This window comes from Ruegeria lacuscaerulensis (assembly GCF_013034745.1).
Classification (GTDB): domain Bacteria; phylum Pseudomonadota; class Alphaproteobacteria; order Rhodobacterales; family Rhodobacteraceae; genus Ruegeria; species Ruegeria lacuscaerulensis_B.
The window spans coordinates 1-113,256 of the sequence record NZ_WQGP01000008.1; the positions used below are offsets into that span (position 1 = coordinate 1).

112 protein-coding genes, 1 tRNA gene and 4 pseudogenes are annotated in these 113,256 nt (G+C 55.5%); 77 read left to right on the forward strand and 40 right to left on the reverse strand.

Annotation, left to right across the window (positions count from 1 at the left end):
• Positions 1 to 166: 166 nt before the first annotated feature.
• Positions 167 to 1,360, reverse strand: coding sequence for an alpha/beta hydrolase (locus GOV79_RS16050; protein ID WP_170790515.1), 1,194 nt, complete (start codon positions 1,358 to 1,360; stop codon positions 167 to 169).
• 111 nt (positions 1,361 to 1,471) lie between these two features.
• Between GOV79_RS16050 and GOV79_RS16055 the strand changes: the two genes are divergently transcribed.
• The 44 genes from GOV79_RS16055 (at position 1,472) to GOV79_RS16270 (ending at position 32,566) form a co-directional block, all read left to right on the forward strand.
• Positions 1,472 to 1,681, forward strand: a complete 210-nt coding sequence (locus GOV79_RS16055) for a hypothetical protein (RefSeq protein WP_170773613.1) — start codon at positions 1,472 to 1,474, stop codon at positions 1,679 to 1,681.
• Between the two features lie 229 nt (positions 1,682 to 1,910).
• On the forward strand, positions 1,911 to 2,225 hold the full coding sequence (gene rpsJ, locus GOV79_RS16060; protein WP_008756422.1) for a 30S ribosomal protein S10: 315 nt from the start codon (positions 1,911 to 1,913) through the stop codon (positions 2,223 to 2,225).
• An 18-nt stretch (positions 2,226 to 2,243) separates the two neighbouring features.
• The gene (rplC, locus tag GOV79_RS16065) at positions 2,244 to 2,969 is read left to right on the forward strand and encodes a 50S ribosomal protein L3 (RefSeq protein WP_170790516.1); all 726 of its coding nucleotides are present in this window, start codon (positions 2,244 to 2,246) and stop codon (positions 2,967 to 2,969) included.
• Positions 2,966 to 3,583, forward strand: a complete 618-nt coding sequence (gene rplD, locus GOV79_RS16070) for a 50S ribosomal protein L4 (protein ID WP_068340788.1) — start codon at positions 2,966 to 2,968, stop codon at positions 3,581 to 3,583. Before rplC ends, rplD begins: the two co-directional genes overlap by 4 nt.
• A complete protein-coding gene (locus tag GOV79_RS16075) occupies positions 3,580 to 3,876 on the forward strand; it encodes a 50S ribosomal protein L23 (protein WP_008757532.1) in 297 nt (98 codons plus the stop codon). Before rplD ends, GOV79_RS16075 begins: the two co-directional genes overlap by 4 nt.
• The gene (locus GOV79_RS16080; protein ID WP_170790517.1) at positions 3,873 to 4,505 is read left to right on the forward strand and encodes a hypothetical protein; all 633 of its coding nucleotides are present in this window, start codon (positions 3,873 to 3,875) and stop codon (positions 4,503 to 4,505) included. Before GOV79_RS16075 ends, GOV79_RS16080 begins: the two co-directional genes overlap by 4 nt.
• 259 nt (positions 4,506 to 4,764) lie before the next feature.
• Entirely contained in the window at positions 4,765 to 5,499 is a 735-nt protein-coding gene (locus GOV79_RS16085; protein ID WP_170790518.1) for a hypothetical protein, read from the forward strand.
• 250 nt (positions 5,500 to 5,749) lie between these two features.
• Positions 5,750 to 6,592: a 50S ribosomal protein L2 gene (gene rplB / locus GOV79_RS16090; RefSeq protein WP_008757664.1), complete on the forward strand. Its 843-nt coding sequence runs from the start codon at positions 5,750 to 5,752 to the stop codon at positions 6,590 to 6,592.
• 3 nt (positions 6,593 to 6,595) lie between these two features.
• The gene (gene rpsS / locus GOV79_RS16095) at positions 6,596 to 6,874 is read left to right on the forward strand and encodes a 30S ribosomal protein S19 (RefSeq protein ID WP_005980699.1); all 279 of its coding nucleotides are present in this window, start codon (positions 6,596 to 6,598) and stop codon (positions 6,872 to 6,874) included.
• 3 nt (positions 6,875 to 6,877) lie between these two features.
• Positions 6,878 to 7,258 carry a 50S ribosomal protein L22 gene (gene rplV / locus GOV79_RS16100; protein ID WP_039538267.1) on the forward strand — a complete coding sequence of 127 codons (381 nt, stop codon included), beginning with the start codon at positions 6,878 to 6,880 and terminating at the stop codon, positions 7,256 to 7,258.
• The gene (gene rpsC, locus GOV79_RS16105) at positions 7,258 to 7,968 is read left to right on the forward strand and encodes a 30S ribosomal protein S3 (RefSeq protein ID WP_008758042.1); all 711 of its coding nucleotides are present in this window, start codon (positions 7,258 to 7,260) and stop codon (positions 7,966 to 7,968) included. The genes rplV and rpsC overlap by 1 nt, the downstream gene beginning before the upstream one ends.
• 12 nt (positions 7,969 to 7,980) lie before the next feature.
• Positions 7,981 to 8,394, forward strand: a complete 414-nt coding sequence (rplP, locus tag GOV79_RS16110) for a 50S ribosomal protein L16 (protein ID WP_058283513.1) — start codon at positions 7,981 to 7,983, stop codon at positions 8,392 to 8,394.
• A gap of 153 nt (positions 8,395 to 8,547) precedes the next feature.
• The gene (locus GOV79_RS16115; protein WP_170790519.1) at positions 8,548 to 9,096 is read left to right on the forward strand and encodes an amino acid synthesis family protein; all 549 of its coding nucleotides are present in this window, start codon (positions 8,548 to 8,550) and stop codon (positions 9,094 to 9,096) included.
• Between the two features lie 40 nt (positions 9,097 to 9,136).
• On the forward strand, positions 9,137 to 9,757 hold the full coding sequence (locus GOV79_RS16120; protein ID WP_170790520.1) for a 2OG-Fe(II) oxygenase family protein: 621 nt from the start codon (positions 9,137 to 9,139) through the stop codon (positions 9,755 to 9,757).
• 59 nt (positions 9,758 to 9,816) lie between these two features.
• On the forward strand, positions 9,817 to 10,683 hold the full coding sequence (locus tag GOV79_RS16125) for a glycosyltransferase family 92 protein (RefSeq protein ID WP_170790521.1): 867 nt from the start codon (positions 9,817 to 9,819) through the stop codon (positions 10,681 to 10,683).
• A 182-nt stretch (positions 10,684 to 10,865) separates the two neighbouring features.
• Complete coding sequence (gene rpmC, locus GOV79_RS16130; RefSeq protein ID WP_010437082.1) at positions 10,866 to 11,072, forward strand: 50S ribosomal protein L29; 207 nt, start codon at positions 10,866 to 10,868, stop codon at positions 11,070 to 11,072.
• Between the two features lie 4 nt (positions 11,073 to 11,076).
• Complete coding sequence (gene rpsQ / locus GOV79_RS16135; RefSeq protein WP_152459158.1) at positions 11,077 to 11,307, forward strand: 30S ribosomal protein S17; 231 nt, start codon at positions 11,077 to 11,079, stop codon at positions 11,305 to 11,307.
• Between the two features lie 76 nt (positions 11,308 to 11,383).
• Entirely contained in the window at positions 11,384 to 11,752 is a 369-nt protein-coding gene (rplN, locus tag GOV79_RS16140) for a 50S ribosomal protein L14 (RefSeq protein ID WP_008757934.1), read from the forward strand.
• 2 nt (positions 11,753 to 11,754) lie between these two features.
• The gene (gene rplX / locus GOV79_RS16145; RefSeq protein ID WP_170790522.1) at positions 11,755 to 12,066 is read left to right on the forward strand and encodes a 50S ribosomal protein L24; all 312 of its coding nucleotides are present in this window, start codon (positions 11,755 to 11,757) and stop codon (positions 12,064 to 12,066) included.
• The gene (rplE, locus tag GOV79_RS16150) at positions 12,059 to 12,619 is read left to right on the forward strand and encodes a 50S ribosomal protein L5 (protein WP_170755578.1); all 561 of its coding nucleotides are present in this window, start codon (positions 12,059 to 12,061) and stop codon (positions 12,617 to 12,619) included. Before rplX ends, rplE begins: the two co-directional genes overlap by 8 nt.
• Positions 12,620 to 12,638: 19 nt before the next feature.
• Complete coding sequence (gene rpsN, locus GOV79_RS16155) at positions 12,639 to 12,944, forward strand: 30S ribosomal protein S14 (protein WP_068340744.1); 306 nt, start codon at positions 12,639 to 12,641, stop codon at positions 12,942 to 12,944.
• A gap of 13 nt (positions 12,945 to 12,957) precedes the next feature.
• Positions 12,958 to 13,350 carry a 30S ribosomal protein S8 gene (gene rpsH / locus GOV79_RS16160; protein ID WP_068340741.1) on the forward strand — a complete coding sequence of 131 codons (393 nt, stop codon included), beginning with the start codon at positions 12,958 to 12,960 and terminating at the stop codon, positions 13,348 to 13,350.
• 11 nt (positions 13,351 to 13,361) lie between these two features.
• Positions 13,362 to 13,895, forward strand: a complete 534-nt coding sequence (gene rplF / locus GOV79_RS16165; protein ID WP_170456135.1) for a 50S ribosomal protein L6 — start codon at positions 13,362 to 13,364, stop codon at positions 13,893 to 13,895.
• Positions 13,896 to 13,906: 11 nt separating this feature from the next.
• Positions 13,907 to 14,266: a 50S ribosomal protein L18 gene (rplR, locus tag GOV79_RS16170; RefSeq protein WP_170356678.1), complete on the forward strand. Its 360-nt coding sequence runs from the start codon at positions 13,907 to 13,909 to the stop codon at positions 14,264 to 14,266.
• Between the two features lie 116 nt (positions 14,267 to 14,382).
• Positions 14,383 to 14,946: a 30S ribosomal protein S5 gene (gene rpsE / locus GOV79_RS16175; protein WP_170356677.1), complete on the forward strand. Its 564-nt coding sequence runs from the start codon at positions 14,383 to 14,385 to the stop codon at positions 14,944 to 14,946.
• Positions 14,947 to 14,959: 13 nt separating this feature from the next.
• Entirely contained in the window at positions 14,960 to 15,148 is a 189-nt protein-coding gene (gene rpmD / locus GOV79_RS16180) for a 50S ribosomal protein L30 (RefSeq protein ID WP_074736195.1), read from the forward strand.
• A gap of 227 nt (positions 15,149 to 15,375) precedes the next feature.
• Positions 15,376 to 16,635, forward strand: coding sequence for a guanitoxin biosynthesis MBL fold metallo-hydrolase GntH (gene gntH, locus GOV79_RS16185; protein ID WP_170790523.1), 1,260 nt, complete (start codon positions 15,376 to 15,378; stop codon positions 16,633 to 16,635).
• Positions 16,636 to 16,874: 239 nt separating this feature from the next.
• Positions 16,875 to 17,090: a DUF1127 domain-containing protein gene (locus GOV79_RS16190; RefSeq protein WP_170773626.1), complete on the forward strand. Its 216-nt coding sequence runs from the start codon at positions 16,875 to 16,877 to the stop codon at positions 17,088 to 17,090.
• Positions 17,091 to 17,291: 201 nt separating this feature from the next.
• Positions 17,292 to 17,765 carry a 50S ribosomal protein L15 gene (gene rplO / locus GOV79_RS16195; RefSeq protein WP_170790524.1) on the forward strand — a complete coding sequence of 158 codons (474 nt, stop codon included), beginning with the start codon at positions 17,292 to 17,294 and terminating at the stop codon, positions 17,763 to 17,765.
• Between the two features lie 109 nt (positions 17,766 to 17,874).
• Positions 17,875 to 19,239 carry a preprotein translocase subunit SecY gene (secY, locus tag GOV79_RS16200; protein ID WP_170773630.1) on the forward strand — a complete coding sequence of 455 codons (1,365 nt, stop codon included), beginning with the start codon at positions 17,875 to 17,877 and terminating at the stop codon, positions 19,237 to 19,239.
• Positions 19,236 to 19,883: an adenylate kinase gene (locus GOV79_RS16205; protein WP_170790525.1), complete on the forward strand. Its 648-nt coding sequence runs from the start codon at positions 19,236 to 19,238 to the stop codon at positions 19,881 to 19,883. Before secY ends, GOV79_RS16205 begins: the two co-directional genes overlap by 4 nt.
• A 210-nt stretch (positions 19,884 to 20,093) precedes the next feature.
• Positions 20,094 to 20,462 carry a 30S ribosomal protein S13 gene (gene rpsM / locus GOV79_RS16210; RefSeq protein WP_170456119.1) on the forward strand — a complete coding sequence of 123 codons (369 nt, stop codon included), beginning with the start codon at positions 20,094 to 20,096 and terminating at the stop codon, positions 20,460 to 20,462.
• 15 nt (positions 20,463 to 20,477) lie between these two features.
• Positions 20,478 to 20,867, forward strand: coding sequence for a 30S ribosomal protein S11 (gene rpsK, locus GOV79_RS16215; protein WP_170462414.1), 390 nt, complete (start codon positions 20,478 to 20,480; stop codon positions 20,865 to 20,867).
• 114 nt (positions 20,868 to 20,981) lie between these two features.
• Complete coding sequence (locus GOV79_RS16220) at positions 20,982 to 21,998, forward strand: DNA-directed RNA polymerase subunit alpha (protein ID WP_170790526.1); 1,017 nt, start codon at positions 20,982 to 20,984, stop codon at positions 21,996 to 21,998.
• A 118-nt stretch (positions 21,999 to 22,116) separates the two neighbouring features.
• Complete coding sequence (gene rplQ, locus GOV79_RS16225) at positions 22,117 to 22,539, forward strand: 50S ribosomal protein L17 (protein ID WP_039538314.1); 423 nt, start codon at positions 22,117 to 22,119, stop codon at positions 22,537 to 22,539.
• Positions 22,540 to 22,669: 130 nt separating this feature from the next.
• Positions 22,670 to 24,055: a trypsin-like peptidase domain-containing protein gene (locus GOV79_RS16230; protein WP_170790527.1), complete on the forward strand. Its 1,386-nt coding sequence runs from the start codon at positions 22,670 to 22,672 to the stop codon at positions 24,053 to 24,055.
• Positions 24,052 to 25,362: a replication-associated recombination protein A gene (locus GOV79_RS16235; protein WP_170790528.1), complete on the forward strand. Its 1,311-nt coding sequence runs from the start codon at positions 24,052 to 24,054 to the stop codon at positions 25,360 to 25,362. The genes GOV79_RS16230 and GOV79_RS16235 overlap by 4 nt, the downstream gene beginning before the upstream one ends.
• 95 nt (positions 25,363 to 25,457) lie before the next feature.
• On the forward strand, positions 25,458 to 26,501 hold the full coding sequence (locus GOV79_RS16240; protein WP_170790529.1) for an RluA family pseudouridine synthase: 1,044 nt from the start codon (positions 25,458 to 25,460) through the stop codon (positions 26,499 to 26,501).
• Positions 26,498 to 27,169, forward strand: a complete 672-nt coding sequence (locus GOV79_RS16245) for an HAD-IA family hydrolase (protein ID WP_170790530.1) — start codon at positions 26,498 to 26,500, stop codon at positions 27,167 to 27,169. Before GOV79_RS16240 ends, GOV79_RS16245 begins: the two co-directional genes overlap by 4 nt.
• A gap of 4 nt (positions 27,170 to 27,173) precedes the next feature.
• Positions 27,174 to 27,881, forward strand: coding sequence for an ATP12 family chaperone protein (locus GOV79_RS16250; RefSeq protein ID WP_170790531.1), 708 nt, complete (start codon positions 27,174 to 27,176; stop codon positions 27,879 to 27,881).
• Between the two features lie 207 nt (positions 27,882 to 28,088).
• Positions 28,089 to 29,105: an amino acid ABC transporter substrate-binding protein gene (locus GOV79_RS16255; RefSeq protein WP_170773646.1), complete on the forward strand. Its 1,017-nt coding sequence runs from the start codon at positions 28,089 to 28,091 to the stop codon at positions 29,103 to 29,105.
• Between the two features lie 122 nt (positions 29,106 to 29,227).
• Positions 29,228 to 30,460, forward strand: coding sequence for an amino acid ABC transporter permease (locus tag GOV79_RS16260; protein ID WP_170773647.1), 1,233 nt, complete (start codon positions 29,228 to 29,230; stop codon positions 30,458 to 30,460).
• A 3-nt stretch (positions 30,461 to 30,463) separates the two neighbouring features.
• Positions 30,464 to 31,762, forward strand: a complete 1,299-nt coding sequence (locus GOV79_RS16265) for an amino acid ABC transporter permease (protein ID WP_170790532.1) — start codon at positions 30,464 to 30,466, stop codon at positions 31,760 to 31,762.
• Positions 31,763 to 31,774: 12 nt separating this feature from the next.
• Complete coding sequence (locus GOV79_RS16270) at positions 31,775 to 32,566, forward strand: amino acid ABC transporter ATP-binding protein (protein WP_269149621.1); 792 nt, start codon at positions 31,775 to 31,777, stop codon at positions 32,564 to 32,566.
• A gap of 46 nt (positions 32,567 to 32,612) precedes the next feature.
• Here GOV79_RS16270 and GOV79_RS16275 read toward each other — a convergent pair whose 3' ends face one another.
• The 12 genes from GOV79_RS16275 to rpmH form a co-directional block, all read right to left on the reverse strand.
• Complete coding sequence (locus GOV79_RS16275) at positions 32,613 to 33,110, reverse strand: SixA phosphatase family protein (protein WP_170790533.1); 498 nt, start codon at positions 33,108 to 33,110, stop codon at positions 32,613 to 32,615.
• Positions 33,107 to 33,793, reverse strand: coding sequence for a ferredoxin (locus tag GOV79_RS16280; RefSeq protein ID WP_170790534.1), 687 nt, complete (start codon positions 33,791 to 33,793; stop codon positions 33,107 to 33,109). Before GOV79_RS16280 ends, GOV79_RS16275 begins: the two co-directional genes overlap by 4 nt.
• Positions 33,794 to 33,812: 19 nt before the next feature.
• Entirely contained in the window at positions 33,813 to 34,676 is an 864-nt protein-coding gene (gene argB / locus GOV79_RS16285; protein ID WP_170787571.1) for an acetylglutamate kinase, read from the reverse strand.
• 60 nt (positions 34,677 to 34,736) lie between these two features.
• Complete coding sequence (gene yihA / locus GOV79_RS16290) at positions 34,737 to 35,390, reverse strand: ribosome biogenesis GTP-binding protein YihA/YsxC (protein WP_170790535.1); 654 nt, start codon at positions 35,388 to 35,390, stop codon at positions 34,737 to 34,739.
• Complete coding sequence (locus tag GOV79_RS16295; RefSeq protein WP_170773653.1) at positions 35,387 to 36,124, reverse strand: MOSC domain-containing protein; 738 nt, start codon at positions 36,122 to 36,124, stop codon at positions 35,387 to 35,389. The genes yihA and GOV79_RS16295 overlap by 4 nt, the downstream gene beginning before the upstream one ends.
• The gene (gene yidC / locus GOV79_RS16300; protein ID WP_170773655.1) at positions 36,121 to 37,950 is read right to left on the reverse strand and encodes a membrane protein insertase YidC; all 1,830 of its coding nucleotides are present in this window, start codon (positions 37,948 to 37,950) and stop codon (positions 36,121 to 36,123) included. The genes GOV79_RS16295 and yidC overlap by 4 nt, the downstream gene beginning before the upstream one ends.
• A gap of 123 nt (positions 37,951 to 38,073) precedes the next feature.
• Entirely contained in the window at positions 38,074 to 39,606 is a 1,533-nt protein-coding gene (locus GOV79_RS16305; RefSeq protein ID WP_170790536.1) for a putative bifunctional diguanylate cyclase/phosphodiesterase, read from the reverse strand.
• Between the two features lie 71 nt (positions 39,607 to 39,677).
• On the reverse strand, positions 39,678 to 40,571 hold the full coding sequence (gene ttcA, locus GOV79_RS16310; RefSeq protein ID WP_170790537.1) for a tRNA 2-thiocytidine(32) synthetase TtcA: 894 nt from the start codon (positions 40,569 to 40,571) through the stop codon (positions 39,678 to 39,680).
• A gap of 44 nt (positions 40,572 to 40,615) precedes the next feature.
• Positions 40,616 to 42,232, reverse strand: a complete 1,617-nt coding sequence (locus GOV79_RS16315; protein ID WP_170790538.1) for an acyl-CoA dehydrogenase family protein — start codon at positions 42,230 to 42,232, stop codon at positions 40,616 to 40,618.
• A gap of 42 nt (positions 42,233 to 42,274) precedes the next feature.
• Positions 42,275 to 42,511, reverse strand: a complete 237-nt coding sequence (gene yidD / locus GOV79_RS16320; protein WP_170773663.1) for a membrane protein insertion efficiency factor YidD — start codon at positions 42,509 to 42,511, stop codon at positions 42,275 to 42,277.
• Complete coding sequence (gene rnpA, locus GOV79_RS16325) at positions 42,508 to 42,930, reverse strand: ribonuclease P protein component (RefSeq protein WP_170773665.1); 423 nt, start codon at positions 42,928 to 42,930, stop codon at positions 42,508 to 42,510. Before rnpA ends, yidD begins: the two co-directional genes overlap by 4 nt.
• 26 nt (positions 42,931 to 42,956) lie before the next feature.
• Complete coding sequence (rpmH, locus tag GOV79_RS16330) at positions 42,957 to 43,091, reverse strand: 50S ribosomal protein L34 (RefSeq protein WP_005980833.1); 135 nt, start codon at positions 43,089 to 43,091, stop codon at positions 42,957 to 42,959.
• Between the two features lie 296 nt (positions 43,092 to 43,387).
• On the opposite strand from rpmH, the gene GOV79_RS16335 reads away from it, so the two are divergent.
• The 4 genes from GOV79_RS16335 to GOV79_RS16350 all read left to right on the forward strand — a co-directional run bounded on the left by GOV79_RS16335 (position 43,388) and on the right by GOV79_RS16350 (position 47,084).
• Positions 43,388 to 44,119: a TVP38/TMEM64 family protein gene (locus GOV79_RS16335; protein WP_170790539.1), complete on the forward strand. Its 732-nt coding sequence runs from the start codon at positions 43,388 to 43,390 to the stop codon at positions 44,117 to 44,119.
• 4 nt (positions 44,120 to 44,123) lie between these two features.
• Positions 44,124 to 45,542: a dihydrolipoyl dehydrogenase family protein gene (locus tag GOV79_RS16340; RefSeq protein ID WP_170790540.1), complete on the forward strand. Its 1,419-nt coding sequence runs from the start codon at positions 44,124 to 44,126 to the stop codon at positions 45,540 to 45,542.
• 18 nt (positions 45,543 to 45,560) lie between these two features.
• Positions 45,561 to 46,943 carry a sensor histidine kinase gene (locus GOV79_RS16345; protein ID WP_331252682.1) on the forward strand — a complete coding sequence of 461 codons (1,383 nt, stop codon included), beginning with the start codon at positions 45,561 to 45,563 and terminating at the stop codon, positions 46,941 to 46,943.
• Positions 46,944 to 47,007: 64 nt separating this feature from the next.
• A tRNA-Arg gene (locus GOV79_RS16350) sits at positions 47,008 to 47,084 on the forward strand.
• Between the two features lie 550 nt (positions 47,085 to 47,634).
• Here GOV79_RS16350 and GOV79_RS16355 read toward each other — a convergent pair.
• From GOV79_RS16355 to GOV79_RS16370, 4 genes are all read right to left on the reverse strand, one after another.
• Positions 47,635 to 48,303 (reverse strand): hypothetical protein, encoded by a 669-nt coding sequence (locus tag GOV79_RS16355; RefSeq protein ID WP_170790541.1) that lies wholly within the window; start codon positions 48,301 to 48,303, stop codon positions 47,635 to 47,637.
• Between the two features lie 354 nt (positions 48,304 to 48,657).
• A complete protein-coding gene (locus tag GOV79_RS16360; RefSeq protein WP_170790542.1) occupies positions 48,658 to 49,638 on the reverse strand; it encodes a CobW family GTP-binding protein in 981 nt (326 codons plus the stop codon).
• Between the two features lie 4 nt (positions 49,639 to 49,642).
• Positions 49,643 to 51,115: a guanitoxin biosynthesis MBL fold metallo-hydrolase GntH gene (gntH, locus tag GOV79_RS16365; protein ID WP_170790543.1), complete on the reverse strand. Its 1,473-nt coding sequence runs from the start codon at positions 51,113 to 51,115 to the stop codon at positions 49,643 to 49,645.
• Between the two features lie 10 nt (positions 51,116 to 51,125).
• On the reverse strand, positions 51,126 to 51,359 hold the full coding sequence (locus tag GOV79_RS16370; protein ID WP_170790544.1) for a hypothetical protein: 234 nt from the start codon (positions 51,357 to 51,359) through the stop codon (positions 51,126 to 51,128).
• A 99-nt stretch (positions 51,360 to 51,458) separates the two neighbouring features.
• Here GOV79_RS16370 and GOV79_RS16375 point away from each other — a divergent pair, with 99 nt between their 5' ends.
• Entirely contained in the window at positions 51,459 to 52,793 is a 1,335-nt protein-coding gene (locus GOV79_RS16375; RefSeq protein ID WP_170790545.1) for a hypothetical protein, read from the forward strand.
• 348 nt (positions 52,794 to 53,141) lie between these two features.
• Here the strand turns inward: GOV79_RS16375 and GOV79_RS16380 are convergent, their stop codons facing one another.
• Both GOV79_RS16380 and GOV79_RS16385 read right to left on the reverse strand, forming a co-directional pair.
• Positions 53,142 to 53,345, reverse strand: coding sequence for a hypothetical protein (locus GOV79_RS16380; protein ID WP_170790546.1), 204 nt, complete (start codon positions 53,343 to 53,345; stop codon positions 53,142 to 53,144).
• A 236-nt stretch (positions 53,346 to 53,581) separates the two neighbouring features.
• The gene (locus tag GOV79_RS16385; protein ID WP_331252683.1) at positions 53,582 to 54,349 is read right to left on the reverse strand and encodes a helix-turn-helix transcriptional regulator; all 768 of its coding nucleotides are present in this window, start codon (positions 54,347 to 54,349) and stop codon (positions 53,582 to 53,584) included.
• A gap of 153 nt (positions 54,350 to 54,502) precedes the next feature.
• Between GOV79_RS16385 and GOV79_RS16390 the strand changes: the two genes are divergently transcribed.
• From GOV79_RS16390 to GOV79_RS16440, 11 genes and pseudogenes are all read left to right on the forward strand, one after another.
• Complete coding sequence (locus tag GOV79_RS16390; protein ID WP_237218044.1) at positions 54,503 to 55,603, forward strand: ABC transporter ATP-binding protein; 1,101 nt, start codon at positions 54,503 to 54,505, stop codon at positions 55,601 to 55,603.
• A 34-nt stretch (positions 55,604 to 55,637) separates the two neighbouring features.
• Positions 55,638 to 56,801: an ABC transporter substrate-binding protein gene (locus GOV79_RS16395; RefSeq protein WP_093962198.1), complete on the forward strand. Its 1,164-nt coding sequence runs from the start codon at positions 55,638 to 55,640 to the stop codon at positions 56,799 to 56,801.
• Between the two features lie 38 nt (positions 56,802 to 56,839).
• Positions 56,840 to 57,691 carry an ABC transporter permease gene (locus GOV79_RS16400; RefSeq protein ID WP_170790549.1) on the forward strand — a complete coding sequence of 284 codons (852 nt, stop codon included), beginning with the start codon at positions 56,840 to 56,842 and terminating at the stop codon, positions 57,689 to 57,691.
• A gap of 7 nt (positions 57,692 to 57,698) precedes the next feature.
• Positions 57,699 to 58,520: an ABC transporter permease gene (locus GOV79_RS16405; protein ID WP_170752976.1), complete on the forward strand. Its 822-nt coding sequence runs from the start codon at positions 57,699 to 57,701 to the stop codon at positions 58,518 to 58,520.
• Positions 58,521 to 58,538: 18 nt separating this feature from the next.
• On the forward strand, positions 58,539 to 59,297 hold the full coding sequence (locus GOV79_RS16410; RefSeq protein WP_170790551.1) for an SDR family NAD(P)-dependent oxidoreductase: 759 nt from the start codon (positions 58,539 to 58,541) through the stop codon (positions 59,295 to 59,297).
• Positions 59,298 to 59,539: 242 nt separating this feature from the next.
• On the forward strand, positions 59,540 to 61,465 hold the full coding sequence (locus tag GOV79_RS16415) for a DUF3604 domain-containing protein (RefSeq protein WP_170790553.1): 1,926 nt from the start codon (positions 59,540 to 59,542) through the stop codon (positions 61,463 to 61,465).
• 10 nt (positions 61,466 to 61,475) lie between these two features.
• Positions 61,476 to 61,859 carry a DUF4345 domain-containing protein gene (locus tag GOV79_RS16420; protein ID WP_170486677.1) on the forward strand — a complete coding sequence of 128 codons (384 nt, stop codon included), beginning with the start codon at positions 61,476 to 61,478 and terminating at the stop codon, positions 61,857 to 61,859.
• Positions 61,846 to 62,730: a DUF302 domain-containing protein gene (locus GOV79_RS16425; protein WP_237218045.1), complete on the forward strand. Its 885-nt coding sequence runs from the start codon at positions 61,846 to 61,848 to the stop codon at positions 62,728 to 62,730. Before GOV79_RS16420 ends, GOV79_RS16425 begins: the two co-directional genes overlap by 14 nt.
• Positions 62,731 to 63,147: 417 nt before the next feature.
• Positions 63,148 to 64,329: an adenylate/guanylate cyclase domain-containing protein gene (locus GOV79_RS16430; protein WP_170790555.1), complete on the forward strand. Its 1,182-nt coding sequence runs from the start codon at positions 63,148 to 63,150 to the stop codon at positions 64,327 to 64,329.
• Positions 64,330 to 64,447: 118 nt separating this feature from the next.
• Positions 64,448 to 65,533 carry a hypothetical protein gene (locus tag GOV79_RS16435; RefSeq protein WP_170790557.1) on the forward strand — a complete coding sequence of 362 codons (1,086 nt, stop codon included), beginning with the start codon at positions 64,448 to 64,450 and terminating at the stop codon, positions 65,531 to 65,533.
• A 151-nt stretch (positions 65,534 to 65,684) separates the two neighbouring features.
• Positions 65,685 to 66,269: pseudogene (locus GOV79_RS16440) on the forward strand (transposase); the annotation flags it as partial.
• Positions 66,270 to 66,535: 266 nt separating this feature from the next.
• On the opposite strand, the gene GOV79_RS16445 reads toward GOV79_RS16440, so the two are convergent.
• Positions 66,536 to 66,823 (reverse strand): hypothetical protein, encoded by a 288-nt coding sequence (locus tag GOV79_RS16445; protein ID WP_170790559.1) that lies wholly within the window; start codon positions 66,821 to 66,823, stop codon positions 66,536 to 66,538.
• A 107-nt stretch (positions 66,824 to 66,930) separates the two neighbouring features.
• Between GOV79_RS16445 and GOV79_RS16450 the strand changes: the two genes are divergently transcribed.
• Together GOV79_RS16450 and GOV79_RS16455 are read left to right on the forward strand one after the other, a co-directional pair.
• Entirely contained in the window at positions 66,931 to 67,215 is a 285-nt protein-coding gene (locus GOV79_RS16450; RefSeq protein WP_170790514.1) for a hypothetical protein, read from the forward strand.
• A 23-nt stretch (positions 67,216 to 67,238) separates the two neighbouring features.
• Positions 67,239 to 69,566, forward strand: a complete 2,328-nt coding sequence (locus GOV79_RS16455) for a caspase family protein (RefSeq protein WP_214648135.1) — start codon at positions 67,239 to 67,241, stop codon at positions 69,564 to 69,566.
• Between the two features lie 86 nt (positions 69,567 to 69,652).
• On the opposite strand, the pseudogene GOV79_RS16460 reads toward GOV79_RS16455, so the two are convergent.
• Positions 69,653 to 69,829 (reverse strand): annotated as a pseudogene (locus GOV79_RS16460) (DDE-type integrase/transposase/recombinase); the annotation flags it as partial.
• Positions 69,830 to 70,768: 939 nt separating this feature from the next.
• Here GOV79_RS16460 and GOV79_RS16465 point away from each other — a divergent pair.
• Together GOV79_RS16465 and GOV79_RS16470 are read left to right on the forward strand one after the other, a co-directional pair.
• On the forward strand, positions 70,769 to 72,154 hold the full coding sequence (locus tag GOV79_RS16465; RefSeq protein WP_170790570.1) for an SLC5/6 family protein: 1,386 nt from the start codon (positions 70,769 to 70,771) through the stop codon (positions 72,152 to 72,154).
• A 420-nt stretch (positions 72,155 to 72,574) separates the two neighbouring features.
• Positions 72,575 to 74,206: a bifunctional aspartate transaminase/aspartate 4-decarboxylase gene (locus tag GOV79_RS16470; RefSeq protein ID WP_170790572.1), complete on the forward strand. Its 1,632-nt coding sequence runs from the start codon at positions 72,575 to 72,577 to the stop codon at positions 74,204 to 74,206.
• 99 nt (positions 74,207 to 74,305) lie between these two features.
• On the opposite strand, the gene aspT is transcribed toward GOV79_RS16470, so the two are convergent.
• Positions 74,306 to 76,006 (reverse strand): aspartate-alanine antiporter, encoded by a 1,701-nt coding sequence (gene aspT, locus GOV79_RS16475; RefSeq protein ID WP_170790574.1) that lies wholly within the window; start codon positions 76,004 to 76,006, stop codon positions 74,306 to 74,308.
• A gap of 177 nt (positions 76,007 to 76,183) precedes the next feature.
• A pseudogene (locus GOV79_RS16480) lies at positions 76,184 to 76,444 on the reverse strand (transposase); the annotation flags it as partial.
• Between the two features lie 282 nt (positions 76,445 to 76,726).
• On the opposite strand from GOV79_RS16480, the gene GOV79_RS16485 reads away from it, so the two are divergent.
• Genes GOV79_RS16485 through GOV79_RS16500 form a run of 4 tightly spaced genes read left to right on the forward strand, consistent with a single transcriptional unit; the run spans position 76,727 to position 79,876 of the window.
• Positions 76,727 to 77,284, forward strand: coding sequence for a TetR/AcrR family transcriptional regulator (locus GOV79_RS16485; protein ID WP_170790576.1), 558 nt, complete (start codon positions 76,727 to 76,729; stop codon positions 77,282 to 77,284).
• A complete protein-coding gene (locus GOV79_RS16490) occupies positions 77,281 to 78,402 on the forward strand; it encodes a mandelate racemase/muconate lactonizing enzyme family protein (RefSeq protein ID WP_170790578.1) in 1,122 nt (373 codons plus the stop codon). The genes GOV79_RS16485 and GOV79_RS16490 overlap by 4 nt, the downstream gene beginning before the upstream one ends.
• Before the next feature lie 8 nt (positions 78,403 to 78,410).
• Positions 78,411 to 79,145 carry an SDR family NAD(P)-dependent oxidoreductase gene (locus tag GOV79_RS16495; RefSeq protein ID WP_170790580.1) on the forward strand — a complete coding sequence of 245 codons (735 nt, stop codon included), beginning with the start codon at positions 78,411 to 78,413 and terminating at the stop codon, positions 79,143 to 79,145.
• Entirely contained in the window at positions 79,142 to 79,876 is a 735-nt protein-coding gene (locus tag GOV79_RS16500; RefSeq protein ID WP_170787040.1) for an SDR family NAD(P)-dependent oxidoreductase, read from the forward strand. Before GOV79_RS16495 ends, GOV79_RS16500 begins: the two co-directional genes overlap by 4 nt.
• Before the next feature lie 307 nt (positions 79,877 to 80,183).
• Here the strand turns inward: GOV79_RS16500 and GOV79_RS16505 are convergent, their stop codons facing one another.
• Positions 80,184 to 80,774, reverse strand: coding sequence for a TetR/AcrR family transcriptional regulator (locus GOV79_RS16505; RefSeq protein WP_170790582.1), 591 nt, complete (start codon positions 80,772 to 80,774; stop codon positions 80,184 to 80,186).
• A 119-nt stretch (positions 80,775 to 80,893) separates the two neighbouring features.
• Here GOV79_RS16505 and GOV79_RS16510 point away from each other — a divergent pair, with 119 nt between their 5' ends.
• Entirely contained in the window at positions 80,894 to 81,838 is a 945-nt protein-coding gene (locus GOV79_RS16510) for an alpha/beta hydrolase (RefSeq protein ID WP_214648136.1), read from the forward strand.
• A 429-nt stretch (positions 81,839 to 82,267) separates the two neighbouring features.
• Here the strand turns inward: GOV79_RS16510 and GOV79_RS16515 are convergent, their stop codons facing one another.
• Entirely contained in the window at positions 82,268 to 83,179 is a 912-nt protein-coding gene (locus tag GOV79_RS16515; protein WP_170790584.1) for a LysR family transcriptional regulator, read from the reverse strand.
• A 211-nt stretch (positions 83,180 to 83,390) separates the two neighbouring features.
• On the opposite strand from GOV79_RS16515, the gene GOV79_RS16520 reads away from it, so the two are divergent.
• Both GOV79_RS16520 and GOV79_RS16525 read left to right on the forward strand, forming a co-directional pair.
• Positions 83,391 to 85,058 carry a GMC family oxidoreductase gene (locus GOV79_RS16520; protein WP_170790586.1) on the forward strand — a complete coding sequence of 556 codons (1,668 nt, stop codon included), beginning with the start codon at positions 83,391 to 83,393 and terminating at the stop codon, positions 85,056 to 85,058.
• Between the two features lie 41 nt (positions 85,059 to 85,099).
• A complete protein-coding gene (locus GOV79_RS16525) occupies positions 85,100 to 87,610 on the forward strand; it encodes a CoA transferase (protein ID WP_170790588.1) in 2,511 nt (836 codons plus the stop codon).
• 171 nt (positions 87,611 to 87,781) lie between these two features.
• Here the strand turns inward: GOV79_RS16525 and GOV79_RS16530 are convergent, their stop codons facing one another.
• Entirely contained in the window at positions 87,782 to 91,102 is a 3,321-nt protein-coding gene (locus GOV79_RS16530) for an ATP-binding protein (protein WP_269150144.1), read from the reverse strand.
• A gap of 691 nt (positions 91,103 to 91,793) precedes the next feature.
• Here GOV79_RS16530 and GOV79_RS16535 point away from each other — a divergent pair.
• The 3 genes from GOV79_RS16535 (at position 91,794) to GOV79_RS16545 (ending at position 95,691) form a co-directional block, all read left to right on the forward strand.
• On the forward strand, positions 91,794 to 93,716 hold the full coding sequence (locus GOV79_RS16535; protein ID WP_170787030.1) for a DUF3604 domain-containing protein: 1,923 nt from the start codon (positions 91,794 to 91,796) through the stop codon (positions 93,714 to 93,716).
• 158 nt (positions 93,717 to 93,874) lie between these two features.
• Positions 93,875 to 94,705 (forward strand): peptidylprolyl isomerase, encoded by an 831-nt coding sequence (locus tag GOV79_RS16540; RefSeq protein WP_170790590.1) that lies wholly within the window; start codon positions 93,875 to 93,877, stop codon positions 94,703 to 94,705.
• Positions 94,702 to 95,691 (forward strand): HupE/UreJ family protein, encoded by a 990-nt coding sequence (locus GOV79_RS16545; protein WP_170790591.1) that lies wholly within the window; start codon positions 94,702 to 94,704, stop codon positions 95,689 to 95,691. Before GOV79_RS16540 ends, GOV79_RS16545 begins: the two co-directional genes overlap by 4 nt.
• 127 nt (positions 95,692 to 95,818) lie before the next feature.
• Here the strand turns inward: GOV79_RS16545 and GOV79_RS16550 are convergent, their stop codons facing one another.
• The 7 genes from GOV79_RS16550 to GOV79_RS16580 form a co-directional block, all read right to left on the reverse strand.
• Positions 95,819 to 97,330, reverse strand: a complete 1,512-nt coding sequence (locus tag GOV79_RS16550; RefSeq protein WP_170790592.1) for a mannitol dehydrogenase family protein — start codon at positions 97,328 to 97,330, stop codon at positions 95,819 to 95,821.
• Positions 97,330 to 98,103, reverse strand: a complete 774-nt coding sequence (locus tag GOV79_RS16555; RefSeq protein ID WP_170773717.1) for an L-iditol 2-dehydrogenase — start codon at positions 98,101 to 98,103, stop codon at positions 97,330 to 97,332. Before GOV79_RS16555 ends, GOV79_RS16550 begins: the two co-directional genes overlap by 1 nt.
• Complete coding sequence (locus GOV79_RS16560; RefSeq protein ID WP_170773719.1) at positions 98,100 to 99,104, reverse strand: ABC transporter ATP-binding protein; 1,005 nt, start codon at positions 99,102 to 99,104, stop codon at positions 98,100 to 98,102. The genes GOV79_RS16555 and GOV79_RS16560 overlap by 4 nt, the downstream gene beginning before the upstream one ends.
• 12 nt (positions 99,105 to 99,116) lie before the next feature.
• The gene (locus tag GOV79_RS16565; RefSeq protein WP_170448185.1) at positions 99,117 to 99,947 is read right to left on the reverse strand and encodes a carbohydrate ABC transporter permease; all 831 of its coding nucleotides are present in this window, start codon (positions 99,945 to 99,947) and stop codon (positions 99,117 to 99,119) included.
• A gap of 12 nt (positions 99,948 to 99,959) precedes the next feature.
• Positions 99,960 to 100,826 carry a carbohydrate ABC transporter permease gene (locus tag GOV79_RS16570; protein WP_170375757.1) on the reverse strand — a complete coding sequence of 289 codons (867 nt, stop codon included), beginning with the start codon at positions 100,824 to 100,826 and terminating at the stop codon, positions 99,960 to 99,962.
• A gap of 107 nt (positions 100,827 to 100,933) precedes the next feature.
• The gene (locus GOV79_RS16575) at positions 100,934 to 102,235 is read right to left on the reverse strand and encodes an ABC transporter substrate-binding protein (protein WP_170773725.1); all 1,302 of its coding nucleotides are present in this window, start codon (positions 102,233 to 102,235) and stop codon (positions 100,934 to 100,936) included.
• A 95-nt stretch (positions 102,236 to 102,330) separates the two neighbouring features.
• Positions 102,331 to 103,356: a LacI family DNA-binding transcriptional regulator gene (locus GOV79_RS16580; protein WP_170787019.1), complete on the reverse strand. Its 1,026-nt coding sequence runs from the start codon at positions 103,354 to 103,356 to the stop codon at positions 102,331 to 102,333.
• Positions 103,357 to 103,477: 121 nt separating this feature from the next.
• On the opposite strand from GOV79_RS16580, the gene xylB reads away from it, so the two are divergent.
• The gene (gene xylB, locus GOV79_RS16585) at positions 103,478 to 104,914 is read left to right on the forward strand and encodes a xylulokinase (protein ID WP_170790593.1); all 1,437 of its coding nucleotides are present in this window, start codon (positions 103,478 to 103,480) and stop codon (positions 104,912 to 104,914) included.
• Positions 104,915 to 105,054: 140 nt separating this feature from the next.
• Here xylB and GOV79_RS22390 read toward each other — a convergent pair.
• The 5 genes and pseudogenes from GOV79_RS22390 to GOV79_RS16615 form a co-directional block, all read right to left on the reverse strand.
• A pseudogene (locus tag GOV79_RS22390) lies at positions 105,055 to 105,561 on the reverse strand (trimethylamine methyltransferase family protein).
• Between the two features lie 93 nt (positions 105,562 to 105,654).
• On the reverse strand, positions 105,655 to 106,458 hold the full coding sequence (locus GOV79_RS16600; RefSeq protein ID WP_214648137.1) for an SDR family NAD(P)-dependent oxidoreductase: 804 nt from the start codon (positions 106,456 to 106,458) through the stop codon (positions 105,655 to 105,657).
• A gap of 3 nt (positions 106,459 to 106,461) precedes the next feature.
• Positions 106,462 to 107,241: an SDR family NAD(P)-dependent oxidoreductase gene (locus GOV79_RS16605; RefSeq protein ID WP_170790596.1), complete on the reverse strand. Its 780-nt coding sequence runs from the start codon at positions 107,239 to 107,241 to the stop codon at positions 106,462 to 106,464.
• The gene (locus GOV79_RS16610; RefSeq protein WP_170790597.1) at positions 107,238 to 108,299 is read right to left on the reverse strand and encodes an LLM class flavin-dependent oxidoreductase; all 1,062 of its coding nucleotides are present in this window, start codon (positions 108,297 to 108,299) and stop codon (positions 107,238 to 107,240) included. Before GOV79_RS16610 ends, GOV79_RS16605 begins: the two co-directional genes overlap by 4 nt.
• Before the next feature lie 103 nt (positions 108,300 to 108,402).
• A complete protein-coding gene (locus GOV79_RS16615) occupies positions 108,403 to 109,377 on the reverse strand; it encodes a LysR substrate-binding domain-containing protein (RefSeq protein ID WP_170790599.1) in 975 nt (324 codons plus the stop codon).
• 101 nt (positions 109,378 to 109,478) lie between these two features.
• On the opposite strand from GOV79_RS16615, the gene GOV79_RS16620 reads away from it, so the two are divergent.
• Positions 109,479 to 109,970, forward strand: coding sequence for a flavin reductase family protein (locus GOV79_RS16620; RefSeq protein ID WP_170790601.1), 492 nt, complete (start codon positions 109,479 to 109,481; stop codon positions 109,968 to 109,970).
• Positions 109,971 to 110,314: 344 nt separating this feature from the next.
• Here the strand turns inward: GOV79_RS16620 and GOV79_RS16625 are convergent, their stop codons facing one another.
• Positions 110,315 to 111,157, reverse strand: a complete 843-nt coding sequence (locus tag GOV79_RS16625; protein WP_170790603.1) for an SDR family NAD(P)-dependent oxidoreductase — start codon at positions 111,155 to 111,157, stop codon at positions 110,315 to 110,317.
• A gap of 38 nt (positions 111,158 to 111,195) precedes the next feature.
• Positions 111,196 to 112,008 carry an SDR family oxidoreductase gene (locus tag GOV79_RS16630; RefSeq protein WP_170790605.1) on the reverse strand — a complete coding sequence of 271 codons (813 nt, stop codon included), beginning with the start codon at positions 112,006 to 112,008 and terminating at the stop codon, positions 111,196 to 111,198.
• A gap of 228 nt (positions 112,009 to 112,236) precedes the next feature.
• Here GOV79_RS16630 and GOV79_RS16635 point away from each other — a divergent pair, with 228 nt between their 5' ends.
• Complete coding sequence (locus GOV79_RS16635; protein WP_237218046.1) at positions 112,237 to 113,058, forward strand: AraC family transcriptional regulator; 822 nt, start codon at positions 112,237 to 112,239, stop codon at positions 113,056 to 113,058.
• Positions 113,059 to 113,256: the final 198 nt, after the last annotated feature.

Consider the following 113,256-nt stretch of genomic DNA (forward strand, 5'->3'; position numbering starts at 1 on the left):
CGATCCGCGAAGGCGGCCGCACTGTCGGCGCCGGCGTTGTGTCGAAAATCACTGAATAATTCGCGCAAGCGAATGATCAGACAGAAAGGGCGTCCCTCGGGGCGCCCTTTTTGTTTGAAATAACGGTGCGGAAACAACACATACTTCTGCCGATGACTTGTTGTTTCTAGTTGTTTGGGACTTCAACAAAATCGCGGATACTGGCGATCATTCTCGTGAAATCTGGTTCGGCCTCAAAGAGCAAGTGGTTCGGGCTGTTCAATTGCACGAATAGTGCATTTGGAATTTTGGACGCCAGCAATTTTCCCTCGGAAAGTGGGGCAACTGCATCTCTATCACTGTGGATGACCAATGTTGGCACGGTGACCTGTGGCAAAAGACCGGACACATTAATATCGTCAAAAAGCGCCCGAAACTGCGCGATGTTTTCCGCAGGGCCACACAGCTTTTGAAACTCGTTGAACCATTGCGTTTCCTCTTTGGTGGCGTCCGGCATGAACATCGTAGTCAGAATCTGTCGTATCGCGGGATTGTCGTTTCCCCAACTGGTACGGATAAGTTGTACGAGGGCCTCGCTTTCTTCAAATTCCATCCTGTTGCCACGTTGTCTTCGCCCACGTGGATATCCACCGCTAAGGATCAGGTGTGAAATTCGCGAAGGGTGGCGGAGTGCGTATGCGACAGACACAGATGCGCCTTGCGACAATCCCAGTATTGCGACTTTTTCAAAGCCGTAAGCGTCGACCACCACTTCCATATCGTCGACCATTCGGTCGAAACTAATGTCAACATTGGCCCATTGCGACAGGCCGTTGCCACGCTGATCATACCGAATTAAAGAAAAATTTTGCGACAGGTGTCGAATATAGTCGCCATACGCTGGATTCTGCCAGTCTTGTTCCAGATGTGTCATCCAACTCCCGGAAATTAGCAATGGGTAACCCTCACCCGATGCCGTGTGTGCGATGGATGTGCCGTCATATGATTGGCAGAACTTTACTGTCGGCAATGTGTCCGGTTGAAGATTTCGGCGTCGGTGAAATGAAGATATGTCTTCGCCAGACTGAACAGAGATCTGACCGATCAAACGGAAACCGCGCCGCCCCACCGTTTCTATGTATTGCGAGTCTTTAGCCTTGTCGCCAAGCGCTTTTCGAATTTCAAAAATATACTCTCGTACCAGATCCGGGCTCACGTGCAGGTCTTTCCAGACTGCGTGAAGTATCTCCTCGCGAGACAACACAACGCCGGGTTTGGCTACCAAAAGAGCTAAAATATCGGTCGCCTTCGGAGACAGCGACGCATTTCCCTGTTCCGATGACAGCTTGCCATCGTTCAGATTCAGCACCCATTGCCCCATGCACGCCTCCAACGCGATCTCTCAAACTCAACGATAAAACAACGATAAGTCAACGGCATCGGTCCTCTGCCAAGGGTAAACTGAATTGCTAGATCAATCAGGATAAAAACGATGCCACATATCTCGACGAACAATTCGAGCCGAAACCTTACAATTAGTGAGAGTACGACGAAAGCTGAGGCGGCAGTATTGGTGCTACAACTTGCAACCCAACTGGAAGAGGAAATTTGTCTGGCGTTGTTGGAAGGTAATGTTGCCTTGGCACAGCGTTTGGCCTTGCCACAAGCTCGCTTGAAACAGCTGGGACAGGTTCTTCAATAGATGCTTCTGTTTCGAAATTTGCTTTTCGCTGGGAATCGCTGATACTGAAAGGCATACCTCATGGGCTTGGGTCAATTACCCCTTGCCAAACCACACCAACCCCACTAATACGCGCGAGTTCTCGACAAGAACGTCAAGGCGGGGTGATTCCCGCCTTTTGGGTTCGAAGAGGGTTGGCGATGCGCGTCTGTCCTCCTCTCAACCTCAACGCCTAAAAAAGGCTGTTAATATGCAAAGCCAAAACATCCGTATTCGGCTGAAGGCATTTGACTATCGCGTTCTGGATGCCAGCACGCAAGAGATCGTCAACACTGCCAAGCGGACCGGCGCGAACGTGCGCGGCCCGATCCCGCTGCCGAACAAGATTGAGAAGTTCACGGTTCTCCGTGGCCCTCACGTTGACAAGAAATCCCGCGACCAGTTCGAGATCCGTACGCACAAGCGTCTGCTCGACATCGTTGATCCGACCCCCCAGACCGTTGACGCGCTGATGAAGCTCGACCTCGCTGCTGGTGTGGACGTCGAGATCAAGCTGCAGTCGTAAGATCGGAGGGTATAGATTATGCGCTCTGGTATTATCGCAAAAAAAGTTGGCATGACCCGCCTGTTCATGGAAGACGGCAAGCAGATCCCTGTGACCGTTCTTCACCTGGACAACCTGCAGGTTGTTGCACAGCGCACCGCTGACAAAGACGGCTACACCGCCGTTCAGCTGGGTGCTGGTGCTGCCAAAGCAAAACGCACCTCGAAAGCCATGCGCGGTCACTATGCCGCTGCAAAGGTTGAGCCCAAGCGCAAGCTGGCCGAGTTCCGCGTATCCGAAGATGGCCTGATCGAAGTAGGTGCTGAGATTTCGGCAGAACACTTCCTGGAAGGACAGAAAGTTGACGTTTCGGGTACCTCGATCGGTAAAGGCTTTGCCGGTGCGATGAAGCGTTGGAACTTTGGTGGTCTGCGCGCCTCGCACGGTGTTTCGATCAGCCACCGTTCGCACGGTTCGACCGGTCAGTGTCAGGACCCGGGCAAGGTTTTCAAAGGTAAGAAGATGGCCGGTCACATGGGTGCTGCCCGTGTAACCACCCAGAACCTGGAGGTCGTCAAAACCGACGCCGACCGTGGTCTGGTCTTCATCAAAGGCGCCGTTCCCGGACCGAAATCGGGCTGGGTCACCGTCAAGGACGCCGTGAAGAAGAAAGCTCCGGAAGGTCTGCCTTTCCCGGCTGCTGTGAAATCGGCTGCAACCGAAGCACCTGCGGAAGAAGCTCTCGCGGAAGGTGGTGAAGCATGAAACTTGATGTAATCAAACTGGACGGCGGCAAAGCCGGTGACATCGAGCTGAACGCCGATCTGTTCGGTCTCGAGCCGCGTGCAGACATTCTGCACCGTGTGGTCCGTTGGCAGCGCAACAACGCGCAGGCCGGCACCCACAAGGTCAAGACCCGCTCGGAAACCAGCTACTCGACCAAGAAGATCTATCGCCAGAAGGGCACCGGTGGCGCACGCCATGGTGACCGTAACGCGCCGATCTTCCGCAAGGGTGGTATCTACAAGGGCCCGACCCCGCGTTCGCACGGCCACGACCTGCCCAAGAAGTTCCGCAAGCTTGGCCTGCGCCACGCTTTGTCGGCCAAAGCCAAGGCAGGTGAACTGGTTGTGATCGAGAACGCCGAAGCCGAAGGCAAGACCGCCGCTCTGGCCAAACAGGTTGCAAACCTGGGCTGGAAACGCGCTCTGGTCATCGACGGCGCGACCGTGAACGAAGGGTTCCTGAAAGCGTCCAAAAACATCGAAGGTCTGGATATCCTGCCGTCGATGGGCGCAAACGTCTATGACATCCTCAAGCGTGACACTCTGGTGCTCACCAAAGCGGCTGTCGAAGCACTGGAGGCTCGTCTGAAATGAGCGCGAAGGCAGAACACTACGACGTGATCCGCAAGCCGATCATCACCGAGAAGTCGACCATGGCGTCCGAAAACGGCGCGGTTGTCTTTGAAGTGGCGATCGACAGCAACAAGCCGCAGATCAAAGAGGCCGTTGAGGCGCTGTTTGGTGTGAAGGTCAAAGCGGTGAACACCACCGTGACCAAAGGCAAGGTCAAGCGGTTCCGCGGCCAGCTGGGTCGTCGGAAAGACGTCAAAAAAGCATATGTGACCCTGGAAGAGGGCAACACAATCGACGTGAGCACCGGTCTTTGATCCGACGCTTACTGCGACTATTCACGGCCTCGGCGGTTCAACCCGCCGGGGCCGATTTCGTTTCAGACCCTGAAACTGTGCGTGCGCAGGTGCTGGAGCAGATGCGGGCGTTCAGTGCCGAGCCCTATTTCCAGATTGCCGATGAGAAGCTAGGGCTGCTGTCGGTGTTCGATGATCTGAAATACGACCGGGCAGATGTGGACATGATCTCTCCGGCGATGCGTCACCATGTGGTCGGCAAGCTTGGCCCCTTGGGCTTCCGGCAGACCTCCGGCACCGTGCTGGAGCACGCCGAGGCCGATATGCGGGGGCATATCCCTAAGTTCCACGCACTCGGCGCGTCGCCTTTCGACATTGCGCGCTATACCGAGAAACGCCCGCAAGACTACTGTCTGCTGACGCCCACGCAGGTGGCTTGTCAGTACGTGGATCACTATGAGTTGGACGACGCGGTTCAGCGGATTGAGGCGTTGATTGCGAAGCACCCGATCAACCTGCTCAAACTGGCGGATTATCTGGAAGGCAAATCCAAACACCGCGCCTTTCGCGAGGTGCTGGGGCATATCAAGCTCAAGCAGCGGATCGCGGTGGAGTCCGAGCCGCTGTGCCGCAGGCGATCCCTCGGATAAGAGCGCAAGCCGCGCTGGATAAAATGTCTTGAATCCAGTAGCTGAGTTCAAGTGAAAAGCATTGGCTACGGCCCCGCTATTGGCAATCTAAATTGACCTTGAGAACGGGACGCGACACGACGTTTCCATCCGTATTTGAATTCAAGATTGGGCGATGATCCGTTTAGTTGGAAGTATGCAGCTTTTCTTAAAACGCCGGAGCGGTTTAATGTGTAGTAAGGGCTCAGGAAAGGTACTTGTAAAATCTTTGTGAGCACCCATGCAGTTGATATTAGTTAATTTAAGGGGTCAAAAAATACCATTATTTGCGCTCGCGATTCCTGTCCTTCATTCTTCCGGGGCATGGATCGCCTATGCAGGAACAGGTTATTTAGCGGGGACACTTTCAAGCACTTGGATTGGGGCATTTGTATTAGGAAATGCTTCTTGGCTGGCTGGGGCTGGCCTAATTTCATCTGCTGCGATTGCCTCTGCGACAGGCGTGTTGTCTGGAATAGGGGCTGGAGCGGCTTCCGCGATTGGCGTGGGTCTTTCTTCTGTTGGATTAGGTGGTGTGGCTTCTTGGTTGGGCGTAGCGCCCGTTACTACGTTTTTGGGGCTTACACCTGTAGGTTGGGCAGTTGCTGGGTCGGTGACGGCCGTAGTAGGAATTGGCACAGTCCTTACCCGGAGTACCATTAAGCGTATCAATATAGAGCGGGAAAAGGGTGGGCTACAGCCAACGAGTCTATTGCAGATAATCAGAGAGGTTCGGCAATTCGAGGCTGACTCCATGCTCCGTGTTTTGAAGCAGATAGCCAACGAAAATTCTGATGTAAAATTGTCCGAAGATCAGACAAGCGCGACTTTTTCGGGGGTGGCGTATTCTCTGACTCGCCTTCGATATATTGTCAATGAAGATGGATCAGAAGAAATCGTATTCGTAACTAGAGCTGGCGAGCGAAAGCGAGTGTTTCTTGTGTGTGGTCCTACGGGTGATCCTTCATTAGTTTGATATTGGGCAAAAAGCTTTCAGTCCAAGTGTGAATTGTGTAACGGGCAGCACGTTCAAAGAATGCCTTGTTCCCCTATAGACACCCACCCCCAACCCTGTTAAACGCTCCCAATCTTGCGGCCTCGGATTCGTTCCGGGGCCTCTGATATTTGTAACCGGGGACCTTCGGGGCCCTATACCCTTGGCACCTACGGGGGCCTATCACATAGCGGGGAAACTCCCTGCACTTGCTAAACGGAAGACAGAAAGCATGGCACTTAAGTCGTACAAGCCGACGACGCCGGGCCAGCGCGGGCTGGTGCTGATCGACCGTTCGGAGCTTTGGAAAGGACGTCCGGTCAAGTCTCTCACTGAGGGTTTGACCAAATCGGGCGGCCGGAACAACACCGGACGGATCACTTCACGCCGCCGCGGCGGTGGCGCAAAGCGTCTCTACCGGATCGTTGACTTCAAACGGAACAAATTTGATGTCGCGGCAACCGTCGAGCGGATCGAATATGACCCGAACCGGACCGCATTCATCGCACTGGTAAAATACGAAGACGGCGAGCAGGCATATATCCTGGCTCCGCAGCGTCTGGCTGTTGGTGACAAAGTCGTGGCTTCGGCCAAGGCAGACATCAAGCCGGGCAACGCAATGCCGTTCTCGGGCATGCCCATTGGTACCATCGTCCACAACATCGAGATGAAGCCTGGTAAAGGCGGTCAGATCGCACGTGCAGCCGGTACATACGCTCAGTTCGTTGGTCGCGATGGCGGCTACGCTCAGATCCGTCTGAGCTCGGGCGAGCTGCGCATGGTTCGTCAGGAATGCATGGCCACCGTCGGTGCCGTGTCCAACCCCGACAACAGCAACCAGAACCTCGGTAAAGCCGGTCGTATGCGCCACAAGGGCGTGCGTCCGTCGGTTCGTGGTGTTGCAATGAACCCGATCGATCACCCGCACGGTGGTGGTGAAGGTCGTACCTCGGGTGGCCGTACACCGGTTACTCCGTGGGGTAAGGACACCAAGGGTAAGCGTACCCGCAACAAGAACAAAGCGTCCCAGAAGCTGATCATCCGCTCGCGGCACGCCAAGAAGAAGGGACGTTAATCTATGTCTCGCTCTGTTTGGAAGGGTCCTTTCGTCGATGCTTACGTGCTGAAAAAAGCCGAAGCAGCGCGCGAGTCGGGCCGCAACGAAGTCATCAAAATCTGGTCGCGTCGTTCCACCATTCTGCCCCAGTTCGTGGGTCTGACATTTGGTGTGTACAACGGCCAGAAACATATCCCCGTCAACGTCTCGGAAGACATGATCGGTCAGAAGTTCGGTGAATACTCGCCGACCCGTACCTATTATGGCCACGCCGCAGACAAAAAAGCGAAGCGGAAGTAAGTCATGGGCAAGGAAAAGAACCCCCGCCGCGTGGCTGAAAACGAAGCAATGGCGAAAACCCGCATGCTTCGCACCAGCCCGCAGAAACTGAACCTGGTTGCGCAAATGATCCGCGGCAAGAAAGTTGAGAAGGCTCTGACCGACCTGACTTTCAGCAACAAGCGTGTCGCGCAGGACGTCAAAAAGTGCCTGCAGTCCGCAATCGCGAATGCCGAAAACAACCACAACCTGGACGTTGACGAGCTGATCGTCGCCGAAGCATGGGTTGGCAAGAACCTGGTCATGAAGCGCGGTCGTCCGCGTGCCCGTGGCCGTTTCGGCAAGATCATGAAGCCGTTCTCGGAGATCACCATCAAGGTGCGTCAAGTTGAGGAGCAAGCCTAATGGGTCATAAAGTAAATCCGATCGGCATGCGCCTGCAGGTCAACCGCACCTGGGACAGCCGCTGGTACGCCGACACCAAGGACTACGGTGATCTTCTGCTGGAAGACCTCAAGATCCGTGAGTTCATCAACAAAGAGTGCAAGCAGGCCGGTGTTGCCCGTGTGATCATCGAACGTCCGCACAAAAAGTGCCGCGTGACGATCCACACCGCACGTCCCGGTGTCATCATCGGCAAGAAAGGTGCAGACATCGAAGTTCTGCGCAAAAAGCTTGCGCGTATGACCGACAGCGAACTGCATCTGAACATCGTCGAAGTGCGCAAGCCCGAGCTTGACGCGCAGCTGGTTGCCGAGTCCATCGCTCAGCAGCTGGAACGTCGTGTTTCGTTCCGTCGTGCAATGAAGCGGTCGGTTCAGAATGCCATGCGCATGGGCGCCCTGGGTATCCGGGTGAACGTAGCTGGTCGTCTGGGCGGCGCTGAAATCGCACGGACCGAGTGGTACCGCGAAGGCCGCGTGCCTCTGCACACCCTGCGTGCCGACATCGATTACGCACATGCCGAAGCGATGACCCCCTATGGGATCATCGGGATCAAGGTCTGGATCTTCAAAGGTGAGATCATGGAGCACGATCCGCAGGCACGTGACCGTAAAGCACAGGAACTCCAGGACGGCCCTGCACCTCGTGGTGCTGGTGGCGGTCGTCGCTAAGGAGGGAAAGATATGCTTCAACCAAAGCGTACTAAATTCCGCAAGATGCACAAAGGCCGGATCAAGGGTCTCGCCAAAGGCGGCTCTGATCTGAACTTTGGCACCTACGGCCTGAAAGCTCTTGAGCCTGAGCGTGTAACTGCACGCCAGATCGAAGCTGCACGTCGTGCCATGACGCGTCACATGAAGCGTCAGGGTCGTGTCTGGATCCGCATCTTCCCCGACACTCCGGTCACGGCCAAGCCGATCGAAGTTCGTATGGGTAAAGGTAAAGGTTCGGTCGACCGCTGGGCCTGCAAGGTCAAGCCTGGCCGCGTGATGTTCGAGATCGACGGCGTTAATGACGACATCGCGCGTGAGGCCCTGCGCCTGGCCGCGATGAAGCTGCCGATCAAGACTCGCGTCGTGGTTCGCGAAGACTGGTAAGCGATCAGGGGGCAACCCCGTTCGTGACAAGATTGACCCCCGTCGGGAAGCCGGCGGGGGTTTTCTGTTGCGCTTGTGAAGTTAAGGGCCGCAAAAACCGTCGACCTCTTCCTATCGCGCCCCTAGGCTGCCCGGTAGAAATGGGAGGGCCCTATGGTTCAGCTGCGCAAAAAGATGTTCATCAAGGAAATCATAACCACCGATCAGTTGGGCCAGCCCTGTGATCCGATAAGCCGGGTTGCAGCTCTGGCGGTGTTCATGAACCCTCTGGCTGGACGGTTCTCGGATGACCTTTCAGAGTTGTTTGAGATTGGTGCGCTTCTTGGCCCGGACCTCGCATCCGAAGCGATATCCCAACTGGACGGTGCGCCGGTATCCTACGGTAAGGCAGCGATCATCGGCGTGAACGGCGATCTTGAACAGGGCGGGGCGGTGATCCACCCCAAACTCGGTGCTCCCATGCGCGCGGCGGCGGGCGGAGGCGAGGCGGTTATCCCCTCGAATGCCAAATTAGGCGCGCCGGGTTGCGCGATTGATCTGCCACTGGGGCATAGAGATAACCCGTGGTCGTTCAACCATTTCGACACTATGACGCTGAACATTCCAGACGCGCCGAAACCGGATGAGATCGTACTGTGCCTCGCCTATGCTGATGGCGGCCGCCCAATTCCCCGCTGTGGCAAAGGACCCGTCAAAAGCTAATCGACTGGCCTTGTAGAAAACACTGCGGTATGCCCGGCCCATGGCACAGATTGAATCACTCTTCGTAACCCGTCTCTACCGCGCGTCTCTTTCCGAGTTCGATCCGAAGATCGACGCTCAGGAATTGGAAAGCTCTTGCCTTGTTATCGCCGAGGATGATGAGGCGGGGCAGGAATGGTGCGAAGAGAACGGCTATCCCGGCTATACCAGTTATGCTTCGCTGACCGACCTGCCGTGGCGGTTCCCGATTTTCGCCGATCTGGTCGCTGCCTTGGATCAGCACGTCGTCGCTTTTGCCAAGGATTTGGAGTTCGATCTGGGTGAGGGCGCGTTGAAGCTGGAAGACCTGTGGATCAACATCCTGCCCGAGGGCGGAATGCATTCCAGCCACCTGCACCCGCACAGCGTAATCTCGGGCACGACCTATGTGGCGATGCCCGAGGGGGCGAGTGCGTTGAAGCTGGAGGATCCCCGCTCGGGTCGCATGATGGCTGCGCCGACGCGCGTTAAAGGCGGGCGGAGGGATTTGCAGCCGTTCATCTATATGAAGCCGCAGGTGGGGGACGTGCTGCTGTGGGAAAGCTGGCTGCGCCACGAGGTGCCGATGAACATGGCCGAGGATGAGCGGATCAGTGTCAGCTTTAACTACAAGTGGGAGTGATGACAGTTACCTCAGGCGCGAGCATTTTTCATTAAACATCCAGATTGTACGTGATCAAGATGAGTTCGAGCACAATACTTCACAAACTCAACAATCTGTATCTTTGGGCCAGGTTCTGGAATCATAGGAGAAAGGTTCGTAGGAATGAGCTTGCCAAGGCTAAAACTCAGAACTCCAACAAGAACCGCCTTTGCGTACTTGGAACAGCAAAAAACGAGGCCTTGAATTTGGCCGAGTGGGTCGAGCACTACGCACAGCAGGGTGCCGACAAAGTATTTCTTATCGATAACGGAAGTACAGACAACTCGATGGAAGTAATTTCGAGCTTCCTAAGTTCTGGTTTCCTAGAAGTTGTCAGTCTCCCCCAAAAACACAAGCAAGTGGCTCATTATTGGAAGGCATTCCAAAAATTTCAGGTTCCGCAGTTGTTTGAGTGGATGTTGGTTGCTGACGTTGATGAGTTTTGGTTCTGCAAAGATGGGGCCAAGCTGGTTGATGCGTTAGAGCAATTTGACGATGTGGACGTTGTTTATGCGAACTGGACGGTCTTTGGTACTTCAGGTCACAAAGAACATCCCAACAGCTTGAGAAAAAATCTGGTCAAACGAAAACCCGGTTTGAGCCCACACAAATGGCGAAAGTACCTTGTGAGGACGTCAGTCCCGAAAAAACTAGGGGATATCGGGGTACACTATGTACGTGGCGCGGATTCATGCCGCACGATCTCTGACAACGAGACCTTCCAGATTAACCACTATCAGTTTCAAAGCCTACATTACTGGCAAAACGTTAAGTTGACTCGGGGAGACGCTGATAAATTCCACCAAGATCACAGTCGAAAACTCCAACATCTCATCGACTTTGATAAACTGTGCACGGAGTTGGACACGCAACTTGCAGATAGACTCCGATCGCTCGAATCGTAAAAGGGCTGGAAGATTGGAGTCTTTCAAACTTCCTCTTGCCACCCAACCCTCAAACCCTTATACGGCGGCATCTTGCGATCTCCCGGCGTTGTCGGGCGATTCGTATGTCTATCATTCATCCACCAGGTCAAAGGTGACCCGTGTACGGGGCCTTCTGGTGTTTTGAGCAAAGGAAAAAGGCGATGAACGCCCAAGAACTGCGTGACAAGACCCCGGACCAGCTCCGCGAGGAACTGGCTAACCTGAAGAAAGAAAGCTTTAACCTGCGCTTTCAACAGGCAACCGGTCAGCTGGAAAACACTGCTGGTATCAAAGCGGCCCGCCGCAACGCTGCCCGCGTCAAAACCATTCTGAACGAAAAGGCCGCTGCTGCGGCATCGGAGGAGTAATCCTATGCCCAAGCGTATCCTGTCCGGCGTGGTAACCAGCGACGCCAACGAGCAAACCGTAACCGTTTCGGTTGAGCGTCGTTTCAAGCACCCGCTGCTGCACAAAACCGTTCGTAAGTCCAAGAAATACCGGGCTCATGACGAAAAGAACGCCTTCAAGGTCGGTGACACAGTCCGCATCATCGAATGCGCGCCGAAATCGAAGACGAAACGTTGGGAAGTTCTGGAGGCGTAAGCCTCCGGGATTTTCCCATTTGTCGAAACCCTGGGGGATCTAATCAGACCAGCCCCCACAGGTCGGGAGAAACCACATGATCCAGATGCAGACCAATCTGGATGTCGCTGACAACTCCGGCGCACGCCGAGTTCAGTGCATCAAGGTCCTGGGTGGTTCCAAGCGTAAATACGCCTCCGTTGGTGACATCATTGTCGTCTCGGTGAAGGAAGCCATCCCGCGCGGCCGCGTAAAGAAAGGTGACGTCCGTAAGGCCGTCGTCGTACGCACCGCCAAGGAAGTCCGTCGCGAAGACGGCACCGCGATCCGTTTTGATCGCAACGCCGCCGTCATCCTGAACAACAACAACGAGCCAGTCGGTACCCGTATCTTTGGCCCCGTTGTTCGCGAACTGCGCGGCAAGAACTTCATGAAAATCATCTCGCTGGCTCCGGAGGTGCTGTAATCATGGCTGCTAAACTCCGCAAAGGCGACAAGGTCGTCGTGCTGGCCGGCAAGGACAAGGGCAAAGAGGGAACCATTTCCTCGGTTGACCCCAAAGCCGGTAAAGCTGTTGTCGAAGGCATCAACATTGCCATCCGTCACACCCGTCAGTCGCAAACTTCGCAAGGTGGTCGTCTGCCTCAGGCAAACCCGATCCAACTGTCGAACCTGGCAATGCTGGACAAAAACGGCAAAGCAACCCGCGTTGGCTTCCGCATGGAAGGTGACAAGAAGGTGCGCTTCGCCAAGACCACAGGGGACGTGATCGATGCTTGATTCCGCAACCTACACCCCGCGTCTGAAAGCTCAGTACGTTGAAACCATCCGTGCCGCTCTGAAAGAAGAGTTCGGCTACAAGAACGACATGCAGCTGCCCAAGCTGGAGAAAATCGTTCTGAACATCGGTTGTGGTGCTGAGGCGGTCAAAGACTCGAAGAAAGCGAAAGCTGCTGTCGAAGATCTGACTGCGATTGCTGGTCAAAAGGCCGTTGCAACCAAGGCGAAGAAGTCGATCGCGGGTTTCCGAGTCCGTGAAGACATGCCGCTGGGCGCGAAAGTGACCCTGCGCGGTGACCGGATGTACGAATTCCTAGATCGTCTGATCACCATCGCGCTGCCGCGCGTTCGTGACTTCCGCGGTGTTAAGCCGTCTTTCGATGGTCAGGGCAACTTTGCCATGGGCATGAAAGAGCACATCGTGTTCCCGGAAATCGACTTCGACAAGGTCGACGAGGTCTGGGGCCTGGATATCGTAATTGCCACCACAGCGAAAACCGACGCTGAAGCGAAGAGCCTGTTGAAAGCATTCAACATGCCGTTCAACGCGTAAGCGCCGGGAGGATTGAGACATGGCTAAAAAAGCAATGATCGAACGCGAAAAGAAGCGCGAACGCCTGGTGGCCAAATATGCCGCAAAGCGTGCCGAGCTGAAAGAAATCGCGAATGACGAGAGCCGCCCGATGGAAGAGCGTTTCAAAGCGCGTCTGAAACTGGCGAAACTGCCGCGCAACAGCTCGGCTACCCGTCTGCACAACCGTTGTCAGCTGACCGGTCGTCCCCACGCTTACTACCGTAAGCTGAAGGTCAGCCGTATCGCGCTGCGCGAGCTGGGTTCTGCTGGTCAGATCCCCGGCATGGTGAAATCGAGCTGGTAAGGGAGACATAGATATGAATGATCCTATCGGCGATATGCTCACCCGTATCCGCAACGCGCAAATGCGCGGCAAGTCCACCGTTTCCACCCCCGCATCCAAGCTGCGTGGCTGGGTTCTGGACGTGCTGGCGGACGAAGGCTACATCCGTGGTTATGAAAAGACGACCGGTGAAAACGGTCATCCGGCCATCGAAATCAGCCTGAAATACTACGAAGGCACCCCTGTCATTCGCGAACTGAAGCGGGTTTCGAAACCCGGTCGTCGTGTCTACATGGGCGTCAATGACATTCCGCAGGTCCGTCAGGGTCTGGGCGTGTCGATTGTCAGCACTCCGAAAGGTGTGATGTCGGACGCAAACGCTCGCTCCAACAATGTTGGCGGCGAAGTGCTCTGCACCGTCTTCTAAGGAGGTCTGCAATGTCTCGTATTGGTAAAAAACCGGTCGAGCTGCCCAGCGGCGTTACCGCCTCTGTGTCTGGCCAGACCATCGAAGTGAAAGGTCCGAAAGGCACCCGCAGCTTCACCGCCACCGACGACGTTACGCTGTCGGTTGAAGACAACGTGGTCAAGATCGACCCCCGTGGCATGTCCAAGCGTGCCCGCCAGCAGTGGGGCATGAGCCGCACCATGGTTGCCAACCTGGTAACCGGTGTGACGACTGGCTTCAAAAAAGAGCTGGAGATCCAGGGTGTTGGTTACCGGGCTCAGATGCAGGGCAACACCCTGAAGCTGAACCTGGGCTACAGCCACGATGTTGATTTCACTGCCCCGGAAGGTGTCACCATCACCGCGCCGAAGCAGACCGAGATCGTTGTGGAAGGTATCGACCAGCAGCAGGTGGGCGAAGTCGCGGCCAAAATCCGCGAATGGCGTCGTCCCGAGCCGTATAAAGGCAAGGGCATCCGCTACAAGGGCGAGTTCATCTTCCGCAAGGAAGGCAAGAAGAAGTAAGGACGCAGACAATGGCAAACAGCAAAAGAACCCTGTTTCTGAAGCGCCGCCTGCGCGTTCGGAACAAACTTCGCAAAGTCAACGCCGGCCGCGTACGCCTGTCGGTTCACCGTTCGAACAAGAACATCAGCGTTCAGCTGATCGACGACGTTCGTGGCGTGACCCTGGCCGCAGCCTCGACCCTGGAAAAAGATCTGGGTGTTGTTGGCAAGAACAACGTCGAAGCGGCCACCAAAGTGGGCGCGGCCATCGCCGAGCGTGCCAAGAAGGCGGGCGTCGAAGAGGCCTATTTCGATCGTGGTGGCTTCCTGTTCCACGGCAAGGTGAAGGCAGTTGCCGACGCCGCGCGTGAAGGTGGTCTGAAGATCTAAGACCTGCGGGCAGCTTGACGGCTGCCCCGATGATCCGGGGGCCCTGACGTTAGTCGGGGCTCACTTGGATTGAAGAAAACGGCGCCGGATGCGCCACATGAGAAAAGGGATGCCAAATGGCAGAACGTGAAAACCGTCGGGGCCGTGGCCGCGACCGTGAAGAAGCACCGGAATTTGCAGATCGTCTGGTCGCAATCAACCGCGTGTCGAAAACCGTAAAAGGTGGTAAGCGCTTTGGCTTCGCCGCTCTGGTGGTTGTCGGCGATCAGAAAGGCCGCGTCGGCTTTGGCAAAGGTAAAGCGAAAGAAGTACCTGAAGCCATCCGTAAGGCGACTGAGCAAGCCAAGCGTCAGATGATCCGCGTGCAACTGCGCGAAGGTCGTACTCTGCACCACGACATCGAGGGCCGTCACGGCGCCGGTAAAGTGGTTATGCGCACCGCACCTGAAGGTACTGGTATCATCGCCGGTGGTCCGATGCGTGCCGTGTTCGAAATGCTGGGCGTTAAGGACGTTGTGTCCAAGTCGCTGGGCTCGCAGAACCCGTACAACATGATCCGCGCCACCATCAACGGCCTGCAGAAAGAGCAGAGCCCGCGTTCGGTTGCCGCACGTCGTGGCAAAAAAGTTGCTGACATCCTGCCCAAGCGGGACGAAGCACCGGCTGAAGCCGAAGCGTAAGGAGTAGCGTACTATGGCAAAAACCATCGTCGTCAAGCAGATCGGCTCCCCGATCCGCCGCCCCGCCGAACAGCGCGCAACCCTGATCGGTCTGGGCCTGAACAAGATGCACCGCACCCGTGAACTGGAGGATACACCTTCTGTCCGCGGCATGGTCAACAAGATCCCGCATCTGGTTGAGATCATCGAAGAACGCGGCTAAGCGCGAGTTCTATCGAACAAAGAAACGCCTCCGATTTTTGGGGGCGTTTTTTTTGTAATATATGTCTGCTTTGAGCCCAATGCGGCAACAGAAGTTTAAAGAAAGCCCTACCTTAAACCCGCCGATTCCTTGAGGCCTTGCCAGACGCATTCAAAATCTGCGATCCTATTATGAGTCGGCTTCACACTATTGAAAATTCCCGGAGGTCCTAATCGGAGGCAATTGGAATGGCTTGTTCCGCGCAAAACAGAAACTGTATTTTGGTGATCATATCTACGTTTTTTCTGGCTTCGGCGAATACTGTAGGCGCGCAAAGTAATGATCCAACCGAATGGTCTAGGACGGAGCCGTTTCCTAACCAAACTGTTTATTATCCAGGAACCGAGGCTCTGGCTCCTGACGAAATGCGAGTTGTCGCCTGTGGCACCGGTATGCCTCAGCCGCGTCTGAAACAAGCTGCGGCATGTTTCTTGGTTGAATTGGGAAATGGCGAAAAGTTTATCTTCGATATGGGAGAGGGATCCTATGAAAGGATCATGGCGCTTGGGATTCCACTGGATCAGCTGGATAAAGTCTTCTTGGGTCATCTGCACCTAGATCATGCTGGCGATTTTCCAGCCTTTTACTTCACCGGTCCCGTAAACAACCGTCTCACGCCTGTTCGCCTTTGGGGGCCCGAAGGCATCAAGCCTGAGTGGGGAACAAAGTCTTGGGCAGATCATATGAAGAAAATGTGGGCATGGGAAGAAGCGACTCGTGGGGCGGCGGTCGACCCCAGAGGGCTGCAACTTGAGGTTAACGAATTCGATTGGAAAATCGTAAATAACGTCATTTTTGACGAAAACGGTGTTCAGGTCAGAACCCTGCCAGCCATACATGGCGAACAATCAGTTAGTTTTCTACTTGAATGGAGCGGTCTGAAGTTTGCTTTTTCATCCGACACTCTTCCTACGCGATGGTGGAGAGAGCATGCAGCAGGTGCGGACCTTGCAATTCACGAGTGCTTCACCCCTCCAGATTTCATGATCGAGAAATATGGGTTTGCCCCTTCCGAAGCAATTTTTGTTGGTTCTCAAGGGCACACTTCCGCGCAAGCATTCGGCAAGATTATGTCCGAAACGGAACCAAGATTGGCGGTTTGCTACCACTTCCAAAACGATCATGACATTGCGCTGGCCGTCTATTCAGCAATTCGAGAGACATATGATGGGCCATTGGACTTGGCGGCTGATTTCATGACCTGGAATGTAACCAAAGATAGTATTCGTACTCGTCAAGGAGTGCCCAATGAAGAGTCTTTCCCGGCACCGGTACAAATGCCCAAGCAACCGCCTGACTCAGCTGCAGAGTTCCCGTTCTCCGAATTTGATCTCGAGAGCATGGACCTCGGGGCAGCAGAAGCTACAAACGAAATGATCAGGGCATTCAACGAACGCACAGGGAATGACGAGGTCGGAGCTTATACAAGCATTCCCTTCCAAGAGTGAATAAGGCGTCGGAGCACCCCAAAGAATTGCAAGTTGCAAGGTCAGCTTTGTCCGCAAAGCGGATCGTGTCTTAAGTAGTGCCAAGCACCCAATTACTGGGCCATTCCGCCAACGCATACCGGATAGACCGAAACATCCGTTGTTAGCGATACCCGTCCTCCTTATCTGAGCCCTGTCCCAAACAGGAACGCAAACAGTCACTCGGGGAATTCGCCTCGGGCTTAGAAAGGAAACGAACCATGGCACATACAGCAACATTTACTCGCGAAGGCTTTGGCCTGACCGCCCGCATCACAGCGCTCGTTGCGCGCATCAAAGAGGGTTTTGCCCTGCGCACCGAGTACAATCGCACCTATGCAGAGCTGCAAAGCCTGTCTGATCGGGAACTGAACGACATCGGTGTGCGTCGCTGTGATATCAAAGACATCGCGCGTGAGCACACTTACTGCTCGTAAAACTACCACCACTCACTGATGAAGGGGCGCCAAATTGGCGCCTCTTTTGGTTTTTGGGGGTGTGATACAACAAACCTTGCATCCAGCGGGACAAAGCTGTAGAGCGCTCCGGTGGATTTGTGTCCACGAGAATCAAAACCAAGAAATGCCGTGTTTGGCCCATCACGCTTCGGGGGTCACATCCGGCTAAGGAGAAGCGATATGAAACTGCACGAATTGCGCGACAATGCTGGCGCCGCCCCGAAACGCACCCGCGTTGGCCGTGGTCCGGGTTCCGGCAAAGGTAAAATGGGTGGCCGTGGTATCAAAGGCCAGAAATCCCGTTCGGGTGTGGCCATCAACGGCTACGAAGGTGGCCAGATGCCGCTGTACCAGCGCCTGCCCAAGCGTGGCTTCAATAAGCCGAACCGCAAGAAATTCGCCGTAATCAACCTGGGTCTGATCCAGAAATTCGTCGACGCCGGCAAGCTGGACGCCAAAGCAGCAATCACCGAGGATGCGCTGGTTGCATCCGGTCTGGTGCGTCGCAAGCTAGACGGTATCCGCGTTCTGGCCAAAGGCGAAATCAGCACCAAAGTAAACCTGGAAGTAACCGGTGCTTCGAAATCTGCCGTTGAGGCAGTTGAGAAAGCGGGCGGTTCACTGACGGTCACAAAAGCCGCTGCGGCAGAGTAAGCGCTTGTGAGCGGGCCAAGACCCGCTTACATAGACTTCAGAGTTTTCCAAGACGCCGCCCGAGCCGGAAAACGGTTCCGGGCGGTGTTTGCATAAGAGAGACCGATTTATGGTATCAGCAGCAGAACAAATGGCAGCCAACACAAGCTGGGCTGCTTTGGGCAAAGCCACCGATCTGCGCAACCGCATCCTGTTCACGCTTGCATTGCTGATCGTCTATCGTCTGGGCACCTTTATTCCGGTTCCGGGCATCGACGGCCAAGCACTGCGCGAGTTCATGGAGCAAGCGGGGCAGGGCATCGGCGGCATGGTTTCGATGTTTACCGGCGGTGCGCTGGGGCGGATGGGTATCTTTGCCCTCGGCATCATGCCCTACATTTCGGCCTCGATCATCGTGCAGCTGCTGACATCTATGGTTCCCGCGCTCGAACAGCTCAAGAAAGAGGGCGAGCAGGGCCGCAAGAAGATCAACCAATATACCCGTTTCGGCACCGTGGCCTTGGCCACCGTTCAGGCTTACGGTCTGGCGGTTTCGTTGGAATCGGGCGATCTGGCAACCGATCCGGGCCTGTTCTTCCGCCTGTCGACCATGATCACCTTGGTTGGTGGCACCATGTTCCTGATGTGGCTGGGTGAGCAGATCACAGCACGCGGCATCGGCAACGGTATCTCTCTGATCATCTTCGTGGGCATCATCGCCGAAGTTCCGGCCGCTTTGGCACAGTTCTTCGCTTCGGGCCGCTCGGGCGCGATCAGCCCTGCTGTGATCATCGGTGTGATCGTGATGGTGATTGCCGTGATTACATTCGTGGTCTTCATGGAACGCGCCTTGCGCAAGATCCATATTCAATACCCGCGTCGTCAGGCCGGTATGAAGATCTATGAGGGCGGCTCGAGCCACCTGCCGGTCAAAGTGAACCCAGCGGGCGTGATCCCGGCGATCTTTGCCAGCTCGCTGCTGCTGCTGCCGGTGACGATCTCGACCTTCTCTTCGGGGGCGACCAACGGGCCGGTCATGTCTTGGCTTCTGGCCAACTTTGGTCCCGGACAGCCTCTGTACCTGCTGTTCTTCGCTTCGATGATCGTTTTCTTTGCCTATTTCTACACGTTCAACGTGTCGTTCAAACCGGACGATGTGGCGGATAACCTGAAAAAGCAGAACGGTTTCGTGCCGGGCATCCGTCCGGGCAAAAAAACCGCCGAGTATCTAGAATACGTGGTCAACCGCGTACTTGTTCTGGGTTCGGCCTATCTGGCGGCGGTCTGTCTGTTGCCTGAAATTCTTCGGGGCCAGTTTGCCATCCCGTTCTATTTCGGCGGCACCTCGGTTCTGATTATCGTCTCTGTGACCATGGACACGATCCAACAGGTCCAGAGCCACCTGCTGGCGCACCAATACGAAGGGCTGATCGAAAAGTCCCAACTGCGCGGCAAAGGCAAGAAACGTGGCAGGAAGGGACCCGCTCGTCGATGAACATCATTCTTCTCGGCCCCCCGGGGGCAGGCAAAGGAACGCAAGCGCGTCACTTGGTTGAAACCCGCGGCATGGTCCAGCTGAGCACTGGCGACATGCTGCGTGAAGCCAAAGACAGCGGCACCGAAATGGGCAACCGCGTAGCCGAGGTGATGGCTAAGGGCCAGCTTGTGACGGATGAGATCGTGATCGGCCTGATCCGCGAAAAGTTGGAACAAGGCGCTGAAGGGGGGTTCATCTTTGACGGTTTCCCGCGCACTCTGGCCCAAGCCGATGCGTTGGGTGAGCTGCTGGACAGCACCGGCGAGACCTTGGACGCGGTTATCGCGATGGAAGTGAACGACGACGCTCTGGTCGCGCGTATCACGGCTCGGTCAACCTGCGGCGGTTGCGGTGAAGTCTACAACGACATCACTAAACCGATCCCGGCGGACGGCAAATGCTCGAACTGCGGCAAAGAAGGTGACTTCAAACGCCGTGCGGACGACAATGAGGAAAGCCTCAAGACCCGTCTGATGGAGTACTACAAAAAGACCTCAATGCTCATCGGCTATTATCACGCCAAGGGCAACCTGTCCTGGGTTGATGGTCTGGGCGAGATTGATGAGGTTCAGAACGCGATTGCTGGCGTGTTGGACGCCTGATCGATCCACATTTGAATATGGGCTTGACGGCACTGCCAAAAGCCCATATCGACCCCCATCCCTAAAGGGAATCAAGACTGCGTGAGGGATTCGTCCCAACCGCCCCGACCACCTCGAATAATGCTGGGCCCGCTGGCGACACTGCCAAGGTCAAGCGTTGTGAAAAAAGGTTCTGGAGTTACGGAACCGCAACGAAAAGGAAAGTGACACGTGGCACGTATTGCCGGCGTAAACATCCCGACTGCAAAGCGGGTACCTATCGCCCTCACATATATCACCGGTATCGGCAACACCTCGGCCAAAGCGATTTGCGAAGCCGTGGGCATTGAAGCGACCCGTCGCGTCAACGAACTGTCCGACGCTGAAGTTCTGAAAATCCGCGAGTACATCGACGAAAACTACACTGTCGAAGGTGACCTGCGTCGTGAAGTTCAGATGAACGTCAAACGCCTGATGGACCTGGGCTGCTACCGCGGTCTGCGTCACCGCCGCAACCTGCCGGTTCGCGGTCAGCGTACCCACACCAATGCTCGTACCCGCAAAGGCCCCGCGAAGGCCATTGCTGGTAAGAAGAAATAAGGGAGGGTCTGACCGATGGCACGCGATAAGACTCGCATCAAGCGCAAAGAGCGTAAGAACATCGCATCGGGCGTTGCCCATGTGAACTCGACCTTCAACAACACCAAAATCCTGATCTCGGACGTACAGGGCAACGCCATTTCGTGGTCGTCTGCCGGTACCATGGGCTTCAAAGGCTCGCGGAAATCGACACCTTACGCCGCTCAGATGGCCGCAGAAGATGCAGGCAAGAAGGCGCAGGAACATGGCGTCAAGACGCTGGAAGTCGAAGTTCAAGGCCCTGGTTCGGGTCGTGAATCGGCTCTGCGCGCTCTGGCTGCTGTGGGCTTCAACATCACGTCGATCCGCGACGTGACGCCGATTGCGCACAATGGTTGCCGCCCGCCGAAGCGCCGCCGCGTCTAAGCGATTTTGAATTGAGCTGGGGCTGTGTTTTTGCACGGCCCCAGCACGTCATTTTGAACCTCGGGCGTCTGCACCTTGTTGGTCATGGGGCGCGGACAGGAATGGAGGGATTACATGATCCATAAGAATTGGGCAGAATTGATCAAGCCGACTCAGCTGGACGGCAAGCCGGGCAACGACCCCGCGCGTCAGGCAACGCTGGTTGCTGAACCGCTGGAACGTGGCTTTGGTCTGACCCTGGGCAACGCGCTGCGCCGCGTTCTGATGAGCTCGCTGCAAGGGGCGGCCATCACCAGCGTTCAGATCGACAACGTCCTGCACGAGTTCTCGTCGGTTGCTGGTGTCCGCGAAGACGTCACCGACATCATCCTGAACCTCAAAGGCGTGTCGCTGCGTATGGAAGTCGAAGGTCCCAAGCGCCTGTCGATCAATGCCAAAGGCCCCGCCGTTGTCACCGCTGGTGACATCAGCGAAAGCGCCGGTATCGAGGTTCTGAACCGCGATCACGTCATCTGCCACCTGGATGATGGCGCCGACCTGTTCATGGAACTGACCGTCAACACCGGCAAGGGTTACGTCTCGGCTGAGAAGAACAAGCCCGAAGATGCACCCATCGGCCTGATCCCGATCGACGCGATCTATTCGCCGGTCAAGAAGGTTGCCTATGACGTTCAGCCGACCCGTGAAGGTCAGGTTCTGGACTATGACAAACTGACCCTGAAGGTCGAAACCGATGGTTCGATCACTCCCGAAGACGCGTTGGCATTTGCCGCACGCATCCTTCAGGATCAGCTGTCGATCTTTGTCAACTTCGACGAGCCGGAATCGGCCAGCCGCCAAGACGAAGACGATGGTCTGGAGTTCAACCCGCTGCTGCTGAAGAAAGTGGACGAGCTGGAACTGTCGGTCCGTTCGGCAAACTGCCTGAAGAACGACAACATCGTCTATATCGGCGACCTGATTCAGAAGACCGAAGCCGAGATGCTGCGCACCCCGAACTTCGGCCGCAAGTCGCTGAACGAGATCAAGGAAGTGCTGTCCGGCATGGGTCTGCACCTCGGCATGGATGTCGAGGATTGGCCGCCCGACAACATCGAAGATCTGGCGAAGAAATTCGAAGACGCGTTCTAAGCGCGTCTTCACAAATGCCCGGACTTCCGGGGATCATATGGGCACTTCCGCCCCAAGGAGAGCCGGTGACACGCATCGCCGGCCAGACAAAGCACAACGCGAAAGAAGGAACTAGAAAATGCGTCACGCACGTGGTTACCGCCGCCTGAACCGTACTCATGAGCACCGTAAGGCTCTGTTTGCAAACATGGCTGGCTCGCTCATCGAACATGAGCAAATCAAGACAACTCTGCCCAAGGCAAAAGAACTGCGCCCGATCATCGAAAAGCTGGTCACTCTAGGCAAGCGCGGCGACCTGCACGCCCGCCGTCAGGCCGCAGCACAGCTGAAAGAAGACAAAGACGTCGCCAAGCTGTTCGAAGTTCTGGGCCCCCGCTACGCCGAGCGTCAGGGCGGTTATGTCCGCATCCTGAAAGCAGGCTTCCGCTATGGCGACATGGCGCCGATGGCGATCATCGAATTCGTTGATCGTGACGTCGACGCCAAAGGCGCAGCCGACAAGGCCCGCGTTGCCGCCGAAGAAGCCGCTGACGAAGAATAAGATCGCGCCGTCTGGCTGATTAGAAACCTCCGCCCCACGTCGGGCGGAGGTTTTTCTTTTGCGGCATCGCTGACTTGCATTCGGCTGCGCGGGTCCGCATATCTGGGGCGATCCAAATCCCGGAGGTCTCATGATCCGCGTCTTTCTGACCCTGATGCTTTTGAGTCTTGCATCCCACAGCCACGCTGAAACCAAAGTGCCGACCTCGCAGGCCGAAATCAGTCTCGGCTTTGCGCCGGTGGTGAAGCAAGCGGCACCGGCGGTGGTGAATATCTATGCCAAGATCGTGCGGGAAGGGCGGGGGAACACTCTGTTTTCGGACCCGTTTTTTCAGGACTTTTTCGGCCGCGGTTTTGCCGAGCCGCGCCCAAGGGTTCAGAACTCGCTGGGGTCGGGGGTGATCCTGACTGCAGACGGGTATGTGGTGTCGAACTTCCACGTTGTCGGCAAGGCAACTGAGATCCGGGTGGTCACGACCGATCGTCGCGAGTATTCCGCGCAGGTGGTGCTGGGCGACAAGGAAAGCGATATCGCCATTCTGCGTTTGGATGAGGCCGAGGCGTTGCCTTATCTGCCTCTGCGCGATTCCGATCAGGTTGAGGTTGGTGAACTGGCGCTGGCAATTGGCAACCCGTTTGGCGTCGGACAAACGGTATCGTCTGGGATTATCTCGGGGTTGGCGCGTACGGGCACGGCAACCGGTAATGCGCGGGGCTATTTCATCCAGACCGATGCAGCGATCAATCCGGGTAATTCCGGCGGGGCATTGATTGACGTGAACGGTGATCTGATCGGCATCAACACCGCGATCCTGACGCGTTCGGGCGGGTCGAACGGAATCGGCTTTGCGATACCGGCCAATTTGGTTGCGGAATTCCTGCGTCAGGCCCAGGCTGGAAATAACAGTTTCATAAGCCCATGGGCCGGGATGGCGGGCCAGCACATGAGTGCGGACATCGCCGAGTCTCTGGGTCTTGTAATTCCGCAGGGCGTCGTGGTGTCCGATCTGCATCCGCTCAGTCCTTTGGGCGAAGCCGGGTTGCGGGTTGGCGACGTGGTGACGCATGTGGATGGGGACGAGGTGAACTCACCCGCTGAAATGAAGTTTCGCATGTCTGTCGCGGGTGTGGGCGGCAGCTCGGTCCTGACGCTGTTGCGGGGCGAAGTTCGGGAAGAGGTCGAGATCGCCCTGATCAAAGCGCCCGAGGTTCCGCCCTCGGACGATACGATACTGGACAACCAGACGGTTATGCCTGGGTTGAAAGTAGCGCGGATCAACCCGGCTGTCATTGCACGGATGGGGTTGATCTTGTCGCAGACTGGCGTGGTCGTCACCGATCCGGGGCGCTATGGCGGGCGCTCGGGTCTGCGTGTTGGTGACGTAGTCAACAGCATCAATGGGGTCTCAATTGAACACCCTGATGATGTTGTTCACGCGCTGACCGATCCGGGGCGCAGATTGCAGTTGGATGTGTCGCGCGCGGGGCGTTCGGTTTCGGTAAGGTTCCGCTTGTGAGTGATCTGTTCGATACCGGCGCGACCCAACCAGCCCCGTCAGCGCATCGTCCGTTGGCCGACCGTTTGCGTCCCCAAAGCTTGGCGGATGTGATCGGGCAAGAGCAGGTCCTGGGACCGGATGCTCCGTTGGGTGTCATGCTGGCCTCGGGCAGCCTGTCCAGCCTGATCTTTTGGGGGCCGCCGGGCGTGGGCAAAACGACCATTGCACGCCTCTTGGCGCAGGAAACCGACCTTCATTTCGTGCAGATCAGCGCGATTTTCTCTGGTGTTCCTGATTTGCGTAAGGTCTTCGAGGCCGCGAAAATCCGCCACCAGAACGGGCAGGGTACGCTGCTGTTCGTGGATGAGATCCATCGGTTCAACAAGGCCCAGCAGGACGGGTTTTTGCCATATATGGAAGACGGCACGATCCTGCTGGTGGGGGCGACGACCGAGAACCCCTCGTTCGAGTTGAACGCCGCTGTGCTGAGCCGCGCGCAGGTGTTAGTGCTGGAACGCCTTGATCTGGCCGATCTGGAACGTCTGACCCAGCGTGCCGAAAAGGAACTGGGCACGGCGCTGCCCCTGACCGGCCCCGCACGCGAGGCACTACAGGAAATGGCCGATGGCGACGGGCGGGCGTTGTTGAATCTGATCGAACAAATCGCAGCGTGGAAAGTAGACGCGCCGCTGGACCCGGATGCGCTATCGACCCGTCTGATGCGGCGGGCGGCGAAATACGACAAGTCGGGGGATGAACACTACAACCTAATCTCGGCCCTGCATAAATCGGTGCGCGGGTCGGACCCAGACGCGGCGCTGTACTGGTTCGCGCGGATGCTGAACGGGGGTGAAGACCCGCGCTATTTGGCGCGACGCATCACGCGCATGGCGGTCGAGGATATCGGGCTGGCCGATCCGCAGGCACAGGCGATCTGTCTGCAATCTTGGCAGACCTATGAACGCCTTGGCAGCCCCGAGGGCGAACTGGCGCTGGCGCAGGCGCTGGTCTATCTAGCGCTCGCCCCCAAATCGAACGGGGCCTATGTGGGATATAAGGAGGCGATGCGGCTGGCCAAGCAATCCGGCAGTGAACCGCCGCCCAAGCATATCCTGAACGCGCCGACCTCGCTCATGAAGGATCAGGGCTATGGCGCGGGCTATGCCTATGACCATGATGCCGAGGATGGGTTTTCCGGCCAGAACTATTTTCCCGACGGGATGGACAGGCCTGAGCTGTATCAACCGGTCGAACGCGGGTTCGAGCGCGAGTTGAAAAAACGGTTGGACTATTTCGCCAAGCTGCGGGCGCAACGCAACGGTTGACTCTGCCGGTAAGGCACGCCACAGACGCGCATGTTTTCAATGGCACTGAATGGCATGCAATCCGCGCGGACCCGCCGCGTGAAGGGGATATCGGTATGAGTGGCGTACAAATGATCACCGTGGCAGAAGGCGATGGCGACCAGCGGATTGACCGTTGGCTGCGCCGTCTATTTCCGCATGTCAGCCAGGGCCGCATCGAAAAGATGTGCCGTAAGGGTGAATTGCGCGTGGATGGCGGACGGGTGAAAGCCGCGACCCGGCTTGAGGCCGGGCAGGTCGTGCGCGTGCCACCTCTGCCCGACGCAGATCACAAACCGGTTGAGGTCAAGCGGCGTATCTCGGATGCGGATGCCAAGATGATCCAGTCTTGTGTGATCTACCGCGACGATCACGTGCTGGCGCTGAATAAACCGCACGGCCTGCCGGTGCAGGGCGGCAGCGGTCAGACCCGCCACGTGGACAGCCTGTCCGAAGCGCTGCGCTTTGGCTATGACGAGAACCCGCGCCTTGTGCATCGTCTGGACAAGGACACATCCGGCGTTCTGCTGCTGGCCCGCACGCGCGAGGCCGCCAAGGGCCTGACCGCCGCTTTCCGTCACCGTGACACGCGCAAGATCTATTGGGCTTTGGTGGCCGGTGTGCCGACCCCTTATCTGGGTGAGATCAAGACCGGTTTGGTCAAGGCCGCAGGTCACGGCAAGCACGGCGAGGGTGAGAAAATGATCCCCGTTCATCTGAACGAGATCAACGAAACCCCCGGCGCGAAACGGGCGCATACGCATTATGCCACGCTTTACCGTGTGGCCGGACGCGCGGCCTGGGTCGCGATGGAGCCGATCACCGGCCGCACGCATCAGCTTCGGGCGCATATGGCGGCGATTGGTCATCCGATCATCGGTGACGGCAAATATGGCGGCTCGGGTCAGGAAAACCTTGGCGATGGCTGGGGTGCGCAGTTGGGCGGGATCATCAGCAAAAAGCTGCACCTGCATGCGCGGCAGGCCTCGTTCGAACACCCTGTGACGCGCAAGACGATCACCGTGAAGGCCCCCTTGCCGGATCACATGAAACACAGTTGGGACACCTTCGGCTGGACCGAGGATTTGGCCACCGACGACCCGTTCGAGGAACTGCAATGAGCGCACCGCTGCGTCTGGTTCTGTTCGACGTGGACGGCACTCTGGTCGACAGTCAGGGCAGTATCGTTGCTGCTATGACCGCCAGTTTCAACGCGCTGTCCTTGCCGGTGCCGGATCGCACGGCGATCCTGTCCATTGTTGGCCTGTCCTTGCCCAAGGCGATGGCGCAGCTTGCACCGCAGCATTCGGATGCAGATCAGGTGCGGCTGGTCGAGGGGTATAAACAGGCCTATCACGCACATCGGTTGGAACAGGGTATGGCGGGATCGCCGCTCTATCCCGGTGCCCGCGAGGTGATTGAGGCGTTGCACGCCATCCCCGAGGTGCTGCTGGGCGTGGCGACCGGCAAATCTCAGCGCGGATTGGATGCGTTGATCGAAGGGCACGGGTTGCAGGGCTATTTCGTCACGCGGCAGGTGGCAGATCATCACCCTTCAAAACCGCACCCGTCGATGATTGACACCGCGCGGGCTGAGACGGGGGTTGAGGCTGCCGATACCGTGATGATCGGCGACACCCGGTTTGACATGGACATGGCCGCGGCTGCCGGTGTGCGCAGCGTCGGCGTCACATGGGGTTATCACGCGCGGCCCGCGTTAGAGGCAGCAACCTCTATCATCGAAACCTTCGACCAGTTGCCCGGCGCGCTGGATCAAATTTGGACCTGAAACGATGAGCGACTGGAAACCGAAACGATTCTGGACCCAAAGCGCAGTGGTTGAGACCGAAGGCGGCTTTACCGTCGAGCTGGACGGCCGACGTGTGAAAACCCCGGCCAAGGCGGGGTTGGTCGTGCCGACACAGGCCATGGCTCATGAAATCGCCACCGAGTGGGACGCGCAGGAAAAAGAGGTCGATCCGACCACCATGCCCTTCACCCGCTCGGCCAATGCAGCCATCGACAAGGTCCGGCATCAGCACGCCGAGGTTGCAGATATGCTGGCCGATTACGGCGATTCGGATCTGCTGTGCTACCGCGCCACGCACCCGCAAGAGTTGCAGCAGCGGCAGGCGGATCAGTGGGACCCCGCCCTTGATTGGGCGGCCGAGAAGCTTGCCGCGCGCCTGCTGCCGGTCGCGGGGGTTTTGCATCAACCCCAGGACCCGCAAGCTTTGTTGGGCCTGCGCCAACGTGTCCATGGTTTCAGCGACTTCCAGTTGGCCGCCTTCCACGATCTGGTCAGCCTGTCTGGTTCACTGGTGCTTGGATTTGCTGCCACCGCAGATTGGCGCCCTGCCGAGGAGATCTGGCAAGCCTCTCGATTGGACGAGTTGTGGCAAATCGAACAATGGGGTCACGACGACGAGGCCCACGCCGCGTCCGAGGTCAAAAGGGCCGCTTTCCTACACGCCAAGCGGTTCTTTGACCTCTCGGTTTGAGCCCTTTTGCTGGAATTTTTGCCGTTACTGCGGACATCTGGAAGATGATCCATCGTTTTCACTGATCCGACCCTTGACGTTTGTTTATGAATGCGACCAAACTCGGGCGCACTAAAGGGGAGACACCTTTGGGGAAACCTTTCTGGTGCCAAAGGTGCCGGACAGAGCCGTCTCTGGACAGAGGCGGAAAATCAGGAAGAGGTAAAAATGAAAAAATCCGTAATCTTGGGCGTGGCAACCGTTGCCGGCCTGGCTGCAGGCGCAGCGGCAGCGGGGACTGTCGATGATGTCAAAGCGCGCGGTAAGCTGAACTGCGGTGTGACCACCGGTCTGGTTGGCTTTGCTGCACCAGACGCGAATGGCGAATGGCAAGGCTTTGACGTCTCGCTGTGCCGCGCGGTCGCTGCTGCCGTTCTGGGCGATGCAAGCGCCGTGGAATTCGTTCCGACCACTGGCAAGACGCGTTTCACCGCGCTGGCCTCGGGCGAGATCGACATGCTGGCCCGTAACACCACCTGGACCTTCAGCCGCGACGTCGACCTGAAGTTCGAATTCGTGGGCGTGAACTACTATGACGGTCAGGGCTTTATGGTTCCCAAGGCGCTGGGTGTTAGCTCGGCCAAGGAACTGGACGGCGCAACCGTCTGCATCCAGACCGGCACCACGACAGAGCTGAACCTGGCGGACTTCTTCCGCTCGAACAACATCAGCTACGAGCCGGTTCCGATCGAAACCAACGCCGAAGCGCAGCAGCAGTACTTGGCTGGCGCATGTGACGTCTACACCACCGACGCATCGGGCCTGGCCGCAACCCGCGCCACGTTCGAAGATCCGGCGGCGCATGTCCTTCTGCCCGAAATCATCTCGAAAGAGCCTCTGGGCCCGCTGGTCCGTCACGGCGATCACGAGTGGGGCGACGTTGTCCGCTGGACTCTGAACGCGCTGGTCTCGGCTGAAGAGCTGGGCGTGACCTCGGCAAACATCGACGAGATGGCCGCTGGCACCAACAACCCCGAAGTGAACCGTCTGCTGGGCAGCGAAGGCACTCTGGGTGAGATGCTGGGCCTCGACGCTCAGTGGGCGATGCGCGCGATCAAATCGGGCGGCAACTATGGTGAAGTCTTTGCCAAGAACATCGGCGAAGAAACTCCGATCGGTCTGGCACGCGGCCTGAACGCGCAGTGGACCGATGGCGGCCTGCTGTACTCGCCGCCGTTCCGCTAAATCCTAAGGAAAAGGGCGCGGGGGAACCTGCGCCCTTTTCTCATCAAATTGCTGCGGACAGCTCATGAGCGGGGAGAACCCTGCCGGAAAAGAAGAATCCGCAGACTACGGGGATCCAAAATATGTCGACTATGACCGACCCGCCGAAAGCTGACTTTCGGTTGTCTATGCTCATAAACGATACCCGCTATCGCTCGCTGACATTTCAAGTGATCGCGGCCATCGCTATTGCGCTTTCCATTTGGTATCTGGGCAATAACCTGATCCAGAACCTGCGGGCCGCAGGCCTGAACATTTCCTATACTTTTCTGGGCGATCCGTCCGGATACGACATCAACCAGCGTTTGATCGAATATGACAGCCAGTCCTCGCATGGACGTGCGGCTGTTGTGGGCATTCTGAACACTCTGCTGGTGGCGTTTCTTGCGTGTATCACCGCCACTGTCTTTGGAGTGATCGCTGGGGTCTTGCGTCTGTCGAACAACTGGCTTGTCTCAAAGCTAATGGCGGTCTACGTCGAGATCTTCCGGAATATTCCTGTGCTGATCTGGATCATCATCATCTTTACGATCATGACGGCTGTGCTGCCGGGTCCGCGCGCCTTCCGAGGTGACAACCCGACTTCAAGTATGCTGTTTGACTTGTTCGCCTTTACCAACCGCGGCGTTTATATCCCCGGGCCTCATTTCTCTAGCGGTTTTTTCAGTGCAGCTTTTCTGAATTGGTTGCTGGTGATTGCTGTATTGATTGGTTCGTGGTTCGCCTCGCGCGAGGTTGAGAAGCGTGCAACCCTGCAACAGGAACAGACCGGCCAACGACCCAAAACCGGCCTTGTCAAACTGGGTGTCTGGCTAGTGCCCGTCGCGTTGCTGATGGTGCTGATGGGGCTGACTTGGGATGTGCCTGAGCTGAAAGGTTTTAACTTCTCCGGTGGCATCAAGATCGGTGGACCTCTGATCGCACTTTGGTTCGCCTTGTCGATCTATACTGGCGCCTTCATCGCGGAAAACGTGCGCGCGGGTATTCAGGCGATCAGCAAAGGCCAGACTGAGGCTGCTGCTGCGTTGGGCCTGCGCCCCGGTCGGATCATGAATCTTGTGATCCTGCCTCAGGCATTGCGTGTGATTATCCCGCCGTTGATTTCACAGTACTTGAACATCACCAAGAACTCGTCACTGGCGATAGCCGTGGGGTATGCGGATATCACCGCCACTTTGGGGGGTATCACGCTGAACCAGACTGGCCGCGCGATTGAGTGTGTTCTGCTGCTTATGCTGTTCTATCTGACGGCTTCGCTGCTGATCTCGATGGCGATGAACGTCTACAACGCATCCGTCAAGTTGAAGGAGCGCTGAGCCATGGCTGATCAAACAACAAATCCGATCGCTTTTGTGGCTGAAGGCACCATTCCTCCTTCTCCTCCACCAGCGAACCAGACGGGGATCGTCAAATGGCTGCGCGAGAACCTGTTCTCGGGCGTGACCAACACGATCCTGACGCTTTTGTCTTTGATTCTGATCTATGTTCTGCTCAAGAACACGTTGCCGTGGATTCTGAACGGGGTATGGAATGCCAATTCGCTGGCGGAATGCCGTGAAATTCTGGCTGGTAAGACTGGGGCCTGTTTCGCGGTTCTTACAGAACGCTGGCCGCAACTGATCTACGGTTTCAAGTACCCTGACGAGGCCTACTGGCGCCCGAATCTGGCATTCGTATTGATGTTGGTGGCTCTGGCACCGGTCCTGTTCTTTGACCTGCCGCGCAAGCTGCTGGTGTTCACGGCGCTCTACCCCTTTATCGCTTTCTGGCTGATCTGGGGCGGCACTATTCTGGTTCCACTCGTGGCATTGGTTGGCTTTATAGCGGCAGGAGCAGTGTTTCAGAAGCTTGGCCGCAACAGCTTCGCTGCCGGGTTCTTCGGCGCGATCGTGGTGGCTCTGATTGTCTGGAATATCGGCGGGGCTCTGATCCCGGAAGATGCCAACGAAGGGGCTATGCTCACGGCAGTTCCAAGTCGTGATCTGGGCGGCTTCATGCTGAACATGATGCTGGGCCTGACCTGCGTGTCACTGTCGGTTCCGCTTGGGATTGCACTTGCACTGGGTCGTCAATCTTCCATGCCGCTGATCAAGTGGGTCTGTGTCATCTTCATCGAATTCATCCGTGGCGTGCCTCTGATCACGCTGCTGTTCGTGGCTTCGGTGATGCTGGCCTATTTCTTCCCGCCTGACAGCACGGTCGACCTGTTCCTGCGCGTTGTGATCATGATCACCATGTTCTCGGCCGCTTATATCGCCGAGGTTATCCGTGGCGGTCTGGCAGCGCTTCCACGTGGACAGTACGAGGCAGCAGATAGTCTAGGCTTGGATTACCCTCAGGCGATGCGTCTAATCATCCTGCCACAGGCACTGAAGATCTCGATCCCCGGTATCGTGAACGTGGCCGTTGGCCTGTTCAAGGACACCACACTGGTTTCGGTCATTTCGATGTTCGATCTGGTGGGCATGATCCGGGGACCCATCCTAGCGTCAACCGAATGGAATGGCGTCTATTGGGAGCTTCTGGGCTTTGCCGCGCTTCTGTTCTTCGTCGTTTGTTACGGCATCTCTCAATATTCCCAGTGGCTCGAGCGTCGCCTTGCCACGGACCATCGTTAAGGAGTTCAACACATGTCTGAACTTGCAATTGAACGCGAAATCGATCGCTCGAAGATGCAGGTGAGCGACGAGGTCGCCATCGAAATCAACGGCATGAACAAGTGGTACGGGTCTTTCCACGTGCTGCGCGACATCAATCTGACCGTCAATCAGGGCGAGCGGATTGTGATCGCGGGGCCGTCGGGCTCGGGCAAATCCACTCTGATCCGCTGTCTGAATGCTTTGGAAGAACACCAGCAGGGCACGATCGTGGTGGACGGGACCGAGTTGTCGAATGACCTTAAGAACATCGACAAGATCCGGTCCGAGGTTGGGATGGTGTTCCAGCACTTCAACCTGTTCCCGCACCTGACCATTCTGGAAAACTGCACGCTAGCTCCGATCTGGGTGCGCAAGACGCCCAAGAAAGAGGCCGAAGAGCGCGCGATGCATTTCCTGGAAAAGGTGAAAATCCCCGATCAGGCGCTGAAGTATCCCGGCCAATTGTCCGGTGGTCAGCAGCAGCGTGTGGCGATTGCGCGGTCCTTGTGCATGATGCCGCGGATTATGTTGTTCGATGAACCCACTTCGGCGCTGGACCCCGAGATGATCAAAGAGGTGCTCGACACCATGATCGAACTAGCCGAGGAAGGTATGACCATGCTGTGCGTCACGCACGAGATGGGCTTTGCCCGTCAGGTCGCCAACCGTGTGATCTTTATGGACGCAGGCCAGATCGTGGAACAGAACGAACCCGAAGAGTTCTTCAACAACCCACAAAGCGAACGGACAAAGCTGTTCCTCAGCCAGATTCTGGGCCACTGATCCATTCGAAATTTGGGAAAGGGCGGGGCTTTGGCCTCGCCTTTTTCTATTCCAGCAGTTCGCGCGGAATGGCGAATTCTTGAACGTCCCCGCTGTGCCAGTCTATGTCGGCCCAATCGGTGATGCCAAAGCGGATGATCATTGTGGCGCCTGTGGGATAGTCGTGAAACCGCGCATGATCCGGCGCGCTTCGTACGATACGGCTGGCAAATTCGGCAATACCGGGATTGTGGCCCAGCATCAGCACCGTGGGCTCGGTCGCCCCCGACAATTCGATCAACATCTCTTCGGGCTCCGCCAGATAGAGCGTGCGATGAAAGCAGATTTTTACCGCTTGCAACCCCATCCGGTCCCAGGTCTCGCGCGTGCGGGCTGAGGTCGAGCTGAGAACCTCGTCCGGGACAAGGTTGTGCTGCTGCAACCATGCACCAACCGCTTGGGCGGACTTCCGGCCTCGTTTGTTCAAAGGACGGTCATGATCGTCAAGCGTTGGGTTGTCCCAACTGGATTTTGCGTGCCGGGTCAGGATCAGCGTCAGGCTCATGACGGGTGAAAGGCCCGCATATGGTGCGCGGATTGTTCCGGGTCGCGGCCTGCACCGGCGCTCAGAGGGCAGGCCAGCCGCGCCTGACAACCGCCGGTCATGCAGGTCTGGCCTTCGATGGTGGACAGGTGGTCATGGCATGCGGCCACGTTGTAGAATTCGCGGCTGTTTAGGGCCTCCACCGGACAGGAAGTCACACAAGGGGCTGGGCAGTTCGTACAGGGAGAGAGATCAGAGACCTCGGGTATGTAAAATTCCTGCTCAAAATGCAGGGCACCCCGATATGAGATCATCATGCCCACGGTATCATGTACCAGCGCGCCGACCGGACTGCTGAACGTGCGGCCCGATTTCAGTGCCCAATCGATGAACGGTGCATAGGGTGGGCCACCAAACGGGAAATGTGCGATAGCGCCCAAATCCCGCGCCATCTGGCCAATAACACGGGTCGACCATTGGTCCACCGGGTCAGGTTCCTGCCATTCCGGTGCGGCTTTCAGAACGGGCCAGAAGGCTGAGCCTGCGCCCAGTAGAACCAAAGTGCCCCCGTCCAGTCCTTTGGCCTCGCTGATCCGGGGATGCGTTGCGCCCATCACGATCAGGCCTGCCTGATGCGCCACGCGCCCCACCCAGCCATAGCTGATCGCTGTGCGATAGGCTGAGGCTGGTGGAAGTGCGGTCATCTCTTTTTGGCTCTTTGGGTCAGTCAGGGCGGATCAATGACCCGGCGCCATGCTCGGTGAACAGCTCCAGTAGTACCGCGTTTGGCGCGCGCCCGTCCAGAATGACCACCGCCCGCACGCCGCTGTGTAGCGCGTCCAGCGCGGTTTCGGTCTTGGGGATCATGCCGCCCGCAATCGTGCCTTCCAGGGTCATTTCGCGGATCTGGCCGGCTTTCAACTCGGTAACGACCTCTCCGGCGGCATTCTTTACGCCCGAGACATCGGTCAGGAGCAGCAAGCGGTCCGCCTTCAGCGCCGAGGCGATCGCACCGGCGGCGGTGTCGCCATTGACGTTGAATGTCTCACCCTCGCGCCCGGCGCCCAACGGCGCGATCACTGGTATCACGTCATGGGCAAACAAATCATGTAGGATTTTCGGGTCCATCTGCGACGGAGAACCTACGAACCCCAATGAAGGGTCTGTCTGCTCGCAGATGATCAGGTTGGCATCCTTGCCCGACAGGCCCACGGCAGTGCCGCCCTGGCCGTTGATCGCCTGTACGATGCGCTTGTTCACGAGGCCGGACAAAACCATCTCGACCACTTCCACGGTCGGTTTGTCAGTGACACGCTTGCCGCCGACAAATTCGGACTGGATGTCCAGTTTATCCAGCATCGCGTTGATCATCGGACCACCGCCATGGACGATCACCGGGTTCACCCCAACCTGACGCATCAGCACCACGTCGCGGGCAAAGCTTTCCATCGCTTCATCACTGCCCATGGCGTGCCCGCCCAGCTTGATGACGACAATTGCCCCGTCATAGCGTTGCAGATACGGCAAGGCGCTGTTCAAAGTGGCAGCGGTGGCGATCCAGTCCCGGTTCATATCTCGTGTCTTCATGGCTTAGGTCCCTCTGACGTTCCGTGTTAGGGCCTTTGCACGGTGCTGCCAAGGGGCAAGCTATTCCAGATTGGCGATGATCGAACGCAAGGTCGGAATCCCGTCACCCTTTTCGGACGACGTCAGCACAATCTCAGGGAAGGCGGCAGGGTGTTTTGACAGCGCGCCGCGCACCTGATCTAGCACCTTTTCGCGGTCCTTGGCCTTGACCTTATCGGCCTTGGTCATCACGCATTGAAAGGTCACGGCGCTGGTGTCCAGCAGCTTCATGATCTCGGCATCGACCGGTTTCACGCCGTGGCGCGAGTCTATGAGGACAAAGGCCCGACGTAGGGTTTGACGCCCGCTCAGGTATTGTTTCAGCAGCCGCTGCCATTTCTCGACCACCTTGACCGGCGCGTTGGCATAGCCATAGCCGGGTAGGTCGACCAGATACAGCTCGGGGCCTTGGGTGAAAAAGTTGATCTCTTGCGTGCGGCCCGGCGTGTTCGAGGCACGCGCCAATCCTTTGGTGCCTGTCAAAGCGTTGATCAGGCTAGATTTGCCCACGTTCGAACGACCCGCGAAACACACCTCGAGCCGGTCGGGTGCGGGCAGGCCGTCCATGGCGACCACGCCTTTGACGAACTCGGATTCGCCCGCAAAAAGTTTGCGGCCACGTTCTTGCGCGAACTCATCCGGTGTTTCGGCTAGGGGAAAGGGCAGGGTGGTCATAGCGGTTGAACCTTGTCGCCCGGCTTGACCTCGCCGCCCTGGATCACTTCGGCGTAGACGCCAAAATCCTGATGATCCCATGTGTTCAGGGCCGCCAGCGTGTCAGCGTCGCGCTGCCCGGTATCCGGGTTCGCGGTTGTCGCAAGGCAACGGGTGATCCGTTCACGCACATTCAGAACGGCCTGACCGATCTGAATGTCGCGGCCCAGCCAGTCAAATTCTTCCCACAGGGGCAAGCCGTCGAACCAGATATTGCCGCGCCAGCGAATGGGGGACAGCTCCTGCCCCAGCTTTTGCTCGACCGCGCGATGTGAGGCCATGTTGCACAGGCTGATCGAGGGGAAATCGCTGTCGGTCATGCCGCGCCCGGGCACTCGGACAATCCGGGTCGAGGCCGCGCGGTCTACAGGCATCAACGGTTTGACCCAATCCAGAAAGACATCCTGCTGCGTGTCCGGCTGAAAGCGCAGCTCGGGGCGATCGGGATGGGTGAGGGTGACGATGTCACCGTCGGTCCGGGCCGAGATTGCCATCAGTGACGGTGCCTTGGCCCCGCGACTGAAATTTGGGCACGGCACCCATTCGGACCCATCGGCCTTGGACGCCTCATGCGCGACCGCCCAAACGCGATCCCCGGGCATGGTCTGCCCGGGGTTCAGAGTGACGGTCTGGACGGCCTCGCGGCCATGGCTTTTGATCGGATGCCGCCAGAGGCTGGTTACTTCACCGGTCATTTGTCATCCGCTTTTGGCGTGCGCTTGAAGCCTGATTTGATGTTGCCGAACACATCCGGTGTATAGCCCTGGCTGCGCATGATCAGGTATTGCTGCGTGAAAGTGATCGTGTTGTTTGCAATCCAGTAGACGACCAGACCGCTGGCAAACCCACCCAGCATGAACATGAAGACCCAAGGCATCCAGGCGAAGATCATCGCCTGCGTCGCGTCAGTTGGGGCCGGGTTCAGTTTCTGTTGCAGCCACATCGAGATACCCAGAAGCAATGGCAGGATACCGATGAAGATCAGCGCCATGAAGCTTTCAGGTTGCGGCGCCGCCCAGGGCAACAAGCCAAACAGGTTCATAATCGAGGTCGGGTCCGGCGCGCTCAGGTCTTGGAAAGGGCCGAACCATGGGGCCTGACGCAGTTCGATGGTGACGAAAATCACCTTATACAGCGAGAAGAAGATCGGGATCTGCAAAAGGATTGGCAAACAGCCCGCGGCGGGGTTTACCTTTTCCTTCTTGTACAGCTCCATCATGCCTTGCTGCATCTTCTGGCGGTCGTCGCCTGCGGCCTCTTTCAGGGCCTCCATCTGCGGCTGCAGCTCCTTCATCTTCGCCATCGAGACGTAGGATTTGAACGCCAGCGGGAACAAGATGGCTTTAATGATCAACGTCAGGCCGATTATCGACCAGCCCATGTTGCCAATCAGCGCATTGATGTTGTGCAGCAACCAGAAGATCGGCTTGGTCAGGAAATAGAACCAGCCCCAGTCGATGCTGTCGATGAACTTCTGAACGCCTTCAGCCTGGTATTCGCGAATGGTTTCCCATTCCTTGGCGCCCGCGAACAGACGGGTCGTAACCTCTTCAGTCGCGCCGGGGGCTACAGACAATGTCGGAAGAACGGTTTCGGTTTGGTAAATCTTGCGGCGCGCATCGTATTTGGCGGCGGCTTTGAAGGCCGATCCTTCTTCGGGGATCAGGGTGGTCATCCAGTAGTGATCGGTGAATCCAACCCAGCCGCCTTCCTTGACCTGAAACACCTCGGCCTGCGCACGTTCATTCGGGTCGATGTCAAAGTCACGGACATCGCCATAGTCGATCTCGTCCAGCACGCCATCTGCCATGACCATGACGCCCTCGTGCAGGATGAAGAAGTTCTTGAGACCGGGCAGATCGCCATCTTCGCCGATCCCGTGACGGGCTAGGATGCCATAGGGGGCCATGCCCACTTCGGCCTGCGTGTTGTTTTCCACCGATTGGGTAACGTCGAACATATAGTTCTCGTCCACCGAGATGGTCCGGCGGAAGGTCAGGCCGTTGCCATTATCCCATTTCAGAGTGACCGGCGTGTCGACGCCCAACGTCTCACCGCTTTCCAACGTCCACAGCGTATTGGGCCCCGGAACATCGGTGCCTGCAACACCTGCGCCAGGCGCCCAGCCGTACAACGCATAATAGGCCGATTCCGATCCCACCGGGGACAGTAGCTCCACAATCGGTGCGCCTTCTTCGATCGAGACTTTGTAGTCTTTCAGGAATAGCTCATCGATGCGGCCACCTGACAGGGATAGGCTGCCTTCCAGGCGCGGTGTGTCGATCGCAATGCGCGGTGCTTCGGCATCAGGCAGTGTTTCTTCCGCTGCGGCTGTTGCCTCGCCAGTCGTGCCCGCATCCGACGCGCTGGGCGTCTGAACCTCGGTCGCGTCGGTGGCGCTGATCTCGGCCTGATCGGGCAGCGTCGTTTGTTCCGGCGGCGGGAACAGCACGAACCAAACGAGGATCACGAGAAAGCTGAGCGCGGTTGCGAGGATGAGATTCTTGTTCTGATCGTCCATCTGGGACAGCCACCTTAAGCAGTGAAACACACCCGGTGGGTTCAACAGAGTGCAGCCCCAAAGGTCAAGCGGATTCGCCCGTCAAACCGCCGCTGAGTGCGTATTTGTGGTGCAATTTTGCGTTTATGGGCCGGCTTTGCGACCAATCTTGGGCACACCGTTCAGCTTGTTCTGATGGGTCATGATCCAGTCGAACGTGTTTTCGAAGGGCATGGGCTTGCCAATCCCGAAGCCCTGAACATGGTTGCAGCCCAGCTGAGCCATCAGTGCGTGTTCGCCCGGCGTTTCGACCCCTTCGGCCAGAGTTTCGACGTTCAGCCGCTCGGCCATGGTCAGGATGGCGCTGACCAGCTGCTGCTGGCTGGCATCCCGATCTGCCTTGGCCACAAAAGAGCGGTCGATCTTGATCCGAGAAACATCAAAGCGCTTGATCGACGCGATTGAGGCATGTCCCGTCCCGAAATCATCCAAATCAATGCAGCACCCCAGTTTCGACAGGCTGGTCACGTTGCGGGTAATCACGTCATCGGGTCGGCGCGAGAAGACGGTTTCCAGCACTTCAACGGCCAACCGGTCAGGGGTCAGGTCGTTTTGGTCCAGCTCCCATTTCAGCCGGTCGATCAACGCTGGGTTGCGCAGCTCATCTGAGGAGAAATTCACGCCGATCCGGGGCACAACGATCCCGGCATTGTCCCATTGACGCATGGCGGCGAAGGCGTGGTGGCGCATGGTTTGGCCAAAACGCTCCATTAGACCCGCCTGTTCGGCAAAAGGCAGAAATACATGCGGGCTCAGCACGCCTTTTTGCGGATGCTCCCAACGTGCCAGCGCTTCGAACCCGGTGACGCGGCCGGTATCCGTCGAAATCTGAGGCTGAAACCAGGGTCGAATCTCGCCACTATCCAGTGCGGCATCAAACTCGCGCCGCAGGTTGGCCCGGATGCGTGAGCGGCGCCGCGTTTCGCTGGAATAGGCGCGGATGGTCGAGGGGCCATTTCTTTGCGCCTCATCCAAAGCGGCTGAGGCAGCATCAATCCACGCCTCAAACCCATCATTCCGGATGCTGGACAACAGGCTGAACCCGATCGAGCAAGACAGGTAAATGCCAGTGCCGTTCAGCACCACGGGTTCTTCGATAGTGGCTTGAATGCGCCCCGACATTTGGATGCAAGCTTCAAGATCAAGATGCTTGGACGGGTTTAGTCCGACTACGATTTTGTCCTCATCCAGCCGGGCGGCGATATCATGAGCGCGGATCACCGACAGCATCCGGCTGCGGAACTGATCAACCACATGTGCCGTCGCTGCGGTGCCGTGCAAATCCTCGAATTCAATGTACCCGTCCAATGCCACAATTAGGCAGGCCGAGTCGTCACGCGTGGTGGCGGTGGACCTGAAAAATCCCTCCATCCCTGCGGCAAAGCTGTCGAGCGGGATCAACCCGCTGGGCACGGTTTGGTCGCCGGGTGTTGTGGCCAGCGCGGAAAATGCCGCCAGTAAAAGCGGCAGGGTCAAAGCCACAGTAACCAAAGCCCGCTCTCCCCCCATCCAGAACGCGGCCAGGCTGATCGCAGGGGCAAAGGCCAGCGCGGGCGGGCCGCTGAGGGCGGTGGTCAGAACATTGAGAGCTTTTTCAACCGGGATACGTTTCCACATTGGTGTTCCGGGCCTTTCCCTTGGGCATCGCACGCTTGGGAAAACCGTAGAAAACCATTCTGAGTCAGACGTTAACGCAGACGCGGAATTTCATCCGAATTTTCGTCATTTTTGCCGGGGTGCAACGCAAGGCCTTGAAAATCGAACAATTTCGGGTCCAGCAGATGCGAAGGCCGAGCGTTGGTCAGGGCGCGGAACATCACCTGTCGGCGACCGGGGCTGTTCTTTTCCCACTGATCCAGAATCTGTTTCACTTGTTGGCGCTGTAGCCCGTCCTGACTGCCGCAGAGATCGCAGGGGATAATGGGATAGTTCATCGCGTTGGCAAATTTCTCGCAATCGGCCTCGGCCACATGGGCCAGCGGGCGGTAGACGAACAAGTCGCCCTCTTCATTCACCAGTTTCGGCGGCATCGTGGCCAGACGCCCACCGTGGAAGAGGTTCATGAAAAATGTCTCGAGGATATCGTCGCGGTGATGTCCCAGCACCACGGCCGAGCATCCCTCTTCCCGTGCGATGCGGTACAAGTTGCCCCGGCGCAAGCGCGAGCACAGCGCGCAATAAGTCCGACCTTGCGGAACCTTGTCCATCACGACGGAATAGGTGTCTTGATATTCGATCCGGTGAGGTACGCCCATGCGGTTCAGAAACTCGGGCAGAACGGTGGCCGGAAAGCCGGGTTGACCCTGATCCAGATTGCAGGCCAGCAGATCGACGGGCAGCAAGCCGCGCCATTTCAACTCGTATAGAACTGCCAGCAGGGTATAGCTGTCCTTGCCGCCGGACAGGCAGACCAACCATCGCGGCGGTTTGCCGTCTTTGTCATGGGCAGACGGGTCCACCATCCCGTATTGCTCGATGGCTTCGCGGGTTTGGCGCACAATGCGCTTGCGCAGCTTCTTGAACTCGGTGGTCGAGGGCGCGCCGGCAAAGAGCGGGTGGATATCGTCAGCTTCGTCAAACATGCGCAGCCCCTACAATAGTTGCTGCAACCGGGCAAGGGCGGCGCTTAGCCGAGGCGGGCCAACAGGGCTTCGGTGTCCAACCCTCGAACCGACCCGGGCACCCGACCGCTGTCGCCGGTCAAGCGCGTCGCGATGAACCCATCGGCCACGGCAGGCGGGGCGTGGCGCAACAGCAGTGAGGCCGTCAGCAGCAGAGCGGTGCGTTCCGCAAACCAGCGGGCCTCAGCCTCGGGAGGGAGGTCAGGCCAGCGTCCGATATGATCCCGCAGGGCCGCATCATATCCTCGATCCACGCCTTTTGCGGCGTCTACTTCGGCGCGCAGCACTTCGGCGGCCAAAGGTTCACGCGCCAATGTCCGCAGAATATCAAGGCAGATCACATTGCCGGACCCCTCCCAGATGCCATTCAGGGGTGCTTCGCGGTAGAGCAGGGGCAGGGGCGTATCCTCGACGTACCCCATGCCGCCCAGTATCTCCATCGCTTCGACCACGACCACGGGGCAGCGTTTGTTGTTGAGGAACTTGGCCAGCGCCACGCCGATTCGGGCAAAGGCGCGGTCTTCCGGGGTTTGTCCGTCAAAGGCCTGGGCCACGCGCATCCCAAGGGTCACTGCGCCCTGCCAATCCAGCGCTAGATCGGCCAGCACCACGCGCATCAGGGGTTGGTCGATCAGGCGGCGTTGAAAGGCGCTGCGGTGGCTCACCCAATGATGCGCCTCGGACAGGGCCGCGCGCATCAGCCCGGCAGGGGCCATCGCGGTGTCCAGCCGCGTGTGATGCACCATCTCAAGGATCGTGCGAATGCCCGCGCCCTCGTCCCCTAACTGATAGGCCAGAGCGTCGTGATACTCGATCTCGGCCGAGGCGTTGGCGCGGTTGCCCAACTTGTCTTTCAGGCGCATGAGGTGGATGGCGTTGCGTTCGCCCTCTAGCCAGCGTGGCACAAGGAAACAGGTCAGCCCACCCGGTGTCTGTGCCAACGTCAGGAACCCGTCCGACATTGGCGCCGAGCAGAACCACTTGTGTCCGCACAATCGCCAATGATCGCCGTCCCGCGTGGCGGTGGTGGTATTGGCGCGGATATCCGATCCACCTTGTTTTTCAGTCATCGCCATACCCAACGTAGCGCTGTGTTTCTGCGCTATGGGCCGGATTGTAGGATCGTAAGTATGCGCGGTCAGTTCCGGCACCCAGAGCTGGGCGATACTGGCGTCGGTTTTCAATGCAGGTACCGCAGCATAGGTCATCGTCAGGGGGCAGCAATGACTGGGCTCGACCTGACTGGCCATATATACCATAGCGGCATGGGTCGAGTGGCCGCCGGGTTCGTCATTCCACGGTAGTGCGGCGTATCCGGCGCTTTGGCTTAGTTGCATCAACTGGTGATAGGCGGGGTGAAAGCGAACCTCGTCCAGCCGTCGCCCACCGCTATCGAACAGGCGCAGGTGCGGCGGGTGAGCATTGGCCGCGCGCGCCGCCTCGTGGATCTCGGGCATTCCCAAAGTTTTGCCATATCGGGCAAGCGGCTCGGAACACCCTTTGGCACGGGTCACACACTCTTGCAGCACAGGGTCCGCAGCCCATAGGTTGATTGGATCGCGATCGGTTGGTTGGTTGGTCACTTCATGGGTTGGCAGGGTATCGCGGGCGGGTGTGGTCATGGGCTGAGTGTTCCGCCCGCAACCCGTCTGGTCAAGCCTGACTTAGCGATGGTCGGACTCATCTGGCACTGGGTCATATCCGGTACCGCCCCACGGATGACATCGGCCAATACGGCGCGCGGTCAGCCAGGCGCCTTTGATGGCCCCGTGCTTTTCTAGCGCTTCAAGCGCATAGGCCGAGCAGGTAGGTTGATAGCGGCAATTATGGCCAACCCAAGGGCTGAAGATCAGGCGATAGGCCTTGACCGGCAGGGCAAAGACGCGCGCCAGCGGGGTCATTTCCGGTCACTATGGATTTTGCGCAGCGCATAGCGCAGATCGCCTAACAGCGCGTCATAGGGGCGGTTCGCCGTCACCTCGGCGCGGCCAATCAGGACATAATCCCAACCGTCGTGGCCATGCACCGGCAGAACGGCGCGTGCGGCCTCGCGCAGACGGCGTTTGGCGCGGTTGCGAGCGACGGCATTGCCCACCTTCTTGGAGCAGGTAAAACCCACGCGAATCCCCGATCCTTCGTCCAGGGTGCGCTTGCGGGCCTGTACCATCATCGACGACGTCCCCTGCCGCCGCGCGCGGGCCGCCTTCAGGAAATCGGATCGCTTCTTGAGGATGATCACAGGTGCAGACACGCAAACGGACGCCGCCGGAGGCTTGCTGGGCTGGACTGAACCATCCTCAGGGGCCTCCGGCGGCGTCATGTTCATAACCTGAAAGGTCGAGCGGCTTACGCGCTCAGCGACTTGCGGCCGCGTGCGCGACGTGCGTTCAGGATTTTGCGGCCGGCCTTGGTGGCCATGCGCGCGCGGAAACCGTGGCGGCGTTTGCGAACCAGGTTCGAAGGCTGATAGGTGCGTTTCATCGCTCCGTCTCCAATCTATAGCGGTCGGGTGCGGCGCAGATTCGCCTTGCCCTAGTGTTCGAAGCCCGTCCTCTACTGGGTGGCGGGGGGTAAGTCAAACCCTTAGGTGGGGGTTTTGCCGCCTTTTGCAACAATTCTGGTATCCCACCGGGACAAACGTTTCAAAATGACAGTGTTGCCCTTTTATTCCGTCACATTCCCTGTGGTCAAGATCAACGCCGCGTGAGGGGCCTGTTGCGCAGGCACTGGACAGCGCATGTTGTGTGCAGATGAAACGCACAAAACCGGACACAGACATGAGCGATACAACACAGGTCCCGCGCAGCGGGCTTGCGCGCCATATTCCCTTGCTGGTGATCCTTGCCGTTGCGGTGGCGGGGTTCTTCACCTTGGGCGATTACCTGACCTTTGAGACCCTGCGCGATAACCGCGAATCCCTGCTGGCATGGCGAGATGCAAATTACTGGGCCATGGCAGGTGCATTCGTGGTGATCTATATCGTGATCGTTGCCTTTTCACTGCCGGGCGCCGCCGTAGCCTCGATGACCGGAGGGTTCCTGTTCGGCTTATTTGCAGGCACCGTGTTCAACGTGTTTGCGGCCACCATTGGCGCATCGGCGATCTTTTTGGCGGCGCGATGGGGGTTGGGCGAATCTCTGACCGCCAAGCTGGAGTCATCCGAAGGGACGGTCAAAAAGCTGAAGGACGGGCTGCGCGAGAATGAAATCTCGGTCCTGTTCCTGTTGCGCCTCGTGCCGGTGGTGCCGTTCTTTGTGGCCAATCTGGTGCCAGCACTGGTGGGCGTCAAATTCCGAAATTTCCTGTTCACCACCGCGCTGGGCATTATTCCGGGCGGCATCGTTTACACTTGGATCGGTGTTGGTCTGGGTGGCGTGTTTGACCGGGGTGAGACGCCTGACGTGTCCCTGCTGTGGGAGCCGTTTGTAATTGGGCCCATCATCGGTTTGTGTGTGCTGGCGGGATTGCCCATCGTGATCAAAGCTGTGCGCGGCAAAAAGGACACCTGATCTTATGCAAGAATTGAAGACGGATATCCTGGTGATCGGCGCCGGGTCGGGTGGCCTGTCGGTTGCGGCCGGGGCCAGCCAGATGGGCGCGGATGTGATCCTGCTGGAGGGTCACAAGATGGGCGGAGATTGCCTGAACTTTGGCTGCGTGCCCTCGAAGGCGCTGATCGCCAGCGGCAAGGCGGCTTACGGGCAGGCGCATGCCTCGGCATTGGGCGTCGCGGATGTAGTGCCGCAGGTGGACTACGCCGCCGCAAAAGATCATGTCCATGACGTGATCGCGCAGATTGAACCGATGGACAGTCAGGAACGGTTTGAAGGCTTCGGCGTCAAGGTGATCCGCGAATATGGTCACTTCGTCTCGCTCACGCAGGTGCAGGCGGGGGACAATCTGATCTCTGCACGGCGTGTCGTGATTGCGACCGGTTCCTCGCCAATGGTGCCCTCGATACCCGGTCTAGATCAGGTGCCATCCTACACCAACGAGACGATCTTCGATCTTCGCGACAAGCCCGAGCATCTGCTTATCATCGGCGGCGGCCCCATCGGGATGGAGATGGCACAGGCGCATATCCGACTGGGCTGCAAAGTCACCGTGATCGAGGGGATGCAGGCTCTGGGTAAGGACGACCCTGAGGCGGCAGAGATCGTTCTGGATTCGTTGCGCGCGGAGGGCATCGAAATTCATGAACAAGCTATGGTGGCACAGATTCGCGGCGCGGACGGAAAGGTCGAGGTCGTGACCGAGACGGGCCAGATCTATACCGGCTCGCACTTGTTACTGGCCGCTGGGCGCAAGGCCAATACTGATCGCCTGAACCTTGAGGCGGCCGGGATTGAGCCAATACGAAACGGCATCAAAGTCGACGACGCGCTGCGCACCACGAATAAAAAGGTCTATGCCATCGGCGACGTTGCAGGTGGGCTGCAATTCACTCATGTCGCGGGGTATCACGCGGGCATCATCATCCGCTCGGCCCTGTTCGGTCTGCCCTCCAAGGCGAAAACCGCGCATATCCCTTGGGCCACCTATACCGACCCCGAACTGGCTCAAGTTGGTCTGACTGAGGCGCAGGCTCGCACGCAGCATGGCGACAAGGTGGAAATCGCGCGCTTTGACTACCACCACAACGACCGCGCCATATCCGAGCGCAAAACGAAAGGCTTCATTAAGGTCATGGTCGTAAAAGGCCGACCCGTGGGGGCCACAATCGTAGGGCATCAGGCGGGGGAATTGATCAACTTGTGGTCGCTGGCCTTGGCGAATAACCTGAAGATGGGACAGGTCGCCGCGATGGTTTCGCCTTATCCGACGATCGGAGAGCTTAACAAACGCGTGGCGGGTGCCTATTTCTCGCCAAGGCTGTTTGAGAATCAGACAGTTAAACGAGTGGTCGGGTTCGTCCAGCGCTGGCTGCCCTGACTGGGAGGAGAGTAAAAAGTGAACTCGCTGTCGGGCCGATTTCTGATCCTGACCACGGTCTTCGTCATGTTGGCCGAGATCCTGATTTTTGTCCCCTCGATAGCGCGGTTCCGCGAAGACTTTTTGTTGAACCGGCTAGAGCGCGCCCAGATCGCGTCGCTGGCGCTGTTGGCCGATGACATGCTGGCCGATGATCTCGAGGCCGAGTTGCTGGCCAATGCGGGCGTCTACAACGTTGTTTTGCGTCGCGATGAAGTGCGGCAGCTGATGCTGTCTTCCCCCATCCCTGAACAGATCACCAAAACTTATGACCTGCGCGACGCAACCCCGTGGATATTGATCCGCGATGCGGTCGCGCGTCTGTTCACTCCGGAAAACGAAGTAATCCGTGTGATTGGTGAGCCGGTCAAGGGCGCCGGTCTGTTGATCGAAGTGACCACCGATAGTATGCCTTTGCGCATGGCGATGACCGATTACGGGCTGCGCATTCTCGGGCTGTCTTTCGTGATCTCAATCATCACCGCCTTTTTCCTGTTCCTTGCCGTGCGCGTAGTTCTGGTGAAGCCGATCAAGGGCGTCGTTGGCTACATGCAGCGCTATGCCGGCGCGCCCGAGGACGCGCGCGGGATCATCTCGCCCAATTCCAAGGTGACCGAGCTGCGTGAGGCCGAGGAAGCGTTGCAACAGATGCAGACCGAACTGACCCACGCGCTGAAACAGCGCGAGCGTCTGGCGCAACTGGGCGGGGCGGTGGCCAAGGTTAGCCACGATTTGCGCAATATCCTGACCTCGGCCCAACTTTTCACAGACCGGATTGAATCCAGTGATGATCCTTTGGTCCGTCGCATGGCGCCTAAGCTGGTGAACTCGATCACCCGCGCGGTGTCATTGTGCGAAAGCACGCTGGCCTTTGGCCGGGCCGAGGAACCGGCCCCCACGCTGACGATGGTCCCCATGCGCGCCGTCGCAGACGATGTCGTTGCAAGCGAGCAGCTGGCCGTCGCAGGCGGGTGTGTCGAGATCGTCAACGAACTACCCGAGGATCTGATCGCTCGTGCAGATCCCGAACAGATTTTCCGGGTGATCATGAACCTTGTGCGCAATGCGCGTCAGGCGCTTGTGGCCGCTGGGAAGCCCGGTAGAATCACGATTGCCGGATGTGAATATGAAACGAACTGGTGCATCGAGATACGGGATAACGGACCGGGATTGCCGCCCAAGGCCCGCGAAAACCTGTTCACGCCCTTTCAGGGTGGCGTGCGCAAAGGCGGCTCGGGCCTGGGTCTGGCAATTTCGCAGGAATTGGTGCGCGGTCACGGCGGCGACCTCGTTCTGGCCGAGACGGGCCCGATGGGGTCTACCTTTGAAATCCGCCTACCGCGGGGCGATGTGACTTTTTAAAATATTTTTGCAGAATCGGCTTGCACGTCCCGAACACGAGGTCTAAACAGCGCCTCACCAACGCGGACCGATAGCTCAGCTGGATAGAGTACTTGACTACGAATCAAGGGGTCGGGGGTTCGAATCCTCCTCGGTCCGCCATTTGGTACTGAAAACATTGACGAAATTCCGATCAACGTTTTCCTGCCCCTGATCTGCCACTAAATTCGAAACGCTTGCCGGTTTACCCCTGCGATGCCGAGTGAGTCCGAATGTCGCACCCCACCCCCCGGCCTCACCCGGACGCCGCACGGTTTTGTTTATACCCCACGCATACCAAGCGCGGGGTATCTGGACTTTTTGACTGATAGGTCAGGTGAGATATGGCCACTCCCGCGCGGCTACAAACTCGTTACGCCGAGAGTACATCAGCTGCTTGGCCATTTGGCGCACTTAGCACGAAAGACCGCTTTGAAGTCCACGCAGACACCCGATCCATTCCGATGATTATCCGCAATGCGGACTTTGCAGCCATCCGCATTCTTGCTCTAAAGGACCACAATCAGCCCAAAGCGGACCTTCAAAACCGAGTTTGCAATGTCCGAGAGGCGAACAAGTCCGTTCATTCGCATTTACCGCTGCAATACCCGCAACCGGCCCGGCCGGGCATTTTCGGCTAAAAGTCCATTCGAACAAACCTTAAAGCAGTTTGTTAATTGGGTTTTGAGACAAATACGCTGGTTTCAGGGTTCAGATCATCATTCGGGTCTGTCAGAATACCAGCCGGGAAAGACACCGAGATAGGTCGATCCTTTGTATCAAGGCAGAGCATGTGGTTATTGTCCCCGTCACCCAGATCGGCAAGCGCGGCGGGCGTAACTGTGCGTTGAGATCCTTCTTCGGCCTCTACGATGATACTGTACAGATCACGTTCCACATCGCCAGGTTCCTTGCCGTTCGCCAGCGTAACGCCACCCGCCCAAGTTACCCGAATGGCCTGTACGATGTTTTCAATTGGACAAAGGCTTCCTCTAGTTCGGCGTGGCCCCAAGTTTCCGACCAAAGTCCAATCCTCGACAACCTCGGCAAGGATCATTGACGGCCCGTCTTCCAGCGGAGTCACGGCGACAGTGGCACCGCGAAAATCAAGTGTTCCAACGATGGAATGAAGGTGTCCAATAACTTCGACTGCAACCGGTGGATCCTCGGAAACGTTCCCAAAATCCCCGATGAGAAGCACCGTGCGCAATTCACCGGGATCGGTAGCAGGCAACGCTGACGCGCAATGCATTGTTCCGATCTGGCCTGACTTTGTTACGACTCTGAAGTCGCCAGCCTGCAACGTTTCCAAATCTACCTCGGTTGTAAAGATGACAGGCATCCCGTCTTTGCTCCTAGAACCTCTGCAAATGAGATTTGCTACACGAGGCAACGCCTCGAGCCCGTGGAACGCGGAAAGCAACTCGGCATCTTGTCCTCCTGCTGAATTCGGCAATCCGAGGTTTGGGGTTGTATCTTCAAGTTCTCGACTTGAAACGTCTTGCGCGCGCGCAGCCGCTCCCGACAAGACAAACGCAGTGGCAAGTGCAAGCAATCTGATCGCTTGACTCCATTTCCTAAACTGCTTCAGCAATTAGGTTTTTCTCCATTTTTGGTCCGCGGTGCTGCGGGCTTTCGAGCTGTTACGTGTTGGAGTTTTACAAACACACGCAAACAAGTTTGGTCTAACTTGCTGCTATGCGGTCGCCAACAACGCATCGGAAAGCTCGTATTCCGAAAGGGCCCCTGGTGCACCTATTGCAACAAGCCTTGTTTCGGGTTTTCGGTGGCCCCATGCGCCATCCCTTGCGATGTCCATGCGTTTTCCGACGACCTGTACAAGAATGCGATGATCTGGATCCTCCTCGCTAAAAACAAAGCCCTTGAGGCGATAAACGTCGCCAGGAAGCTTTCGAATTGCACTCCGAAGAGAAGACAAGCTTATCGGGCTTTCAGCTTTCATCATAGTTGTTGAGAAGCTTTCCGAGTGATCAGAATGGTGGCAACCACAATCCGGTCCATGCTCGTGATGATCGGGTATTTCTGTTTCGAGCTGTTCGGCGGCAAAGCGGCCAACAGAAAGAAGAATATCCAGTGGGACATCCGCATTGACAGCTTCGACAAGACGATACCGACGGAAGCGAGACCCGAGCCAATCGTGCACCCTTTGAACAGCCGCCCTGTCGACGAGGTCGACCTTGTTCAAAATAACCATGTCCGAGAACGCGATTTGACGGAGCTTCAGTTCCATTTGTTCCGGCGCAGAAAAGAGCTGTTCAGCATCGACCAGGCACATAAGGCTGTCCAAGCGGATCATGTCCCGAAACTTCTGATCGGTGAATGTCATTGCAATTGATGACGGGTCCGACACTCCGCTTGCTTCAAGGACGATGTATTCCGGTTTCTCGGGCCGGGCGAGAACGGCCTCTACCGTTTCGATCAGGTCATCTCGGATCGAGCAGCACACGCAGCCATTTGCCAAACTCATCACATCATCTTCGAGACCGACTACCAAGTCGGCGTCAATGTTTATTGTTCCAAAGTCATTCACCAGAACCGCAACCCGCAACCCGTGATTGCCGGTCAGGATGCGGTTCAAAAGTGTTGTCTTACCGGCTCCAAGAAAGCCGGTAAGGATCGTTACAGGGATTGCGGATGACGACCCAAATTCGATCATGCCGTTACTCCGCCTTCTTCTTGCGATTCGGGATGACGTCATCGACCTTGATTACGAAATCGCTGGGCCACTCGGGATCGGGAGCACGGAATACGTCAGCTGGATAGTATTCTTTCGGATCGATCTCCATATCGCGGTATTTCTGGTCCTGCTGTTCGGCACGTGATGACCGCGGTGCTGGCGGCTTGATTTCATCCGGCAACGTGATCTTGCCTTCTGCTTCCATCTTGCCCAATTCGCGGAATGGCGCGACCGAACCAGATTTTCCGGGAAGTGTCGCCTTTCGATACCAGATTGCATCTTTGGTGACGTTGACGACGGCGACGTCCAAACCCCAAGCGAACAGCCCATCATAGTGGGCACGGATTCCCGCCAGCATTTCGGCATCGATATCCTCGTCTTGCGTATAGTGGGTTACCATTGCAAGCCGTGGGCGCGCCTCAGCCATCATCTTACCGACCGCATAGTGCGATGTATGATGCGTATCGATTGTGTAGTTGAACAGCTCTTGCGGCAGGCCGTACTTGTAGGTCATCAACTGACCGATATCCTGTCCGGACATTTCGGTCACAAACACATCGACGCCTTTTCCGTATTCAAGGCTCAGTTCATCGGGACGTCCATCGCCGGTCCAAACAAAGCTAAGCCCGTTCCAATCCAACCGATATCCGACAGCGCCGTCCTTGGCATGGCTGCGCGGCCAGGAACGTATAGTCACGCCATCTTCATCATAGACGATGCCACCTTCTTGGCGGAAATCGAATTCATTGACTTCGATCTCGTAGCCATCGCCGATTGGGAAAACATCGAAAGCTTCGAGATGCCATTTGAGCATCTGCTGCATGCCTTTCACCATTCCGGCAGTACCAAGCTCGGGTGTCCGACCAGAAGGGCCGTGAATGCGCAGCGGCGTGTATCCACCAGACCAAGCCCGGAACGGGTAGATGTAAGGGATGTCTGCATAGTGGTCGACATGCAGGTGTGTGATGAAGATGTCGTTGATCAACTGCCCCGGAACCTGCATCCCGATAATGTTGCGGACGCAGCCCGAGCCGAAGTCGAAGAAGAAACGCTTTCCGTTACCCAGTTCGACCATGATACAGGTGCCAGCCTGATCTTCGCGGGGCGGAAATGGGGTGGAACCACAGAACGATATCCGCATTTCGTCGGGCCCGAGGTCCTCGGATAGCGGGAAATAATTCGCGTTCGAGCCCGTCATGTATTTGGTAGGACGGAAATACTCTGGCAGAGTGATGCCCCCGGCAGGCCGACCGCCGTAAGGGTTCTTTAGACTTTCGCCTAATGGCCCATCACCGGGGTGCGCCTGTGCAGTTCCTGAACCGTAACTAACGGCACCGGTTGCGACCGCACCTGCTGCCAGTCCCTGCATAACGTGTCGCCGGGAAGGGTTTTCAATTTCGTCAGATTTCTGGATCTGTTCGTTCTTAAGTTCTTTGCCGTTGTCTTCTTTTGTCATGACTGTGCCCTTAGTTGGAAATGCTACGAAGGTTGCGCTTCACCATCCGGCGAAGCTCGTTCACGAGTTCGGATCTGATGTGGGCCCATTCCGCGCGCTCTGAGGCTGTGATCGATACATCATCTAGCAACTCGGAAGCTTTCTTCAGGTCTTCGACAACCTCTTTGAGCAACGCATCCGTTTCGATACGCCCTGACAGCGCATCGGACAGTTCTGGAATCTCTTCTTTCAGGTCCACCGCCACTGGATAAATCCCGGCTCCCACTGTCTATTCTCACATCGAGATGAGTGTGGTTGACCGCGCACGCCAAGTGAGTCACCGTGAGTTGGGGGTGAGTTTGCCTTGAACAAAGCTAATGAATTGCCGATAGATCAACATGTTGAGCAGCCATCGCCGGATCTTGTCCGGGAAGCTCTCGAGCGCGTTGTATCGAGCGACGAGTTTCAAGCTTCGCCCCGTCTCCAACAATTTCTTACATACGTAGTCGAGGAAGCTATCGCGGGTCGTGGTCCCCAGATCCGAGGCAAAGCTATTGCCGTAGAGGTCTATGGGCGGCGTATTGATGGCAGTGGCGGCCAAAACCTCGTTCGCGTCGAAGCAAGGCGACTGCGTCGGCTGTTGCGCGAGTTTTACGAAGATCAATGGGACGGCGAGGGTGTTCGCATTTTTGTTGATCCCGGCGGATATAAGCCGCGGTTTTCGCAAGGAAGAAACACAGGAAGCAACGACTCAACCGCTAAGGACAGCGATCTGATTGGCGAGAATCGACGTCTGGTACAACTGGTGCCAATTGGGCTGGGTTGCCTAGTGTTGATTGCGGTGACAGGCTTGTGGTTCACGCGGGATAACAAGGCGGTTTTGCCCACAACTCCATCCATCGAACAGGCTGAGCGAACTGCTCTTGGCGAGCAGTCTTTGACAAGGCTTCAAGCGGCTAATCTTGCGGATCAGGCCCGAGGCATGTTTTTTCCTGTTTTCGACGTCAAGCGCCAGCAAATAGCACTGGGAATGTTTCAGCACGCCGCGGAACTCGACCCCGCACTTTCGGACGGTTATGCCGGATCGGCACAGGTCCTGGCGACTTTGGCCATGCTGTCCCCTGATAAAGCGCAAAGAGACGACCTCTTTAGCCAAGCTTCCGAGATGTCGGAAAGAGCGCTTGATCTATCTCCCACTGATGCGTGGGCAAACGGTGCACATGGTTGGGTATTGGCTACCCAAAACCATCCAGTCGAGGCTATGAAATACGCAAGGCTATCGGTCGAGCTTGCGCCGAATGATGGTCATATTCTGGATCTTGTTGGCATCACTGCCATCATGGCGGGCACCCCAGATCTTGCGGCTGAGGTTAGCGATCCAGAAAGACTCAGGTCAGGATCGGGCCGCTTTGGCGCACGAAATATTTGGGGCGTATCGCAACTGATGCTCGGAAATTACGAAGGCGTTGTGGACGCCTTTAAAGGAGCGCCCGCAGCCGGTGCGCCTGTAAGTGCTCCTTCTCTCCTGTTCCAAGCCGTTGCGCAGGATCAGTTGGGACATACCGAAGAAGCTCAGCGACTTATCACCGAAATGCGCAAAACGTGGCCGGAGTTTCCATCTGAGTTTCTCGCCGGCAGGATCTTCCACAATAATGACGCAACGCGGCAAGCGATACTTGATACTCTGATCAGATACTGATGAAACGCGTCGCATGGTTGGGTATGCAAAGTCTGCTTTCTGCGCATTGCTGTCATTGGAGCTTCGCGCAGCATCAGTCAATTTTGGGCTCGATGCTAAAGTTCGCCTGCATATCCTGAAAGGCCGCTATGCGGACAAAGCGGTCTGTGGTTCTCCAATCAAATCGGCCGACCTTGGGTTTACAGTACACGGTTGTGGAGAGTGAGAAGGATTAGTTGTCTTCACTTCCGGAAGTATAGTGTCTCAATTGGCACCCTTATTGCATGCTGAGCAGGACGTTATGGCTCACGAGCGTCCAGATACCCTCCGGTTAAGCCCTTTTGAGTGTCAGATGGTATCGTCCCAAAATTAGGTTGTTGGTTGTTCGGGTGCGTCACCTAGAGCCAGCAGCAAAAGAATAGCCAAAAGGGGTGATCCAACCAGACCGATCAGGAACCAGATCAAACCGGATCGGTTGCGCCGCCCTGCCATCGTGATCGGCAGGACATAAAGCCAGATCACGACAACCAGCAAGATGAGCATAAAAATCAACTGGATAACTGGTGCGTCCATGAAATTTTGCCTTTCGTATCTTGACGCCATTTTTAAAACGGCTGATCCGGTTAGATAGACAATGGCCCGAAAGCGTTTTCGGGTATTAATTTAGCCCAACATGGGGCCCGGGCGTCCCAACCCTCTCCCTTTGGGTTCCTTGGCTATCAGACAGTGCCGTCCAAATGTTTGGTGCTTTCTGGGTCACAAGGTAGCAAGGTCGGCAAAACGGATAAAGTGGGTGTTCAAGGAACCTTTTAAAGCGCCTTTTCAATGAACTTTGAAAAAAGCTCACCCTGCGAGTTGATCCTAAGTTTCGCGTAAATGTTGCGTCTGTGGATGCGGACTGTGCCTGGAGAGATGCCGAGAATTGTGCCAACAGCTTCTGCCGAATGGCCCTTCAATGTGAACTCAACGACTTCTCGTTCTCGTGGCGTCAGAACGCCATCGCCAAATGCCTGGAATGCTAGATCAACGCGACGACTAACGCCATTCGCTGCGGCGCCTCGGGCCATCGTTGGAAAGTCACTCCAATGTTTGCAACAGGCTGCCCGAACGAGCGGCCATAGAGCGTGCAAATGACGAATTTCCTTGGCGGAAAAAGGCTTCTCTGCTCGCATGAGCGAGACCACAACCATCCCAGCGCCTGGGATATCGATAAAGTAGCCAATCTCCTCTGCTAACCCAGTCCTTTTGTAATAGCTGCGATAGTATTCGCCCTGATAGAACCTGTCCGGTGCGATATCGCGCATGCGGTACAGACCCGGTGTTATTGGCTTTGTCGCGGCCAAAAAAAATGGATCAAGTACGTAGGGCCCGGCTTGGTAGTCCTCAACAAAAATACGCCGTTTGCTTTTGGGGAAATCGTCGTGAAGGTCTATTGGTGCTTCGGTTCCGACATGGCCAAACACCACCGTAAAATCAAATGGTGCGACCTGCCGTATGCCATCTGCCAAAGCACATGGAAATTCTGGGGTTCCGATCTTCTCCACGACCCTGCCGGCCTCTTCCATCCAATCGTACACGCGCCGCTCCAGATTTTCGAAAAGCACCTCTATACCCCAATTGTGGTATATACAGTTATTCCGAGTTATTGTTACTTTTTCCTTGTTTGAGTGGTATGCCAACAAATGCCAAAAAATCAAGCAAAAGGAAAACGGCAGTATATGAGCTTTGACATGAGCGTCACCATGCAGACGATTGCGGAACTCCGAGGAGTGACCAAGACCTTCGGGAATGTGGTCGCCGCCAAAGACCTGAATCTTTCCATTGGGAAAGGAGAGTTCCTGTCGTTCTTAGGCCCATCTGGTTGTGGCAAAACCACTGCGCTTAGAATGTTGGCAGGTTTCGAGAAGCCAACCGAAGGTCAGGTGTTGCTCGATGGAGAAGTCGTCAACGACTTGGATGCGCACCATCGCCCAGTCAACATGGTGTTTCAGCACTATGCTCTTTTTCCTCACCTAAGCGTGTTCGACAACATCGCGTACGGCCTGCGCCAACAACGACCACGCGTAGACAAACAAACAATCGCGACAAAGGTTGAGCAAGCGCTGGAAACTGTCCGTCTTGGTGGGTTTGGCCCACGTCGCATCTGGGAGATGTCTGGTGGGCAGCAGCAACGCGTCGCTTTGGCGCGTGCGATCGTAAACGAGCCCAAGCTTTTGCTGCTTGATGAACCAATGGCTGCTCTGGATCGAAAGCTTCGAAAAGAAATGCAGTTTGAACTGCAGAACCTGCAACGACAACTGGGAATAACTTTTGTCCTCGTCACGCACGACCAAGAAGAAGCGCTTTCAATGTCCGACCGAATTTGTGTGATGGAAGGCGGCAGTATTGTGCAGGTTGGCAGCCCACGCGAACTCTATGACATGCCCCGCAGCCGCTACGTGGCTGGATTTGTAGGCACCTCAAATTTCTTTGATGCAACTGTGACTGTCTCAGCAGCCGACCAAATCACTGTGCGTTTAGCGAGTGGCCAAAAGGTGCACGGAACTCCGGAGATTCCAATAGAAGCAGGGCAGGAAGTGTGCGTTAGTATCCGTCCTGAACAGATCACGCTGACCCGCGCGCTACCCACAGCTGAAATCGCTCTGCCAGTTACCATTCAAAATCGGATCTTCCTTGGGGAGCACACAGAATACCTTGCGCGCAACGAAGCACTGGGTGATTTCCACGTACTTGTGCCAAGGCAAGCGGAATTGAACGAGGGGACGTTCAATGCAGGAGAGCAGGCCTTTGTTTCATGGGGCGAAGGCGCACTGCTGATCCTGGAAAAATAACAAATCCCGCAATCCAACAACAGAGAGGTTCACAATGACCAAGGATAATGGGACTATTTCCAAGCAAAAGTTCATGGAAGAGCTTCGCCGGTACCAAAAGGGTTCGGTTACACGGCGACATTTCTTAGGCGTGACAGGTCTTGGGATGGCAACGGCCGTTCTGGGCACGGCCATTCCTGGGTTGCGTCCACGCCCGGCATTTGCTGCCGGGGACATTGGCGACCGAGTGATCCTCGCCACATGGCCGAACTACCATGACGAGATGAACTTCGAAGCCTTCACGGAAGCCACTGGCGCCCATGTTCAGGTCAATGTTTTTGGCTCGAACGAAGAAATGTTGGCAAAACTACAGGCTGGAGGGTCTGGCTGGGACGTTTTCGTTCCAACCAACTACACGATCACTACGTATGTGGGTGAAGATCTGATCATCCCGCTCGATACGTCCAAACTGCCAAACTACGACGCAGGTTCATTCGAACAGCGCTTTTCCGACGCCGGTTCTGTCGATGGCCAGCTTTACGCGGTCCCAAAAAACTGGGGCACGACTGGCTTTGCAGTGAACACCAGCAAGCTTGACGGCGCTCCGACTCCAACCACATGGAAAGAGTTCTGGGACCTTACTATGGAAGGTTACTCAGGCCGGACAATGGTGCATGATTACCAACTCACCACCATCGGTAATGCCCTGAAATACTTCGGCTACTCCTTCAACTCGGTCGATGAGAAGGAACTGGCGGATGCCGAGAAATTGTTGCTGGATGCCAAACCGCATCTGTTTGCAATCTCGTCGGATTATCAGCCACCGATGCGTAACGGTGACGCCTGGATGACGATGTGCTGGACAGGTGACGGCAAGCAGATGAATGTCGACATGCCTGAAATCGCCTACGTTCTGGGAACTGAGGGCGGTGAACTCTGGTCCGACTACTACGCTATTCCTAAGGGCGCACCCCATATGGATGCCGCTTATGCCTTGATCGACTTCCTGCTGAACCCGGAAGTTAATGCGAAAGAAGTCCTCGCTCACGGCTATCCATCGGCTGATGCTCGCACCAATGCGTTGCTGCCGAAGGAACTACTGGAAGATCCGATCCTTTATCCGGCAGCTGACCTTCTGAATGCACTCGAGTTCGGCGCGGCGGCTACACTAACCGATCCAAACCGTGCCGAGTTGCTCGCCCGCTTCAAGTCGGCCTAAGCGGCAAGGCCGCCAATATCGGAAAAGACGAGGACAAAATGACCGAACGAGGCAGAAAAGCACTGTTGCTGGCTCCAGCAGGAATATGGCTTTTGGTAATGCTAGCCCTTCCTCTGCTGGTCGTCTTCGTCTTTTCCTTTGGCGAACGGGGTGCCGCCGGAGGCTACGTTCCAGCGTTCACGTTGGAACAATATGCCAACCTTCCTGCGCGATGGACGGCGTTTAAGAACACTTTGATCCTTGCACCTCTGGGGACTATCGCTGCGTTGGTAATTGCCTACCCGCTCGCCTACTTTCTTGCGGTGCGTTGTTCACCAAAGTGGAGAACTTCGCTGTTGATCCTAGTGATCGTGCCGTTCTGGACATCGATCCTGATCCGGTCATACGCTTGGATTTTCATCCTTGGGGGGCGTGGCTTGCCCGCTTTACTGGAGTCGATCGGCATCGATGATATCCGCCTGATAAATACGCCGTTCGCTGTGCTTGTCGGGATTGTCTATGGGTATCTACCTCTGATGGTTTTCCCGATTTTTGTAAGCTTAGACAAACTGGATAAACGCCTTCTGGAAGCATCGGCTGATCTCGGCTCTACCCCATGGCGTACGTTCCGTCAGGTGACACTTCCTTTGTCGGTACCTGGTATCGCAACTGGCTGCATGCTGGTCTTCATCTTGCTGATGGGCGAGTTTCTGATCCCAGCGATCTTGGGCGGCGGAAAGGTCTTTTTCGTCGGAAATGCGCTGGTGGACCTGTTCCTGCAGTCTCGGAACTGGGCGTACGGATCGGCGGTCGCAATGACTCTGGTTGTCGTAATGCTTGTCACTGTCTCAATTTACATGAAATTCGTCGCGCGCCTGGGTGGCCAGCGCGAAGATGTCTCGCTGATGTGAGGGTCCGATGCGCTTATACGCGATTTGCGTCTACCTTTTTCTCTATATTCCAATCGGCATCATCGCGCTTTTCAGCTTTAATGCCGGACGACACGCAAGCCAGTTCATGGGGTTCTCGACCCAATGGTATGGTAGAGCGCTGAACAACCCATTTGTAATGGACGCGCTCGAGACCAGTCTGCTTGCGGCATTCATAACTGCTTGCCTCGCATCCACTCTCGGAACCATGGCGGCCATCGCTTTACAAGGGGTTAAGGGATGGCTCCGAACTTTGTTTGATGCGATGATTTATATTGCGATAATGATACCCGGTATCGTCATCGGCATCGCGACACTCATTGCCCTGGTCACCGTATTCGGCTGGCTAAACCCGCTTCTTGCAAGCCTATGGCCCGATGGAGCAAATCCCCCGCAACTTTCCATGGGGATGCCCACGCTTGTCGCCGCCCACACCATGTTCACAATGGCGCTGGTCATAATCATCGTACGTGCAAGGCTATCGGGTATGGACCGCGCGCTCATGGAAGCTTCGGCTGACCTCTTTGCGACGCCCTGGGGCACCTTTCGACAGGTGACCCTGCCGTTGATAGCACCGGCAATTTTGGCAGGCTTCCTGCTCAGCTTCACTTTCTCATTTGATGATTTCATCATCGCGTTCTTCGTAGCTGGCTCAGAAACAACCCTGCCAATCTACATATTCTCATCCATCCGGCGCGGCGTAACACCCGAGATCAATGCCATCGGCACTATGGTTATGGGCGCGTCGCTCTTGTTGCTCGTAGCAGCGCAGCTGCTTTTGCGCCGAGGCGCCTCAAAATCGAATAATTAAATAAAGGAGCCAAGTGACATGCGGCTTGCAGGTAAGGTCGCGCTCGTGACGGGCGCGGGATCAGGAATTGGTCGGGCGGGTTCAATGGCAATGGCACAAGAGGGTGCGCATGTTGTGGTAACCGATCGCGATGCAACACTTGCTGAAGCCACTTTGGCCGCGATCGTTGCGCAGGGAAATCAAGCATCTGCCATACAGCTTAATGTGACCGATGACGATGCCCTTACCAGAACCATAGACGAAGCAGTTAAAAACTTCGGTCGGCTTGACGTGTTGCACTCTCACGCTGGGTTGCAGATCGAAGGAACGCTGGAAGAAGTGGAACCAGATGGAATGGATGCTTCTTGGGCATTGAATGTCCGCGCTCACTTCATTGCCGCGCGTGCAGCCGTCCCCCATATGAAATCACAAGGTGGAGGCAGCGTGATCGTCACGGCCTCCAATTCTGGGGTTCAATATGACCGGGGTATGATCGCCTATGCGACTACAAAGCACGCTGCTGTTGCGATGGTCCGGCAGATGGCAGCCGACTACGCTGTCCATGCAATCCGTTTCAATGCCCTATGTCCAGGATTTGTAGACACCCCTTTCAATGCAGGCTTCGAAAAGCAGATGGGAGGCCGTGCCAAACTGGAAAGCTACATCGAGCAGGCGATCCCCATGAGTCGATGGGCGACAGTTGAAGAGATTGGCCATGGGATCGTCTATTTAGCTTCAGATGAATCCGCTTTTATGACGGGGCAAGCCCTGGTTATCGATGGCGGTGAATGCATTTAGTGGTGGGTTAGACCGCTCAAGAGAATGTCTATCGCCGCAATTCATTTTGGCGAGCACATTTCAGTCCGCTTTGGGCTCAGAGCGGTCATTTAGTGAAATCTGCTCAACGTCCGAATTGCGGACAAAGCTGCCGTCCGAAAACATACTTTTGGATAGCGAGACCTTTGGCCTGTTGATCCCAGCGGTGCATTATGGGTAGGCTTTTTATGGATTTACCTAGTGCAAAGTTTTGGGGGATCACGATGTTCAAACAAATTTCACTAGCACTACTGGCAGTTACCGTTTCTCCGAGCTTTGCTCTCGGTCAAGATATTGGGCCCGCAGAAGAAGACGTTTCGGGACCACCACAAAACTATTCTCCGTTCATCGAACGTACTGTTAAAAATCGTGGCCTCGCAGAGGGTCTTTATTGGGGTGACACCCACCTGCATACGATGTTTTCAACAGATGCCGGAATGATTGGAAATACGCTCACGCCGGTGGATGCCTATCGGTTTGCCAAGGGTGAAGAAGTGATCACTTCGTCAGGTCAGAGACTGCGTATTGACCGGCCTCTCGATTTCCTAGTGGTTTCTGACCACGCTGAAAATCTCGGCTTGCCAGTAATGCTTGAGGAGGCAAACAGAGATCTGCTCGCGACCGAATACGGACAGCGCTTGTATGACCTTGTGCAAGCCGGAGAAGGCTATGCGGCTTTCCAGCTTTGGGGCAACGACGGTGTGGCGCAGAACCGAGACATTATCGACAATCCTAAACTCGATCGTACTATTTGGGACCGGCAGATCGAACTGGCGGATCAGTATAACGACCCGGGAAATTTTACTGCGTTCATAGGGTTTGAATGGACGTCTATAAACAATCAGGAAACGCCATCCAACCTGCACCGTGTCGTGCTCTTCAAAGAGGATGGCCGCAAAGCCAGCCAAGTGACACCATTTTCCGCGTATGACAGCCCTGATCCGGAAGATTTGTGGGCCTACATGCAAGACTACGAAGACCTGACTGGAGGCTCCGTCATGGCGATCCCTCACAATGGCAACCTGTCCAACGGTCTCATGTTTGCCACTGAGCGTTTGAACGGAGAACCGATTGACACTGCTTATGCGGAAACGCGCATGCGGTGGGAGCCAATAATCGAAGTGACGCAAATCAAAGGCGATGGAGAGGCTCACCCTGCGTTGTCACCTGACGATGAGTTCGCCGACTACGGCACCTGGGACAAAGGCGATATCGGTGGGTTTAAACCAAAACAACCTGAGATGCTGCCTTATGAGTATGCGCGGTCAGCGTTGCAGGTCGGCATGCAACAAGAACAGAAACTTGGCATCAATCCATTCAAATTTGGCCAGATTGGAGCCACCGACGCGCATACCGCAGTGTCCACGACACGGGATGACAACTTCTGGGGGAAGATGCCATCGTCTGAACCTTCACCTGATCGGTGGAAGCATTATGTGATCCAATCCTTTAATGGTGACGAAACGTTATCCACATTTGAATATGAGGCTCTCGCTTCCGGTCTCGCTGGAGTTTGGGCACGGGAGAATACGCGTTCAGCCATCTTTGATGCCATGCAGGCAAAAGAGGTATATGCTACTACAGGCACCCGCATAACGGTCCGTTTTTTTGGGGGGTGGGATTTCGAAGGCGAAGACGTATTCCGTCCAAATGTCGTCGACATCGGCTATTCCCGCGGAGTTCCCATGGGAGGAGATCTGCCGCCGCAGGGCGAGGCAACCGCTCCGGTGTTTATGCTCGGCGCACTAAAGGATGTGAGCGCGGCCAATCTGGATCGCGTGCAGATTATCAAAGGCTGGATTGACGCGGAAGGGTCAAGGCAGGAACGCATCTATGATGTTGCCGTCTCGGATGGACGCGAAATCGGTGAGGACGGGCGTGCTCGGCAACCGGTTGGGTCTACAGTGGACGAGGCTAACGCGACCTACATTAACTCCATCGGAACCGCCGAGCTGCGAGGTGTGTGGACTGACCCTGATTTTGATCCTGCTCTTCCAGCGTACTACTACGCACGCGTTCTCGAAATACCAACGCCAACCTGGCAGGCGTATGACGAGAAGTTTTATGGGATGAAGATGGACGCTGATGTTCCGCGTTCGCACCAAGAACGGGCATATACGTCACCTATTTGGTATACACCCGAGCAGTAGGAAGGCTAAAATGACTGACCGCATGCTGCTGCTCCTAGCAGCACTTGGCCTCGTGCCGATCGCACTATCTTACGGGCTCGTACCGTCTGTCACAGTAACATATTTGCTTGGCTTCCCAGTGGAAGGAACGAACCAAGCGCATGTTTTCCGAGCCATAATGGGGCTTTATCTGGCAAATGCCGTTTTTTGGCTGATCGCAGCAGGAAAGCCGGAGTTGCAGCGCCCCGCGCTCTGGGTGCTTTTTCTGTTTATGGTGGGCCTAGCTGCCGGGCGCGCGCTGAGCATTATATTGGATGGCATGCCTGGGTTCGTTCTTTTGTTCTATCTTGTGGCCGAATTGGTATTCGGCGTGTTGGCCTTTGTTTCGTTGCGAAGAAATGATGAAATCACTTGAGGTTATTATGACTGTAGTTCGAACCAAGCATCGCTCGCTCGCGGGAATATCTCTAATATTTGCTACCGCAATGATGGCGCAGGCGTCTTCCGTGCAAGAAGCGGTGGACGAAAATATTACGTTGATTGAGGTCGCTATCGAGGAGGCTGGATTGGCTTCCATTGCCTCGATTGACCACGCTCGGCTCGCGGCTGCCGAAGGCGTAGAGATGCCGCCCTCGCGTGTTCAGATATTCTCGGACCCTGAAATCAACACACCCATTCTGAAAGAAAACATACGAGCGGGGCTCGACTTACCATTCCGCGTTCTGTCTTACGCACAGGATGGTACTGCTGAAGTCATTCACACAGGTTCGGATTTTTTGGAAGTCCGACATGGGCTCAGAGACAAGTCCGCACTCGACACATTCTCTCAAAGACTAGGAGAAGTAACGCGAGAGGTCGACGGCGATGCAGCAACAACAGATGGGCTCAGCAGAGACTATGGTGTCATCGAGTTGACCTCTGCACTAAGTGTTGCCGAGGCGGTTGAAAATCTCACCAAGATCGTGATGGCCCAAGACGATACTGTCTGGTTTGGTGAAATTGACTTTAAAGCAGAAGCTGCGACGCAAGGTACGGAATTACCCAAAGCGGTACTTTTACTTTTCGGTGGACCTGGACCGGGTGGTATCGCAATGGAGGACTTTCCGGCAATCGGCCTTGATGCATTTTGCCAAAAGTTGCTGGTTTATGCGGGCGATGACGGTGGCTCCGTCGTGATTTTCAATGATATTGCTGCCTTTGCCGAGCTTTATTATGGCTCATCAGCCAAACCGCATCACGCGCTGAACGAAAGGCTTACAGCAACTTTTCAAAAAGCACTTCAGTAGAGCGATACCGCGCATCGCAAAAACGATGCAATTGCAGCATTGCGGAACTACGAGTTCTTTCAAAAACTGAGGTCCGCTTTGGGCTCAAAGCAGACGTTCGGCAGAATTCAGTCAACGTCTTCTGCGCGGACAAAGCTGACGTTCGCGGTATGGCTACCAAAGTCTGCTATTGTTCCGGACAATCAACAAACAATAACTTTGGATGGTGTTGTATTAGTCAAGAAATAGCATTCTCTGAGTTTTAGAGACGTTTTCCAGTAGGCTTGGCTACATTCTCTGACAAATGAAATCATTTCGCTTGAAATCAAGCTAAGCGGGCAGCGCCATCGCCGCTTGTTGATACAGCATCCAAAATCTGCCAGCATACTTTGAAATGTCCTACTTCGAACATCATGTGAGTATTTTTGCGAGTTTGATGTGTACAAAAACTCAAAGCGACTATTGACGATATTGGCGGCAGATGTTGCTGGGTTTACGAAGCTCGTTTCTGAGGATGAAGAGGCTACCCTACATCGTCTCGCAGAGCTTCGTTCGATTATGGATCCGATTATCAAGTCTTACGGAGGCAGGATCGCAAACACGGCAGGCGATAGCGTGCTGGCGTGTTTTGACAATCCCACCGGCGCGGTGGAAGCCGCTATTTCCATTCAAGAACAACACAATGCTAACAATGCTCAGCTTAGAACAAGCGACCGCATGAGGTACCGGATCGGTATCAATATTGGTGAGGTCGTTCAGCAACCCAACGGTGATTTGTTGGGTCACGGAGTGAATGTAGCATCCAGGCTTGAGACGATTTCGGAACCCGGTGGAATCTGTTTAGCCGAAAACGTTATTGAGCAAGTCAAAGGAAGCTTGGATTACCGCTTCACAAAAATCGGCGAGCATTTTGTCAAAAACCTTGATCAACCATTGAAGGTGTACAAAGTAGGTGAGGCCACCCTGCCAACCTACGAGAAAGCCGCGCGACGACTTCAGGCTTGGGTTCGTGGGCAGTACTTTTTGCCCCTCTTGTTCGCAGTTGTATTAATATCTATTGGCTTCTCAGTCTTTGCCCTTCTGTCAAACAAATCCGACGAAGCCAAAAGTTTTGACCCTGAATACCTCGAGGACTTTCTGACCTTAGATCCATCTCCCGAAGAATTGCTCGAATTTTTTGACTTAGTAACCGTCGGCGAATACGAGGATTCGACTTACTACGTAATCAGAACGTGGGGCGCAGAATTTGAGATTCTTGAAAAGGTTTCCGAAGCTTTGGGCGGACACCTCGTTACCATCACTGACGAAGAAGAAAACGACTTTGTGTATCAACTGACGCTGCAAGATGATGGACACTGGGCGTTCGAAGGAAACCTCGCTCTGGGACCATTGATTGGTTTGGTGCAAGACCCTGAAGGCGCGGAGCCTGATGGTGGCTGGAGATGGGCAAATGGTGAGCCCATGAGTTTTTCCAATTGGAAGCGAGGTAGTCCTGATAACAGCAGCGGCAATCAGGATTTCGGAAATTTTCAAGGCCCGAATGTTCCCAAAACCAGCCCTCTTTGGAACGACACAACAATTTGGAAGCGTTCGTTCATAGTTGAGGTTCCCAAACCCTAATTCCGAAATGTACCAGTTACAGTTTTGCGGAAGGTTCGTAATTCAAGACTGGTGCTTGACTGATTCTCGAACATCTCACTAGCATCAGTGATAAGTATTCTAGTGGGATATTGGTGATATGCGGTTATTTTTCGTTTTAATTTTAATATGTTGTATCGGGATTTTAGGGGCAAAACCCGTGGCGGCCGATTTCGCAAACGCCCAAAAAAGACTGGAATTCTTCTCTGCGAATAGTTCCTACCGAAATGCCTGGTGCCCGGAACGTAAGCCTTCCAAATTCACAACCGCACCAATCACTCAACCCTTCAAAACAGCATCCGGCAAAGACCGACCTCCCGCTGTTTTCATGAATGAGCTCGGCGCAGCAAATTCCCATCTACTTCGTACCGGATCCAAGGCGGACGCCAGCCAGATCGCCGATCAACTTGCAGCCGCCGCTCAGGCCAGATCATTCGAAAAACAAGGCTTGTTCGATGGCGTGAAGATAGACGCAGCCTGGTGGCAAGCGAACATCCTGCTCAACTTGTCGATGGTTTACAGCTCACTAAGCGCAATTCTGGGAAAAAATGACCCAAGAGTTGTCGCAATTGCAGACTGGGGGGATCGACTTGCAGCAAGGGCAGGCTCAGTAGGCGGTTTCGAGCAGATGTACGGCAAAGAAGGCCATGCCGCCCGTGCGGCTGGGCTTTTGGCATGGGGTGCAGAAACAGGTAATCGAAAAGCGTTCAAAAAAGGTGAAAGAGATCTAGCATATCTAGCGCGGCAAATGCGCCCGAATGCCCCTTTGGCCGGTACATTTGACCAAGCTCGCAACAAACGTCCGGCCAAGCGGCAACTACACTACACGTTTATCACATACGGGTACCTCGTGCTTGCGATGGATGCATCGCGGCGTGGCGGTGGAAAAGGCTTTCGACATAAGAGCCGTCAGACAGATATCCATGGAGCATTGGTATGGCTTGTTCAGTCATCAGCTGCGCCGAATAACCCAGTTGGCTTAAGCGGTCCCCAAGATACATTTTTCTGGACTACGCGAAGCGATAGGTACCACAACCTTGCTTGGGCGGAGGCCTATCTTCGCAACTATCCCAACACCCAAGCTGGATTGCTTTTGAAAAGAAAACTCAAAGGCCAACGTTCGCGCGGCGTGTTTGCCGGGTGGTATGGTGGCAACCTGACCTGTTCTCTTGGCCCGGGCAGTTAGGGCCAACCAAATATCGTGAGTGCCGCTTGTTTACGCTTGAAAACGGGAGTGACAAAGCGGGGAACCTGTCATCACGTACCATGTTCATTAAATTCATGGTGAAGCGTAGTGTGCAAGAAACACCGCCACCAGTGAGGCATTATTCGCTGACGCCTGGCAGGTTGTAGGTTGCAAAGTCTTAAAAGAACGTTTTCTTGCATATAGTTACCGAACAGCTAAGTCATCTGTGGGTTTGCCCATTGAACCGAACTCAGATGCCGCGTGGATGTTTCGGTTGGTGTTGGGCGAAGGACGTAACCTGATTGCTCATCGTATCGAGATTGAGGGTCGCGCCGTTGAACTGCTCAAGACCAACGACGGCTATCAGCAGCTGACATCTATCCCAGGGATCGGGCCGATCAATGTGCTGACCATCCTGGCAGAGGCTGGCGATCTGCGCCGCTTTCAGCATCACCGCCAATTTCTGAAGTTCTGTGGCATGGACCTCGCAACCATCCAATCCGGCACATTCATAGGCCATAGCAAGCTGCCCAAATATGGCAATGCCCAGCTACGACGGACACTCTGGATGGCTGGTCAGGTGGCAATCATGCAAAAGACCAATAGCTTCCGCGACGAATTCGAGCGTTACACCGCTAAGGATCGGCAGAACACCCATTTGCGCCGCAAGGCGTATACCGCAATCGCTGCAAAAATAGCCCGCGCGGCACACGAGGCCATCAAACGCGGCGAACCCTAACGTCCCTTCTTTGAGGGATGATCGACAGCAGAAGGACCTTTCTCTGTAAGGGCCGTAGAGGCGAGCATTCGACCTCTCAGATAGTGTTCAGGCCTTCTGCTCAACGACCCGCAGATTTCGTCATAAGGACGGTGAGAGCCGCAAAAGCGTACTCTATGTATATTATAGGAGAGACATATTGTTAACCAAAACGCCGAACTGACACACAATTGACCGTGCTGGAACGCTTCAGCATGACTATGACCTGATGCTAAATCAGCCATTCATTCCGCAAATAGGACGTTGTCAGAGGCAATGGTGCTAGGTTGACTACGCTCCGAAATCAGCCGATCAAGCTCCCGCGTGGCACGCAAGCTTGTATGGGGTGTGCCAGCCAGCAGAACTGGGTTCTCGCGTGCATTGTCATCCATCACGGCCAGAATGCGGAACCGGCGACCATCGGTCAAAGCGTCGGAAACGAATTCCAGGCCCCACCACTGGTTCGGGCCATCCGGCAGAACCAGTGGCCTTCCGGTGCCCAGAACCCGCTTCCGGCCGCTCCTACGGCGCACATGAAGACTCTTTTACCTGTGTGAACCAGTTTATTTACGCTACACTTCGCAGTGCCAAGTATTCCAGTACCGTCCTAAGGGTTTTGAACTTTGTTGAGGAGGCGTGAATGCGTATTTCAACCATTTGTACTTTAGTTGTTTGTTCTGTTGCCGTTGCCGGATGTAGCACGCCGTGGTCGCAGTCAGAGGTCCCGGATGCGCCGGTTCCAGAGCAGCAGCCAGCTGCCGCGCAAGCTTCGGTTCCTGCGTCATCAACAACCACTTCTGTCAGCCGAAGCACGCCTGTCTCGGGCGAAGACAACGAAGGAGGGGGCGGCGATGGCGGAGGCAATAGCGGTGGCGCAGGCGGTGGCGGTGGCGCAGGCGGCGGCGGTGGCGGAAGCTGGGGCTGAGTTTGATCTGAAAGGATCGTTTAATGTTTCTGCGTGAGATAAAAGGTAAACTCGGTCAGGTTTTGGCCGGGGTGCCGGTCGTGCTCCTAACCACCCAGATGGCGCTGGCGCAAACGGACGCCGCAAATAGCCAAGAAGAAATATCCTCGGCCCGCGTGGCCATCGTGATTGGCAACCAAGACTACACAAATGTCGGAGACCTCACGAACGCTCGTAAGGACGCGCAGGATATTGCTGAAATGCTGCGTGGCTTCGATTTTCGGGTGTATGACGGCTATGACCTGAGCAAACGCAAGTTTGAAGAACTTATTAGAACTGCGATTTTGAATATTCCTGATTCAGCTGACGTTTTGTTTTATTACGCGGGTCACGGCATTCAGATCGGCCGCCGGAACTATTTACTGCCCGTGGATGCAAAATTTGAAAGTATCTACGATGTGCCTTTAGCAACCATGACGCTGGACCGAGTGATTGACGCCCTGTCGGCGCGAAGCTCTGCGCATGTGGCGATCCTCGATTCATGTCGTGACAATCCTTTCCAGGACCTGAGGCTGGCGGCTGATCTGGATGCCAACCTGTTTGAAACCCGCGAAGGGTTTGACGTTTTCAAAACCCCGTTGAACTCGTTGGTCGCCTATTCTACCTCCCCCGGTGCGGCGGCTAGTGATGGTGCCGAGGGTCAGAACAGCCCCTATACCGCGGCCGTTCTGCAAACCGCACAATCCTCGCCTTTCGTGAACATTCAACAACTGTTTCCCATCATTCGTGAAAAGGTTCACCAGTCAACAGCGGGCAAACAAATCCCGTGGGAAAGCTCGACACTTGTACGTCCTTTCTATCTGGCGCAACAGCAGACGGAAGCAGATGTAGAACCTGTGCTGGAAACTGAGCCCAAGTCTATGAACCTGAGCCAGCAATTCGACAAAAACGTCCAAATATCCGAAGCCTTGGAACAGAAACTCGGGGATGAAGTTCTCAGCCTGCGTCTTGTCGGCAATCCACGGCGCGGCGTCGTCACAACAAACGGTCAGTCATCGAGTGGCAGCCTTACATACTCACCGGAAATAACGGACGCGCGGGCCAACGAGTTGGCAGATACCGATTTCAGCGACACGTTTTCGGTTGAAGCAGTTACGGCGGATCAAAAGAAACATCTGGTGGAAGTTACTTTAGAACTGGAATTGAATACCTGCGATCTAGAAGCCGGAGATGCACTGGATCTGAACGGGGTTGGCGTCTTTCGCCTTCCAAATGAACTGGACCTCGCCACCGCTCTGGCGGCCTGCACACAAGCGGTTGAGGATTACCCCGGCAACATGCGGTTTCTCTATCAACTCGGACGCGTACAGCAGGCTGCGGGTCAGGTGTCAGACGCGTTTGGCAACATTTCAGCGGCGGCCGACGGTGGCCATATCCGCGCAAAATATGCACTTGCAACTCTGCTGTATACTGATCGCATTGATCGTGCCGTAACCAAAACACCTTATGACCCCAAAAAAGCACGTGCGCTGCTAGAGGACGCGACCACCGCACAGGACCCCTACGCGATGCACAGCCTCGGCAAGCAACTGCTACGGAATGGGGAAACAGAAAACGAAAAAAAGCGCGGATTTGAACTTCTGGAACGCTCCGTCGAACTCGGTCATACATTTTCGATGAACGAACTTGGGCTGTACTTTCTGCGCGACAACTCCGACCACTACATCCCTGAACGCGGAATGAGATACCTTCGCGCATCTGAGTTGCGCAAGGACATCTATGGTTATGATAACCTTGCCTATGTGTCGTTATTCGGGCTTGGCGGCAATCCAGTCGATTTCAACAAAGCCGAAGGTTATTTTCTAGCTGCGGCAGAGGGCGGCCACCCGACCGCACCAGCCAGCATCGCCCGAATGATCCTCAACGATCAGTTGCAGGGCAGATCTCGAACCGAAGCGCTGGAGTGGTATGACAAATCACTTGCGCGTGGCGATGCCTGGGGTGGCGCGAACGGTGCATATATCATCTTAGATGGGCAAGTGGCCAAACGCGGACCTGCTGACGCAGCACTACGCGCTGCCAAGGCCGTTCTATTGCCTAATGAAGAAGCCTCGGCTCAGGCCAGGGCACAGCTGGAACAGATTTCACGGGTGGATTTGGACCGTTCTTTGCAGATGGCTTTGAACGAGCTGGGCGAAAACATAGCAGTGGACGGCCTGATTGGGCCCGCAACCCAGCTTGCACTGGAGAATGTCAGTGCAAAGTTCGGCGTGCCCGTTCCATTTGCGGCAACAATTGATCCGAAGGAAAGATTGCTGTTGGCAGCCCGTGTCTATTGGGCGCAAAACCCGGTTCGCTTTGATTTGTTCTGACAATGATAAGCCTGGAAACATCGGCTCAAAAGACGGTTCTGTCGCAGGTTCCTTTGAAGGTCGAAGAGATTGCGCGGGCGGATCTATTAACTTGCCAGTTGAGCAAACTGCTGAAACGGAGAGATTCCGGGTGTGAATTGACCTTTTCGGATCATGTTGACTAATTCGATGCCGGCCAGAGCAGATTCAGCTAATGAGAAAGATTAAAAACCTAACATGGGTCTGATGCGACGTTTGATGAAGCGATGATCTTGTTCAATTATGTAGGCAGCCTCATCTGAGCTCCACCATCCTTGTGGTAGTCGGCACTCTTCAGCCGACGTTGCTACGATGCAACAACTTGGTAGGTTTGGCTCGAAGAAGACGTTCGCTGCACTTTGTATGAGTGTCTGCTATTCATGTGTTTTACCAGTCGTTCCGTCATGCTCGAACCTGAGGCATTGAAGCGCTGGCTCCAATGTTAAGTGAGGTATATTGGGTGGTATGCATTTTAGATGACAAAATTTTGTATATGTTTAATAGCAATTTACAAAAAATATTTGGTTGCTCCTTTCTCCACAATTGCCTTCCTGTTGAACGTCACACGAACCTGACCCAACCGTCGTAGTTAGACCAGAAAAGCGGTGAGTATCCGACATCTGAGGGCAACCCAAGTCATATTTTCTTTTGTGAACGAAGTGAGATCCAGGGCTGCAGATCAGTCGCTGTATCTTGTAATTTGTTCGATCATTTGTGTAGTTTGCGATCTGCCAAATTGGGCCCATTCCTGCCATTGGTTATAGCACGCCGACGCTGCGCTGCGGCCCATCAAACCTGCCGTTCGCCAAAGGATCGAAATTCTTAGGCGGCCGAACTCACAGTCCACGGAAAGAGCCCTCATTCGCTGTCGTCGTGCGAATATCAGGTTCCGGGCTAATCATCAGAGCCCGAGCGCCCGTGTAGTCGCTGAACTGCCAGGCGGATATGGCGAAGCGTATCGGGCATCCCAGACTATCTGTAGCAGCATGCAACTTAGTGTTCATGCTGCCTTTGGTTTGCCCGATCAACTGACGCCGCCCGGTTAATATCATGTTGCCAATTCCACAAACACCGCCCTCCAAGAAGTTTGCGACGCAACGCCCACAATCAGCTTCACGTTCAATTGAATGGTCGTTGGCGCACTTGCCTGTTAGCTGCGCCACAGATCAACAGCAGGAGAATCCATGCAGGTTTCGGCGATTATTGTTCTATTCGGTGCCGTCATTCTGGCAAGTCTCTGGGCATCGCCTCGGCGTGCTTCGGTTTCGGGCTTCTTTGGTGGGACAACCAACGAAGGAGCCGCGCCAGGCCTTTGGACGTTGGTGCTGAGCCAAGTCACAACTTGGATTTTTGCTCGCTCCCTCATGAATTCTGCCATTCTGGGCTATTTCTACGGCATCGCAGGGGTTTTGGCCTATGCCGCGTATTACGGCTCCTTCCTGACTGGTGGTTTTGTAGTGCAACGGTTGCGCGCGCGGGGTGCACGGTCGGTTCAGGATTGGCTCCGCGACAGTTTCGGAACCATGGGAACAGGGTGCTATAACCTCGTGATTGCTCTCAGACTCTTGTCTGAGGTCTTTGCCAACCTGATCGTGGTCGGTCTGATCTTTAGCGCACTAGCACCTGACAGCGCCAATATCGGCACGTATTCGATCCTTTTGGTCGGGCTATTGGCGCTGGCCTATTCGGCCTGGGGCGGGCTCAGCGCAGCGCTTCGGACGGATGTTCTGCAGATGGCGGTCTTTCTTGTGGTCTTCGCCTTGGCCTTTGTCGCGCTGGTTCTCAGCCCCAACTTTGATCTGGGCGCGGTTTTGACCGCCGAAGGCACTTCGGGCCCGCACAATGGCTGGGTTTTGCTGGTCGTGGCTTTTCTGCAGGTGTTCTCCTATCCCGTGCATGATCCGGTCATGATGGATCGTGGGTTTATTGCGGACAGCGATACAACCCGGAAGAGCTTCTTGCACGCGTTCTGGATTTCCTCGCTTTGCATCGTGGCATTTGGGTTCTTTGGCATTCAGGCGGCACTGGATGGGGCGGCATATGAGGGCGAGCTGATCAGCACCTGGGTGCAATCCCTGCCGGGCTGGGTTTTTATGGCGCTTTTGGTTTCACTCCTGGTGTCGGCGCTCTCGACGCTGGATTCCGCGCTGTCTTCGGCCGCGCGACTGGTGGTTGAAGAACTGCGCCTAGCCCCTCGCACCCTAACCGGTGGGCGCATTGCCATGGCCCTCTTCGCAGTCGCGGGCGCGGCGCTGACGCTCTGGGGTAACCAGACCCTGTTTGATGCCGTCGCGGTCTCGGGCACCGCCTCGATGTTTTTGACGCCGATCCTGCTGGCTGGGCTTATTGGCGGTCGACAGGTGGCCCTCTGGGCGTATCTTGTCAGCTTTGCCGCCGCCATGCTTGGCGCAATGGCTTACCTGTTCCGTGGGCAGGGTTTTGTGGCGCAGGTCCTCATTGATGGGCACAAATACGAGCAGCTTTTGCAGATTTGTATCTGTGTGTTGGTCGTGGGATGCATCGCTGTCTGGATTGGGTCGCAGCGCGCAGGGTTGCGGGCGAATAGCTGACCAGCGCGACAGCTTGAACGGCCTATAAGAGACACTCGTCACGCAGCTCTGACACCGCGCCCGCGCCCGCATTGCCGTCGTTCGCGGCAATCGCGCAATCTGGAAATGATCGTACTCGCAGATTGCAGACAAATCTGTGGTTCGCTGCAATCACCTCAACGGTCCCGACCAATGGCTTTCTTGCTTAATCTAGCGAATTGCCCAATTTCATTTGGAATGTCAGTTCCAAGCGCAGAGCTTCAGCACAATTTCTATCATTCTGACTACCTTGTAGAATGGTTGCAGCTAAGGCTTCCAATGAAGACAAACAATCCTCCGCTTCTCACCGGCCTCTTCAATTGGTGTTGTTTTAATTGACACATTGCCCTGCATGCGATCCGCTGAACCAGGTCATCTATTTTAACGCAAGGATTTGATGTCATGCCAGAATCGCTCAACCTGCATAAATTTGAAAACCTAAGTCCTTTCCAAATCAAAGACGAACTTATCAAGTTGGCGCAAAAAGAGGCGCGGCAGATGGCTCTGCCATACCTAAATGCCGGTCGAGGGAACCCCAACTGGATCGCTACCAAAGCGCGGGAAGCATTTTTCCTTTTGGGACAGTTCGCCTTGACAGAAGCTCAGCGCCATCGGAATGAGCCGGAGGTTGGTCTGGCTGGGATGCCGCAAGGGCCAGGATGTTATGACAGGCTAAAGACGTATTGCGCCAAATCGGTTGAAGGAAACGGCCCTCCTGGTGCGGATACTTTGGTGGCCACAGTTGATTTTGCGATTGAGAAATTTGGATTTACGCCTGACGATTTTGTGCTCGAGTTGACCGACGGTATTGTCGGCGACCATTACCCGATGCCCGACCGTTGCATGGAACACAACGAAATTATTGTCCACGAATACATTGTGTGGGCGATGTGCGCGGGGCACCGACCGGATGCGAAGTTCGATATCTACGCGGTTGAGGGCGGAACCGCAGCGATGTGTTACATCTTCAAAGCGCTCAAGAACCAGCGATTGCTGAATGCCGGTGACACCATTGCGTTGGGTACACCGATTTTCACGCCCTATCTGGAAATGCCCGTCCTTGAAGACTATGGGCTAAATACAGTGGATGTCTCTTCGAAGGAAGAGGACCACTTTCAACTGAACGACGAAGACTTCGAAATCCTGTCCGACCCGAAGGTCAAAGCACTCTTTCTGGTCAACCCGGGCAATCCGTCTTCCGTCGCTATCAGCCCAGAGGTCTCGGCGCGGCTCGTCGAGTTCGTAAAGACCCGCCGCCCGGACCTGATCATTTTGACTGACGATGTTTACGGGACCTTCGTTCCAAACTTTCAGTCGATCTTGGGGCATCTGCCCGAGAACACCATCGGGGTTTATTCCTACTCCAAGTATTTTGGGTGCACCGGATGGCGTCTGGGCGCGATTTTGGTGGCCGAGAACAACATCTTCGACAAGATGATTGCGGATGCTCCGGATGAAACCAAGGCCATCGTCAACGCACGCTACGAAACGTTGACGCCTGATCCATCCTCGTTCAAGTTCATCGACAGGATCGTCGCCGACAGCCGCGATGTTGCGCTGAACCACACTGCAGGTCTATCGCTGCCGCAACAGGTGATGATGACCTTGTTTTCACTCGTCGAGCTTATGGACGAAGAGAAGGCCTATCAGAAATTCTGCTGGGGTATTCTGAAACATCGCTTTGACGAGCTGGTCGAAGGGATGGGCATTGAAGTTCCCGATAACCCGCTGTTCGACAAATACTACGGTATTATCGACTTCGAATTCTGGCTTCGCAAATACGTCGGTGAAGAGGTCGTCGAGTGGATCAAGGAGAATGTGCACCCGTTGGATATATCCTTCAAACTGGCTCAGGACCACGGGATCGTGTTGCTGAATGGATCGGGCTTTGACGCGCCTAACTGGTCGGCGCGGGTATCGTTTGCCAATTTGGATGATAGTGCCTACCGCCAGATCGGAAGAGCGGTGCGCGCAGTGGCCACTGGCTACGTGCAGGCCTACCGTGCCTCGAAAGGACTGCCTTTGCACGGTTGAGGTCTAGCTGCAGCGCAGAGCAAAGGTTCAGCATGATGATTGGTAATCATGCTGATCTCACCCTTCCAAGCCAGGACTCTGATTGTTGTGCGGTCTGACTTACGGAACAAAAGCCACAACCAAAGGCCCCCAGAGTGTCAGGAAGATATTGGCCACGGCATAGGTCATTGTGAATGCCGGTGTGGGTGTCGAGTTCCCGGCTTTTTCCAAGAGTGTCGCAAAACCGGGATTACCCGAGCGTGATCCGGTCACAACCGCACAGGCCTCAACCGGGTTCTTGATACGCAAGGCAAAATAGTTGATCGGGAACTGCACGATCATGGGCATCAATGTAACCACAACGCCTAAAAGCAGAAGCGTGATCCCATATTCCTGAATCGCCTCCAGTGCGGGTTTGCCTGCATTTAGGCCAACCACACCAACAAACACGGCCAAACCGAAACTCTGAAGGAAATTAGCGGCTCCACGGTTAATACCGCCGATCTTGGGTTGCCGGATGCGCAAATAGCCGATGATCAATCCTGTAACCAGGCAACCGAGGCCGGACCCCAAAGCCACCTTCGTTCCTGCGATGACAAAACTGATCTCTCCGATCAGATAGCCGATGGCGACGCCGATCCCCAATGCAATGAAATTGGTGACCGAGGCCGAAGGCGGCACATAGCCCGCAACTTTGGCAACTCGGTTCAGGTCGTCCTTGTGACCGACAATACTGATCTCGTCACCTGCGTGGATCTCCGTGTTGTGCAGGACGGGGACATCATGGCCCATGCGAGTGATCTTTGAGATATGAACACCGCGCCTTTGATCTGCCGTCAGAGCCTCGCGCAGCTCCACCAAGGTTTTGCCGGTCAGTTTACGGTTGGTGACCACGACGTTGCGACGCTCCTCAACAACGGTCAATTCAGGAGGATACTCTCCGATTTCACCACTGGCGCTCCCCTCGAACTGGGTCAAAGTCGTGACGAGGCCGGAGACGACCACAACGTCTCCGGCGTTGATTATCGTTTCAGGAGTCGGATCCACAGGAGCGCCATCGTGGAGCAACCGTTCGACGATCAGATCACCATCATAGCCACTTTCGATGTCCTTGACGGATTTTCCAGCAATGCTTGCATCGGCATCTACCTGATAGGCGCGGGCGTCGAACCGATTCATGGGAAGGAACTCACCTTCCTCTAGTTTGGGACCACCGCCGCCGAGTTTCTGAGCCAGCTTAATCGCTTCTTGCCGCAGATCGACACGCATGATGATGGGAATGATGCTAACTGCCAATATCGGGCCGATTGAGCCGAAGATGTAAGTAACCGAGTATCCTACAGCGATGTTGGTTTTCAGCTTTTCCGCCTCATCAGCGGCGAGCCCAAGCAGATCGATGGCGTTTCCAGCGGTGCCAATGATTGCAGATTGTGTCAGACCGCCAGCGGCCAGTCCTGCGGCCAGCCCTTTGTCCAAGCCCGCCAACCGAGCAACAACGATAACAAAAAACAACCCCCAGACGGTCATCATAAACGCGGCCAATAGCTTGGTCAGCGCAGTTCGGTTCAAGGCCGCAAAAAATTGAGGCCCCCCATTGTAACCGACCATAAATATGAAGAGGGAAAAGAATACATTCTGAACATCGGTACTAAGATTGATGCCGCCGATCTGGCCTATAAAGACCGCCACCAACAACGTGCCAGCAATGCCTCCTAATTCGAACTTGCCGACCCGAAACTTTCCAACGCCATATCCCAGGCCCAGACAAAGAAACAGAGCCATGATCGGGAAGGCGCGAAGTTGTTCTGTAATCAATTCCATTTTGAAATCTCCAGAGTCCAAACGCTGGTCCTTTCCCCTAAAGATACAGAGCCTTACTGTATTGAAAACAAAAAATTTAAACACCCGAGGTCGTGCGGTCGTTTCGAAACTACTTGGAACAAACTCTTTTAAAGGGCAGGTGAACGTGGAACCCAATAGCCGTTTTGGGAATGCAGGTCACACCATACACTGTTCGTCTTTTAGGGTCAGGTCTCGTAGCCAGTATATGGCGAGCGCTGCGAGTGCGACGGCGGACAAGAAGAATTTGGGGCACCTGTCGTAGCGGGTTGCCACACGCCGCCAATCCTTCAACATTCCGAACATGATCTCGATCCGGTTGCGCCGTTTGTATCGACGCCTGTCGTACTTTACCGGTTTCTTCCGCTGCTTCCGGCCAGGGATACAGGCTCGTTTCCCTTTGTCTTTCAACGCTTCCCGAAGACGCGCCATCTGCGCATCTGTGAGCCAGAAAAGATCAGACACGGTCACGGCTCGTTTTTCGAACCGTGACTCATGCACCAACGCGGAAATCAATGGGTCCTGACCCTAAGGCGCACCAGGTAGAACGGTCTCTCTGCGATGAAATGGGAACGTGCTGTAGATGCGTCTCAGAAAATGTCGATTGTTAGACCAGAGCAACCAAGCTGCCAAATAAAACGTCGCGAACCGGCACGCGCATGACGTTTTTTTAGGCGGATGGTAGAGCGAACGTTCTACACTATGTTTATGATTGGAAACAAACAAAAGATAGCTCGTGCCCTTCACCAACAATTCTCGGAGTTGGGTTTCGCGGGCCTAGGGGTCGAGGCATTGCGTGCAGGTGCAGATGTTTCGATCCGCACGCTCTATAAGCATTTCCCGAGCCGTGAAGAGATGATTGTTGGCGCGTTGGAGCATCGGGACGCTGCATATTTCGAGTGGCTTGCGGGTGGTCCGAAACAGGGCATTGACCATGTATTGTACCCGCTTGTGCGACTGGGTGACTGGTTGAGTGATGTATCAAACACTGGGTGTCTATTTTTGAATGCACTGGCGGAGCACCCCAACAGCGCGCCGATCTCCGATCTGGTTAAGGCGCACAAGCTCAAATTGGCGAATGAGTTTGAGCTCCGCTTAGAACGTATTGCTCCAGACCAGAACACGCGCCACGCAGCCGAAACCTTGTTTCTTTTGCACGAAGGTTTGACTGACGTGGCCCGCTTAAGGGGTCCTGCGGCGGCCACCCAATCTGCGCTTCTTGCAGCCCGCAAAGTGCTGGAAACGGAAGGCATCACATGAGTCACGGTCCTAAAATCGAAGAGATCCATATCTATCAGCACAATCTGCCGGTAAAGAATGGACCCTATACGATGGCCAATGCCGAAGTTTGGGCGCTGGACACAACACTGGTGAAGATTGTAGCGACCGATGGGACAGAAGGGTGGGGAGAGACCTGCCCGGTAGGCCCCACCTATGCCGAAGCGCATGCGCTTGGCGCACGCGCGGCTTTGATACATATTGCACAAGATTTGATCGGTAAGCCGCTCTGGCCATTGGTGTTGCAACGAAAGATGCACAGCCTGCTCAATGGCCACAACTATGCAAAAGCGGCGATAGACATCGCAGCGCACGACCTGTTGGGCAAGTTGCTTGAGATAAGAGTGGCAGACTTCCTCGGGGGTGCTGTGACGGAACGCGTACCCTCTTACTATGCGACAGGTGTGGGTGCTCCGGATGAGATCGCCCGGCTCGCTGCTGATAAGCGCGATGAGGGCTATCCGCGCCTTCAGGTGAAGGTAGGCGGGCGTCCGGTCGAGCTGGATATCGAAACGATCCGGAAAGTATGGGAGCAGATCAAGAACTCAGGAATGCGTCTTGCGGTTGACGGCAATCGAGGTTGGACAACGCGCGATGCACTGCGCGTGAGCCGCGAATGCCCCGACATTCCGTTCATTATGGAACAGCCCTGCAACACGGTCGAAGACTTGCAAAAGATCCGCCCGCAAGTCACCCACGCCATCTACATGGATGAAAGCAGCGTTGACTTGAATACCGTGATCAGCGCAGCGGGGGCCGGCCTAGTAGACGGGTTTGGAATGAAGGTCACGCGCATCGGAGGACTGACCAACATGCGCAGCTTCCGAGATATCTGCGAAGCCCGCAACCTGCCGCATACCTGCGACGATGCCTGGGGCGGCGACATTATCGCGGCGGCTTGTGTCCATGTTGCAGCAACCGTGCGCCCCGACCTTTGCGAAGGAGCATGGGTGGCCGCACCTTACATCGACGGGCACTATGACCCCGAAAACGGTATTCGCATCGAAAGCGGGTTTATCGCGCTACCCGAAGGTCCGGGTCTCGGCGTTACCCCAAATCCCGAGATATTTGGTGATCCTGTTGCCAGCTTCCAAGCGTGAGGATGGATATGAGATTTGAAGGCAAAAAAGCACTGGTCACAGGCGCAGCTGGTGGGATCGGGGCGTCAATCGTTTCCAACTTGCGGGCCGAAGGGGCGTTGGTGGCCGCGGCGGATCGAAATGTTGATGGCATTGATGCTGACGCTCACCTGCCGGGTGATCTGTCGCAGGCTGACTATGCAGATACCCTCCCTCAGGCTGCCAATCTTGCGCTCGGCGGCCTGGACATCGTAATCAACAACGCAGGCGTTATTACACGCGGTGCCGTAACAGAGACGACAGACGCAGATTGGGATCTCTCGATCACGGTTAACGTCGAAGCCCCCTTTCGCATTTGTCGGGCAGCAATCCCGATAATGGCCAGTGATGGCGGTGGGGCGATCGTAAACACAGCTTCGTGTTGGGGTGGAAAAGCTCCAGGCCCGAACCACGCGCTATATTGTATGACCAAGGCGGCAATCGCATCTTTGACCCAATGCATGGGAATGGACCACGCGCATCAGGGCATTCGGATCAACGCGGTGTGCCCAAATGAAGTGAACACGCCCATGTTGCGTAGCGGCTTTGAAAAGCGCGGTTATGACCCCGACACTGCCGTGGTTGAACTAGGGGCCACTGTCCCCATCGGCCGGATAGCTGAACCCCAGGACATTGCGGATGTCGTTTTGTTTTTGGCTTCCGACGCAGCGCGTTACATGTGCGGCGCACTTGTTGAGGTGAATGGTGGAAAGCCAGTCTCATGAGGCGATTTGAAGGGAAAGTCGCACTGGTCACCGGTGGTCGATCTGGCATCGGCCTCGCCATTGCAGAACGACTGCGGCAGGAGGGCGCGCGTGTATTCACGGCGCAACGTCAAACCGATGAGGTCTTTGAAGGCATTGTCGCGGACCTGAGCGATCCGCAGCTGCCCGCCGAGGTCGTCAAGACAGTGGTTGGGCGTGCCGGTCAACTGGACGTGCTCGTTAACAATGCCGGTATGATGCAGGAGGCCAAAATCGAAGACACGAGCATTGAGGATTGGCAACGTAGCCTGGCATTGAATCTAACGGCTCCGTTCTTGATGATCCGGGCCGCGCTCCCCCATTTGCGCAAAACACGCGGGAGCATTGTCAACACTGGGTCGATTGAAGGTTTGGGATCCAATCCTCGTCACGCGGCCTATTGTGCCGCAAAAGCGGGCCTGCACGGCCTGACTAGGTCTGTCGCTGTGGATCACGGAGAGGAAGGAGTCCGATGCAACGCTGTAGCACCCGGATGGATCGACACGGAACTCAACGAAGACTTCGTGAATTCGATGGCAGAGCCTGATGCGTTCCGACGTAAGATCGGCGGCATTCATCCGGTTAACCGAACCGGGCGACCCGACGAAGTGGCCGCACTGGTCGCATTTCTGGCGTCAAGTGAAGCCAGTTTTGTAACAGGGCAGGTCTACACGATCGACGGTGGTAGAATGAGTAAACTCAGCCTGCCTTAAGGCTTGCTGATCCGACTATTGCCTAAACAAATTTTCGCATTTCAAACACTCTTTCAACCGCACTTTAAGCAGCGGACCTTTATGCGAACCGCAGTATCTAGCACTTTGGGTTCATTGCCAACCCCGGATGCCGCGTAGCATCCACGCCTTCGGCAAATTTGCCAGAAATACCTCACGTCCCAAACGTGTCATTGGTCGAGATTTCCAATCGCTGCGGTGCTGCTCACCCGACTGGCCCTTCGCGGCGCGAGCAAAGTGCTGACTCTCACGGACTCACATATCGTGGGACGAAGCGGGCGATCGCCAATCAAACGTCCGCTTTGTAGTGCGCGAGGAACATAGCAACACAATCGTCCAAAACATTCTTTGATGTCGGGTTCTGACCGAGGAAGAACTCTGGCCAGAAGAAGAAGTTTTTCACCAGCCCCAAAAGCTGGTTGGTTGCGAAGACCGGATCAGCTTTTCGGATGACGCCTGCGTCCATAGCTCCACTGATCAAGCCTGTCATTGGGTAGTCATGGGACTCGGTCTCAGTGAAAAACCGCCGGGAACGATCAAGGTCACGGATCAGCTCAGATAGAACCATTCGATTAAGTCCAATAGCTGTTTCTTCTGTGATCACCTCGACGTAGCGCCACAAAGCATCCTTCAGTTGCTGGGCAAAGTCGCGAGCAGGGTCATAGGATACCGGCTCCATGCGCCGGTTCTGTTCCAACATGATCTCTGAGATTGCATCGAACAGCGCTTCTTTGCTTTCGAAGTGATTGTAGAGCGTGCGACTCGATACGTTCGCTTTTTTGGCGATTGAAGTTGTTTTCGCCCCCAGAAACCCCTGCTCTTTGAACTCATCGATGGCCGCATCGATAATATCTTTTCGTTTTTTTTCAGTACGTTTCACGATTTCAACCTCAAAAAGTAAAAAGATGTGTTTACAAACATCATCTATTCACCATAAGTAAACACAACGATTTACTTTAGCAAGGCGCAATGATGCCTGGTCCCGAAAGGAACAAGACCATGACAACCCAAAATTTCACTGCGGGCAAAAACGAAGTCACCTTCAAATCCTTTGGCGTGGACTTGGTGGGCGATTTGTACCTGCCCGAAGGCTTTGATGAGACAAAGACCCATAAGGCTATCGTGGGTGCCAGTCCGTTCCCGCAGGTCAAGGACCAAATCCCGGCAACCTACGGGCCGGAGATGGCCGCGCGCGGTTTCATCTACCTTGGCTTCGACTATCTCGGAATGGGCTCGTCCCCTGCACTGCCCGGGGAGCACAAGCAGTCTCGCTACATGTTCCGGCTGATTGAAAACACCTGGGACGCCGTGTCCTACCTCGGCACACTTCCGTTTGTGGATGAAATCTACGGACTGGGCGTTTGCCAAGGCGGCTCGATCATTGCGTCGGCGGCAGTCACCGACCATCGCATCAAGAAAATTGCAATGGTGTCGGGCACGATGGCGGCAGACGATTTTCAATGGACCGACCGCAACATGGTCAATCAGCAAATCGCGGCCTCGAACGCCTCGACGCAGAAGATGTATGAAACCGGCGAGCCCGATTATGTCGCACCATTTGGGCTGAATGATGAGCAAACCCGCGAAGACTTTGTCGGATCAGGCGTCAATCCGATGGCCGGAGAATCCTATGACTACTACGGGCGTGATGGTGTCAAAGGCCCGGTCGCGGTTCCGACCTACACCAACATGCATATCGGAGACCAGGGCATGCAGTCGCTGATCTCCATCGGCGAAGCCTATGCCGACAAAATCGTGCAGCCGTCACTGACCATCTACAGCAAAACGGCTTTCACCGCGCCTTGTTCAACCCAGTTTGTTAAGAAGCTGACAATTGAACACGAGGAACTGGCCTTTGATGAATTCAGCCACGTGGACTTCTACTACAAACCTGAAGCTGTAAAGGCGTCGACTGACGCGGTCGCTGAGTTCTTCGGCAGATAAACTGTAAAGGCAGAGGCCCTTTCGCGACCGCTGCCTTTTTGATTGATGAGTTGCGGGATCGCGTGAACGGTCCCGCAGAAATCTCATCGTCATCCCGTGCGGTTGCAAAAACCTCGATCATCGTTTCGGGATTTTCCGCGAAGAAGTTGCAACCATTGAAGTGACTCGTGTTGCTGTTTTCAATCCCGCGTAACCTAGAGTTATAAAATAGAATATTTTGGTTTTCACGTCGACCGATGGCGTCAAGCGACAGCTTTGAAATGATATCTATGGACGCAGTTTTCGCGCAAACAAAGCCGTTCGCTTGGTCTTCGCCGTAGCTCGACCAGCTTGGGATTAATCATTTGCCCAGTTCCAGCCCGCACCATGTTCACAAGGAATGTGAAAGTGGCGTCCATTGACACATCAGGCTCCGTCCGCTTGGTGCGATCACCAGGACCGAACTAGTAGGTCGAATGTTGCGGCGATCATCGGGTTATCTTTGCGCCGTTCTAGCGTCACAAAGCACAGGCACGCAGGAACTGAAACAGAATTGCAGACGGCAAGTCCAAAGGATTGTTTTTGATGGAGCGCGATGGAATCGCGGCAGAGGCTCAGGCCAATCCCGGATCTCACCATTTCAAGCATCGAAGCTTCTTGATCCACCAATGCGACCACGTTCGGGCGGCTGGCCTGATCTTCGAAAATCTTGGCCAGCAAGCGATGGTGGACAGAGGCTTCGGGAGTGCCAATCCAAGGCAAGGCTGCAAGCGAAGGCCAGTCGGACTCTTCCACCTGCTTCTGCCAGCCAGCTGGCCCGATCACGCGATACACAAAATCGGCCAGCTTTATGGCGTGCACAGGATCACCGCCGTCCGACCCAATACTGGAAAGGTCGTCGGGTCCACACAGGTAGAACCCGGCATCGACGCGACCCCGTCTGAGCCATGTCAGGATGTCCCCGCTGACCCCGTGTACCAACTCGGTTTCGACATCAGGATGCTCTGATCGCAGATGCGCCAACAGACGGCCCAAGCGTATGAACTCCGGATCGACGATCGTGCCGATCGTCAGTTTTCCACTCAAACGACCAATACGCTGGCGGGCACTGCGTTGGAAATCACTGACTGCATCGAGGACTTGTTGCGCCTTTGCCAAAACCGCAGCGCCGTCATGGGTGATCTGCAACCCAGTTGCGGTTCGGTTGAACAGCGTCAGTCCAGTCTCTTCGCTAAGACGCTTGATCTGATGGCTGATGGCCGGCTGGGTAAGGTTCAACACTTCGGCTGCGCGGGAAACGCTGCCTTCACGGGCCACCGTTACAAAGGCCAGAATGGTGTTAATATTCGAAAACCGGTCCATATAAAATTTACTAATATGGCATTGTGCGAATTGTCATTAGATTTTTGTGTGCCTCTCGCGCAGAGATCAGTGAAGCCAATGATGCGGGGCCAGGTGAACAGCCTCCCGAACTTCGGAGGTAAATGAAAGGGTCGCGTACAAGAAAATCGGAATCCATTTCCTTTCCGGTGCGCATAAGGCGAAGCAACGACTGAATAGGTGGACGACACGGATGTCTGACGGCGCAAACAGGTTCGACTATATTGTGATTGGTGGCGGATCGGCCGGGTGCCTGATGGCCAACAGGCTGAGCGCCGACACCAAGAACCGAGTTTTGCTGCTTGAGGCGGGTAAGGCCGATACCTATCCTTGGATACACATCCCTGTTGGCTATCTCTACTGCATCGGCAACCCGCGCGCGGACTGGATGTACAAAACCGAACCAGCCAAGGGGCTGAACGGTCGCAGCCTGCTGTATCCGCGCGGAAAGACGCTGGGTGGATGCTCTTCGATCAACGGGATGATCTATATGCGGGGTCAGGCCCGCGACTATGACAATTGGGCCAAGCTCACCGGTGAAGAGGCCTGGAGTTGGGACAACTCGCTGGCCGACTTTAAGGCTCATGAGAACCACTACAAGCTAGACGATGGCGCCGACCCGAGCACTGGTGACAACAGCCGGTTTTCCGACCTGCACGGGCATGGTGGCGAATGGCGGGTCGAAAAACAGCGGCTGCGCTGGGATGTTCTGGACAGTTTTGCCGATGCCGCCGTTGAGAACGGCATTCCCAAGACGGATGATTTCAACACGGGTGACAATGCCGGGGTGGGCTATTTCGACGTCAACCAGCGCTCGGGCTGGCGCTGGAACACGTCCAAGGCGTTTCTGCGCCCGGCCAAGTCACGCCCAAATCTGACGATCTGGACCGAGGCGCAGGTCGAGAAACTGACCTTTGAGAATGGCAAAGACACCGCGTTGCGTTGCACCGGCGCGGTTGTCCACCACAAAGGGCAGCCCGTTACAGTCCAAGCCTCAAAGGAGTTGGTTCTGTCGGCGGGTGCCGTGAACTCTCCGCAAATCCTGCAACTGTCTGGAATAGGCCCAGCGGCGCTTCTCAAAGAGCACGGGATAGACGTAGCAATGGATGCGCCCTTCGTTGGTGAGAACCTGCAGGACCACCTGCAAATACGAGCGGTATACAAGGTAAAGGGCACTCGGACGCTGAACACCTTGGCCAATTCTCTGGTAGGCAAAGCTAAGATCGGTTTGGAATATGTGCTGAAGCGGTCTGGCCCGATGAGCATGTCGCCTAGCCAACTGGGGGCTTTCACTCGATCCGATCCTCAGCGCCCTCATGCCAACCTCGAATATCATGTCCAGCCGCTGAGCCTTGAAGCCTTTGGCGAAGACCTACATGACTTCCCGGCCATTACCGTCAGTGTATGTAACCTGAATCCGACCAGTCGCGGGCATGTCCGTATTGCGTCTTCGGATTTCCGTCAGCCACCTCAGATTTCGCCCAACTATCTTGACACAGACGAAGACCGCATAGTTGCCGCCCAAAGCCTGCGGCAGGTGCGCGAAATCATGGCGCAGCCCGCGATGGAAGCTTACGAGCCGGAAGAATTCAAACCGGGTATCCAATATCAAACTGACGAGGAACTTGCCCGGTTGGCAGGCGACATCGCCAGCACGATCTTTCATCCTGTCGGCACGATCAAAATGGGGCGCGAGGACGATGAAACCGCCGTTCTTGACCCGCATCTACGAATGAAGGGGGTGGCTGGTCTGCGTGTGGTTGATGCCTCGGTCATGCCAGAGATTACCAGCGGTAACACCAATTCGCCCACTATCATGATCGCAGAAAAAGCCGCGGGCTGGATGCTGGCGGGTCAATAAGACCTGTCAGCATCCGGACGTAAAAGTTTCCCGGAGGATCCATGCGCAATTCGTTTTCCAATCTTCCGCTGACCGGTGTGAAGGTCGTCGATTTCGGCCAGTATATCGCGGGCCCTGCCGTCGCAATGTTGCTGGGCGATTTGGGGGCAACCGTGGTGCATATTGATCCGCCCAGCGGTCCGATGTGGGACAGCCCGGCAAATGCTGCACTGAACCGGAACAAGGTGATCGTTAATTTGGACCTCAAGACGCCAGAGGGGTTGGAGAGAGCCAAAACGCTCTGCGCCGAGGCCGATATTATCGTCGAGAACTTCCGCCCGGGTAAGTTGGCCGCACTTGGAATGGACTTTGCCGCGATGCGCGAAGAAAGGCCCGAATTGATCACGATCTCGATCCCCGGTTTTGCATCAAATGACGAAGAACGGCGCGAAATTCGGGCCTACGAAAGCATCGTCGCGGCAAGTTCGGGCGTATTTACCGACATGGGGCTAAACCGAGTGCTAATGGGGCTGAACCCGTCATTTTCTCCCCTGCCACTTGCCTCGGCTTATGCCTCGCAGATCGCCGCGTCGGCTACGATATTGGCTTTGCAATCACGGCAGGTAACAGGTCTTGGCGACCAGATCGAAGTTCCGCTGGCAGCCGCTGTGATGGAGGGGCTCTGTTACAACTCGATCAAGGTAGAAAACATGCCCGAGCGCTATCTGACCCAGCGCGAGGTCGAGATTGAACGTCGGCGTATCGAAGGTCTGCCGATGAACGTTGCATATGAAGAACTGCAGGAATTGTTGGACCCGTTCTTCCGCAGTTACATGTGTAAGGACGGGCGCATGTTCTACGTCGTTTGCCCCAGCCACAAGAACCACGCCCGTCGCTGTCTGGAAGTACTCGGCATTTATGACGAGTTGGTTGCTGACGGGCTGACTTCGGAAGAAGACACATACAAACCTTGGTCGGAATGGTCGCACGACACCTCACTCGGGGTCTATCCGATGCCCAAATTCTGGGCCGATAAAATCGCGGCGCGTATGAAAGAGGTCTTTATGACCCGCACATCGCACGAATGGAAAAAAATGTTCGGCCGGGGCCTGATCCCCGGAGCGCCGCAGCGCTGGCTACAGGAATGGATTCATGACGAATACGCCGAGACTTCGGGTCTGATGATCGACGTTCACGACCCGATTTATGGTGATATGACGCAACCCGGCCCAGTGGTCTGGATGGAAGAGAGCGGCGAAGAGGCATTGCAGCCGGAGCCCCGTCAATGGGTCGATTTCGACGAAGCGCTGAAAATATTGAAGAAACACCGCACCGAGATCCCAGACCCTTCTGAAGAAACCGCGAAAGTAGGGTGGTTAACCGGCGTACGGGTTCTGGACCTATGCAATGTGATCGCGGGCCCACATTCGGCCAGTTATCTGGCGCGGTTCGGGGCCGAGGTGATCAAGCTCGACCCCTCCGTGCCGATGTATGACAGTTGGAACACCGTCATCTATGGCATGTCCCAGATGCGCGGCAAGCGCTCCATTCTAGCAGATATCACCTCTCATCACGGACGCCGGGTTTTCGAGGATCTTGTTAAATCCGTCGACGTTATCGTTTGGAACGCACCGGACAATCAGATCAAGAAAATGGGTCTTGATGCTGACAACCTGCGCAAACTCAACCCGGATGCGTTGTTCTGCAAACTCGATTGTTTCAGCGGCGTGCGCCGGGGCACGCGTACTGACTACATCGGCTACGATGACTTGGTTCAGGCGACAACCGGTATCATGCTGCGCTTTGGTGGTGCTATGGACCGACCAGAGGAACACGCCCATGTGGGCACGATCGACGTTATGTGCGGATTTGGTGGCGCACTTGGAGTGGCCGCAGCACTCTATCAGAAATACCGCTTCGGTCGGATTGGGCGCGGTCGCACCTCGCTCAATGCTAATAGCGGTCTTCTGCAAATCCCCTTTGCTTTTGATTACAAGGGGCGAGGGCTTTTCGACGAACCGTCGGGCCCCGAGGCAAATGGCTATGATGCTCTGACACGGTTCTATAGTACCGCGTCGGGGCGCTATGTGCTGCTCAGTGCCTACGAAGCCGATCTGCCGCGGTTCCGAAAAGTCGAGGGCCTAGAGGAACTGCCTGATCTGCCAGAAGAAGACCGTGCTGCCTATCTTGCGACTGCATTCCAAACCCTTCCTGCGTCGGATTGGGTGGAAAAACTGCAATCGGCTGATATCGGCGTGGCAATCTGCGAAAATCTCGACGCCTTGCGCGCGAGGAATTCACGCGAGGCGGATGGTACACCGGGCACTGAAAATGGCAGCTACTCTTTCTCGATTTACCCCGACCACCCCAGCGGTCATGAGGTAACACAACTTGACCCCTACGCAGTGCGCCCAACCCGTGCAAAGGTATTTGCAGTCGAGCCATCCGAGAAGTTTGGCACTTCAACCCGCATGATCCTCGGTGAACTCGGTTATGTGGAGGAGGCCATCGAAGTGATGATCAAATCTGGCGATGTTGCAGAGTCGTGGAGTACGGAATATTTGCCGAGCTAAACGAATGGCAAGGTCGCTTGTGGCAGGGCACAGGGGCAAGCTTGCTTTTTGCGATTGGCGGCTCTGGGATGACATAGAGTACAGCTAATTTTGCGACCGTTGCAGCGCGCATTTCTTCCGAAAGAGTTTCGCAAGCGATAGAGCCGCGCAATGCCCAGGAAAACAAGAAACTTAGTTTGCAGGTCGTTGATCAAGGAGCTTGACTGCTTCAATCACATCGATCGTAGTCTCACCTCCAGCAATCCCATCCAAAGCAGTGCGAACATCAGATATCGCCCTATGCGCCTGTCCAAATAGTTTGCATTGTTTTGCGAAATCTACGGACGTTCGAAGTTCAAGCATCTTTGCTTTCTGTTCTCTTGCAGTAGCTAGTGCCCCACGAAATTCTTTTTCTGCCAATTCATTGTCGCAACGTGCCAGCGCGTAGACTCGATCCGTTTCAGATCGGGCCCATCCTTCATTTGTGTACTGCTGTTGTTCACGAGCCTGAGCCAGAAAATTTAGGGCCCTATCTCGGTCACCTATGTTCCAAGTGAGTTCCGCCAACAGTGTCAGAAAGAATGGTTTGTAGTTTCCCGCACCACTCTCCCACCACGCTATCGACGCTTCGTGTAACGCATCGATCGATTCTTGGTTTGGCGAAACATGGGCTTTAACCCAGCTTCGCCACAAGGTCGCAGTCAAAGACATGAATGTGAATGAGTGCTTGGCTGAAAGCTCGTCAAGCTGCTTTGCGATCTCCAGCACTATGTCGGGTTCTCGGCGCAGCAGATGAAGCATGCACAGATAGGTTAGAGACTGTGCGATGCTATGAGCATGCTCCAGCTCTTTTGCACCCGAAACCGCCAGCATTTGCACCTCAAGTGCTTTGTCTGGGTCCCCGCGCATCCACATTGCCAAGCTTAGGAAACACGACGTAATCGCCGCATGGTCGGATCCATAGATGTAAGCCAGATGTGCATCACGTTCCCGGCTGTAGAGTTCGAGTGCTTTGCTTAAATGATCGTATGCGGGCTCCAGATCACCAATATGAAACAGAACTGCGCCCATTGCGCGATGCGCCACCATCTGATGCTGCGTCTCACGAGTCGAGGTCGACAGATCCAGCAATTGCGCCGCGACGTTCCTGGCCAAATCATACTCGGCGCGCACCAAATGGAAGGAATACAAACCATTCAGAACTGGAAATAGCTGCTCTGTTTCTTCAACGCGTTCACACAAGTCGCGTATTCTTTCGTAAACAGAACCGGTTTCGTCGGCGGCTATTCCGGCGGTCGTTCGTAAGACACCGGCCTTGAGAACCTGAACCTCAATTTCCTTGCGGTCCCGCTCGATACTTTGATCCATTTCGCCAAGCTGCTCAATCGCCAGGGACAATTGCGTGCCTGCTTCAATGTTAGCAGACCGCTGGACTGCTCGCTGACCTGCAAGATAACGATAGTCCACAGCCTCCTTACACATGCCTGCCATGGTGTAGTGATGAGCCAGAATTTCCGGGCTTGCATCACCCGTATGAGCCGACTTTTCTTTCAAATATTGCGCGACACGAGAGTGTAGAACCCGACGTTCCCGCTTTAGAAGGCTGTTGTAAGCGGTGTCACGAATAAGGGCGTGACAGTAGCTGAAGGTTTCAAAACCTTCTGAACGAGACGCTGTTACTATGCCAGCCTCAACCAAAAGTTCCAGTCCTGCGCGCAACGCACCATCGCCTACGTTCGCCACTTTTGAGATCAATTGAAAAGTAAACTGAGGGCCTATTACAGCGCCAATCTGGGCGACCTCTTTGGCAGAGCTCAGGCGATCAAGGCGTGCCATCAATGCATCATGTAACGTACTGGGCACCGAGTTTGCCGGCGATGCCCCGCCCATCGTGTAGGTGTCCCTTCCCCTGGTCAGGACGCCAGATTCAAGGAGATCTTTCGTCACCTCCTCAACGTATAGCGGCACGCCGTTGGATCTTGCCGCGACCACGTCATACATCTCTTCAGCGACCATCTCGCCTTTGGCGACTTCGTCAACAATGCTCTTTACCTGTCGAAAGTTTAGCTGCTTCAAATCAACCTTCGTAAGGTTGGATTGCAGTGTCCAACCTGGATCGAACTCGGGCCGGAAGGTCATGACGACCAGCACCGGAAGGTTGCGAATTCGATCCACCATCCGATCAAGCAGCAATTTGGTTGTTGGATCAATCCAGTGGGCATCTTCCAAAAGGAAGAGAACTGGAGGACCGTCAGCCTCTGACGCAAGATTGTCCAGCAACAATTCCAGCGACTGTTCCATGATCTGCTGCGGTGTTAGATCTATAGGCCCCAAATGATCTTCAAACGGAACAGACAATAGGGATCCTGCCAACTTCAAAGCATCGTCCGATTGATCGCTCAACACGCCGCGGATTTTTTCAAGCTTAACGTGATTTGGCTCGTCCGCGCGAAGATCAGCTGCATTCTCAAGTTGGCGAATGATGGGATGCAGGGAAGTCGCAAAATGATATGGAGAACACTGATATCGCATTTGCTTGTGGGGCAAGTCCGAGATGTTCTGCCGAAATTCTTCTACCAGACGCGACTTGCCAATTCCCGGCTCACCTGACACCAACACAACCTGACCTTGGCGATCACCGGCCAAAGCCCAATTGTCGTTCAGCGCCTCCAATTCCGCGGTGCGACCGACCAAGGGCTTGAGCAAAATATTGTCGATCGCCATAAATCGGCTGACTGTTTCCCGCTCCCCGGTTACTTGCCAGGCTTCGACTTCCTTAGCAAAACCCTTGAGTTTAAACGCACCGCGCAGAACGTATTTAAAAGCATCACCCGCCAGCTGATGAGTGGTTGGGGCGATGATCATCGTACCCGGATCCGCCATCGCTTGAAGACGCGCGGCCAGATTGGGTGCCTCACCCATCGCCGTTCCGTCTTCAAACATCTTTTCGCCGCGCAGATCGCCGACCACAACCAACCCGGTTGCTATCCCAATCCGAACGTTGAGTTTCGCGTGGGTGCGAACATCTGGCATCTCATCAATGATGCGCAGACCGGCACGAATAGCGCGCTCCGGGTCGTCTTCATGGGCGTGGGGAAACCCAAAGAAAACCATAATCCCGTCGCCATAGTAGCTGGCAATATGGCCATCATACGCTGCAACAGCCGCAGCACAGGTTTCCTTGAAAAGTCGAAGAACATCAGCCAAGTCTTCCGGATCGACGCTTTGCGCTATTTCCGTTGAACCGACAAGATCGATAAACATTACAGTAAGTTGTCGCCGCTCAGCCACGATCTCGGCGCCGTTGCTATTGCTGGGCGGGCGCTGCCCCATTTCCATGCTGGCGCGAACGGCTTTCAGAAAACGCCTTCTCGGCCCCAGCGGAAGTCCGATTGTTACAAGGTCTTCGTCAGATAGTTCAGACAGGTCGCAAAGTTCAATTTCATGTTCGGCAAAAGCGGCAGCATACTTGGACAAACCATGTCTATTTAGCCAAGACGCAATTTCTGACATCAATTGGTATTGCTTGCGTTAGGAGCAGGATCTCTGAATGCGTACTGCCAGCAAGCATCTCCTTGTTAACTTAACCCGTCAAATGACCGGTGGCCCATTTGTCCAACAGTATGATCAGTTTCTTGTTTAATGAAGACTACCGTTTTGTAAGAGGTCAAGGGCTTCATTGGCTCTCTTGACGTGTTACTGGATGCAAAGTCGGATTCAAGCGAACCGGTTCAACTGTTCCCAATGTGGTCGATGATTTGGAACTCTACCTATGCCATCGCACCGACGAAAGAACTCTTCTCCCATAAACTGCAGCCATTTACGGTCGTTTGTCATGTAATGTCGTGCTGCGATTGACGTTTAATCACGTGAGAGTCGATTCTCAGATAAACTCCAAATTGTCAGTAGGAAGCTTTCTCGGGCGTCAAGAACGAGATGACCGTCCAGTCTGTTTTAAGGAAATCGACCAGCAGCGTTCCAACCATATAGATTGGTAGGATAAAGACCTTATTTTATTGGCAAACTGTCATTTGAACGATGTTAGGAAAGGGGTCTTTGGCCTGTCTCATTTCTAGCACCGGCACAACGAAACAAGAATCTTTCCGAAGAACAAAATCAATATGATATAAAGAAATGCGAATATTAGTCCGATGCGACGTAAATCACCAACGCTACCGGGTAAAAATTGATTTGGGAGGTCACAATGTTTCGTATGCTTCTAAGCTTAACAGCTCTAGGATTGACGCCGGTTAGTGCCTTCGCCGATGCTGTCCCAAGTGAAGAGGCTGCCGAGGGCTTGTTCTCGGAGCAACCCTATTCTCCATATGCCAACAGATCCTTCCCGGAACGCCCCTTGTGGGGGGACACTCACCTTCACACGGGACTTTCATTGGACGCCGGAGCCTTTGGAAACACTCTGCTGCCGGACGAAGCCTGGCGCTTTGCCAAAGGTGAGCAAGTCATTTCTTCGACGGGCCAGCCTGTCAGACTGGCCCGGCCTTTGGATTGGATGGTTCTTACGGACCACACAGACTTGATGGGATTCGCTCCTGATCTGCAGGCAGGCAAACCCGGTGTTCTCGCCGATCCAAAAGGATTGGAGTGGTACAAAGGTTACAAAGCGGGTGGAGAAGAAGCTGGCAAGGCTGCATTCGACATTATTACCAACTTCTCACAGATGACTCTGCCGGAAGTTTTGCTTGAATCATACAGCCCGGGCGCTGATGCTTTTGCCTTTACTTGGGAAAATATCGTTCTGGCGGCTGAACGACACAACGACCCTGGCAATTTCACCGCTTTCATTGGGTTCGAGTGGACGTCGGTTCCGAAAGGCTTCAACCTGCACCGGAACGTTATGCTGCGCGATGGGCCTATCAGGGCGCTTCAAATGGTACCTCCGGTCACGCAACCCCCTTATGGTGATACAGATCCAAAGGCGCTTTATGCTTGGCTTGAAGAGTATCAGCAGAAAACAGGCGGGCGCGCGGTTGCATTCGCTCATAATGGCAACTTGTCAAATGGATGGATGTTCCCAACCGAAGACACCTATCACGGTGGAAAGGTTGACGAAGAATACGTCGCTGCCCGCGCTAAATGGGAGCCGCATTATGAGGTCACTCAGATCAAGGGCGACGGCGAAGCGCATCCCTTCCTGAGCCCTGATGATGAATTTGCGGATTACGAAAACTGGGATGTCGGCAATCTTGATATCTCTGAACTTAAAACCGACGACATGCTGGCTGGTGAATACGCCCGCGAGGCATTGAAGCGCGGCTTGATGTTGGAAGAAAAGTTCGGCGTGAACCCCTATAAGTTCGGCATGGGCGGCGCGACGGACAGCCATACATCTCTGGCGACAGCCGAAGAAGATAACTTCTTCGGAAAATCCGTCAGCGTTGAGCCTTCGGCCACAAGGATCAAGCATCCTTTCATAGCCAATGATCTTGGCGAAATTCCCGGCGACCTCCTCGTCGCGTCCGGCTACACGGCCGTTTGGGCGACTGAAAATACGCGCGCGGCGATTTTCGATGCATTCAAGCGGCGCGAAACCTACGCGACCACGGGGCCACGGATTGGTCTGCGCTTCTTTGGTGGATGGGATTTCAATGACGCCGATGTTGAAACCCGCTTCATTGCAAATGTTGGCTACACGAAGGGCGTTCCAATGGGTTCCGACATGCGCCCTAATGAGGGCGACGGAGCACCCTCATTCCTGATCGCTGCATTACGCGACCCGGTTGGGGCCAATCTGGATCGTGTGCAGGTGATTAAGGGATGGCTGGACTCCGAAGGTGCTTTGCAGGAGAAGGTCTACGATGTGGCATGGTCGGACGATCGAGTTGCTGATCAAAACGGCAAAATCCCTGCGGTTGGCAACACGGTGGATACCGAAACCGCAAGTTGGACCAACACAATCGGGACCGCCGAACTTGTAACCGTTTGGTCTGATCCTGATTTCGATCCAAATGCGCGCGCATTCTACTACGTACGTGCGCTCGAAATCCCGACGCCACGTTGGATACTGTACGACAAATTGAGGTTTGGTGCCGAGCTACCAGAGGATGCCGTGCTTACGCATCAGGAACGCGCGTACTCTTCGCCGATTTGGTATACACCGGCAGAGTGACGTTTCTTCGCACGCGTTTGAAGAATGAGGCAGCAACCTTTGCCGCGTTGCTCTCACCTGAGCTGCAAAACGTCGTGGGCTACGATTCCTTGGAAAATTTAACTGACTGAAGCCAGCATAAAACATATCGCCGGATGGCGTTTCACGCAGGAGCCTTCATGCGAATAGTGAAAGAACCTCTATTCCATTTCTTCTTGATCGGAGCCGCCATATTCATTTGGTTTCACATTGTTTCTCCGAATGACGAGTTGATCGCAGATCCAGAGGCCATAGCAATAAGCGAAAGCGATGCCGCGCGGTTAGCTGAACAGTTCGCAGCCAGGTGGAAACGTCGGCCCAGCAATGCCGAGCTTCAGGCTTTGGTCGATGCATCCATCCGCGAAGAGGTTCTGGTTAGGGAAGCGAGAAAGCTTGGTCTGGATCGCGGGGATAGTGTGATCAGATCGCGCCTGAGCCAAAAGATGGATTTTTTGACCGAAGCCATGGCCACGTCAGTTGTACCTGCAGACAAAGATCTAGAAGTTTTCCTCCAGCAAAATGCGGACCGCTACGCGACACCAAAAAAGATTGCCTTCACTCAGGTTTTTCTTGGTGAAAAGCCAAGTGACGCCGACATCGAAAGGGCATTGTCCGCGTTGCGAGCGGAACAAGAGGTATCCGACTTGGACCGCGCGACATTGCTGCCTGCGTCGATGCCGCTGACCGCGACGCGGGTCATCGACTCCGTCTTCGGAACCGGGTTCTCCGATGGTTTAGTCAATCTCGAAGAAGGTCGATGGGTGGGGCCAATCCAATCAGGCTACGGGGTCCACCTGGTACAGCTGCTGAAGATCGAGCCAAGCCGGATACCTCCATTGCCAGATATCTACGATGAAGTGCTGCGGGATTGGCGCCGCGTCATGAGCGAAGATCTGGCGCAAGCGCAATATGAGGCTCTTGCCGACAATTATAAGATCATAGCACCCGATTTCACAGGTCAGGCCAAATGAAATTCATACTTGGCCTATTGTATGCTCTGCTGTTTGCCTGGTCTGCCGGCAATGCAGCCGCACATGCGCTTGATCCGGGATATCTAGAAATTCGTCAAATCTCACCGGATGCCTGGAGTGTTCATTGGCGTAAGCCAGACGTGAACGGTCAGCCAATGGCGATCGACGTGGTGCTACCGGATAGCTGTACACCTGCCAGCGGGCCTGATCCAATGTCCGATGGGCGAGCATGGGTTTCTAGCTGGATTGTGGAGTGCCGCGCGGATGTCGCGGGTCAATCCATTACAATCGAAGGGCTGGAGACCCAAAAAAACGATGTATTGTTCCGCTGGCATCCCCTTCAGGCCGAGTCTGCTACACTCCGTTTCACCTCAGATATTACCGTCCAGAGAATACCCTCTGAACAGACAGCATGGTCTGTTTTCATCGCGTATTTTCAGTTGGGTTTTGAACATATTCTGGAAGGCTGGGACCATCTGTTATTTGTCTTCGCGCTGTTTATTCTAGTCCGCGATCCCTGGAGGCTGGTGGGAGCCGTAACAGCCTTTACGCTTGCCCATTCGATTACACTGGCATTGGCAACACTCGGAGTTTTAAATGTTCCCGGGCCACCGGTCGAAGCCGTTATCGCGCTTTCCATCGTTTTTTTGGCGATGGAGATTGTAAAGGGCGGCGAAGGTCGGTTCCGACTTTCAAAACAGAAACCCTGGATCGTATGTTTCGGGTTTGGGCTTTTGCATGGGCTTGGATTTGCAGGCGCTTTGGCCGAGATAGGGCTTCCCTCTAACGACATTCCTGAAGCCTTGCTTGCATTCAACCTTGGCGTCGAGGCCGGACAACTAAGTTTTGTCGGGGCTTTGGCTGTTCTGGTTTTGGTTTGGCGGTTCACAGCACTTCCGATCAGCCAAACCGCAACGCTTGTTACCGCTTATGGCATTGGTTCAGTGTCGATGTATTGGCTCATTGAACGAGTTGGTGGTTTTTAGATCGTGATGATGTTCCAAAGTTCGCTGTACCAGTATCGTTCGTTAGATTCTGTGTTCGAGAGGACAATGCCGTTCTAAGTGCGAAGATGAAGTTGCGCCGCGGCTGCTTGATTGGAGTTGTGGGAAGCTAATGGGATAAAGAGTTGTGAGAGACAAATTCGGCTAGAACCGCTTTGCTCCCATTTTTCCAGATCTCGTTTAACCACCGAGCAAAAGCAGCCACAAACTGCGTGTCATGGTCAAAATCGCCACAATACAGGTCCTGTTCAAGCCAAAGTCCGGGATCAGTTTTGGCCGCCAACGCCGTTTTTCTCAGATTTTCCCAAACAGGATCGTTAGGGGCGATTTCTGAGCCATCCTCGCGAACCCCTGCGCACATTCTGCACCAAAAAGCTTCTGCTAGAGCAAGCCCGTTTATGGAAGAGCGCGAAGCAATTGCATCGCGTATCGAGGGCAGCACAAACCCAGGGTGTCGCGCTGATCCGTCGAACGCGACCCGGCGCGTTGTGTCGTGAATTGCAGTGTTCTCAAACCGACGTTCAACCAACCCAAGGTACTCTTGCGGGGTCGTTCCAGGAACAGCGTCAACATGGGGTAGAATTTCTTCGATTTGGACTTTTTCAAAAAAAGCCAATATGTCAGGGTCTTGCATACAAGCAGAAATTGTCGGGACGTTTAGTATCTCTCCAACATTGGCGAGCAGTTGGTGGCCTCCGTTCAATATGCGCAGCTTCTGTGCCTCATATCCGTGAACATCCTCGGTTAAGGTGGCTCCAACTTGTTCAAGTGATGGTCGTCCGGCACAGAAGTTATCCTCGATGACCCATTGGCGAAAGTTCTCGTGTGAAACCGGGGCGCGGTCATCAATACCAAGTGCGTTGCATTGTGAAATCACCTGATCACTCGTTGCTGGCACGATGCAATCCACCATCGAATTGGGAAATGCGCCGTTCCGGTCGATCCAATCGGCAAGATCAGGGTCCGACAGGCGCGCTAACCCAACGATACAGTTTCGAAGGATAGTGCCGTTGCCCTGCAGGTTATCACAGCTTAGCGCGGTGAAGGGGGTCAAGCCATTTGCACGACGTATCCCGAGCGCTGCAACAATGGCGCCGAAAGCGGTGCGGGGGTGATTTGGGTTTGCCGCATCGTGGAGAATATCATCGTGATCCGTGTCGAAAGCGCCGGTGTTGGCATCCAGAAAATAGCCGCCCTCAGTTACAGTTAAAGATACAATTCGGATAGACGGATCAGCCATCCCGCGGATCAATGCAGCGTTGCCAGCCTCAATCGGTAGATAGTCGATCATCGGGCCTATGACCTCTGCGGATATTCCTTGTGGATCCAGCTCAATCAACGTGGTCAGGCAATCTTGCGCCAGCAACTTCTGGCGCATCCCGGCGTCATAACTGCGTACTCCTGCTCCTATAATGGCCCAATCGCGGGCCTGGTCCTGCTGCATAAGCTTATGAATGTACCAAGCCTGATGAGCGCGGTGGAAATTTCCAAGGCCGATGTGAACGATACCGGGCGTCAAGTCCGAGGGTTGATAAGCAGGGGTTCTGACGGTTGCTGGCAAGTCTGCCAGCCTGTCTCGCCGCAGCTGGATCGGAGGGGTTGCGTGTGCCACAGGGTTCATCAGCTCATCCAATTTCCGCCATCGACATTATAGGTTTGTGCAACGATGTATTTTGCCTCGTCAGAGGCGAGAAACACGGCCATGCCGGTCAGGTCTTCGGCCCGGCCCATGCGACCATAGGGTACGCCAGCGGCCACTTCGCGTTTCTTCTGTCCGAGGGGTTTTCCTTCGTGTCTGGCAAAGAACGCATCTACACCGTCCCAGTGTTCGCCATCCACCACACCCGGAGCTATCGCGTTTACATTTATCCCATGTGGGATCAGGTTCAGGCCTGCAGACTGGGTCAAGGATATGATCGCGGCCTTGCTGGCGCAGTACACGGCAACCAGAGACTCTCCACGCCGCCCAGCTTGCGATGCCATGTTGATGATCCGACCTTTAGTACCATGGGCGATCATATGGCGGGCGACGGCCTGCATGGTGAACAAGGCACCGGCAACGTTGATGTCGAAGACACGCTCATAGTCGGCACGATCAATTTCAACAATCGGAGCGGCAGTGAAGATCGCTGCGTTGTTGATCAATATGTCGATCGGCCCGAAATGTGCCGTCGTGCGGGCGATGGCGTTGTCGATGCTCGGCTGGTTTGTCACGTCCATTTCCACGGCAAGAGCAGATGCGCCGATCTCAGTCGCGGCTTGTTGCGCGCGCTGGATGCCGATATCGGCTATGGCGACACGGGCTCCCTCCGCAACATAGGCCTTTGCAAAGGCCAGCCCTATGCCGCGCGCGGCCCCAGTAATCAGGGCGGTTTTACCAGCCAGACGTGTCATCCGATCCGCAAGCCTTTCGCGTCGAACCGGTGGATCACATCAGCGCGCGGTGTCAGGTGAACGCGGTCGCCATGGCGGAAACCCACCTCGCCATCCGCGCGGACAGTGATTGTGTCGGCCAGCCCGGTTTCGTGGACATGGAAAAATGTATCCGAGCCCAGATGTTCAGAAACGCTCACCACCCCGGACCAGTCTCCTTCGGTGTCTGAGACTGTGATATGTTCAGGCCTTATTCCGATGGTCTGGGCACCGTATTTCGCGGCCTCTTCTCCCTCGATGAAGTTCATTTTGGGGGAGCCAATGAAACCCGCAACGAACAGGTTTCGAGGTGTCCGGTATAATTCCAGCGGACTGCCGACCTGTTCGATTACTCCGGCCTGAAGGACGACGATCTTGTCGGCCATCGTCATGGCTTCGACCTGATCATGGGTCACGTAGATCATTGTGGTCGCGAGGCGTTCGTGTAATTCGCTGATCTCTAGCCGCATGCCGACCCGCAGCGCCGCGTCGAGGTTCGACAAAGGTTCATCGAACAGAAATGCCGCTGGTTCGCGCACAATCGCGCGCCCGATGGCAACCCGCTGGCGTTGGCCGCCCGATAGTTGTCCTGGACGGCGGTCCAGATAATCGGTCAGGTTCAGGACGCTTGCCGCGCCTTCGACGCGCTTGTCGATCTCGGCCTGATCCAGTTTCGCCATACGAAGGGGAAAGGCGATGTTCTTTCGCACGGTCATATGGGGATACAGAGCATAGGACTGAAACACCATCGCCAGCCCTCGTTTCGCGGGCGGGACATCGGTGGCGTCCGCGCCGTCAATGTCGATAGAGCCCGAGGTGATATCTTCCAATCCAGCGATCAGACGCAAAAGGGTGGATTTACCGCAGCCCGAGGGGCCGACGAAGACGGTGAACTCGCCATCTTCGATGGTCAGGTCCAGCGGCGGAATGACCTGCACATCGCCAAAGCTTTTGGTCACGGACTTGAGTTGAATACGTCCCATGTGTCGTGTTCCTTATTTCACAGCGCCGAAGGTCAGGCCGCGGACAAGTTGTTTTTGGCTAAACCAGCCAAGGATCAGAATTGGAGCGATGGCCATGGTCGAGGCAGCGCTAAGCTTGGCAAAGAACAGGCCCTCGGGGCTGGAATAGCTGGCGATGAAGGCCGTCAGCGGGGCCGCGTCGACAGCGGTCAGGTTGAGGGTCCAGAATGCCTCGTTCCAGGCCAGGATGAAGTTCAGCAAAACGGTTGAGGCGATGCCCGGAATGGCCATAGGGGTCAGGACGTAGAGGATTTCCTCTTTCAACGTCGCCCCGTCCATCCGCGCGGCTTCCAGAATTTCGCCGGGGATTTCGCGGAAGTAGGTGTATAGCATCCAGACGATGATGGGTAGGTTGATCAGCATCAGGACAACCACCAGCCCTCCGCGTGTGTCCAGCAGGCCCAGACGGATAAACAGCAGGTAAATCGGATAGAGCACGCCAACGGCAGGTAACATCTTGGTGGACAGCATCCACAGCAGAATGTCCTTGGTGCGCTTGGACGGCACAAAGGCCATTGCCCATGCGGCGGGCACCGCGATGATGACACCCAGAACAGTCGAGCCACCGGCGATAATGACCGAATTCCACAAGAACCGCATATAGTCCGAGCGTTCCTGCACTATGGCGTAGTTTTCCAACGTCCAGTTGAAGTTCAAAAACAGAGGTGGGCTGGCGATCGCTTGTGCCTCGGTCTTGAAGCTAGTCAGGATGGTCCAGAGGATCGGGAAAAAGATCAGCAAGCCAACGGCCCAAGCGAGGGCGGTATTCAGAGATTTGCGGCGAGTTGTGACAGCGCGGGCCATGGTCTTACCTCCTCACGCGTCCAGGTTCTTGCCGACGATGCGCATCAGGAAGATCGCAACGATATTGGCTAAGATGATTGCGTAGACACCTCCGGCTGATCCAAGGCCAACATTCTGGCTTTCCAGCACCCGCTGGAAGATCAGGTAGGTGAGTGTACGGGTGCCGAACGCGCCGCCGGTGGTCACGAAGATCTCGGCGAAGATCGACAAAAGAAAGATTGTCTGGATCAGGATTACAATGGTGATCGCGCGGCTCAGATGCGGCAGAATGATGTGGTAGAAGCGCTTCAGAACGGGGGCACCATCCATCTCGGCCGCTTCCAGCTGTTCACTATCCAGCGATTGGATCGCAGTCAGCAGGATGAGCGTCGCAAAGGGCAGCCACTGCCAAGACACGATCATGATAATCGAGGTCATCGAAGCCTCGGACAACCATGAGATCGGCTCGGCCCCAAAAAAGCGCCACAGATGCGCCAGAAGACCGTTGACCGGGTCCATGAACATGTTCTTCCAAACCAGCGCAGACACGGTGGGCATGACAAAGAAGGGCGCGATCACGAGGATGCGGACAACCCCTTGGCCCCACATCGGTTGATCCAGAAGCATCGCCAAGAGGATGCCCAGAATGACAGTGATGACTAGGACCCCTCCGACAATCACAAGCGTTGCCTGTACGGCCGGCCAGAATGAGCTGGATGAAACAAATCGAACATAGTTGTCGAACCCGACCCAGCCCAGATCCCCACCGCGCAGCGGCAGATATTTCTTGAAGGAAAAATACAGCGTCATCGTCAGCGGCACGAGCATCCAGCCAAGAAGCAGGACCACTGCAGGTGCCATCATCAGGCGAGCAACGGATCGGGAATGTTGAGTAGCCATAACGCAAACCCTCTCTGTTCAGGCGTAACCCAGCCTGCGAGAAAAACGCGAGTTGTGGAAGGGGGGGAGCGGGGGGCAGATTACTGCCCGCCCGCGGGGAGAAAACCTCAGTACCCTGCGGCTTCCATTTCTTCGGCGGTGAAGGCCTGCGCTTTGGCAAGGGCTTCTTCAACCGTTTGCTGTCCGGCATAGACAGCCGAGAACTCTTGGCTGACCTGGGTCGCGATGCCTGCAAATTCCGGGATGGCAGCGAACTGGATGCCAACATACGGAACCGGCTTGACCGTGGGGTTGTTCGGATCAGCGGACAGGATCGAGTCCAGCGTCATCTTGGCAAAGGGAACCTTCTGGTATTCCGGGTTCTCATACAAAGAGGTGCGCGCACCAGGCGGAACATTCGCCCAACCTTCGTTTTCGGCAACCAGCTCAATATAGTCTTTCGACGTAGCCCATTCGATGAACTGTTTGGCCGCGTCTTCCTGCTGTGTACCAGCCGGAATGGCCAGTGCCCACGCCCAAAGCCAATTGGAGCGTTTCCCCAGTCCGGTATCGGGGGCCAGTGCAAATCCAACGCTATCCGCCACGGTCGAGTCAGTGGGGTTGGTCACAAATGACGCCGCAACGGTGGCGTCGATCCACATGCCGCATTTGCCCTGCTGGAACAGCGACAAGTTCTCGTTAAAGCCGTTGGTGGCATAGCCTGCAGGGCCAGATTCCGACATCATTTCAACGTAGAAGTTCAGCGTATCGGCCCATTCTGGCTGGTCGAACTGAGGCTTCCAGTCTTCGTCAAACCAGCGCGCGCCGAATGAGTTGGACATCGCAGTGATGAACGCGCCGCCTTCACCCCAACCGGCTTTGCCGCGCAGGCAGATACCGTTAATGTCAGCGTCACGGTCGGTCATGGCCGCCGCGGCCTCTTTGATGAATTGCCAGCTTGGCGCTTCGGGCATTTCCATGCCTGCTTTTTCCATCAGGTCGGTGCGATACATGATCATCGAGCTTTCGCCATAGAACGGTGCCGCATAGAGCGTTCCTTCATGGCTCAGACCACCCGACATCGCGGGCAGGATGTCACCGACATCATAGTCTTCGGACAGACCATCCAGCGGAACCAGCCAGCCGTTCGCACCCCAGATCGGGGTCTCGTACATACCGATCGTCATGATGTCGAACTGACCACCCTTGGTGGTGATGTCGGTGGTCACGCGCTGGCGCAAAACATTCTCTTCCAGCGTCACCCATTCGACTTCAACGCCCGTCGCTTCGGTGAATTTGTCGGTATAACCCTGCATCCGGATCATGTCGCCGTTGTTCACGGTTGCGATCGTTATGGATTGTGCGTGGGCCGCTGCCGTTGCGACGAATGTTAGCGCAGTCGCCGCACGAAGTGCGTGTTTCAAGTACATCCCTGTCCTCCCTGAGCTTGGATGCTGTGCAGAGAGCCTAGTTCAGGATTTGTCGCGCCGTCAATAAAAACTTTACGCGCGTTAATTTTAGATCGTCATGCAGATTCCCTCAGCACCAATCGCGCAGGGAAGAGAGTTTCTGTTCGGCTCTCGAATTTCCCACCGTTTTCAATGAGTTCGAAAAGTGTTTCAACACTTCGCGCGGCCACATTGTCATAGTCATGCGCGGCGGTCGTCAGTGACGGGCAGGTGAATTTTGCAAACGGATGATCGTCGTTCGACGCCACCCGCAGTGTACAATCGTCTTTCCTGCCAACGCGAATCCCCTGTTCGAAACACGCCGCCAGAAAGCCGATGGCCAATCGGTCATTGCTACACAGAACTGAATCCGTGCGCAGCTTGCGTTCATCCAAAGCCTTGAGCGCACCCTTTCGGCCAATCTCTTCAAAGGCCCAACCTGTGCCTTCGATTTTGATCACATGCGGCTCAAAACCCAGCCGATCCATTACGTCGACATAAGCCTTGCGTCGCTTGTTGGCATTGGGGTTCGCAGGTGTCCGCATTTCGAAAAACGAAGGCGGCTCGCCGGTGCGAGTCATGTATTCTACGGTCTGGGACACAAAGCTGAAATTATCGGACCCGATAAACGCTGCGCCCAATCCATCGAGGTTACTGTCGAACAGAACCGTTGGCACACTGGCGCAGAATTTCTCAATAGCGGACTTGTCTGAGATACGTCCCAAAGGCGCCAACAAAACGCCCGCGGGTTTCAAGGATTGTAAGCCGTCCAGGATTTCGTTTTCCAGTTTTTGTTCGCCATGAGAGCTAAACAGAAACGGGCGGTACCCGGCTGCGATACAGCTTTGTTCTAGATACCGCGCGATTTCAGCGAAAAACGGATCGGCCAGGTAGGGCACGACGATGCCGATATTCTTGGTCAGCTTGCGGTTCTGGTTCACAGCATAGATGTTCGGGCGGTAGTCGAACTGTTCCAGCGCTTCTTCTATGCGTGCCCGTGTAGTTGGGCGAACGCTGTCTGGGTCGTGAAAGTACTTGGACACCGTGGGGCGCGAGATCCCGCTGAGGGCTGCGAACTCTTCCATATTCTTTATCTTGGTCATGCCAGTCTGCCTGCGTATCTCAGCCGCCTTGATCTTATCCTATTTTTACATATTCTTTGCGCGCGCTAAAAAGATCAATAGCAAGACAAGTTCCGGACTTTTGTGCAGGTAAGGGGTTTGAATGTATCTCGGGATCGATATCGGTACGTCAGCGGTCAAGCTTGTCTGCGCGGATTCCAGTCGAATTCTTTCAACGTCTTCGGTGAGTATAAAGACTTCCTCTCCTAAACCCGGTTGGTCAGAGCAGCACCCGGATCTTTGGTGGCAGGCGACACGCGACGCCTTAGGCCAAATTTCTGGGCAAGTTACGCTGTCGGAGGTGAAGTGCATCGGGTTGTCAGGTCAGATGCACGGGGCCGTTTTGCTGAGCCGCGATCTGCGCCCAATCCGCCCGGCAATCCTGTGGAATGACAGCAGGGCGGCGCGGGAATGCGACGATCTGCGACAGGCCTTGCCGCAGATTGGTCAAATCGCTGGGGTCCTTCCTTTGCCGGGCTTCACCGCGCCCAAGACTACATGGCTAAAACAGCATGAGCCAAAGCACTATGCCCAACTGGCCCACATCCTGCTCCCCAAGGACTACATCGGTTTACGGCTGCATGGTGAATTGGGAACTGATACATCCGATGCTGCCGGGACAATGTGGCTCGATCAGACGTCGCGTGGCTGGCACGCCGGTATCGCCGAAGCCACAGATGTAGCTTTGGATTGGCTGCCGCAGGTATACGATGGTCATAGTGTCGTCGGGTCTGTGACACCACAAGCGGCGACTGAGACCGGCTTGAAACCCGGCACGCCAGTCGTTGCCGGAGGTGGAGATGCAGCAACCGGGGCGGTGTCTTTGGGCGCCACCGAACCGGGCCGGGGATTTGTCTCTTTGGGGACTTCTGGACAGCTGTTTGTGGCAGATCGAAGCTACAAGCCAAACCCTGAACGCTATGTGCATGCTTTTGCGCACACACTGTCCGACCGATGGTACCAAATGGCGGCGATGCTGAACGGCGCGCGACCAATTTCCTGGATAGGTGGCCAATTGCGGCTTTCCGAAGCCGAAGTTGTCGCGCTTGCCGAAACGGTCAGCGGGGACCGTGTGCCAATTTTTCTGCCTTATCTGACGGGAGAACGCAGCCCTCACGGCGATCCGCATATCCGAGCCTGTTTCTTTGGCCTGGAGGATTCCACAACGCGCGCAGACATCTGCCGTTCCGTGGTGGAGGCGATTGCTTTCTGCTTTGCCGATGCGGCGCAGAGTTTCGGTGACACTATAGAAGAATTGCCAGAGCTCGCAGCGATAGGAGGAGGCAGCAAATCAGATCTTCTGTTGAGATTGATTGCGACTGTGACCGGAAAGCCAATTGTGCGATCGACCGGAGCTGATGCCGGTCCGGCTTACGGTGCAGCTCGGTTGGCAGCTTGTGGTGATGGGGCTTTGGATACAGCTGATCTTGCGCTTCAGCCACCAACGTCGGACAGGTTCGAGCCCGCAGATATGCCACTATTGTTCGAGCGGTTGGCGCGGTTTCGGAAGCTTTATCAGGCAGTCAGTTTGGCGGAATAGGAGCCGTGTACTGTCACCAAAAACTCGGCTAACTGCCTGCGCTGCGGTGGGCTCGTTGCGATATCATCGAACAAGAAACGCATCAATGCGCAGGTAACTGATGTTCTCATTCCCGACGCGCAACATAGGCATCCAGTTCTTTACAAACGACGCCGTCCAAATAAGGCGCTGCGAAAAAGATCCAATGTAAAACGGTCGCTGAGATAGCGCGCAACTGGTCTGACCCGCCGCATGGGCTGAAGCGCCTCATCGAACCGGTCTACTGATGTCCCGTCCGCATGTCGCGCCATCAACTGGTTTTGTGCGTCCTTGGCGATGAACTTGCCATCGCAGATGGCCAGCCGACCCGTATCCCTGCCTCCGGAATGCAGCACCAGGTTTGGCCCCGAGACGCAAAGGTTGTAGCCGTTTCATAGCCCGATTGCGCGTCAAAAGGACTTCGGGAACACATGGTTAGAAGAGGTTCGCCAAGGCACGTCGAGTTTGCATGCAGGCTGACCGATTGCTGTCGTGATCAAAGCGACCTCGGGGATGCCTGTCATTAGTGTGCTGGATTTTTTTGAGATCGAGTCGGTATATTGCCCATACATCGCAGAGGTTCCGAAGCGGTAGCGCTGAAGATAGGCGATCGCGTCAGGGTCCAGCACTTCCAGCGGTTTCAAACACGCATGCAGCCGGCGCAAGGCGTGTCTGCACTGCTTTCTGGTTCAATACCCGTGTGGCGCGCCTTGATCGTCCCTCTACACGCGGCATGAAACGCCGCCGTCGACGGTAATTTCAGTGCCGGTGATATAGGACGCATCATCACTGGCCAGAAACACGGCGGCGTTGGCCACATCCCACGGGGTGCCCACTCGGCCCAGCGGGATGCGTGCTGCGCGCTGCTTGTCCAGCGCATCCCAGTCAATTGCCTCGGGGTCTTCTGCATTCTGTTCGGTGATATCGCGCGCCATTGGTGTGTCGATAAAGCCCGGCAGAATCGCGTTTGCGCGGATTCCATGTGGTGCCACTTCTGCTGCCAGATTGCGGGTGAAGGAAATGATCGACCCTTTGGTGGCATTATAGCCAATATAGGGCGTGCCCAGATAATGCAGCCCGGCGATCGAGGAAATGTTGGTCACAACTCCCCCCTTGCGATCCACAAAATGAGGCAGAACATGCTTTGTTGGCAGAAAGACCGCCTTCATGTTCACATGCACCAGCATGTCCCAATCCTCGACTGTGCTGTCCATGGCGCCGCCGGTTTTCAGGATTCCGACATTGTTTTGCAAAATGTCGATCTGGCCGAATTCGGACAGGCATTGAGTAATTGATGATTGAACCTGATCTTCCTGCGTGACATCGGCGGCCATCGCAACGGCGCGGCCCCCTTCGGCACGGATCAGTTTGCAGGTTTCCTCAGCCGCGGCCAGATGCAAATCCAGGGCACAGATCCGTGCGCCTTCCTGCGCGAGACGAATGGCGGTGGCTTTGCCGTTGCCCATGCCACCCTTCATGGATCCCGCACCCGTCACCAGGGCGACTTTTCCTTCCAACCGTTTCATCAGTCATCCCTCATTGGATTGCAAAAAGGCATTCATACCGCCGTCAACGGCGATCAATTGCCCGTTGATGTAAGAGGCGGCCTCGGACATCAGAAAAGCCACAGGTGCCGCGATTTCCGCTGGATCCGCCCACCGCGCTGCTGGTGTCCGGTTTTCAATTCGGCGCACGAAACCTTCGTCGCCCAAGATTTTACGGTTCATCTCGGTCAGGACATAGCCGGGTGCAATGGCGTTGGCGCAGATGCCGTCCGTACCGAAATCCGCCGCTAGCGACCGAGTCAAACCTGCGACGGCCGCTTTGGACGAGGCATAATTGCCGACCCCCGGTCGCGGATGTGTGGCGGCAATGGACGAGATCGAAACGATCCGCCCTCGCTGAGGCCCTTGATTGGCACGCATCACTCGGCCCGCTTCACGCGCCAGTACAAAGGGTGCAAAGACATGCAGATCATAGATCGAGCGGTAGTCACCAACCGTCTGGTCCAGCACGTGCCCGTGATTGGTGATTCCGGCATTGTTAATCAGACCCCAGATCGGGTCGATACCCTGCACCCAATCGGTGCAGGCGTCGAAATCGGTTAGGTCAAAAGCGGCCGTTCGGACAGTTGCTCCATCCGCGCGTAAGCCGTCTGCTGTGGCTTCGAGGGCCTCGCCGTTTATGTCTTGTAGGCGCAATTGCGCACCTTGCGCGGCGCAGGCATGTGCCATCGCCGCACCCAATCCGCGTGCGGCCCCGGTGATCAGAATGGTTTTGCCAGCCAGCGAGAAATTCGGCCCTCTCATGAGGCGAGGGCCGCCTTATCCGCCGCAAGCGCGGTATTCACCGCAGGCATGACCTGATCGCAGAACACCTCGAGCGAGCGCAGGGTGTTGGCAAAGGGGATCGAAGCAATCTGCATGAAGACGCTTAGATGCGTGATGCCAAACTCGCGCGCTTCGGCCACGATACGTTGCGTGACGTCTTCGGCATCGCCAATGATGGCGCGCTGCAGAACCGTGTCGGTATCCGGTTCGTTGTCGAAGGGCACGATCTTGAGGTCCGCGCCCTCCATCAGCGGTTCCGCGCGGCGCATGTTGTTGGCCATGCGGGCATGGATCAGCACCTGCTCGGCTGCCGCACGGGCATCGTCTTTGTCCTTAGCGACATAGACATAGCGCTGCACCGCAAAGGGGAAATCATCCCCCGTCAGGCCGTTCTCGATGCGCGTTTCCTTGTACAACCGCCGCGCAGTGCCCACGATCGCGTTTGGTCCGATAGCCGGCGTGGTCAGCGTTTCGGCCCCGTAGTCGATCATCTTCTGGCGCATCTCTGGTGCGTTTCCGACGGCAAAGGTGCGGATACGATCTTGAAGCGGAGCGATGGACAGGGCCGCGTCGCTGATCTGAATGTGGTCGCCCTGAAAGTCGATCACGCCGCCATAGACGCCCTGTTCGATGCAATCCCAGATTTCCAGCCCGCGCATCAGACGGTCGTCGATATCGAATCCGAATTTCTTAAATTCGCGGGGCTGATAGCCAGTGCCCAGACCTAGAACCAGACGGCCCTCGGTCAGTTGATCTGCTAGGCAGATATCTTCGACCAAACGCAAGGGTTCGTAGAAAGGCATCACCACCACCGCAGGGCCGACCTTGATCCGTTTGGTGTGGGCAGCCATGTTCGCGGCTGTCATCAGCGGCGAGGGCGAGATGCAATAGTTCGATAGGTGATGTTCGGCGAACCAGGCGACGTCAAAGCCTGCCTCATCCACCATTTTCGTCATGGTGCGCATCTGGTTGAACACATCCGCATGCGACGAGCCATCAACAGGCTTGGTCATCAGGTTGAACAACGAAAATTCCATGTCGTTGGGGCTCCGGTCTGGCTACATCACTTGGTCTGTGCAGTTTGTCGGAAAGCTGGCAAAGCACCAAATGTTGAATCCTTTACCAGTGGCAAAGAATTTCTTATGGAGATTGTGCCTCCTTCCGTAACCAAGTCAGAAAGGCCTGAACGCGCGGTTGTTCTACCCGCCGTTCGGGGCAGATAAAGTGGTAGGAATACGGCCCCTTGACCGGTTCGAATGGCAATTGCACCAAAGCCCCCGAGACCAGCAGATGCTGGGCAATCACATCGCGCACAACGCCAATGCCTTGACTATAGAGAATGGCGTTCACCGTGGCACTGCTGTCGCCGAAAAAGGCCCCCCGTTCGAACGCCGCAGGATCACCGCCATTTTTCTCAATCACAGCGCGCCATTCGCTGTAATTTGTGTCGTGCAGAAAGGGGCGATCCGCCAGCGCATTGATGTCCGACATGTCGCGCAACGTTTCGGCCGTTTGCGCAGAGGCCACAAGTATGTGCTTCTCGCCGAATAGGCGTTCCTCGTACCCGTCCTCGTACCCGCCTGGCCCCCAACGAATGGCGACATCTGCATCCTCTTGGCCAAAGCCTGTCTTTGCCACGGTCGACAGAGTGATCAAATCGACCGTAGGGTTGGCCGTCACAAACCGGTGCGCCCGCGCGGCAAACCATGTCGACGCAAACGAGGGCAGCAGACTAACCGTCAGCGTCGTCCGCCCGGCGTCCGGGGCCAGGTTCTGTACGCTTTCCCCCAGCGTATTTAGGATCTCGGCCACGTCTTCGGCAAATTGTTCACCTTGTTCGGTCAGCAGGATCATGTTGTTGCGGCGACGGAAGAGTTTGACGCCTAGTCGATGCTCCAACAGCTTGACTTGCTGGCTGACAGCCGGTTGTGTCAGGTTCAGTTCCGCTGCGGCCAGCGTAAAGCTCTGCAGCCGCGCGGCGGCTTCGAATGCGATCAGGGTCTGCAACGGCGGCAGCGGGCGACGCATTCGATTGCTGTCAAAGCCAACTGGTTCCAGTTTCGACAAAGCACCGGGGCGAAGATGATCCAGTTTGTTTCGAAGGGCGCGTCGCATCACAGGCCTGCATAAGTTTTAGTTAGGCAAAGCTTAAGCAATTCGTTCTTGTATTCAAGGCGGTCGCCGCCACAGAAATGCCTGATACCGACGGAGGCGACATGCTGGACCCTACTGAATTTTCATCCGCAATGCGCAAGGCGGTGACGCCTGTGTCAATTGTCACTACCAGCGGCGAGCACGGCCCGCATGGCGCGACCGTCAGCGCAGCCTGCTCCCTGACGGCAGCACCACCTGCAGTGCTGATCTGCATCAACAAGAAAAGCCGCATTCTGGGCATGATTGAGGAACACGGGATCTTTTGCGTGAACTATGTCGCGCCTCAGCATGACGTGCTGGCGCTTGCGTTCGCCGGTGCCCCCGACCTTACGGATCAGCGTAGTTTTACCTCTGAACATTGGACGATTGACCAACGGACGAGCCTGCCGGTCCTGTCAAATGCTGCCGCAATCTTCACATGCCTGCATATTCAGACAGTCTCATTCGGCACGCACCGCATTCTGATCGGCAAGGTCGAACGCGCCGAAAGCTCTGAGACTAAACCGCTGGCGTATTGGAATGGCGATTTTCGTGAGCTGACCTATCCCAAATAGACCGGCTACCGAAGGAATTGGAGGTTATGCCTGTTCAATACTGTGCAATCCTTTGCGTTGTGGTCAACGTCCGCAGCGTTGAGGTACTCTGGCGAATGACCGAAATGGGCCGATCCTTGATCCTAAGGGGCAAAGTTATCTTGGCCATTGTTATAAACCCTTCAGGCCAGCAACGATCCCAAAGTAATTGATATTGTGGTTCGTACGAGTGTCCGACCACATCCCCCGGTTTTGTCCGATCAGATTCAAGTTTCGGTGTTGACCCTGTCAGATACACAACGGTCTTACTCGCCCCATCCACCAGCACCCTCGGTGTATTTATCACCGCATCTTGTCTAGTTTGACTATTCCGAGACCTCGTGCGTCGAAAAGGCATCCGCGTAGTCGGGATGCCAGCGTGAAAGAGCCGGGCGATTGTTGATGATATCGCCCATGGCCCATTCAACCCGTTTGCGGTCGCGTTCTTCTGACACATCGTTGTCAGGGCAGAGGATATAGAAGTCCCCGTCCGACATGCGCCTCAGCAGATAGTCAACGGCCTCTTCGCTTGTCCAGGCTGCGGCAGGTTTTTCCGGCATAAACTTTTCAATCATACCGGTATAGGTAAATCCCGGCACAAACAGATGGGCGGTGATATCCGCTTCGGCCTGCCGCAAATCATGCGCAAGCATTTCTGTCATGACCTTCACAGCAGCTTTGCTGGTATTGTAAGCGGGGTTTCCGGGTGGTGTGGTGATGCCCTGTTTTGACCCAGTGTTTATCACTACTGCCGGACGCGCCGCCTTAATCATACTCGGCAGAAAAGCATGGACACCGTTCATGACGCCAAAAAGATTGACCTCAAACAATTTGCGCCAGTTTTCCGCGTTTTCCCAGCTGCCGGACGGCACTGCGATACCGGCATTGTTCATCAGGACAGCCACCTCGCCGAGCGCAAAGACCTGATCTGCCAAGGCATTCACAGCTTTGGCGTCGCTAACATCCGTCGGAACCGCCTGAACAATTGCAGACGCCCCAGCCTGATCGCGCAATTCTGCCTCAGCTCTGTCCAAGGCCTCGCCCGCCAGATCGACCAGCACAACCCCCAAGCCGTCTTGAATAAATCGTTGGGCCGCGGCCTTGCCGACACCGCTTGCGGCCCCGGTTACAACGGCCAGGCCACCTTTTTCGATTGCTTTTCGGTACATGGAGCATCCCTTTTTTCTGCGAATGACTAAAGGGTTCTTCAGGGCGCCATCTTTTGCTTGAGGCCAGCAATGAACGTCTCGTCATCCTGTTGTTTCCGCGCGTTCAGCAGTTCTTCGGCATCGGGTCCTGCGCGAAAACGCAGGCGGTTTCCGGTCTCGTTGGCCGCATCCCAAATGACTTGCGCGACCGTTTCTGGTTCAGAAGGGCTCGCGGCCAGTTTGCCAAAAAGACGCCCCATGGCTTCGGCCATAGGCGCGTAGTCCGGCAGGTTCTCATCCATCGCGAAATCGAAAGAGCTGCCGCCGAAGTTCGTCCGTATCATGCCCGGTTGGACAATACGGACTCGAATGCCGAGGGGTTCTAATTCGTAATGCAGCGCCTCAGACAGCCCTTCTACTGCGAACTTTGTACCATGATAGAGCGCGCCAAGCGGAAATGTAATCTGTCCTCCGATGGACGAGATATTTATGACCGTGCCTGACCGGTTCTGACGGAAATGAGGCAGAACCGCTTTGGTCATTTCCATCAACCCAAGCACGTTGGTGTCAAACTGACGTCGGATGCGATCCATCGAAAAGGCCTCTAGTGCACCGTAGGCGCCGTAACCCGCATTGTTCAACAAAACATCAATCTGGCCAAACCGTTCGATGCCATCGCGAACGGCCGTTGCAATTGAGCCCGCATCCGTCACATCCAGTTGGGTCAGATGCACGTTTTCCAAAGCCCTAAGATCGGTGCTGCCTGCAGGGTTGCGCATAGTGGCGACGACATTCCAACCATTCGCTTGGAAATGTCGGGCGGTTGCTGCGCCAATACCGGATGACGCCCCGGTGATCAGAATGGTTTTCACATTGTTGCTCCGCAAGTTTATAAGCATACAATAGTCACAAAAAAGAGGATGTATCTTTCTATATCTTCCAATTTTCTTGCCTAATTCTCCACAAGTAAGCGTTTTCAGTAATAGTCATTTTTATTCCGTGCTAGCGATGAGGGCAGACTGGAGGCATTCATGAGACCTCATACACTATTGGACTATGTTCGGGATCTGCTTGACCGCGCGGGCGTCGCGCAGGGTGTCTTGACACATAAGGAAAGCGGGGCGGTTTTTCTCACCCATCCTTCGACCACTCAACATGACGCAAATGTCTACCGCCCGCTGTTGTGCGCCGTTTTACAAGGCGCCAAAGAGGTTGGGACCAGTACCAGAACGCTCTCCGTACAGGCAGGGCAGTCGCTGATCGTCAGCAACGCACTGCCGGTTGTCTCAAGGATTACCGAGGCCACACCTGAACGTCCCTACGTTGCGCTCGTGTTCCCCCTTGATCTGGATCTCGTGCGCGGTCTGGCATCCTCACTGCCTCAATCTTCTAGTAAACGCGTGTCGGATCCATTTTCGATCTGCCTGGCTGACACCGATGATGACATGAAAAGCGCCCTGTTGCGGTATTTTCAGCAGTGCGAAACCGAAGAGACGCGTCACATGCTGTCACCGATCACGGCTAGGGAAATCCATGCCCGCCTGCTGATCGGGCAACATGGCGGCACGCTTCAAAAACTGGTGTGGCACGAAAACACGTCTAGCAGGATTCTCGCGGCGACACACGAAATCCGGTCAGATCTGGCCAATCCTCTTGTTGTCGGAGAGCTTGCCGGGCGTGTCGGTATGAGCAGTTCGGCCTTCTTCGAGCAGTTCAAGGCGGTAACGGGAACATCACCGCTACAATACCAGAAAGACCTGCGTCTGCTTCATGCCCGCAATGAGCTTCAATCTACCGGAGCAAAGATATCAGAGATTGCCTACGGGGTTGGATATGAAAGCCCGGCTCAATTCTCAAGAGAATATGCCCGCAAGTTCGGGCGCTCTCCAAGACAAGATCGGGTCTTCGAAACTGTTCAATAGCCCTGCAGGAAAAACGCAAACGCCAAGCCATGTAACGAGCCAAACTTTTCGGGCCGGTCAATTTCCGATAGCGGTCGTTTTAGTTACCGGCGAATTGGCAAGTTGCCCGCAATTCGGTCTTTGGCTGATATTGCGCGCGCAGCATGCGGTTGGTTTGCTAGGCCGCGCCGCAGTATGGGGTCAATGGAGTGAAGGTCT

Excerpts from the sequence above, each read along its gene's own strand:
- GOV79_RS16555 (WP_170773717.1), bottom strand. The coding sequence starts at position 98,103 with ATGACACGTCTGGCTGGTAAAACCGCCCTGATTACTGGGGCCGCGCGC.
- GOV79_RS16450 (WP_170790514.1), top strand. The coding sequence starts at position 66,931 with ATGCGTATTTCAACCATTTGTACTTTAGTTGTTTGTTCTGTTGCCGTT.
- GOV79_RS16205 (WP_170790525.1), top strand. The coding sequence starts at position 19,236 with ATGAACATCATTCTTCTCGGCCCCCCGGGGGCAGGCAAAGGAACGCAA.
- GOV79_RS16490 (WP_170790578.1), top strand. The coding sequence starts at position 77,281 with ATGAGTCACGGTCCTAAAATCGAAGAGATCCATATCTATCAGCACAAT.
- rpsN (WP_068340744.1), top strand. The coding sequence starts at position 12,639 with ATGGCTAAAAAAGCAATGATCGAACGCGAAAAGAAGCGCGAACGCCTG.
- rplD (WP_068340788.1), top strand. The coding sequence starts at position 2,966 with ATGAAACTTGATGTAATCAAACTGGACGGCGGCAAAGCCGGTGACATC.
- GOV79_RS16570 (WP_170375757.1), bottom strand. The coding sequence starts at position 100,826 with ATGGCTACTCAACATTCCCGATCCGTTGCTCGCCTGATGATGGCACCT.
- GOV79_RS16500 (WP_170787040.1), top strand. The coding sequence starts at position 79,142 with ATGAGGCGATTTGAAGGGAAAGTCGCACTGGTCACCGGTGGTCGATCT.
- GOV79_RS16435 (WP_170790557.1), top strand. The coding sequence starts at position 64,448 with ATGCGGTTATTTTTCGTTTTAATTTTAATATGTTGTATCGGGATTTTA.
- rpsJ (WP_008756422.1), top strand. The coding sequence starts at position 1,911 with ATGCAAAGCCAAAACATCCGTATTCGGCTGAAGGCATTTGACTATCGC.
- GOV79_RS16580 (WP_170787019.1), bottom strand. The coding sequence starts at position 103,356 with ATGACCAAGATAAAGAATATGGAAGAGTTCGCAGCCCTCAGCGGGATC.
- GOV79_RS16615 (WP_170790599.1), bottom strand. The coding sequence starts at position 109,377 with ATGCGACGCGCCCTTCGAAACAAACTGGATCATCTTCGCCCCGGTGCT.
- GOV79_RS16255 (WP_170773646.1), top strand. The coding sequence starts at position 28,089 with ATGAAAAAATCCGTAATCTTGGGCGTGGCAACCGTTGCCGGCCTGGCT.
- rplC (WP_170790516.1), top strand. The coding sequence starts at position 2,244 with ATGCGCTCTGGTATTATCGCAAAAAAAGTTGGCATGACCCGCCTGTTC.
- GOV79_RS16115 (WP_170790519.1), top strand. The coding sequence starts at position 8,548 with ATGGTTCAGCTGCGCAAAAAGATGTTCATCAAGGAAATCATAACCACC.
- GOV79_RS16605 (WP_170790596.1), bottom strand. The coding sequence starts at position 107,241 with ATGAGAGGGCCGAATTTCTCGCTGGCTGGCAAAACCATTCTGATCACC.
- GOV79_RS16465 (WP_170790570.1), top strand. The coding sequence starts at position 70,769 with ATGCAGGTTTCGGCGATTATTGTTCTATTCGGTGCCGTCATTCTGGCA.
- GOV79_RS16055 (WP_170773613.1), top strand. The coding sequence starts at position 1,472 with ATGCCACATATCTCGACGAACAATTCGAGCCGAAACCTTACAATTAGT.
- GOV79_RS16510 (WP_214648136.1), top strand. The coding sequence starts at position 80,894 with ATGACAACCCAAAATTTCACTGCGGGCAAAAACGAAGTCACCTTCAAA.
- GOV79_RS16355 (WP_170790541.1), bottom strand. The coding sequence starts at position 48,303 with ATGCCTGTCATCTTTACAACCGAGGTAGATTTGGAAACGTTGCAGGCT.
- GOV79_RS16620 (WP_170790601.1), top strand. The coding sequence starts at position 109,479 with ATGCTGGACCCTACTGAATTTTCATCCGCAATGCGCAAGGCGGTGACG.
- rplP (WP_058283513.1), top strand. The coding sequence starts at position 7,981 with ATGCTTCAACCAAAGCGTACTAAATTCCGCAAGATGCACAAAGGCCGG.
- GOV79_RS16405 (WP_170752976.1), top strand. The coding sequence starts at position 57,699 with ATGCGCTTATACGCGATTTGCGTCTACCTTTTTCTCTATATTCCAATC.
- rplN (WP_008757934.1), top strand. The coding sequence starts at position 11,384 with ATGATCCAGATGCAGACCAATCTGGATGTCGCTGACAACTCCGGCGCA.
- rplO (WP_170790524.1), top strand. The coding sequence starts at position 17,292 with ATGAAACTGCACGAATTGCGCGACAATGCTGGCGCCGCCCCGAAACGC.
- GOV79_RS16230 (WP_170790527.1), top strand. The coding sequence starts at position 22,670 with ATGATCCGCGTCTTTCTGACCCTGATGCTTTTGAGTCTTGCATCCCAC.
- GOV79_RS16545 (WP_170790591.1), top strand. The coding sequence starts at position 94,702 with ATGAAATTCATACTTGGCCTATTGTATGCTCTGCTGTTTGCCTGGTCT.
- GOV79_RS16535 (WP_170787030.1), top strand. The coding sequence starts at position 91,794 with ATGTTTCGTATGCTTCTAAGCTTAACAGCTCTAGGATTGACGCCGGTT.
- secY (WP_170773630.1), top strand. The coding sequence starts at position 17,875 with ATGGTATCAGCAGCAGAACAAATGGCAGCCAACACAAGCTGGGCTGCT.
- GOV79_RS16085 (WP_170790518.1), top strand. The coding sequence starts at position 4,765 with ATGCAGTTGATATTAGTTAATTTAAGGGGTCAAAAAATACCATTATTT.
- rnpA (WP_170773665.1), bottom strand. The coding sequence starts at position 42,930 with ATGACGCCGCCGGAGGCCCCTGAGGATGGTTCAGTCCAGCCCAGCAAG.
- GOV79_RS16250 (WP_170790531.1), top strand. The coding sequence starts at position 27,174 with ATGAGCGACTGGAAACCGAAACGATTCTGGACCCAAAGCGCAGTGGTT.
- GOV79_RS16550 (WP_170790592.1), bottom strand. The coding sequence starts at position 97,330 with ATGAACCCTGTGGCACACGCAACCCCTCCGATCCAGCTGCGGCGAGAC.
- GOV79_RS16415 (WP_170790553.1), top strand. The coding sequence starts at position 59,540 with ATGTTCAAACAAATTTCACTAGCACTACTGGCAGTTACCGTTTCTCCG.
- xylB (WP_170790593.1), top strand. The coding sequence starts at position 103,478 with ATGTATCTCGGGATCGATATCGGTACGTCAGCGGTCAAGCTTGTCTGC.
- yidD (WP_170773663.1), bottom strand. The coding sequence starts at position 42,511 with ATGACCCCGCTGGCGCGCGTCTTTGCCCTGCCGGTCAAGGCCTATCGC.
- GOV79_RS16600 (WP_214648137.1), bottom strand. The coding sequence starts at position 106,458 with ATGAAACGGTTGGAAGGAAAAGTCGCCCTGGTGACGGGTGCGGGATCC.
- rpsE (WP_170356677.1), top strand. The coding sequence starts at position 14,383 with ATGGCAGAACGTGAAAACCGTCGGGGCCGTGGCCGCGACCGTGAAGAA.
- GOV79_RS16315 (WP_170790538.1), bottom strand. The coding sequence starts at position 42,232 with ATGACCACACCCGCCCGCGATACCCTGCCAACCCATGAAGTGACCAAC.
- rpmC (WP_010437082.1), top strand. The coding sequence starts at position 10,866 with ATGAACGCCCAAGAACTGCGTGACAAGACCCCGGACCAGCTCCGCGAG.
- ttcA (WP_170790537.1), bottom strand. The coding sequence starts at position 40,571 with ATGTTTGACGAAGCTGACGATATCCACCCGCTCTTTGCCGGCGCGCCC.
- GOV79_RS16425 (WP_237218045.1), top strand. The coding sequence starts at position 61,846 with ATGAAATCACTTGAGGTTATTATGACTGTAGTTCGAACCAAGCATCGC.
- rplR (WP_170356678.1), top strand. The coding sequence starts at position 13,907 with ATGGCAAACAGCAAAAGAACCCTGTTTCTGAAGCGCCGCCTGCGCGTT.
- GOV79_RS16360 (WP_170790542.1), bottom strand. The coding sequence starts at position 49,638 with ATGATCGAATTTGGGTCGTCATCCGCAATCCCTGTAACGATCCTTACC.
- GOV79_RS16275 (WP_170790533.1), bottom strand. The coding sequence starts at position 33,110 with ATGAGCCTGACGCTGATCCTGACCCGGCACGCAAAATCCAGTTGGGAC.
- aspT (WP_170790574.1), bottom strand. The coding sequence starts at position 76,006 with ATGGAATTGATTACAGAACAACTTCGCGCCTTCCCGATCATGGCTCTG.
- GOV79_RS16265 (WP_170790532.1), top strand. The coding sequence starts at position 30,464 with ATGGCTGATCAAACAACAAATCCGATCGCTTTTGTGGCTGAAGGCACC.
- GOV79_RS16560 (WP_170773719.1), bottom strand. The coding sequence starts at position 99,104 with ATGGGACGTATTCAACTCAAGTCCGTGACCAAAAGCTTTGGCGATGTG.
- GOV79_RS16240 (WP_170790529.1), top strand. The coding sequence starts at position 25,458 with ATGAGTGGCGTACAAATGATCACCGTGGCAGAAGGCGATGGCGACCAG.
- rpsC (WP_008758042.1), top strand. The coding sequence starts at position 7,258 with ATGGGTCATAAAGTAAATCCGATCGGCATGCGCCTGCAGGTCAACCGC.
- rplF (WP_170456135.1), top strand. The coding sequence starts at position 13,362 with ATGTCTCGTATTGGTAAAAAACCGGTCGAGCTGCCCAGCGGCGTTACC.
- GOV79_RS16515 (WP_170790584.1), bottom strand. The coding sequence starts at position 83,179 with ATGGACCGGTTTTCGAATATTAACACCATTCTGGCCTTTGTAACGGTG.
- gntH (WP_170790543.1), bottom strand. The coding sequence starts at position 51,115 with ATGACAAAAGAAGACAACGGCAAAGAACTTAAGAACGAACAGATCCAG.
- GOV79_RS16420 (WP_170486677.1), top strand. The coding sequence starts at position 61,476 with ATGACTGACCGCATGCTGCTGCTCCTAGCAGCACTTGGCCTCGTGCCG.
- GOV79_RS16305 (WP_170790536.1), bottom strand. The coding sequence starts at position 39,606 with ATGTGGAAACGTATCCCGGTTGAAAAAGCTCTCAATGTTCTGACCACC.
- GOV79_RS16395 (WP_093962198.1), top strand. The coding sequence starts at position 55,638 with ATGACCAAGGATAATGGGACTATTTCCAAGCAAAAGTTCATGGAAGAG.
- GOV79_RS16380 (WP_170790546.1), bottom strand. The coding sequence starts at position 53,345 with ATGGACGCACCAGTTATCCAGTTGATTTTTATGCTCATCTTGCTGGTT.
- GOV79_RS16565 (WP_170448185.1), bottom strand. The coding sequence starts at position 99,947 with ATGGCCCGCGCTGTCACAACTCGCCGCAAATCTCTGAATACCGCCCTC.
- GOV79_RS16495 (WP_170790580.1), top strand. The coding sequence starts at position 78,411 with ATGAGATTTGAAGGCAAAAAAGCACTGGTCACAGGCGCAGCTGGTGGG.
- GOV79_RS16125 (WP_170790521.1), top strand. The coding sequence starts at position 9,817 with ATGAGTTCGAGCACAATACTTCACAAACTCAACAATCTGTATCTTTGG.
- GOV79_RS16575 (WP_170773725.1), bottom strand. The coding sequence starts at position 102,235 with ATGTACTTGAAACACGCACTTCGTGCGGCGACTGCGCTAACATTCGTC.
- rpsQ (WP_152459158.1), top strand. The coding sequence starts at position 11,077 with ATGCCCAAGCGTATCCTGTCCGGCGTGGTAACCAGCGACGCCAACGAG.
- rpmH (WP_005980833.1), bottom strand. The coding sequence starts at position 43,091 with ATGAAACGCACCTATCAGCCTTCGAACCTGGTTCGCAAACGCCGCCAC.
- GOV79_RS16520 (WP_170790586.1), top strand. The coding sequence starts at position 83,391 with ATGTCTGACGGCGCAAACAGGTTCGACTATATTGTGATTGGTGGCGGA.
- rplE (WP_170755578.1), top strand. The coding sequence starts at position 12,059 with ATGCTTGATTCCGCAACCTACACCCCGCGTCTGAAAGCTCAGTACGTT.
- gntH (WP_170790523.1), top strand. The coding sequence starts at position 15,376 with ATGGCTTGTTCCGCGCAAAACAGAAACTGTATTTTGGTGATCATATCT.
- yidC (WP_170773655.1), bottom strand. The coding sequence starts at position 37,950 with ATGGACGATCAGAACAAGAATCTCATCCTCGCAACCGCGCTCAGCTTT.
- rplX (WP_170790522.1), top strand. The coding sequence starts at position 11,755 with ATGGCTGCTAAACTCCGCAAAGGCGACAAGGTCGTCGTGCTGGCCGGC.
- rpsH (WP_068340741.1), top strand. The coding sequence starts at position 12,958 with ATGAATGATCCTATCGGCGATATGCTCACCCGTATCCGCAACGCGCAA.
- rpsS (WP_005980699.1), top strand. The coding sequence starts at position 6,596 with ATGTCTCGCTCTGTTTGGAAGGGTCCTTTCGTCGATGCTTACGTGCTG.
- GOV79_RS16050 (WP_170790515.1), bottom strand. The coding sequence starts at position 1,360 with ATGGGGCAATGGGTGCTGAATCTGAACGATGGCAAGCTGTCATCGGAA.
- GOV79_RS16390 (WP_237218044.1), top strand. The coding sequence starts at position 54,503 with ATGAGCGTCACCATGCAGACGATTGCGGAACTCCGAGGAGTGACCAAG.
- GOV79_RS16245 (WP_170790530.1), top strand. The coding sequence starts at position 26,498 with ATGAGCGCACCGCTGCGTCTGGTTCTGTTCGACGTGGACGGCACTCTG.
- rpmD (WP_074736195.1), top strand. The coding sequence starts at position 14,960 with ATGGCAAAAACCATCGTCGTCAAGCAGATCGGCTCCCCGATCCGCCGC.
- GOV79_RS16530 (WP_269150144.1), bottom strand. The coding sequence starts at position 91,102 with ATGTCAGAAATTGCGTCTTGGCTAAATAGACATGGTTTGTCCAAGTAT.
- GOV79_RS16455 (WP_214648135.1), top strand. The coding sequence starts at position 67,239 with ATGTTTCTGCGTGAGATAAAAGGTAAACTCGGTCAGGTTTTGGCCGGG.
- argB (WP_170787571.1), bottom strand. The coding sequence starts at position 34,676 with ATGAAGACACGAGATATGAACCGGGACTGGATCGCCACCGCTGCCACT.
- GOV79_RS16295 (WP_170773653.1), bottom strand. The coding sequence starts at position 36,124 with ATGACCGGTGAAGTAACCAGCCTCTGGCGGCATCCGATCAAAAGCCAT.
- rpsK (WP_170462414.1), top strand. The coding sequence starts at position 20,478 with ATGGCACGCGATAAGACTCGCATCAAGCGCAAAGAGCGTAAGAACATC.
- GOV79_RS16540 (WP_170790590.1), top strand. The coding sequence starts at position 93,875 with ATGCGAATAGTGAAAGAACCTCTATTCCATTTCTTCTTGATCGGAGCC.
- GOV79_RS16410 (WP_170790551.1), top strand. The coding sequence starts at position 58,539 with ATGCGGCTTGCAGGTAAGGTCGCGCTCGTGACGGGCGCGGGATCAGGA.
- GOV79_RS16400 (WP_170790549.1), top strand. The coding sequence starts at position 56,840 with ATGACCGAACGAGGCAGAAAAGCACTGTTGCTGGCTCCAGCAGGAATA.
- GOV79_RS16625 (WP_170790603.1), bottom strand. The coding sequence starts at position 111,157 with ATGTACCGAAAAGCAATCGAAAAAGGTGGCCTGGCCGTTGTAACCGGG.
- rplV (WP_039538267.1), top strand. The coding sequence starts at position 6,878 with ATGGGCAAGGAAAAGAACCCCCGCCGCGTGGCTGAAAACGAAGCAATG.
- GOV79_RS16120 (WP_170790520.1), top strand. The coding sequence starts at position 9,137 with ATGGCACAGATTGAATCACTCTTCGTAACCCGTCTCTACCGCGCGTCT.
- GOV79_RS16525 (WP_170790588.1), top strand. The coding sequence starts at position 85,100 with ATGCGCAATTCGTTTTCCAATCTTCCGCTGACCGGTGTGAAGGTCGTC.
- GOV79_RS16340 (WP_170790540.1), top strand. The coding sequence starts at position 44,124 with ATGCAAGAATTGAAGACGGATATCCTGGTGATCGGCGCCGGGTCGGGT.
- GOV79_RS16335 (WP_170790539.1), top strand. The coding sequence starts at position 43,388 with ATGAGCGATACAACACAGGTCCCGCGCAGCGGGCTTGCGCGCCATATT.
- GOV79_RS16260 (WP_170773647.1), top strand. The coding sequence starts at position 29,228 with ATGTCGACTATGACCGACCCGCCGAAAGCTGACTTTCGGTTGTCTATG.
- yihA (WP_170790535.1), bottom strand. The coding sequence starts at position 35,390 with ATGACCACCCTGCCCTTTCCCCTAGCCGAAACACCGGATGAGTTCGCG.
- rplQ (WP_039538314.1), top strand. The coding sequence starts at position 22,117 with ATGCGTCACGCACGTGGTTACCGCCGCCTGAACCGTACTCATGAGCAC.
- GOV79_RS16220 (WP_170790526.1), top strand. The coding sequence starts at position 20,982 with ATGATCCATAAGAATTGGGCAGAATTGATCAAGCCGACTCAGCTGGAC.
- GOV79_RS16075 (WP_008757532.1), top strand. The coding sequence starts at position 3,580 with ATGAGCGCGAAGGCAGAACACTACGACGTGATCCGCAAGCCGATCATC.
- rplB (WP_008757664.1), top strand. The coding sequence starts at position 5,750 with ATGGCACTTAAGTCGTACAAGCCGACGACGCCGGGCCAGCGCGGGCTG.
- GOV79_RS16190 (WP_170773626.1), top strand. The coding sequence starts at position 16,875 with ATGGCACATACAGCAACATTTACTCGCGAAGGCTTTGGCCTGACCGCC.
- GOV79_RS16610 (WP_170790597.1), bottom strand. The coding sequence starts at position 108,299 with ATGGAATTTTCGTTGTTCAACCTGATGACCAAGCCTGTTGATGGCTCG.
- GOV79_RS16280 (WP_170790534.1), bottom strand. The coding sequence starts at position 33,793 with ATGACCGCACTTCCACCAGCCTCAGCCTATCGCACAGCGATCAGCTAT.
- GOV79_RS16485 (WP_170790576.1), top strand. The coding sequence starts at position 76,727 with ATGTTTATGATTGGAAACAAACAAAAGATAGCTCGTGCCCTTCACCAA.
- GOV79_RS16470 (WP_170790572.1), top strand. The coding sequence starts at position 72,575 with ATGCCAGAATCGCTCAACCTGCATAAATTTGAAAACCTAAGTCCTTTC.
- GOV79_RS16270 (WP_269149621.1), top strand. The coding sequence starts at position 31,775 with ATGTCTGAACTTGCAATTGAACGCGAAATCGATCGCTCGAAGATGCAG.